Genomic DNA, 115,343 nt, shown 5'->3' on the forward strand with positions numbered 1-115,343 from the left:
ACGACGGCGCTGACGATGGTGTTCCAGCTATGTCGCAGTGCTCAGCGGACGTGGCGGAAGCTCGACGGTCACGAGCTCTTGGGCAAAGTCATCGAGGGCGTGAAGTTCATCGACGGCGTGATGGAGGAGGCCGCTGCGTGAGCGGTCATACACAACACTTGACCATAGCCCTTCGGGCTTGCCGGCGTTCGTGTCTCCGAAATCGATACGGTACTCAGGTCCCGGAGGCGGCCAACCCATCTCCTCAACCACCAAATAGGCGTCCCCATCGAATCTGCCATCGCCCGACCAGGCATAGAACGAGACGCGCAAGACAACAGAATCCGCAGGAGCGCCCAATGCAACTTCAGTGAGCGTCTCGGGCAGAAGCATCTCCGGGACCGAGACTGATGGCAGCGATTCCGCGCGGGCGCTCGACGAGCTCGTCAATGATGCTAGCGCCAGTACCAAGAGCCAACACATCCGAGTTCCCTTTGTTTTGGCCGGCCTAACACCAGCTTCAGCAGCGAAGACGGCTGGCGCAGCACCTGCGCAAGCAGGCGACGTGACGGGCGGCTTCGTCTGCTGCAAGCTTTGGTTGGGTGTAACCAGCCGCAGCAGACACGGGCCGCCAATTAGCGACCACAAAGGTTGGGCAGCTCCACGCTCGATAGATCGTCCTCAGACAATTCCAGCGTGTAGTGCGCCACCTTGACAGCACTTCTAACCTCCGACCATGCATCATCTACCACGGGCGACTGCTGGTACACCAGTTGCCTCGAGGCATTGTCGTATACCGAGATGCACGTAATGGCGTCGGACGGCGCCGGAAATGTCGTGCTGGTGCCGTCCACAATCAGCAAATTAGCTCTTGCACCAGCCTCAACAACGACTGAACTGCCGATAGGGTGTACCACTACCAATAATCTTCTACTGGAAGCGTTCACAAAATCGAACTCACTGAAATTCGCTAACTCGCCCGGCGGGGATGCGTTCTCGCCGCATCCGGCCACGACGAGGCCCAGCATGGCCAACACGGCTAAGATATTCCGCTTCATCATTGCGCCTCTTTGCTTTGCGGCCGCAACGGCCCTGGACCATAGTACGCCCGTCGCCCCCACACCTAACACCAGCTTCAGCAGCGAAGACGGCTGGCGCGGCGCCTGCGCAAGCAGGCGACGTGACAGGCGGCTTCGTCTGCTGCAAGCTCTGGTTAGAATGGTCCCAAGCGCGTCCGCCTATCTGAAGAGGGCCTTCACAGAACCCCACGACGTTGATTCCACGCCGATGGCTTCGCGCGTCCCAAATAGCCGGTAGCCACCTGGGAGCATTACTGCACCGTAACCCCACGCCAAGTAGTAAGTCCCCTCATGATGGGTGTTCTGTAGGTCTGTTTCCACCAGGACCAGAGCATCGAAATTCCCGGCTGGCGTCACAACTGTCTCGGCACGCTCCAAAACACTGATGTTGGGCTCTCTGTTGTGGTACCAACTGCCGTGCCGCTACTAGTCCATGACTTGCCGACGAATAGTGGATCATCGATGAATTTCAATGGAGGTGAATATTCCCAACTATATGCCACGCCCGACCTGTCCTCATACGAAACGCTGGCGAGCGTCACGTCGCCGGACGCATCAATTTGGAACATGTCGTGCTTCGTCCACTCCCACCCCGCATCAGACATGCATATGCTGTCCTGTCTAAACCCGGCTGTTCCCCAAGGATTAGTGACTACTTCGATCGCGCGGCCACTACCATTGATATATATGTACATGTTGGCCCAGTCGAGCGGCCAATAGTCAGGACCTGGTGTGAAGTCCCAGCCAAGTGCCGGCGCCGCTGCCAGACAAACAAGAACAAGTACAATCGCAAGCGAATATTTCATGACGCACCTCGCTGCAAGTCCGCTTCCCATTCTAACACCAGCTTCAGCAGCGAAGACGGCTGGCGCGGGCCGTGCGCAAGCACGGACCGTGACAGGCGGCTTCGTCTGCTGCAAGCTCTGGTTAGACAACAACCCGTCAGGACATTGACGAAAGCAGTTCCGTCAACTTGGCCTTGAGATCTGGCACGTCCCGACTGACTACCGTCCAGACCAAATCTATGTCGATACCCAGATAGTCGTGAACGACGACGTTGCGAAAGGCCGCCAATGCCGCCCACTCGATCTCCGGGTGCGCCGACTTCAAGTCCGCAGACAACCGCTGCGTTGTCTCGGTCAACGTGTGGAGATTGCGAAGTACCGCGTCCTGAAATATGACCGAATCGAAGAACGCAGCCCGCCCTGAGGCTGTGGCAAGTTCGATGCGCCCGATCATGTCGAGCATATGCTGCAAATACGCGCGGTCCTTCGTCACAGCGCAACCGCCTCAGCCAGGACCTGGCTCCGGATATGTGGATTCAGGCCGGCCTCAGTCACGATATCGATATGTCGACCGAGTAGGTCCTCAAGGTCCAAAATCAGGCGTGCAGGGAACCAAGAGCTGACCGATGGTCCGGTAGTTACGAGAAGGTCGATATCACTGGCGTCGGTCTCCTCGCCGCGGGCAACTGAACCAAAGACGCGAATTGACGTAACGCCATGGCGTTGAGCAACTTCGAGTACTTGCTCGCGTCGAGATTTGAGTGTTTCGATGGTCGTCATGCGGCCCTCCGATTTGGTTCAGCGCGATTATATGCGACGAAATGGCGGCACCGCAACTGGCGATCAGCTATCACATTGCGCGATGCGCTGCGCTGCACCCGCAACTCGCAACGCCGGTACCAAGATTGAAAGTAAGGGCGCAGGCCGTCCAGGTTGTCTAACACCAGCTTCAGCAGCGAAGACGTCTGGCGCGGGCCGTGCGCAAGCACGGACCGTGACAGGCGGCTTCGTCTGCTGCAAGCTCTGGTTAGCACGCCCTACTCCCTCGGCGCGGGCGGCCGCGGTTTCCATTCTGGCGGACCCATCAGCGCAACGATTTCGCTCGAGTCGTCCGCTTCGCAGCTATTCGTGCATGCGTTTACGGTCAGTGGGGGATGATCGGGCTTCCCGCCCGCCCATGCGACGCTCTCTCGACTGCGCTGTGACACCGTTCCCCTATAGTAGGTAGCGAACACCAGATAGCTGTGACCTTCCACCATCGGGAATCCGCAAGAACTCGACCCCCGCTCGCTGTACACGATGAGTGTGTCGGCAGCCGCACCATTCCAAAGTGCCAACGTGGCGATCTCGTACCGTACCATGTCGTTCGACCAGATCAACATCGTGGTGTCTTCCGCTGAGATGGCGCGCGGACCAGGGGCGAAAGATTTCACCACGCGCCCAAGAAACGCATAATCAGAGCCGTCGCGCTCGGCCGCCACATCAGAACGTCCGTCGCAAGAGCACGCGTTTGCATGGCCGCCAGGAAGCGTGATGGATAATCCGGCTACGGCAAGTGCGAGCAACAGTTTCGAAGGCGATAGCATTCTGTTGAATCCCCCCCGGCTGTCACCCAACGGTCTGCCTAACACCAGCTTCAGCAGCGAAGACGGCTGGCGCGGCGCCTGCGCAAGCAGGCGACGTGACAGGCGGCTTCGTCTGCTGCAAGCTCTGGTTAGAATGGTCCCAAGCGCGTCCGCCTATCTGAAGAGGGCCTTCACAGAACCCCACGACGTTGATTCCACGCCGATGGCTTCGCGCGTCCCAAATAGCCGGTAGCCACCTGGGAGCATTACTGCACCGTAACCCCACGCCAAGTAGTAAGTCCCCTCATGATGGGTGTTCTGTAGGTCTGTTTCCACCAGGACCAGAGCATCGAAATTCCCGGCTGGCGTCACAACTGTCTCGGCACGCTCCACAACACACTGATGTTGGAAGCTCTCTGTTGTGGTACCAACTGCCGTGCCGCTACTAGTCCATGACTTGCCGACGAATAGTGGATCATCGATGAATTTCAATGGAGGTGAATATTCCCAACTATATGCCACGCCCGACCTGTCCTCATACGAAACGCTGGCGAGCGTCCGTCGCCGGACGCATCAATTTGGAACATGTCGTGCTTCGTCCACTCCCACCCCGCATCAGACATGCATATGCTGTCCTGTCTAACCCGGCTGTTCCCCAAGGATTAGTGACTACTTCGATCGCGCGGCCTACCATTGATATATATGTACATGTTGGCCCAGTCGAGCGGCCAATAGTCAGGACCTGGTGTGAAGTCCCAGCCAAGTGCCGGCGCCGCTGCCAGACAAACAAGAACCAGTACAACCGCAAGCGAATATTTCATGACGCACCTCGCTGCAAGTCCGCTTCCCATTCTAACACCAGCTTCAGCAGCGAAGACGGCTGGCGCGGCGCCTGCGTAAGCAGGCGACGTGACAGGCGGCTTCGTCTGCTGCAAGCTCTGGTTAGAATGCTCAGCACCACTAGCGCTCATGGCGTTCTTCCAAGAACTCGCGCAAACGATGCGCAACGGCCTCAATGCGGCGATGCTCGCTACTCTTCTCGCTATCGTCGGGCGCCGCAGACAATCGCTCTTCTATGAGGACAAGCAAATGGTCCAGTTCTGCGCGATTGTCCAGCGAGAGTACAAACGGTACGCCCGGATACTTGTACCGGCTGTCAATTGCATCACCGTGGTAGTACTCCAGCACCCAAAGTGCCGTTGTGCCCGCATAGTCGCCCGCGCGCGGGAATTCCTCAGTAGCGCCAGCCGAATAATCGGGTGCCGGGTGCCATTCACGAGCGGACCATGGCAATTGCAGCGTGTCGCCCACCGCGATGTCGCCAGCGAACACCTGGTCCACCACCAGCGGGCTCTTTCGCAGGGGCACGCGTTCATCAAACGGGAGCGTTTCCAACAGCCGGCCGACTACAACGACATCGGCCTCGGCGATCGCGCTGGCCTCCTGATCGGGCAGATGTACGACGTAGGCGCGCCCATCCTGTGCCGCCCACATCGCACAGAGCAGCGCCGCGACAGTCAGCCATGCCGATTTGATCGTCAATCCAACCTCGCGTGCATTCTAACACCAGCTTCAGCAGCGAAGACGGCTGGCGCGGGCCGTGCGCAAGCACGGACCGTGACAGGCGGCTTCGTCTGCTGCAAGCTCTGGTTAGCTGCGCGCCGACCCAACATCCCGAAGACCCCGCCTTGAGATCTCCCCAACTGAATGTTTCCGTCGCAACTGGAGATCGCTGACGGTAGAGTTCGGTCTTTGTGTTCGGCCCGACGCTCCCGGACGGCAGCGCTTGATAGTCGCGAAGTGTCATGTACAGCGTACCGTCGTATGAGAAGTCTATGTCCCACCACGTGTCACCTTCTCCGGTCATGGTAAACTGGATGAAGGCAGGTGGCGCATAGACTTCACCTACAGCCCAGTATGTGGACATCTGCGGGACTTCATCGCGATATGTGAGGAACGTGTGATCCTCATTGAACGATATTTGCCGGGTGTAGCTAACAGTGGCCGGAGTGTCTTCTCCACCGGCGGTGTAGCTCGTCGATATCCACTCCCACGTTCCGATCATGAAGGGATCCTGGCCCGCGGCAACAGTTGGCACCAAGATCATCATGGCGACGATTGCCAACACAAATGACGACATATGCCCACCTTTCAGCAGCTAACACCAGCTTCAGCAGTGGGCGCGGTTGGCGCGGGCCGTGCTTTGCACGGACCGTGACAGCCGTGACCATCTGCTGCAAGCTTTGGTTAGATTGCGCCGCACCGGATCACGGTATCGACCACCCAGTCAGAGTGTCGATATAGCGACCAGTGCTCGCATCGATCACCGCCGTCTGTGAAGTGACACGATCCTTTGCGTCGACGATACGCACCTCCACGGCCCACACGATTCCGGTATGCCATCGAACGTGCAAAGCTCGGTCTTACAATCACTACCGCCAAATTCCAGCCCGTGATCACGTGCAGCCTGAATGGCGTCGCCGCGCGAGATTCTTACTTCGCAAAGTTGAGGGCTCTGCCGGCAATTGGGGATGGGTCCGCCGATCGCCCGGCATGGCTCTGAGTCGCTCGCACGAACGGAAAACCTGACCCGCTCTTTTGGCGCAGATGGCGGCGCATATTCGAAATGCACGGCAAAGGCGTGACTATCCGGCGCCGCCACGTTGATACCGGTGTACTTCATTGATTGCAGGTACATCTCCGTGCCGATGCGCTCTACCACGAACGCCGTTGCCGCCTGAACATACGGAGCGATCTCACTGACCACCATAGGCTCATCGGCGCGTGCGTTGTCGCAGCCCACAATCAGGCCGCATACGAGCAATATCGTGGCGCTGCGTCTCAAGTTCGTCCCCAGCAATCTAACACCAGCTTCAGCAGCGAAGACGGCTGGCGTGGCGCCTGCGCAAGCAGGCGACGTGACAGGCGACTTCGTCTGCTGCAAGCTCTGGTTATGCCGCACGCCGCTCTCCATTATCTGTAGCAGGCCTTGACCGTGCCCCATGTCGTCAACTGTGCTGCAAGAGCGGAGTCGTATGCAACATGCACCGTAACCGCCGTGATGTCGGCAAGTCCACCCTCACAGGGCCGAGGTCCGCTGCAGCCGAAGCCCCCAAGCGCGTCAATCTCACGGATGCGCAACGTGGTGTGGCCATCCAAAAACAGGTCTCCCCACTGGGGACGGGGCTCCACTACGCCAAATGCTGGCAGCCAAGACTGAGTGCGCTCCACCCCAGCTAGATGCACTGATTCCGCAAATGGAGCAGCGACTCCGCTTGACATGAAGCTGCCAGCGATGCAGTCCATGATCCCGTCCGGTGACACTACACCATCCGGACAAGTTCCCTGGGATGGCTCGTCAATGAAGGACAAGAACACGAGATCTCGACAACCTATGGTGCCGGTTGTTCCCATGCCGAAACAGACCGTGTTGGTGCCAATTGCACTCGTGCCCGTGATGTCAATCCAGACGCTGTCGATTGTGGAGACACCAAATCCCAAGTCGATCTCGAGGTCCATGAAGTAGCTATTCGGCTCGGTGTTCGTCCACTGCGCATTGTCAAACACCCGTGTAATGACTTCGGCCGATGCGGCACCGAAGAACGCGACACAAATGGAGAGTACGGCGCAAATCGTTTTCACAGCTCGACCCCCTGGACTGTCGGCATAACACCAGCTTCAGCAGCGAAGACGTCTGGCGCGGCGCCTGCGCAAGCAGGCGCCGTGACAGGCGGCTTCGTCTGCTGCAAGCTCTGGTTATGCATCACACTGCGTCAGCGGTACCTGCTCTTGAGCACGCCCCATGTGCACCCCTCATTGCGCACAACACCGGCGCAGTCCCACGCCCCCCCGTGAATCGGGAAACTCCCGTTGATCTGCGCGACCGCATTGCCAGAACCTAGAAAGTCCACCTGTGCCTGTTGGCGTCCGCTGTCATTCAGGAACAGAACTGGAAGCGACCCGGGTATCGAGGGACTGTCTACCGCGAACATTCCGATACATCGCGTTTCTGGCGTCGAAAGGAACATCGGCAAGGTCATGAGGACCGTCGTCGCGCCGCACGGCAATGGTGTCGTATAAGCTACTGAATACTGTGGCGCCGCCAAACTGTTCGAGCCACCATGGGGCAGGACCGCCGGCAGCATGTGGACCGGGTCTGAAAAGTCTATTCCGGCCTCCCACCCTGTAACGGCGCTCATTGTGGGATAGCTCAGAATTACGTACGCGTTGAACAATTCAAATGGCGCCGCAGTACGGCCACTCGAAGCTGCACTCTCGTCAAAGTACACGCCCAAGAGGTTTTCGGGCTGTTCAATCTGCGCCAGAGCGGCGATCGGCAGCGCAAGTGCCGCCAAAGCCCAAATGAAGGTTCTCATGAAATTGCCTCCCAGGTCTGACTACATTTGCGCAGGTTGCGCGCTCCAACCCAGTTGATCACCCGCGATCCGTGGCTCAGCCAATAGTCCCAACATACGCAGCGCTCTATCGGTGCGCCGAGTTGCATAACACCGGCTTCAGCAGCGAAGACGGCTGACGCGGCGCCTGCGCAAGCAGGCGACGTGACAGGCGGCTTCGTCTGCTGCAAGCTCTGGTTAGGCACCAACAGCCGTCGCTTCATGGGCATCTCCAGGCACCGCGCGACAAATGCGCTCGGCCCAACAAGTGTCATGTCCACCATCAACGGGACGGTGACCGTGGCAGTGCCCGATCACTCATTGATTCAGACACGGCTACCGATAGATGGCTTTCAGACCACCCCAGGTCTCTGACTGCGTCGGCATCGCCGCACTATATGCGATGTGGACCGTGACCTGTGCAATATCGGCATACCCGTTGAAGCACTTGCCCCAATCGCAGTCCTTGTCGTTCAAGCTGCGAATCGAAAGCACAGCATGCCCATCGAGAAAAATGTTGCCGAAGTCGGGATCTGAATCAAGCTCCTCATGGGCGTACCGGCAACCCGAGGCGACTAGCTCAAGCCCGGACATCTTCTTCGCGATGGCGAAAGGCTGCAGATCCCCAGTGGGGGCCAACCGCGCTCCGTAGCAGTCGATCACACCATCAGGATGCGGACTACACATACACGTACACTCGGGCTCAGGTTCGCCTCTGAACGACACCAGAAGGTCATCCTGGCATGGGCGGTAGTGTACGGGGTTGTCGCCAGTTACGATGATTATTACTCCTTGATGCGAGACGCCGGAAAGTTCAATCCACACGCTGTCGGGGTGTGCAACTCCAAAGCCAAGGTCCACGTCGATAGCCATGCATTGCGCAGAATTCACATAGCACGAATACCATGGCGGTGCAGAAAACGTCTGCGTGAACACTTCGCCGATGGCCGCGTTGCTCATCCCGGAAAGTGCGATGACCAGTAAGATCGTCCGGCATATCATCGCCATGACATCACCTTCCATAGTTTGCGACTGCCGCCGCCGGCGTTCCGACCGCCTAACACCTAATTGTCACGTTCTCGTTAAGCTGTTATCCCAACACCCCGCCCACGAATCAATACGAATCCGGTCGGATCTGGGCCTGTTGGGCGAGTTCCTGATAACAGTTAAGGACGAGTCTGGGACAGAGCAATAGTCGCGATCATCGGCGGCCGCAAAGCTCTTCCGCCCCAAGCAAGCCGCCATGTCTCCGCGATCTGAAGTATCCTAGCACATCGGACACCACGGGCGCCATCTCCATGCGGCCGTGCGCGCAGGCTGCGCTAAACGATTGGCCGGGTCTCGATAATCGGCAGGCGGGCAACTGTACCGCCACTGGCCGCCGGCACGCGGCCAGCCTGGCACGCCGTCATGGACATAAGCCGGCCCGCTTGAGCTCTTCCCGCAGGATCCGGCGCAGGGTGCGGGCGTCCACGGGCGGGCGCGACTTGCTCAGGTAGTCCCGGAGGGCCTGATTTACCATCGTCTGGTATCCCTGGCCGCTGGCGTCGCCGCGCTCACGAAACTCCTCCAGGACATCATCGTCGATGTAGATGGTGATGCGGGTCTTACCAGTTTGGGTGAGCAACGGACCGCGGCGGCCTTTGCTGAAGTCATAGTCTTTTTTCATGGGGTTTCCTTTCTTGGCCGTTGGCACTGCGGGCAGGCGCTGTCGCGTTGACCGGAGCCCATGGAGTGATCATATCTGTATTATATACATATATCAGACTCTGCTCAACGGCGTCCGGCGACGCCACGTGCGCCAACGGGGGCAGAGTCACCTAACCCGTTCGTCGGCACGCCTTCCTCTGGCAGCGCTTGACCTCGACAACCAGGCGGTCGCCCAGTGCGTCCCTTTCGCTCTCCAGATCGTGGTCCATCTGCAACTGCAGCCAGAATTCGGGCGAAGTGCCGAAGTAGCGCGCCAGGCGCAGCGCCGTGTCGGCGGAGATGCGCCGCTTGCCCAGGACGATCTCGTTCACGCGTCGGGGTGGGACGCCGAGGTCGCGGGCCAGTTGGTTCTGGCTCAGCTCCAGCGGCACAAGGAATTCCTCCTGCAGGATCTCGCCCGGATGGACCGGCTTCGGTTTTCTGGCGGCCATGGGAACTCGCTCCGGGTCAGTGGTAGTCGACAATCTCGACGTCGAGGGCATCGCCTGCCTGCCAGCGGAAGCAGATGCGCCACACCGGCTCGCGAAGAAAGATCCGTTCCGTATCACGTGACGCGAACGAGCGGATCATGGTGTGATTCTATGACGCGTCGCGTCATATGTCAAGCGGCACCCGCAACGGTAGCAGCTTTCCACGCGTATCATCGCATCCGCTCCGCGTCCAGCGGGCTCCGCACCCCCCGCCCTCCCTTGTTCAGCACGTGGGTGTAGATCATCGTCACCGACACGTCGTTGTGCCCGAGCAGCTCCTGGATGGTGCGGATGTCGCTGCCCGCCTCGAGCAGGTGGGTGGCGAACGAGTGGCGCAGCGTGTGGCAGCCGGCGGGCTTGGTCAGGCCGGCGTCTCGGCGGGCGTGGCGCACCGCATGCTGGATGACCGTCTCGTGCAGGTGATGGCGCCGCAGCTCACCCGTTTCCGCGTGCCGATAGATGCGCGTGGCCGGGAACACCCACTGCCAGGCCAGGTCGCGAATAGCGGCGTGGTTCTTCGTCGCCATGGCACCGGGCAGTTCCACGCAGCCGGCACCCGCCGCGAGGTCGGCTTCGTGCTGGCGACGGACGAACGCGATCTGCTCGCGCAACGCGGCCCGGGTGCGCTCCGGCAGCGGCACCCGGCGGTCCTTGTCGCCCTTGCCCTGGCGAACAGTGATCTCGCCCGCACTGAAGTCGATGTCCTTCACGCGCAGCCGCATCGCCTCGAGCAGGCGCATCCCGGTCCCGTAAAGCAGCTGCGCCACCAGCAGCGGCGTGCCGTCCATGGCTGCCAGCAGCGCCCGCACTTCATCCTGCGTCAAGACCAGCGGCACCTTCTGCGACCGCTTCGCGCGCACCACGTCGTGCAGCCACGGCATTTCCACGCGCAGCACGTCGCGGTACAGGAACAGCAGCGCCGCCAGCGCCTGGTTCTGCGTCGACGCGCCGACCTTCCGGTGCGTCGCCAGGTGTGACAGGAAGGCCGTCAACTCCGGTTCACCCATCTCCCGCGGGTGTCGCCGCCCGTGGAAGCGGATGTAGCGAAGGATCCAGCCCGTGTACGCGCGTACCGTGCGCGGGCTGTAGTGCCGGGCGGCAAGCGCCGCACGCACTTGCTCCATCAGGCGGGGCGCCGGGGCGCTCCCTGGGGTGTCCGTTGGTTTCTGGTCCATGGGCTGCGATGGGCAAGGGCGGGGCCGGGTGGGCGGGCGACTTGCGCCGGCGCAAGTGCAACGGGCGCAGCTCGCCGGAAAAGGGCGACAATAGGTGTCAAAAATGAGCTATTATGGTATAGTAAAAGATCTGGACGACCCGGAGCTGCCTGACTTCGAGTTCGACGCGGCCAAGAGCGCCACGAACAAGCTCAAACATGGCATCGACTTCGTCGAGGCGCAGGCGCTCTGGCTGGACGACCGACTGCTGGAGGTTCCGGCCCGCTTGGCCGGCGAGGAGCGGTTCCTGGTCACCGGCTGCATTGGGCGCCGTCACTGGTCGGCCGTCGTGAGTTACCGTGGGGGACGTGTCCGGCTGATCTCGGTTCGACGTGCCCGCTTCGAGGAGGTCCTGGCGTATGACCGCCGATGAATTCGACCAGAAGTTCGACGACGGCGAGGACGTGTCGGAGTACCTCGACTACACGCGTGCGCGCCGCCTCAACCTCGAATCCCGCCGCGTCAACGTCGACTTCCCCGCCTGGATGGTCCACGAGCTGGACCGCGAGGCCTCGCGCATCGGTGTCACACGCCAATCCATCATCAAGATGTGGCTCGCCGAGCGGCTCGCGAAGATCGCACCGTGACCCTCACCCACGACATCTCCCTCCCCGCCCACGCGCTCGCGCTGCTGGGCGGCCTCGTCGCCGGCACCATCGACGCCATCGCCGGCGGCGGCGGGCTCATCACCGTGCCCACGTTGCTGGCCATCGGGTTGCCGCCGCACCTGGCGCTCGGCACGAACAAGGTGCAGAGCACCATCGGCGTTGCCGTGGCGATGCTGCGCTACCGGCAGGGTGGGCTGGTGCGGCTGCGCGACTGGAAGCGCGCCATCGTGTTCACGGCGCTGGGCGCGGCGGCGGGCACGGCGCTCATCCAGCGGTTGTCGCCGGGGCTGCTGGCCTGGCTCATCCCGGTGCTGCTCGTGGCGATCCTGTTCTACACGCTGCTGACGCCCGGGCTTGGCGAGCGCGCGCGGCCCGAGCGCGTGAAGCCCGCCGTGCTGCAACCGGTGGCCGGCACCGTGCTCGGTTTCCACGACGGGTTCTTCGGGCCGGGCACCGGCACCTTCTGGGCGATGACGCTGGTGGGACTGGGCGGGCTCGACCTGCGGAAGGCCACCGGCGCCACCAAGGTGATGAACTTCACCAGCAACCTGGTTGCGGCGGTGCTGTTCCTGGTGGCGGGGCAGATCGTCGTCACCGTCGCGCTGGCAATGACCGTGGGGCAGGTCGCGGGCTCGCTCATCGGCTCGCACCTGGTGCTCAGCCGGCCGCCGCGGTTCATCCGCTGGGTGCTGGTCGTGTCGGTCACGGCCACGGCGGCGCGACTGCTCTGGCGGCAGTTCACCGGGCAATAACCCTAGGCTTCTTCCGGCGCCGCAGGACCCGCGCGCAGCAGCGCCACCCCGCAACCCACCAGCGGCCCGCACAGCATGAGCGCCACGCCCGTGTTCACGATCAGCCCGCCCATGCGTTCGTTGCTGTAGTAGCCGAAGGCCACGTACATCACCGCGGCGACAACGACCATCAGCGCGCCGGCCACGCGCGGCCAGCGCCACGCCAGTCCGGCCAGCACGAAGTACGGCAGCGCCGGCAGGCTCGACATCAGCCAGCCCAGCGGTTCGTCGCCGGCATCGGCCAGCGCGAACGAGAGCCACGCCACGCCGAACCCGAGCAGCAGCCGCGCCGACGCCTTGCGCGCGCCCCAGAACGTCAGCAACGAACTGAGCAGCCAGGTGAACCACAGCATCGCGAGCATGAGCGTTGCCAGTTCGCCCGGGTTCTTCAGTTCGCTCTTCGTGGCGCGCACGAGCGCCACCAGCACGAAGCCGAACAGGCCCGTTGCCAGGAACGCGTGGTAGCCGGCGCGCTGCTCCGCGCGGCGCGCGAACTCGTCCTTGTCCTTCAGCACGCCCAGCTCGCGCAGGATGCCCGGCCCGCACGCGCCCACACCCGCCAGCGCGAAGAACCACCAGCTCACCTGCGCCAGCAGGAAGCCGGCGACCACCACCACCGCGCCCACCATCGTTGCGGTGGCCGGTCGCCCCTGCCACAGCCGTTCAATCACCGGAGCCATCGTGCCCCTCCTGTGCGTCCTCGAGCCGGAACACATCCTCGACGCGCGCGCCGAACGCCCGCGCGATCCGCAGCGCCAGCCCCACCGACGGGTTGTAGCTCCCCTTCTCGATGGCGATGATCGTCTGCCGACTGACCCCCACACGGCGGGCCAGCTGCTCCTGGGTCATCTCGCCGCACTGGAACCGGTGCCGGCGGACCTCGTTGTGGATGCTTTCTTCCATGCCCCTCAGTCTGCGGCCATTATCGGCATATGTCAAGCTGATTTTACATAAAGTAAAGACAGGGCTACATCGCGGCGGCCCGCAGCACGACGAGGGCCCGCCGTCCGCCGGCGGGCCCATCGCCACAACGTATTGTCCCACAGCGCCTTGGCTGGCCTACAGCCAGAATCCCACCCCGAGCATCACCTTCGACGCCCAGCCTTCCTCGTCGATCGGCGCGTCCACCTCGAGGTCGCCGCCCGGCAGGTCCAGCAGCACCCGCGCCTCTTCCCAGTTGATGGCCTCCACGCGCAGCGCCCCGTGCAGCGTGGCGCGCGAACCCAGGCGCAGGTGCATGCCCGCGCCGAAGGCCACGCCCGGCCCGCGGATCTCGTAGACCACGTCATCCTGCTGCGACTGCGCCTGGTAGCCGCCCACGCCCGCGAACAGGTACGGACGGAAGGGCTTGCCTTCGCGGAACAGGAACACCGCGTCGAGCGTGCCGCCGCCGAAACGGATCGTCACGTCCGGGTCGCTCGTCTCGTGGTCGGCGCCCACGGCCGTCAGCCGCAGCATGAACGAAGGCTTCAGCATGTACCCGAACTGCAGGCCCAGGCCGCCGGCCTTCTCGTCGATGATGATGGCGTCCGGCTCCGCATCCTCGTTCTCGCCCACCGTGCCGGCCACCAGGTCCACACCCAGCAACCAGCGATGGTCGGCCATCTGCGCCTGCGCAGGCATCGCGCCCAGCGCCGCCGCCAAGGTGACCGTCAAGGCAAGCGCCGCAACCAGGACGGCGCGGCGCGCGTGATGTGGCGTCAGCATGGCTGTCTCTTTCGGCTGGCTTTCGCGGTTCAGCTGCCGGCGCCGCGGCCCTGCAGCACCTGCCCGGTGTCATCACCGCGGAACAGGGCGTACACCGCCGCCACGAACGGACGGCCCCAGCTGTCGACCGGCAGTTCCTCGACCCACGGCCGCGCATCCGGCTCGATCGGCGATTCCGGCGTGGCCGCCATCGTGCCCAGCGTATGCGCGGGCGGCGGCACGGCCGTCAGCACCGACAGGTCCACCGGCTTGCCGTGGGCCGCCGGCCACTGGCCCATCTCGGTGTGGTAATCGAGGATGGCCTGCGCCACGCGCCCGGCGTGGTCGCGCGAACGCGCGTTCTTGGCCATGTCCAGCTGCTGCCCCAGCCAGGGCAGCCCGGCCGCCACCACGGCCAGCACCCCGAGGCCGAGGATGACATCGAAGCTGGTGAAGGTCTTCTTCAGCGCCGTGCGGTCCTGACGATCCATCGTATTTTCCGCGCTCCTGTGGTCGCCTGACCCGAGGTCCGGGGCGTGTCCCGGCGTGTGTCCCACCCGCCCGGAAGCAACCGGCGTACCCGTTGCAACGTCAATATAACCACTTGCCGGAAAGATCGTTAGCGGAAGGTTGGGAAAAAACACCCAGCCGGGCGGTGGGAAGTTCGGGAGCGGGGGTGGCGCAAGTTGCGGCGCCCGGAGTGTCGCAGCGGCGGCCTCCGCCCTGCCGCCGCTCCTGCCATCGCCGCGGTCCTCGCCAACCCCACCTCCTCCAGATCTCCCTGAGGGTCCACCACGTGTGCGCTCGGCGCTCAGGGCCACCGCCCCACGCACCCGCGCCAGCCCGCCCCGGTCCGCGAGCCCCGACGCCTCTGCGTTCGCAGGGCGGCGCTCCCTGATCTGGACGTTCCACGGGGCGCGGATGCAGGCTCGTCGCGTAACACTTGCGCCGGCGCAAGTGTGAGGGCACACGTGCGCGGCGCGCCTTCAGTCCTTCCTCGGAAACACCCCGGCCAGCGCCTCGCGCAAGATGCCCTTCACCTCTTCGCTGAAGTCCTTGTTCAGCATCCACTCGAGGTAGCCGCGCTTGCGCTGGTCGACGGCCACCAGGTTCAGCACTTCGCCCTGGTGCTTGCCGAAGGTGAAGACGGCCTGGCCTTCCTCGTTCCACACGAACTTGCGGCCGCGATCTACGAAGCGGCCCTCGTCGGGATTGCACAGCGTGTGCAGCGCGTCAACGTCGTCGGGCACGGCGTCGTAGAAGGCGACCTGCGCGTCGAGGATCTCCAGCGTGGCCTCGGTGTCGGCCAGGGCGCTGTGGGCGTTCACCAGGTCCTTGTCGCAGTACTTGCGGTAGGCGGCCGTCAGGTTGCGCGGCTCCATCATCTTGAAGATGACCATGGCGTCGAGGTGTCGCGCCGCGCGCAGGTCCAGTTCGCTGCCGGCGCGATGCAGTTCGGCCTGCAGCAGCGGGGCGTCGAAGCGGATCGAGTTGTAGCCGGCCAGGTCGCTGCCCGCGAGCATGCGCTCCACCTCGACGCGCACCTGCGCGAACGGGGGCTGGTCCTTCACGTCGTCGTCGGTGATGCCGTGCACGGCCGTCGCCTGCGGCGGGATCGGCCGTCCGGGATTGACCAGCGTTTCATACGTCTGCCGCGCACCGCCCGGCTCCACGCGGATCAGCGCCATCTGCACGATGCGGTCGTTGTCCGGGTCCACGCCCGTGGTCTCGAGGTCGAAGAACGTGAGCGGGCGGGTCAGCTTCAGGTGGCGCAACGGTCGGTCCTCCGGTTCGCAGTCAGTCCGCGGCTTTGTCCTGGCTCTCGGGCAGTTCGTCGAAGAACGTCACGACCCCGGTCTCCAGCGAGTACTCGGCGCCCACGACCAGCACCCCATCGTCGCGGATGAGCTGCTCCATCAGCGGCGAATCGTGCCGCAGGTGATCGACGCTGTAGGCGATGTTCGCGCGCATGGCGCGCAGCTCGAGGTCCTCGTCGTCGTCGTGCGCGTCCTCGGCCACCACCATCTCCACGGCGGGGCGGATGCGGTCGACGATGTCGCGCAGGTTGCGCGAGTCGTGCTCGCCCGAACCCTGCAGGTCCTCGATGGTGGCGGCAATGGCGCCGCACCGCGTGTGCCCCAGCACCAGCACCAGCTTGGTCTCGAAGCGCGAGGCGGCGAACTCCACGCTGCCCACCAGCGACGGCGCCACGATGTTCCCCGCCACGCGGATCACGAACAGGTCGCCCAGGCCCTGGTCGAAGATCAGTTCGGCCGGCACGCGCGCGTCCGAACACCCGAGGATGATCGCGAACGGCCGTTGTTCCTCGATGTCGGTGCCGTGCGGCGCGGCCGGCGACGGGCGCGCATGGTCGCCCGCGTCCAGGTTCGCCACGAAACGGCGATTGCCGGCCTTCAGTCTCGCCAGGGCTTCGATTGCTGGGATCACGCGCCTGTCCGTTCGTTGGAATCACCGCGTGACAGTATCAACGCACGGCGGCGCGGCGGCAAGCCGCAGGGCTTGCCCGGTCCGGTACCGGGATCAGTCCAGGACCCAGTACGTGGCACCGCTTCCGTCCAGGAACGCGCGCGCCCCCGCGCCCTGCAGCATCGCCAGCGTGGCCAGCGCGCCGGCTTCAAGACAGGTGTCGGCCAGCACCGTCACCGAACGGGGCGCCCCGGTCACGGGCCAGCCCGTGCGCGCATCCAGGATGTGCGGATAGCGGACGCCGTCCTTCAGCAGGAAGCGCCGGCTGTCGCCGCTGGTGGCCAGCGCGCCCTGGGCCAGCTCCAGGTCCACCGCGCCGCGCTGCGCATCCACCGCACCCGGCGCCTCCACCCCCACGCGCCACGGCCGCCCGTCGCGCCGCGTGCCAAGCGCCCGCAGGTCGCCGCCGAAGTTCACCAGCGCCGCCGTCGACGAGCGCAGCGCCAGCAGCTGCGGGCGTCAGTTCCGGGCGCCGCCAGGTGACCTTGTCCCAGCCCACCAGGGGCAGCAGCGCGCGCACGGCCTCGCGCGCGGGCACGTTGGCCGAGCCGTCGAAGCGCCACAGGCGCCGCAGCACCCCCGCGGTCACGTCGAAGCGGCCGTTGCTCAGGTGGAAGCAGTGGTCGGCAAGATCGAGCAGGCCGGCCGTCTCGTCGTCGACGATCACCGGCCGGCCCGCGGCATGATTGACGGCGTGGATGACGTTGTCGTCGCGGTAGCGGCTCAGCATCCGTTCCAGGCGCATGGCCTCGCCGGCCACCGCCTCGCCCAGCGCGGCGGCCTCGTCGCGCGTGTCGACATCGAGCAGCGCCTCGCACGGGCTCGCCATCGCCGCGAATGCGGCCTGCCAGCCGTCGGGACGCTGCTGCAGCGCAACGGTCACGCCTATTTCCCGAACGTGTAGCCCACGTTCACGATCCAGGCGTCGACGGTCGGGAACAGGTCCAGTTCCGCCAGGTCGCCGAACGCGCCGGCCGGCTGGTTGCCCGACTGCGCGTAGTATTCCACGCGCAGCGACAGCTCCTGGCCGCCCTTGAGCGTGGTGCCGTACTTCAGCCCGTAGGTCATGGCCGTCATGTCGCCCAGGCGGTAGTCGGCCGACACGAAGTCGGGAGTCTCGCCCTCCACCAGCCAGCGGCGGTAGAAGTCGGCCTCCGTCTGGTGGTACCAGCGCACGTTCGGCTGGAAGTAGCGCCCCTTGGCGAAGTTCAGGCGGTAGTGCAGCTCGCCCGTGTGCGAGGTGATGCCCCAGTCGTCGTCGAAGTAGCGATACGACAGCGTCACCACGTCGCGGCCCAGGCTGCGGATCAGCTCGGCGGCGATCGCGTTCTTCACGCGGTTGTCGGGCCGGCTCTCGTACAGGTAGAGGTCACGCGTGGGATCACCCGACACGGGCGCCGGTGCGCCCGTCACGCCGTCCACCACCGAGACGATCTTGTAGGGATCGGTCTGGTAGCCCGCCACGCGGCTGTTCGTGTAGTTCAGGCTCAGCACCGTGCGGCGGCCCAGCACCTGGGTCAGGCCCAGGCCCAGGTCGGTCACGCTCTTCGTCGCGTCGCTGCCTTCATCATCGTCGGCGCGTTTATCGTCACCACCACCGCCCGGCACCGGCGCCGGCATGGCCGCCATCGCCATGGGCACGCCGCCCTCGGGGTTGATGGTGTCCTCGAACCGCGCGGCGCGCAGCGTCACCGTGGTGTTCCTGTGGTTGAACTCGCGGGCCAGCGAAGCGTTGGCGCCCAGCGAGGTGTAGTCGTGCTCGAACGATCCGTACAGGCCCAGCGAGGCCATCGTCAGCCGGCCCCACGGCAGCGAGAAGCCGCCGCTCACGGCCACGCGCGTGTCGTGGAACGTGTTGTCGAGCGGGGTCATCCCCGGCTCGGTGGAGTAGCTGCCGTTGCCCGAGGGGCTGGTGAACGTCTGCGTCTTCTGCAGCGCGGGCACGGCGCCGCTGGCCGACGAACCGGTCAGCGCATCGTACACCAGGCGGATGGTGCCCACCTGGCCGCCGGCGAACTCGTGCTTCACGTCGCTCAGCAGTTCCACGGCCGACACGCGCCCGGGCTCGTGGTAGCCCAGCACGCCAGACTGCACTTCCGTCGCCTGCGCCTTCACGCCGGCCACGCCCAGCAGCCCGCAGGCCGCCGCCAGCGAGGCCCGCAGCTTGTCAGTTGCAGCCACAGCCGCCCCCCCCCGAGCCCAGCCCGCCGGTCGACGCTTCCTTGCTGAAGTAGATATGCTCGTCCAGCGACGTCAGCACCACGTCCTCGCCCGGGGTCATGCCCGGCTGCGACAGCACGTCGCGCTCCCAGGGCTGCACGCCCATCGAGGCGCAGCCGCCCAGCAGCGCCAGTCCCGCCGCCAGCGGCAGCCACCAACCGTCCCGTCTGCGCATCACTTGCCCTCCTTGAGCATGGCCGCGATCTCGGCCTCGCGCTTGCCGGCATCGGCGTCGCGGTAGCCCACATGGCTGGCCACCAGCTTGCCGGCGCGATCGATCAGGTATGTGGTCGGCATGCCCTCGAGCTTGTACTGCGCCGCCAGTTCGCCCTTCGGGTCGAAGACGACGATGATGCCCGGGTCGATGTCGCCGAGCCGCGACCGCATCGACGCCTCGTCGGCATCCACGCTCACGGCCACGATCTGCAGCCCCTGCCCGCCGTACTGCTGCTGCATCCGCGACAGCCACGGCATCGACGCCTTGCACGGCTTGCACCACGACGCCCAGAAATCGAGAGCCACCACCTTGCCGGCATGGTCGGCCAGCGTGAACTCGGCGGCGGCGAGCACCGGGCGCTCGGCCGGCTCGCCGGCCACGGCGCCGGTTGCGATAAGCAGGCACGCCAGCAGCGGCAGGAACGAACGGGATCGAAGCACGTCGGCCTCCTTGGAATGCTTGATGACAACAGAAGATCAGGTTCGGGCCGGGTCGGCAAGCCCATTCCCGGCCGCGCAGGGGGGAAAGGCCTTGAACACGCAAAGTCGGCGGCGGGTTCCCGAACCGGCTGGACGGCTCCCCTGCACCCGAAAACGGGAGGCCCGGCCGCTTCCGGCCGGGCCCATCCCCGAGCTTCCCCGTGCTGCCGCCGGTCAGGCGCCGTCAGCGCTTGTCCGCGAACGACGGCACCCTGTGCAGCCACTCCGGATGCCGCGTGCTGCCCCCGGCGTGGATGCCGGTCAGCGTCTCGCGCAGCTGGCGCGTCAGCTTGCCCTCGCCGCCGTCGCCGATACGGTGGTCGGCGCCCTTGTAGTGGATCGTCCCCACCGGCGTGACCACGGCCGCGGTGCCGCAGGCGAACACTTCCTTCAGCTTGCCGCCGTGCGCGTCCTCGATCACCTGGGCGATGGCCGGCGCCTTCTCCTCCCAGGTGACGCCCATGTCCTTCAGCAGCACGCCCACGCTGTCGCGCGTGACGCCGTGCAGGATCGTGTCGCCCGCCTTCGAGGTGATGACGCGGTCCTCGTAGACGAACATGATGTTCATCGCGCCCATCTCCTCGACGTACTTCATCTCCCTGGCGTCGAGCCAGATGATGTTGTCGTAGCCGGCGTCCTGCGCCTGCTTGATCGGCAGCAGCGCCGCCGAGTAGTTGCCGCCGGTCTTGGCGAACCCGGTGCCGCCGGCCGCCGACCGCACGTACGTCTCCTCGACGCGCAGCTTCAGCGGGTTCACCCCGCCGGTGAAGTAGCTGCCCACCGGCCCCACGATGATGAAGAAGATGTACTCGGTCGAGGCGCGAACGCCCAGGCCGCGCTGCGACGCGAACATCGTCGGGCGCACGTACATGGCGTCCGGGCTCTCGGGCACCCAGTGCCGGTCCATGTCGATCAGCATCTCGGCGCCGCGCATGAACAGTTCCGAATCGATGCGCGGCATGCACATGCGGTCGCAGGAGCGGTGGAAGCGCTCGAGGTTCATCTCGGGGCGGAACATGTGCACCGAGTCGTCGGCCACGTTGTGGTAGGCCTTCATGCCCTCGAAGATCTCCTGCCCGTAGTGCAAAACCTTGCACGCGGGATCGAGCATGAACGGGCCGTATGGAACCACGCGCGGGTCGCGCCAGGTGCCGTCTTTCCAGTCGGCCACGAACATGTGGGGCGTGAAGAACTGGCCGAAGCCGAAGGGGCCGTCGGGGGGCGACTTCGGGTTGGGATTCCTCGTGACGCTGATCTGCATCCCGTACTCCTCCTGCGGTGTCGATCCTGTCGCGCTGAGCGCTGACGGGACGAACAGGTGCCGGTCGCAAGCGTTTCGGCTGTTCCAATTTCGTTTGCGCGGAGGGTGAAATCAAGCGGTGCAGGAAGCGTATCGGCAGCTGCAAACCAAAGTAAACCCGGATGGTTCGTCGCCCGAGGAACCATCCGGGTTTGGGGGTGCGGCGGGAATGGGTTCGCCCTTCCACTCCCGCCGCGGGGTGATCCGGTCCCTCGCTCATTGACCGGATCCTGGAGGTGCGCTGGGCAGGTGGATGCAATCGCGGGGCCCGTTGTTCAACGGCTTGCCAACTGGTTGCACAGGGCCAAGTTGCCAATCAGGAGTTCATGGGGTGTCCCGCTCCTGTTGGTGAAAGGCCCCCAAAAGCGTCCCAAGAAAGTGTCCCATCGCAGGGGCCGATGGGACGGTTTGGGACAGTTGAAAGTGCGGTCGCGAAAGGGCCGCGCGCCTCAGGGGCCGGTCGCCGGCGCACAGACGTCGTTGCCCCGGTCGAACACCACGCGCCAGCGGCCGTCGGGCTCGAGCCGCCAGATGGTGCTGAAGTCGGCGATGTGCCGGCCTTGCGGGTCGAACACCGGGCCGGCGGTCAGGGCCAGCGTGCCGGAGTCGAGCACTTCCACGGTATCGGGCTTCCACGAGAAGGGCGCCGCGGGTCCGGTGAAGAAGCGCTCCCAGGCTTCCATCACCGTGGCGGCGCCGCGCAGCGGGCCGTTGGCGCCGAAGAAGACGGTGTCGTCGGCCAGGAACGAGCCGAAGGCCGCGTGATCGCGCGCGGCCATCGTCGCGGCGAACGCGGTCTCGGCCGCGCGCACCTGCGCGACCAGTTCCTCGCGCGAAGCCATCGGCGCCGCAACGACCGGAGCCGCGCACATCATGATCGCAGCGGCCGCGGCCAGGCCGTTCAGGAACAGCTTTCTGCTCATCGCGATGCTCCCATCTGTTCTGCAAGCGTTGCAGGAATGTTTCAGGCCGCCAACGCGGCCTGCAGTTTCAACAGCGTGTTCCTGTTGCGCGTCGTGATGTCGTCACCCATCAGCTTCGAGACGTCCTCGAACAGCTTGTCGGTCAGCACGCCGCCCGGACACCACAGCCAGGCCGCATGCACGCCCATCGTCAACGAGGCCGGCGACCAGTCGCGCGCCGCCAGCGGCTTCAGCTTCGCCAGGGCGCCGGGCACGCGCGGAAAGGCGGCCAGCAGGCGCGAACCGTCGGCGCCCGCCGGCAGCGAAGGCGCCTCGTCGATGACGGCGTTGAACGCGGCCGCGGCGATCACCGTCACGCGCACCTGCAGCGCCAGCGCCGAGGCCAATTCCTGCTCCAGACGAGCGGCGACGATTGCGGGTTTCAATGGCCGCGGCGTGGTGAACACGACGTTGCCGCTGGCCAGCACGGTGGTCACGTCCGCGAAACCGCACGCCGCCACGGTCGCGCGCAGGTCAGCCATGGCCACGCGATTGCCGCGCCCGACGTTCACCCCGCGCAACAGGGCCACACACCGCTCCGCCACGTCTCACCCCGCAATCCGATGTAAACCTCTCCGCAATTCTATCTCGTTGGCGCGCATCACTATACCAATAGATCGGCGGCGAGTCCAGACCCGGTGACCGAAACAATAAAGTCAACCCGTGTCCAGCCATGCCGATAAACCGCTACCAACTGCCGGTCCGGGCTTCCCGCCGGCGCCACGCCGTACCGTGCGACGAGGAGGCAACTCCATGCGTCCGATCGCGATCCTGCTGCTGCTGGCCAGCGTCTTCGCCCTGAGCGCCGCCGCACAGACCGTGCCTGCGAAGCATGACCTGCCGGAGATCAAGGCGGCCGGGCAGCTGCGCCACCTGGGCATTCCCTACGCGAACTTCATCACCGGCGCCGGCGACGGGCTCGATGTCGACCTGGTGAAGATGTTCTGCCGCGAGATCGGCGTGGAGTACGTCTACGTGGAGACCGACTGGAGCCGCACGTACTCCGATGTCACCGGCCTGGCGTTCACGCGCAAGGGCAACGAGGTGACCATCACCGGGCCGGCCGAGGTGCGCGGCGACATGATCGCCCACGGCATGACCGACCTGGCGTGGCGGCGCGAGCTCGTCAACTTCGCCGAGCCGATGTTCCCCACGCAGATCTGGCTGATCGCGCCGGCCACTGCGAAGATCGCGCCCATCGCGCCGACCGGGACGCTCGACGGCGACATCGCGCTCACCTACCGGCTCATCAACGGCATCAGTGTGCTGGCCAAGCCCAACACCTGCCTGGACCCGAAGCTGTACGACCTGAGCGGCCACGGCGCCATCGTCGTCAACTACGAGGGCAGCCTCAACCACATGGCGCCGAACCTCCTGGGCGGCATGGCCGACCTCACGATCCTCGACGTGCCCGACGCGCTGGTGGCGCTGCGGCGGTGGCAGGGCAAGATCAAGATCCTGGGCCCGCTCTCCGAGCCCCAGTACATGGCCGCGGCTTTCCCGAAGAACTCGCCGCAGCTGGAGGCCGCGTTTGCGGCGTTCCTGAACCGCTGCCAGGCCGACGGCACCTATGACGCGCTGGTGCGCAAGTACTACCCCGGCGTGTGGACGTACTTCCCCGACTTCTTCACCACCGGTGGCAGCGTGCAATGATCGCGTGGACCGGCACTCACGGCGGATCCCGCCGGCGGCCGTGGCTTGCGGCCGCCGGCGTGGGTTTGCCCGCCGTCGCGCTGGTCGTCTATCTCATCTACGGCTTCTACGTCGGCCGGCAGGCGCAGCACCAGGCGCTGGAGCGCGACGAGCTCGCCCACACGCAGGCGCTGGGCGTGTCGCTCGACCACTTCCTGTCGGGACTGCAGGCCGAGGTGGCCGAGCTGGCCGACGGCCGCGAGGTGAGCGCCTGGTTCGAGAACGCGGCGCTGGGCCTGAGCCTCGAATACGGCCTGCGCATCAACCTGCTGGACCTGGAAACCGAGTTCGACAGGCGGCTGGCCCACAGGCTGCCGGGCGGCGAACCGATCTACGCGCGCCTGCTGCTGCTCGACGCCGACGGCCGCAAGGTCTTCGATTCACGCGAGCCGCGCCGCGATCCCGGCGACGCGTTCGCCGAAGGCTGGACGCGACCGGCGCCTGCCGACTCCGGGGGCGCACGCGCGGCCTACCTGCCTGACGCGGACCAGGTCGTGCTGGCCACCGAGTGCCGCGTGCTCGACCGCAACGAAGGCTGGCTCCTGGCCTTCGTGCCGTCGACCACCCTGCATGCGCAGGTCCAGGGTTCGCGGCGTTCGTCCGACGCGCGGCTGTGGCTGGCCTGGGATGACCGCATCCTCGGCGGCGGCGACGCGGCCGGCGAACTCCCTTCCCGCAGCGCACCGCCCCCTGGCTCCGCAACGCTGCTGTCCGACGGCATGGCGGACAACCGCCCGCGCCTGCTGAGCTGCGCGCGCGCCGCGCACTTCCCGCTCACGGTCACGCGCATGAGCAGCGTCGACGGCGCCCTGGCCAGCGACCCGCGCCTGTTCCTGTGGGGGCTGGCCGCGCTGGCGATCGTGCTCATGGGGCTTTCGGGCATGGTCTGGTGGGGCCAGTTGCGCTCGCAGGCGCTGGTGGCCAGGCTCGACACCGAGGCGCTGCACGCCCGCGACCTCGCCGTGCGCCAGAAGGAACTGGAACGCGAGATCGAACTCCGTCGGGCTGCCGAAACCGACCTGGTGAAGGCCCGCGACGCGGCCGAGGCCGCCAGCCGAGCCAAGAGCCAGTTCCTGGCGAACATGTCGCACGAGATCCGCACCCCGCTCAACGGCGTGCTCGGCATGACCGAACTGGTACTCGACACGCGGCTGGACGACGAGCAGCACGAACAGCTGTCGATCGCCCTGGATTCGGGCCGCTCGCTGTTGACGATCATCAACGACATCCTTGACATGTCCTCGATCGAGGCCGGCGAGATGCGCCTGAGTCCCGACGATTTCGACCCGCGTCTCGAACTGGAGAACATCCGGCGTTCGTTCCTGGCCGGCGCCCGCGCGCGCTCCCTCGAGCTGGAATGGGAACTGGACCCGGAACTGGCCCCGCTGCTGCGCGGCGACGCGGCGCGCCTGCGCCAGGTGCTGGTCAACCTGCTGGGCAATGCCCTGAAGTTCACCGAGCAGGGCTCTGTTGGCTTGTCGGTTCGCGTCGAGTACGCCACCGAGCGCCGGCAGCGCCTCGTGTTCCGCGTGCACGACACGGGCATCGGTATCGCCCCCGACAAGCGGGAGATCATCTTCGGGGCGTTCCAGCAGGCCGACGGCTCCCATACGCGCCGTTACGGCGGTACCGGGCTTGGCCTGCATATCAGCCGCCGCCTGGTGGCCATGATGGGCGGGGACCTGCAGCTCGAACAACGGGAAGGCCCGGGCTCGGTCTTCACGTTCACGCTGACGCTGCCGGTGGCGAGCCGCTCCAGCGAGCCCGCGCCGGACGCCGGCACGGCGCCACCCGCGCCGGCCCGCGAGCCGCTGCGCGTGCTCGTGGCCGAGGACAACCCGGTCAACCAGAAGCTGGTGGTGTCCCTGCTGGAGAAGTGGGGCCACAAGGTGACGCTGACCGCCGACGGCGAGGAGGCGCTCGCGGCGCTGCACGCCGGTACCTTCGACGCGGTGCTGCTCGACCTGCAGATGCCGAAACTGGACGGGATCGAAGTGGCCCGCACCTGGCGCGCCCACGAGGCCGCGACCGGCCGGCCGCGCCTGCCGCTCGTGGCGCTGACCGCGCGTGTACTGCCCGAGGACCGGGCCCTCTGCCTGGACGTCGGCATGGACGCCCACCTGCCCAAGCCGCTCAACAGCCGCGCGCTGCGCGATACGCTCGACTGCCTCGTGCCCGCCCACGGCGGCGTCAGCTGTCTAGCCCGGGTTAACGCTTGCGCGAAGACCAGTGGATGGCGCGGATGCGCCAGGCTTCGCCTTCCTTCGCCAGCACCAGCAGCTCGGTCCCCAGGGAATCGACCTCGCGCCCGCGCCACGAGCCGCGCACCGAGCTGACGGCCCACAGCCAGGCCGCATCACCCACCTGCCGCACACCCGTCACCGTGCGCTCGCCGCCAAGCGCTTGGGCGAATTCGATGTCGGCCGCCAGGTGGTGTGCGGCGTACTGCGCCCGCGTCTCCAGTTCGCCGCCCTCCAGCACCACGGCATCGGCGGCCAGCAAGGCCAGGGCGGCGGTCGAGTCGCCGGCGGCCAGGGCCGCGTGGAACGCGGCCGCCGTTGCGGCGATGGCGGTGGAGTCGGGTGCCGATGCCTCCATGGCCTTCGTGACGGCCGGCGCTGCCAGCAATGTGACCAGAATGACAGCTATTGCCACCGCTTTCATGGGGCACTCCCGATGTGCTTGAGGGTGCAACTTGCGCCGGCGCAACTCCAGGTCGGCCGTGGTGGCTGTCTCGATGTTCATCACGCCGCCTTGCGCGCGCCCGACACTTCGCGCCGCGACGCGCCTTCGCCTTTCGCGGGCGCCGCCGTGGTCAGGGCCAGGCCCGCCACGACCAGCGCCAGGCAGAAGCACCAGCCGCCGGGCAGCAGCCGCAGCTGCGGGCCACCGGTGGCGCTGGCGGCCGAGCGCAGGCCGAGCAGGAACACGATGCCCAGGCCGGTCACGATCCAGCCGCGCCACCGCAGCCAGGTCACGGCCTTGCGCACCGGCGTCGCCATGGCGCGCGGCGGCAGCCAGGCCGCCAGCAGGGCGGCCAGCAGCAGCGCCACCGGCAGCACGACGATGACCACCGAGACCAGGATCACGTTGAGCAGGGGCTGCTTGTTTGCCATGTGGTCCAGGAACTGCAGCATGGTCAGCGAGCGCGAGAACGGGATCGCCAGCAGGCGCACGGTGCCGTGGACGAACGGCAGGAAGGTCGTGGCGGCGTAGAGCAGCAGCGCGGCCACGGTCAGCGGCCGGGCCAGGCGGCGGGCGGTGGCGGTATCCATCAATCCGAAGACGCGACGCACGGCGGTTCCCCTTCACATGGAAGCGGGGGCGCCGGCGCGGCGCCCCCGTAACCAATATATACCTCGGGCGCCGCGACTAGTAGAAGGTGAACCCGGCGGTCACCTTGGCGTCCGGCGAATCGGCCGCACCCAGCTTCAGCTCGACGAAGAAGTCGTTCCCCGCCGACAGCTTCCGGCTCATGCCGCCCAGGAAGTTCACGCCCAGCTCGGTTTCCGAGCCGTCGCCGGGACCATCGTTGTCCCAGCTGTAGAAGTTCAGGCCCAGGCCGGCGCCGATGTAGAAGCCCCAGTCGGAGCTGCCGCGCTTGCTGAACTTGTAGACCAGCTCGGGATTCAGCGCGATCAGGGTGATGTCGTCCCCGAAGCCGATCTCGATGTTCGGGATGAACCAGCCGTCGTTGAACAGTTCGCCGCCGTTCATGTGGGCACCGACGTGGACCTGGTCGGGCTCGAACGTGGCGCCGCCGCGCAGCCCCCAGGCGGTCTCGGCCTGGGCGGCGCCGGCACCGGCGACCATCATCGCCAGCAGGCAGAACAGGATCCTCTTCATAGGGCATGACTCCTTGTCGCTGGGGTTGTCTTGGTGTCCGTCCACGATAGCAAAGAAGCCCGGCGGCCACAACGCGGGTCGGCAGCGCACTAGCGGGTGCCGTGGCAGTGCTTCAGCTTGCGTCCGCTGCCGCACGGGCAGGCCTCGTTGCGCCCTGTCCGCGCGATCGCTTCGGTTAGTTCGTGGTCGCGTTGGTCCATCCAGCCCATCACCCCGGCCGGTGGCCGCATCGCCTGCAGTTCGGTGGCCATGAAGTCCAGCGCCGGGCCGATGTGACGGAAGAACGCGCGGTAACCCTCGCACAGGTAGTTCAGCCCCGGCTCGCCGTCGGGAGTCGCCATGAAGCGGTCCTTTGGGCAGCCGCCGTGGCACAGCTCGAGCACGTCGCACTGCCGGCAATAGGCGGGGAGCGTGGACTGCTTCTGCTGACCGAACGCGCGCTGTCGCGGCGAGCCCACCATCTCGGTGAGGGTCGCTTCGGCCAGGTTGCCCAGCAGGTAGCCCGGCTCCACGAAATGGTCGCAGCTGAAGAGGTCGCCGTTGTGCTCGAGCACGAGCGCATCGCCGCAGGTGGGCGCGTGCACGCACAGCGCGTAGCGGCCCACGCGATTGCCCAGCGCCACGTCGAAGGCCTGCACGAAGACGGTGCCCACGTCGCGGCGCACCCATTCGTCGAACACTCCACCGAGGAAGGCGCCGTACTGCCGCGCGCCCACCGAGCGCGGTGCCGCGCGGTCGCCGCTCTGCGTGTACAGCGGGCGTTTCACGGAGCGCCCGGTGCCCCAGCCTTCGGCCGTCGCCGTCTCGGCGCCGGGCTTCGCGCGCTCGACCACGGGGATGAACTGCAGGTGCCGTGCGCCCAACTCGTCGCGGAAGAAGCGGTAGGTGCCGCGCGGATCGTCGGCATTGTCGCTGTGCACGGTACACAGGATGTTGACCGCGACGCCGGCGTCACGCAGGTGGTTGTAGCCGGCCAGCACCTGGTCGAAGGTGCCGCCGCCGCCCTTGGTGACGCGGTGGCGGTCGTGAACTTCCCGCGGCCCGTCAAGACTCACACCGACGAGGAAGTTGTGCTCACGGAAGAAGTTCGCCCACTCGGCATCGAGGCGCGTGGCATTCGTCTGGATGGTATACAGTATTTTTGCGTCGATTGGCAATACCGTTCAGCCAGCACCACCGCGCGGCGGAAGAAATCGAGTCCCATCAGCGTGGGCTCGCCGCCCTGCCACGAGACGGCCACCTCGCCCTCGGGATGCGCGGCGAACAGCTGCTGCAGCCACGCCTCGAGCACCTCGTCGTCCATGCGGAAGGTGCTGCCGGGGTACAGCTGGTCCTTCGACAGGAAGAAGCAGTACGAGCAGTCGAGGTTGCACGCGGCGCCGGTGGGCTTGGCCAGCAGGTGGAAAGGGCGTGGGTCCATCGGCGGAGTGTGGCGGGGGGGGGGCGGCCGGCGGCCTGAGGGCGGCGTCGGGTGCCAGCCCCGCTTGACGTTGCGGGGGCGGCGAGGCCAGGTTAGACACAATAGGCGCCCTTGTCATGACGAACGACGCTATGACCTGCGCCGATTCCCGCCACCACGCCGACCAGCCACGGCAGCGCGCCAGACCGGCATTGCCGGGCGATCACCCGGCCACCGGAAGCCCCAAAAAAAACGAAAACAGCAAAATCAGATGCCGTCGCCATCGCCCCTGTCCATGCGTGCGGGATCGGCAGTGTGGCCACCCAACTGCTCCAGCTCGCGCGCCAGATAGTCCGTCAGGCTGCCGCAGACAACGTCGCAGATCTCGAAGACGCGCGCGTCGGCCACAGAATAGTAGACGAACATGCCCTGCCGCCGCCGCCTCACCAGGCCGCCGCGCAGGAGCAGTTGCAGATGTTTGGAGACGCTGGCCTGGGCGGCGCCACTGCTGGCGACGAGGTCGGCCACCGACCGTTCACCGCCCTCGAGGGACTGCAACAGGCGCAACCGGACAGGATCGCCAAGGAGCCGAAAGCGTTCCGCAATCAGCTCTAAGGTTTTGTCGTTCAACACGTTGCCAGACATCGCGTTTTTCCTCTCCAGTTGCGCTTGACGCCGTCGATGAAGTATAATATATTCGATTATGTGCATATGGTCAATAGGCCATAATACAAGAATGGTCTGGTCGGGTTGGAAGCGCAAGTCAGGACAACAAGTCGGGGTTGGGAAGCGCAAGGGGCGCCCGCCACGCGGGCCACTTCACCGGAAGGTTCGACCATGAAGATGACGGAGATCCTGGTCCTGGGCGCAGCGCTGCTGGCAGCCTTCGGCGCCGGGGCGCCGGCCGCTGCGGCCACGGCAAACGAGACGCTGACGCTGCCGGCGGCCGTGCAGCTGGCCCTGAAGAACAGCCCGCAGGTGCTGCAGGCGCAGGCGCAGCAGGATGTCGCCGCGGCGGGCAAGCGCGAAGCGAATGCGATGCGGCTGCCGCACCTGCAGGTGCGCGAGGTGGGACTGCGCACCGACTCGCCGGCCGATGCGTTCGGGCTGCAGCTCATGCAGGAGCGTTTCGATTTCCCGACGTTCACGACGAGCGACCCGAACAACCCCGAGCCCATCAACAACTACGCGACCGAGTTCGAGGCTGCGTGGCCCATCTTCACCGGTGGCCGCGTGATGGCGGGCATCGGGCAGGCCGACCGCATGGCGAAGGCCGCCGCCGCGGTCAGCGACCACACCGACGAGGCCATCGCCCTGGCCACCGCCTCGGCCTACATGGATGCCGTGCTGGCGCAGCGCGCGGTCGAACTGGCCGAGCGCGCCTTCGAGACCACGAAGAAGCACGTCGACCAGGCGCAGGCCTTCTTCGACACCGGCATGATGGTCGAAAGTGACCTGCTGCAGGCCCAGGTGCAGCTGGCGCGCATGGAAGAGAAGCTCATCAGCGTGCGCAACGGCGCGCAGCTCGCGCGCGCCGGCCTGTTCCGCGTGATGGGCATCGCGCAGGACTCGGGCTACGCGCTGGACCCGGCCGTCGCCGAGGTGGAGCCCAGCAACGTCGACCTGGCCGAAGCCCTCAGCGGCGCCCGCGCCCGTCGCAACGACGTGAAGGCCGTGGCCGCGCAGGTCGACGCCGCCCGTCTGGGCGTGCGCCGCGCGCAGGGCGAGTACCTGCCCGAGGTCGTGGTCATGGGCAAGTACGCGCTCAACGCCGACAACGTGTTCGGCGACGACGGCGACAGCTTCACCGTGATGGCCATGGCCCGCTGGAACCTGTGGAACTGGGGCCAGACGCGCGCGCGCGTGAGCGGCGCCCGCTCCTCGCACGTGGCGGCGCAGCAGGCGCAGCGCGGGCACGACCAGCAGGTCGAGTTCGAGGTGCGCCAGGCCTGGCAGCAGGTCGCCGAGGCGCGCGCCCGCTACGCCGTGGCCACCGGCGCCGTGGCCCAGGCCGAGAAGGCCCTCAACATCCTCGAATCGCGCTTCGAGCAGGGTGTGGCCCGCGTCACCGACCTGCTCGACGCCGAGACGATGCTCGACGACGCGCGCGTGCGCGAACTGAACGCGGGCTTCGACATGCGTCGCGCCGCCCGCACCCTCGATTTCGCTGTTGGTCTTCCCCCTGTTCCGGAGGTTTCGCGATGAAGCGCGCACCACTGACGATCACCGTGGCCCTTGCGGCCATCGCCCTGCTGGCCTTCGCCGGCTGCCAGGGCGGCCAGAAGAAGGATTACGCCGCTGCCGGCGCGCCGATCGCGGTGCGCGTGGTGGCGGCAGCGCCCGCCGCCGTGGCCGAGCAGGTCGAAGTGACCGGTTCGCTGCACGGCGCGCGTGAGGCCGTGCTGTCGGCCAAGGTCATGGGCACCGTCACCGCCATCCGCAAGACTGCCGGTGAGGTTGTGCGTCGCGGCGAGGTCGTGATCGTGCTCGACGACCGCGAGGTGGCCGGCAACATCGGCCAGGCCGAAGGCGCACTGGCGCAGGCCAAGGCCGCCGCGGCGCTGGCCGGCTCGAACCTGCAACGCTTCGAGCAGCTGAAGGAACGCGGCGCCGCCTCGCAGCTGGAGCTGGACCAGGCGCGCTACGCCCACGAGACGGCCCAGGGCGCCGTGCGCCAGGCCGAGGCCGCCGTCTCCACCGCCAGCAGCTACAAGAGCTACGCGCAGGTGCCGGCGCCGTTCGACGGCCAGATCGTCGACCGCATGATCGAGGTGGGTGACCTGGCCGCGCCCGGCCGCCCGCTCATGCGCGTGGAGGACGTCAGCACGCTGCGCCTGCACGTCTCGCTGGCCGAGGACAAGGCCATCGCCGCCCAGACGGGCGTCCAGGTCGAGGTGACCATCCCCTCGCTGCCCGGCCGCACCTTCACCGGCACCGTGGCCGAGGTCGTGCCCGCGGTCGACCCCGCCACCCGCACGCAGCTGGTGAAGATCGACCTGCCGCAGGACGCCACGCTGCGCTCGGGCCTGTTCGCCCGCGCCCGCTTCACCACCGGCTCGCGCCAGACGCTCAGCCTGCCCAAGGATGCGCTGGTGCGCCGCGGCGGCCTGACCGGCGTCTACGTCGACGACGCGGGCCACGCCTCGTTCCGCCTGGTCGAACTGGCCGACAGCCGCATCGGCGACACCATCGAGGTGCTGTCGGGCCTGAAGGCCGGCGACCGCGTCATCATGCTGCCGCCCGCCACGCTGACCGAGGGCGCCGTTCTCGAGGTGCAGCCATGAGTCGCGGTATCGGCTTCTCCGGCAGTGTCGCCAAGGCGTTCATCGACAGCAAGCTGACGCCGCTGCTGGTGCTGGCGGCCCTGGCCATGGGCATCTTCGCGGTGGTGGTCACGCCCCGCGAGGAAGAGCCCCAGATCCAGGTGCCCATGATCGACGTGATGGTGCCGTATCCCGGCGCCACCGCCCGCGAGGTGGAAGAGCGCGTGGCGGCGCCGCTCGAGAAGCTGCTGTGGGAGATCCCCGGCGTGGACTACGTCTACACCACCAGCGGCCCCTCGTACGCGCTGGCCATCGTGCGCTTCAAGGTGGGTCAGGACCCCGAGGAGAGTGCCGTCAAGCTGCACACGAAGCTGATGGCCCATCCCGAGGTGATTCCCACCGGCGCCGGCCCGGCCACCGTCACGCCCAAGGGCATCGACGACGTGCCCATCGTGGCCTTGACCGTCTGGAGCGAGACGCAGGACAGCGGCACGCTGCGCAAGGTGGGCGATGAACTGGCGCTCGAGATCAGGAAGATCCGCGACATCTCCGACGTGAATGTGATCGGCGGCGAGCGCCGCGAGCTGACCGTGCGCCTGGACGCCGGGCGCCTGCAGGCCAGCGGCCTGAGCGCCCTGCAGGTGGCGCAGTCGCTCAAGCAGACGAACTGGAGCCTGCCCGCCGGCTCGCTGACGGCCGGCAACCAGGAAGTGCTGCTGGCGGCCGAGGGCGCCCTGCGCACCGCCGACGACGTGCGCGGCGTGGTGGTCGGCGTCCGCAATGGCCGTCCCGTGCGGCTGGGCGACGTGGCCGACATCAGCGACGGCACCGCCGAGCGCCAGACCTACGTCATGTTCGGCGCCGGCCCGCAGGCCTCGCACAAGGACATCGACGGCATGCCGGTCGATGCGCAGGCCATCACCCTGGCCGTGGCCAAGAAGCCCGGCAGCAACGCCGTAGTGCTGGCCAAGCAGATCGAGCACAAGCTGGTCGAGCTGGAGAAGACCCTGCTGCCGGCCGACGTGCACGTGACCTTCACGCGCAACTACGGCGAAACGGCGCAGGAGAAGTCGAACGAGCTCATCTTCCACGTGCTGGTGGCCACCGGCGCCGTGGTGCTGCTGATGCTGTTCGCGCTCGGCAAGAAGGAAGCGCTGGTCGTCGCGGTGGCCGTGCCGGTCACCCTGGCCCTGACGCTGGCCGCCAGTACTGCCATGGGCTACACGCTCAACCGCGTGACCCTGTTCGCGCTGGTGTTCGCCATCGGCATCCTCGTCGACGACGCCATCGTCGTGGTCGAGAACATCCACCGGCACTTTCAGATGGGCAAGGGCGACCGCAAGCTGGCCGCCGTGTTCGCGACCGACGAGGTGGGCAACCCCACCATCCTGGCCACGTTCACGGTCATCGCCTCGCTGCTGCCGCTCGCGTTCGTCGGCGGCCTCATGGGCCCGTACATGCGGCCCATCCCGGTCAACGCCTCGTGGGCGATGCTGTTCTCGCTGGTCGTGGCCTTCGTGGTCACGCCGTGGGTCACCCTGCGCGTGATGGGCCGCCACGGCGGCCATGGTCCCGACGACGGCGGCCACGGCCCCTCGAAGTCGGACCTGCGCATCACCCGCATGTACACCGCCATCATGAAGCCGCTGATCGGCGACTCGCGCCGGCGCAACCTGGCCCTGTTGGGCGTGGTGCTGCTGCTGGGCGCCTCGGTCAGCCTCATGTTCCTGCGTGCGGTGCGCGTGAAGATGCTGCCGTACGACAACAAGAGCGAGTTCCAGGTCATCGTCGACATGCCCGAGGGCACCACGCTCGAGAGCACGGCCGCCGCCGCCAAGGCGCTGGCCGCCGCGGTGCGCACACTGCCCGAGGTGACCGACACCCAGATCTACGTGGGCACCTCGGGCCCGATCAACTTCAACGGACTGGTCCGGCACTACTTCATGCGCCAGGGCGCCAACGTGGCCGACATCCAGGTCAACCTGGTCGGCAAGCACGACCGCAAGACGCAGAGCCACGACCTGTCCAAGCAGGTGCGCGACCTGCGGGTACCCATCGCCAAATAGCACGACGCGAACATCAAGGTGGCCGAAGTGCCGCCTGGCCCGCCAGTGCTGTCGACGATGGTCGCCGAGATCTACGGCCCCGATCCGCAGCGCCAGCTCGAGGTGGCACAGCAGGTGCGCGCCGTGTTCGAGGCCACGCCCGGCATCGTCGACGTGGACTGGATCGTCGAGGCGCCGCAGCCCAAGGTGATCTTCGCCGTCGACCGCGAGAAGGCCGCCGTCGCGGGCATCAGCCCCGAGATGATCGCCTTCGAACTGCGGATGGCCGGCGCCGGCGCCGAGGCGGGCCTGCTGCACACCGAGCACGGCCGCACCCCGGTGCCCATCATGCTGCGCACCGACCGCGCCGGCCGCGCCGGCCTGGCCCAGCTCGAAGGCGTCTCGCTGCCCTCGCCCGAGGGACGCATGGTGCCGCTGGCCTCGCTGGTCACCATCCAGGAGACCGTCGAGACCGCCAGCATCTACCACAAGAACCTGCGTCGCGTGGTCTACGTGACGGCCGAGGTGGCCGGCGCCACCGAAAGCCCGATCTACGGCATCCTCGACATGAAGCAGAAGATCGCCGCCCTGCCCCTGCCCGAAGGCTACGCCATCGAGCAGCTCTACTCGGCCATGCCCACCTCGGAAGACCGCCTGGTCATGAAGTGGGACGGCGAGTGGCAGATCACGTACGAGGTGTTCCGCGACATGGGCATCGCCTTCGGCGTGGTCATGCTGCTCGTCTACGTGCTGGTGGTGGCCTGGTTCAAGAGCTTCCTGACGCCGCTGGTCATCATGGCGCCGATCCCCTTGACGCTGATCGGCATCCTGCCCGGCCACTGGCTGACCGGCATGTTCTTCACGGCCACCTCGATGATCGGCTTCATCGCCCTGTCGGGCATCATCGTCCGCAACTCGATCCTCCTGGTCGACTTCATCGACCTCGAGCTGCAGGGCGGCGCCTCCCTCGAGGACGCCGTGCTGCGCGCGGGCGCCGTCCGCTTCCGCCCCATCGTCCTGACCGCCGCGGCCCTCGTCGTCGGCGGCCTGGTCATCGTCCTGGACCCGATCTTCCAGGGCCTGGCCGTCTCACTCATCTTCGGTGTCATCGTCGCAACGGCCCTGACGCTCGTCGTCATCCCGCTGCTCTACTACCTGCTGCTGCGGCACCGCGCCGCGCGGCAGCAGCCCCAGGGAGAACAGTCATGACCCTCAACGAAATGCTCCGCGCCATCGCCGGCTTCTTCGTCCTGCTCTCGGTTGCCTTGGGCTGGTTCGTGAGCCCGTACTGGTTCGCCTTCACGGCCTTCGTCGGCGTGAACCTGATCCAGTCGGCCTTCACCCGGTGGTGCCCGATGATCGCGCTGCTCCGCAAGCTCGGCGTGCCCGAGGTGCGCGGGGGCGGGTGCTGCTGAGGCTCGGGTTAGCACGAACAAGGGCGGGGTGATGCCCCGCCCTGGCGCCAGGGGACCGGTTCTGCCGGTCCCTTCGGCTTTCGTGCACGCCTGTTGGCGGCAGGATAGCGCGGAAGTCGCGGCGGCGCCAAGTCCCCATGCGCGGCCGGGGGCGCCGCCAGGCGCGCGGGCCGGGCGCGCCCGCCCTGCGGTCATTCGTGCCGGCACTTCTTCGGGCAGCACTTGTGCCGCCGGCGCCTACACGGCCGCTGCCAGAGCCATCGCCGTTTCCTTCACCGGCACTTGCGCCGCCGGCACTTGCTCCGCCGGCACTTGCTCCACCGCCACTTGCTCCACCGGCACTTGCGCTCTCACTTGCGCCGGCGCAAGTGCCCCCCTCGCATGCGCGAACGCATGACACCGGCTGCACAACGTCACCAGGTTGTCCGCTGTGTTGGCCCCGCCGGCCTGGCGCGGCGTGATGTGGTGCACTTCCAGGAACCGCGTGGCCCCGCAACCCGGCGACGCGCAACGATGCCGATCCCGCACCAGCACGGCCGCCCGCAGCGCGGGCGGAATCGTCGCCCGGTTGGGCCGGCCCCGCTCGCGCACGCGCGCGTCGCAGGTCAGCGCCGCGACTTGCGCTGGCGCAAGTGGCAGTTCGCCCCGCGCGGTCACGGCGGCAGCGGCTTCGCAGGTGGGACACTGGTGTACGACGATCTGCGTGGCCATATGGCGAGTGGCCCTTCTCGCGACGTTGCGACCGGGTGACTCCTTCGCGGGCAATGCGGGCGCAGCTGACGCCGCCTCGGCGTCATCGACGGCCATCATTGCCGGCTCCCCGCCACCAACACCCGCCCCCTCGACCAGCGCCGCCAACCCCGCCAATACCAGCTCGGCGCGATCGGCCGTGGCCGGCGCCACCCGCGCCTTGCGCGCCGCCTCGAGAAGCGCCTCGAAGCGGGCGAGCTGCACAGCATCGAGGCGCAGCGTGACCTGGTATGTGGATGCCTCCGTGGCCTGCAACGGCGCGAACCCGGGGTCCGGCGCGGACACCATCGCCGGCACTTGCGCCGGCGCAAGTGCGGGATCATCCCCGAACGTCATCTGCGCAGAGGCCGCCGCCGAAGCACCCACCCGCGCCCGCTTCCGCGCCGCCTGCACCTCGCGCTCGAGTTCGCGCCGCCCCTGCGTCTTCGCCTGCGCCACCCAGGCGGCCTGCGTTTCGGCGGTGGCCACGCGCGCCACCTGCTGCGCCTTGGTCCAGCCGAGCTCCCCGACGGTGACCGCTTCGCGGAGCAGGGGCAGCCGGTCGAGGTCATCGGCCAGCCGCTTGAACTGCCAGGCGCGGTTGTCGCTGAAACCGAGGGCCTGCGTCGCGTAGAGGTGACGGCTGGCGTAACCCAGCTCGCGAAAGAGCCCGCGCCGCTGCACCTCGGCGAACCAGAGCACGGCGCATTCGTGGGCCCGATCGCCCACAGCAAGGGCCTGGTGCAGCGCTTCATCGACACGCGCGGCCGACTGGCCGGCTTCATAGACGGGCAGGGTGAAGGCGGGCATGGCGCGGCCTTTCGAGGGATTGGGATGGGAGGAGTGATGGATTCAAGATAGCGAACAAAGAACGTAACATCAAGCAATTAAAATAAATATACAGTATACACAACATGGATCCCGGTGAGGGCTGCGCGCCCGGCCAGATGCGGTTGCGCCCGTCGCCCGCTCCACCCCCACCGGCTTGCGCCGGCGCAACAACCCACCTCCCGACAACGCGACATCCAACGGAAGAGCCGGCCGCCAAACCACGCGGGGTTTGGCGGCCGGCTCCAAAAGACCGAAAGGCGACGCGGTCTACTCCACCAGCACCACCGACCGCACCTCGCGCACCAGCTCCCCCCCGACGCGTGCACTCAGCACCACCTGGTACACACCCGAGGCCACCGGCCGGCCGCCGAAATCTCGGCCATCCCAGACAACGGAGTGCACACCCGCATCGTAGCCCGCCGCGGGGAACGCCCGCACCAGGCGACCCTGCACGTCGTACACGTTCAGGGCGGCGTCGCCGGCGGCGTCCAGGGCGAAGCGGAGCTGCGTCGAAGGGTTGAACGGGTTCGGGGCGTTGGGCAGCAGGCGCGCGGCGGCGCCGACAGAAGAGCCCGCACCCGGCACCGATGCCACGTACGTGCCCACCGTGAAGTCGGCCACGCGCGGGGCGTGGTCGCTGGCGGTCGGGATGTCGGACGCCAGCAGGCCGGTGGCCGTCAGCGTGGCCGGCTGCATCGTGCGTGTCTCGAGGATGAAGTGGTTGTGCAGCGTCAGGGCGCTGTCGGTGTAGAAGATCCAGTCCAGCACGCCCGGGTAGAAGGTGCTGGTGTCGCTGCGCCAGGTGTAGCTGGCGCGGCCGTCGGGGTGGCGCGAGGGCGGCACGGCGAAGGCGGTGCCGTCCCAGTCGGGCGGGGAGTCGACGCCGTAGGTGCCGTTGTCGATGATGTCGCCGGTGAGGATGGTGTCGAGCTGCTGCTGCCAGCCCACCAGGTTCATGTCGCCGGCCATGATCACCGGCGTGTTCGCGGGCAGGGTGAGGCGGCCGCCGGCGGTGCGCGCGTCGCGCAGGAACGAGATGATGCCGTCGGCTTCCTCCTGGCGCGTGGCGTCGTCGGTGCAGCAGCGCAGGTGGGCGCCGATGAACAGCAGGTCCGTCGACTGCGAGGGGCCCAGGTCGAGCAGCGCCGCGGTTTCGCGCAGCGAGGTGTTGTTGTTCACCAGCCATGTCTGCAGGATGGGGAAGCGGCTGACGATCACGTTGCCGTCGTCGATCTTCGCGGCGTACCACTGTTCGCCGGGGCCGCTCGGCAGGAAGACTTCCACCTGCGCGGCGGTCTGCGCCGCGGTGTGGTTCCACACCTCGCACAGCACCATGAAGTCGGGGTCGATGGCATCGAAAATGCGGTTCTGCGCCGGCTGCTTGGACGCAGTCCAGAGACCATCCGACAGGATGTTCCACGACATGATGCGGATGTGCGACGGATCGTTACGGCCCAGCGGCAGCGTGGGCGCCACGTCGCTGCCGACGGTGAACGTGTAGCTGATGCTGCCGGTGTTGGGCGCCAGGTCGCCGGAGGTCGCATCGCGCAGGATGAACCGCACGGCCGCGCCGGTCATGAACGAGGTCGATCCCGCCGGCACGCTGCCGCGGCGCAGCGCCACCTCGAACTGGTTGCCGCTCACGGTGGGGCCCATCATCAGGCCCACGTTGTCGTGGTACACCGTGTAGTTCGTCGTGGCCGGCCGGAAGGTGCCGTTGCGCAAGCCGAATCTCCAGACCAGCTCGGCGCCGATGCCGCCGAACGAAGTGCCCGTGGCCGCGTTCAGGTCGGTGTCGAGGTACAGCTCCATCGACTGCTGCTCGTCGGGCTGCACGTCGCCGGTCACCTCGAAGCGGATGTAGAGGAAGTCCTGGTCGTTGGCCACCGCCACGGCGCGGAAGTCGACGGTGCCGCCGTCGCCGGCCGGGTCGGTGTGCAGCGGCGTCACTTCCGCCCAGTCGTCGAAATCGCCATCCAGCTGGATGGGCATGAGGTCGGCACGGGCGGGCAGGGCCGCCAGTGTAAGCAGCGCGCACAACACGACCGGGCCGGGGGTCCGGAACAGGTTTCTGGGCGACACGATGGGCAACTCCCGGAAGAAAAGCGGTCCTTTGGTGTATTTTTGCAATTATATCACCTTTCCCGGCCCGGGGCCACGACAACCGTCCCGGCGGGGTCATTTTCGGTTCCCCCGATTTTGGATATCTGGTATCGTCTTATGCGGAATCTACGCATACCGGAGGGTCGTTCCCGCGATGTCCCATGATATGGATCCACCGACGCCGGCGGATGACGCCAGCTCCAGGTCGCCAACGGCGGAACGCGCCCGCGATGTCCTTCACTCCACGCTCGACCTGCTCCAGCTGGTCGACTGCGCCTCGATCGACGAGATCATCCAGCGGGGGCTCGACGAGTCGGTGCGCCTGACGGACAGCTGCATCGGCTATTTCCATTTCATCAATGCCGACCAGGCCACCATCCGGCTGCACACCTGGTCCACCGGCACGAAGCGGATCTGCACCACGGTCGAGGCCACGCACTATCCCATCGCGCAGGCAGGCATCTGGGTCGACTGCGTGCATCGCCGCGAACCCGTCATCCACAACGACTACGCCGCCGAGCCGCACCGCAAGGGATTGCCGCAGGGCCACGCCGTCCTGATGCGCGACCTGGGTGTGCCGGTGTTCGAGGAAGGGCGCATTGCCGCGACGCTGGGCGTGGGCAACAAGGAGACGGCGTACGACCAGGACGATGTCGAGCTGACGCAGCTGCTGGCCAACACCATCTGGAGCATCGTCCAGCGCAAGCGCGTGCAGGAGCACCTGCGCGAACAGATCGTGGCCCGCACCGAGGAGTTGCGCCAGCGCAACGAGCAGTTGCAGCAGGCGCTGGCCGATGTGCAGACGCTCAGCGGCATCGTGCCCATCTGTTCCTACTGCAAGCAGATCCGCGACGATCGTGGCTTCTGGAACCACCTCGAGTCGTACCTGTCGCGGCATACCGAGGCGCGGTTCAGCCACGGTATCTGCCCGGCGTGCGCGGCCAAGGAATTCCCCGACCTGCCGCTGCACCCGCCCGACAACTGACCGCGAACCTACTCCACCGCGATCGGGAAACCCGCCGCCTCCCACGCCAGCATGCCGCCGCGCAGCGTGTACACTTCGGGGTGCCCCAGGTCCTGCATGATGCCCGCGCCCAGCAGGCTGCGACGGCCGAGGCGGCTGACGAAGACCAGCGCGCGGTCGCGCGGCAGGAAGGCGCCTTCGGTCGCCAGCAGGCGCAGCGGCACGTTGCGGGCCTGGGGGATGTGCCAGTTGCGGAACTCGCCGGGCTCGCCCACGTCGATCACGAGGGCGCCGCCTTCCGGCCTGTCCAGGCGTGCCCGCAGGTCGCTGGGCGACAGTTCGGCCGGCGCTCGCTCCGGCAGGTGCTCGTAGTCGGGCAACCGCGCCCCCTGCGGGTCCTTGGGAATGGCCTGGCACTCGCCGAACACGCGTTCGGGGCACTCGTACACACAGTAGCCCGGGTTCAGCACCTTGTGGAACAGGTGGCTGATGGCGTTCTCCTCGTCCAGCATGTTGCCGGCGCCCAGGACGGCGTTGAAGCCGGACAGCGCGCTCATGCGCCGCACGTCGGGCCGCACGCCCTCCAGGAACATGTCGCCGCCGCGCCGCCGGTACAGGCGCAGGATCGACTCGAGCATGTGGAGGCCGCTCACGTCGCAGTGGTCGACCATGTGCATCCGCAACAGCAGGTACTTCTGCTGTGGATTCGCCTCGAGATTGGCGCGGATGGCGTCTTCGACGTGGTTGACGGCGCCGAAGTAGAGCGGCCCCTCGATCTCGATCACGCCCAGCTGCGGGCACGACGGCTGGCCCTCCACGCGCACGAAATGCCGGAAGTTCTCGTCCGGCACCACCGCGTGCACGCCCGGCGTCGACGTCTTCAGCAGGAAGCGGCCGAAACTGACCAGCACGCCGGCCAGGATCGCGAACTGCAGCGGCATCGTCAGCGCCGAGACGAACGTCGCCACCATGATCGAGGTGTCGCCGCGGCTGGTGCGGATCACGCGCGCCATCTCGCGCCGGTCAATGAGCGAGCCCGCCGTCAGGATGAGGATGCCGGCCAGCGCCGCGCGCGGCAGGTAGGCGGCCAGCGGCGCCCCCGCCAGCACGATCAGCAGCAGCCAGAGGCCGCTGCTGGCCGCGGCGATCGGCGTGCGCCCGCCCGCCTCGCGGTTCGTGGCCGAACGCAGCCAGGAACCGGTGCAGGCAAATCCCGTGAACATGCCGGCGGCCACGCTGGCCAGGCCCTGGCCCACGAACTCCTGGTTCACGTCGAGCCGGTCGCCGTCGCGCGCGGCGATCGCGCGCGCCATCGAGATCGACTCGACCAGGCCGATGGCCGCCACCGCCACCGCGCCCGGGGCCAGCCGCCAGATGAGGGCCATGTCGAGCACCGGCAGGTGCGCCAGCGGCGGCAGCGAGCGCGGGATGGCGCCCAGCACCTGCACGCCGTGGCTGTCGAGGTCGAGCAGCGCCGTCGCCACGCCGGCCGCGGCCATGGCCACGAAGGCGCCCGGCATGCGCGGGCCGCCACGCTTGAACAACAGGGCCACGAGGAAGGCGCCGAGGGCCAGCGCTACGCTCGGCCAGTGCACGAACTCGATGCGCAGCAGGATCATTCTCACGGTCAGGCCCAGCTCCGGCACGCTGGGGATCTCGAGCCGCAGCACGTGGCGCATCTCGTTGATCATGATCAGCACGCCGGCGCCGGCCGTGAACCCGACGATGACGCTGTCGGCCACGAAGTGCACCAGCACGCCCAGGCGCAGCAGGCCCATCGTCAGCCGCAGCAATCCCACCATCACCGCCAGGTAGCCGGCCGCGCGTACGTAGTCCTCGGTGCCGGGCGCCGCGGCGATCAATAGCGTGGCGAAGATGAGCATGCTGCTGGTGTTGGTCGGGCCGGTCTGCAGCAGGCGCGAACTGCCCCACAGCGCACCGACGATGGCCGCCACGACGCCGGTGTACAAGCCCATCTGCGGCGGCAGTTCGGCCAGTGTGGCGAAGGCGATGGCCTGCGGCAGCAGCACCACGGCCACGGCCAGGCCGGCCGCGAGGTCGGGCTTCAGGTTCGCGGCGCGGTCATAGCCGCGCAGCACGGCGGCAGGCCGCGCAAAGAACACCGACTCGCCGGCCAGCCACCGGCGCGCAGGTTCGAGTCGGGCTGCCAGGCGCGCGTTCAACGCAGGCGGTGCTCCGTGGCCATGAAGCGGCGGGTGCCGGTCTCGTAGCGCAGGACGAGTGATTGCGTCTCGGCCGTATCGCCGAACAGGCGCACGCCCGCGAGCATGGCGCTCTCGGTCACGCCCGTGGCCGAGAAGAACACCTCGTCTCCCTTGATCAGGTCATCGGTCGTCAGGACGCGGGCCAGGTCCATCCCGGCGTCGAGGCAGGCCTGCTTCTCGGCCGCGTCATTCGGTTCCACGCGCGCGAGCATGGCCCCGCCCAGCGCCTTCACCGCGCACGCGGCCAGCAGGCCTTCGGCAGCGCCGCCCACGCCCAGCATCAGGTCGATGCCGGCGCGCGCGTCGGCCGCCAGCAGCGAGCCGCCCACGTCGCCGCCGCCGCGCAGCACCACGCGGGCGCCGGCCTTGCGCACATCGGCGATCAACGAGTCGTGCCGCGGCCGGTTCACGATGAACACGGCCAGGTCGCGGATGTCCTTGCCCTTGGCGCGCGCCACGGCCGCCAGCGTCCAGCCGATGGGGGCATCGAGCGCCTCGGGCCCGATCGCGCCGGCCACCGTGCGGTCGACCACCAGCTTGTACATGTAGACGGCCGGACCGGGACGCCACATCGCCCCGCGCGGGGCCAGCGCCGCGGCTGCCAGCGCACCGGGCTTGCCCTTGGCCACCAGCGTGGCGCCGTCGATGGCGTTCACCTCGACGTCCAGCTCCGGCCCTTCGCCCGTGCCCACGTCCATCCCGCTGTCGAGCGGCGAGGTGGCGCGCAGGCGTCCCTCCTCGCCGCTGACGATGCGCCCGCGCATGGGCAGCAGGTTCAGCGAGCGCGCCATGGCGTCCTGCGCGGCCTGGTCGGCGGCATCGCGATCGCCGCGCCCCATCCAGCGCGAGGCGGCCAGCGCCGCCGATTCGGTCACGCGCACCAGCCCCAGGCCGGGGTGATGCGGCGGTTCGCGGTCGCCCCACTGGGGCTCGTGGTTGTAAAGGCTCATCGCGGCACGCTCCGGGGCTGGGGGACCTGTCGCCATGATATCGCCCGCGCGCGGCGAACGTGAGGGGAAATCGGCCCTGCCTGCAAGTCCGAAAACGGCGAGCCGCCCTGCCGCCGACCTGATATCGTGGGGCCCATGGAACTGGACGACGACATCTGCTACCGCGCCGTGCTCGCCCGCGACCCCCGTTTCGACGGCCGCTTCTTCACCGCCGTGCGCACCACGGGCATCTACTGCCGCCCGGTCTGCCCCGCGGTGACGCCGCGCCGCCGCAACGTCACGTTCTACGCCTGCGCCGCCGCGGCCGAGCAGGCCGGCTTCCGCCCCTGCAAGCGCTGCCGCCCCGAGGCGTCGCCGGGCACGCCCGCCTGGCTGGGCACCTCGGCCACCATCTCGCGCATGCTGCGCTGCATCGCCGAGGGCGCGCTCGACGACGGCTCGGTCGCCGACCTGGCCGCCCGCCTCGGCCTCGGTCCCCGCCAGTTGACAAGGCTCTGCGAACGTCACCTGGGCACGACACCCGTACGCCTGGCGCAGACCCGCCGCGTGCACTTCGCGCGCGCCCTGATCGAACAGTCGGCCCTGCCCCTGTCGCAGGTGGCGCTGGCCGCGGGCTTCGGCTCGCTGCGCCGTTTCAACGCGCTGATGAAGGCGACCTACGGCTGCGCGCCGGGCGACTTGCGCCGGCGCAGTTCAGCGAACCCTGACGCGCACTTCGCAGCCGCCCCGACCACCCCGCTGGCCACGCTGACCTGCCGCCTGGCCTATCGCCCGCCCTACGACTGGCCGCAGCTGGCGCGCTTCCTGCGGGGTCGCGCCATCCCGGGCGTCGAGCACGCCACGGATGACTCATACACGCGCACGCTGGCGCTGCCCGAAGGCGGCGCAGGTTTCCTGACCGTCACGCCCGGCAGCGGCCACTGGCTGGACCTGCGCCTGGAGCTGCCCGAGCTGGGCGGGGCCATTGCGCTGGTGGCGCGGGCGCGGCGCATGTTCGACTGCGGCGCCGACCCGGCGGCCATCAACGCGCACCTGGCGCGCGATGCGGCACTGAAGCCGCTCGTGCGCAAGCGGCCGGGCCTGCGGCTGCCGTCGGCGTTCGATCCGTTCGAGCTGGCGGTCCGGGCCATCGTCGGGCAGCAGGTGTCGGTGGCCGCGGCGACAACGGTGACCGGGCGCGTGGCCGCGCGCTGCGGCACGCCGCTCGCGGAGCCGCGCGCCGGGCTCACGCACCTGTTCCCGGCGCCGGCCGCGCTGGCGTGCGCGAATCTTGACGGCCTCGGCCTGACGACGCGGCGCGCCGACACGCTGCGCGGCTTCGCGCAGGCGGTGACGGCCGGCGACCTGCTGCTCGACACCCCGCGCGGGCCCGACGCATTCGCCGCGCGCATGATGGCGCTGCCGGGCATCGGGCCCTGGACGGCACAGTACGTGGCGCTGCGCGCGTTCGGCGAGCCCGACGCGTTCCCGGTCGGCGACCTCGGCCTGGAGCGCGCACTGCCCGGCGTGGACCTGGCGCAGCGCAGCCTCGACTGGAGCCCGTGGCGCGGCTACGCGGCGCTGCACCTGTGGGCCGGGCCGGGCGACTGAATGACGGCACGCCCCCGCAAAGGAGTGACGACAATGGCCATCATCTACACGACCACATACAAGTCACCGCTCGGCAAGCTCGAGCTCGAGAGTGACGGCAGGTCCCTGACGCGGGTGCGCCTCCCGGGCGAGCCGAAGCTGCCACCGCACGGCGCCGGCGCCGGCGCCGACATCCAGTTCGTGCGCGACCCGAAGCCGTTCGCCGCCATCATCGCGCAGCTCGACGAGTACTTCGCGGGCACGCGGCGCAGGTTCGACCTGCCGCTGGCCCCGCGCGGCACGCCGTTCCAGCTGAAGGTGTGGCGCGAGCTGCGGAAGATTCCCTACGGGAAGACGATCACCTACGCCGTGCTGGCCCATCGCGCCGGCAACGATGCGGCCTGCCGCGCCGTGGGCGCCGCGAACGGGCGCAATCCGCTGCCCATCGTGGTGCCCTGCCATCGCGTGATCGGCAGCGATGGCTCGCTGACCGGGTTCGGGGGCGGCATCGCCGCCAAGCGCAGGCTGCTGGAGCTGGAGGGCGCGGACCTCGGCTGAGGCGGCGGCCCCTCAGCGGCATGAGCCTCATCCCCCCGCCGGCGGCTCCTCGCCCTCGGCGTGCTCGGTCTTCGCCGTGGTCACGCCGTACTGCGCCGCCCAGTCGGCGGTGTGCACGCGGTACCAGGTGCCGCCCGGCACGCGCAGCACCTGGCCCGGGATCATGGTGGCCACCTGCGGGGCGCCGTTCACGAGCAGCGTGATCTCGGCGCGCCCCGACAGCTGGTGCATGAGGGCGTCGCCGCCCGTGTGCCGCGTCCAGGGGCCGGTGCCCTTGAAGTGGCCTATCCACAGCTGGCCCTCGTTGAACGGCGACGGGATCCAGAATTGCGACTTGCCGTCGTCGCTGGTCCAGTCGGGCGGGCTCTTGAGGGTCTCGACCAGGTCAAGCGCGCGCACAGTCGCTCCTTCGGCCGGTTCAGTCGTTCACGGGCTGCCGGCCCAGTGTGGCCCGCAGCACGAAGTAGCCCAGCACGCCCGAGATCAGCGTGCCGAGCAGGATGCCGATCCGCTCGAGGCCGAGATATGCCGCATCGCCGCCCTGCTCAAAGGCCAGCGAGGCGATGAACAGGCTCATCGTGAAGCCGATGCCGCACAGCAGCGCCACGCCGTAGAGCTGGCGCCAGTTCACGCCGTCGGGCAGCGTGGCCAGGCGTAACCGCGTCGCCAGCCAGCACAGCGCCATGATCCCGGCCTGCTTGCCCAGGAACAGGCCGCTCACGATGCCCAGCGGCACCGGGTGCAGCGCATCGGCCGGCGAAAGCCCGGCCAGCGAGACGCCCGCGTTGGCGAACGCGAAGATCGGCAGCACGCCGAAGGCCACCCACGGATGCAGCGAGTGCTCGAGGTCGCGCAGCAGCGATGCGTGCGGCTTCGGCCGCAGCGGGATGAACATGGCCACCACGACACCCGTCAGGGTCGCATGCACGCCCGACTTCAGCACCGCCACCCACAGGGGGATGCCGACCAGGATGTAGGCGGCAGGGCGCATCACGCCGCGGCGATGGAGCACGAACAGGACGACGATGAGCGCCGCCGCAATCAGCAGCGATGTCATCGAGAGTTTCGCGGTGTAGAACAGCGCGATCACGATGATGGCGCCCAGGTCGTCGAAGATGGCGACGCTCAGCAGGAAGGCCTTCAGCGCCGTCGGCACGCGCGGGCCCAGGAGCGACAGCACGCCGAGGGCGAACGCGATGTCCGTCGCCGTCGGGATGGCCCAGCCCCTCAGGGCGCCGGGGTCGCCGCGGTTGAAGGCGACGTAGATGAGCGCAGGCGCCGCCATGCCGCCGATGGCGGCGAAGGCGGGCAGGCTCGCCCGCCGCAGGCTCGACAGGTGGCCCTCGACGATCTCGCGCTTCAGCTCCATGCCGACCAGGAAGAAGAACACGGCCATCAGGCCGTCGTTGATCCACAGCAGCAGGGGCTTGCCGACGCCGAAGTCGCCGAGCTTCACGACGAATGGCAGCTCGAGCAGGCGATTGTACCAGGGCGCGAGCGGGGAATTGGCGATGATCATGGCCAGGACGGCGGCGGCCATGAGCACCATGCCGCCGGCCGCTTCCAGGCGCAGGAAGTCGCGGAGCGGCTTCAGCAGCCCGCCGTCGGCGGATGCGTCTTGTTTCGGCACGGACATGTGTCGATCTCCAGGGAAGCGGCGTGAAGGAGCGGCCGGGCCCGCTCAGGCGACGAGCTTCGGGAACCGCTCCGGGTGATTCGTGATCACGGCGTCGACGCCCAGACCGGCGAAGTGTCGCATCGCGGCCGGCTCGTCCACCGTCCACACGTGCACCATCTTGTCGGCCGCCGCCGCGAACTCGCAGAAGGCCGCATCGACCAGCGACTGCTCGACGCTGAGCACGTCGACCTTCGCGCTGAACGACCAGCCCGGCAGTTCACCACTCCCGAAAATATAGCCGGCCACCTGGGCAGGCGCCCGCTGCTTCAGTTCGTCGATCAGGTCGGCGTCGAAGCTGGTCACGACGCAGTGCGCCGCGAAGTCGTGGAGGGCCACCTGGCGCAGCAGTTCGTCGAGCATGGCCTCGGAGCGGGCGTCGGGCTTCAGTTCCAGGTTCAGCATCAGCCTGCCGCGCGCCAGGTCCAGCACCTGCCCCAGCTCGGGCACGTGCTGGTCGCCCCACTCGGGGCCGAACCACGAGCCGGCGTCGAGGCTCGCCAGCTCGTGCATCGTCAGCGCGGCGACCGGGCCGCTGCCGTTGGTGGTGCGCTCACACGTGGCATCGTGGATCACGGCCAGGCGGCCGTCAGCCGTCAGGCGCAGGTCGATCTCGGCCATGTCGGCGCCCAGCTCGATCGCGCGCTCGAGTGCCCCCAGGGTGTTTTCCGGCGCCTGTCCCGACGCGCCCCTGTGGGCGCAGTTGTTGGTTCGCCCGCCCGGCAGTATCATGGGCCCCGCTTCCGCACGTTCACGGTTGAAACAACGGCCGCAGCGCCTCGGGCGAAGGCGGCCACGGATATCATGGGCGACACGACGCCGGCAAGATACACCTCACGCCCGCTGCCGGACTACCGCCATGTTCCCGGGCGCACCCCGCATCCGACCCGCGATCCGGCAGGCCATTCGTACGGCCGTCCGCCGGCGCCCGTGCCCGACCTCAACCAGGCCGATTGGCGCACCTGCGACGAGTACCTCTACGGCCTGGACCTGTTCAACGCGGGCTACTGGTGGGAGTGCCACGAGGTGCTGGAAAACCTCTGGCATGCCGCCGGGCTGGGGACCATGGCCGGGCACGCGTTGCAGGCCGTCATCCAGTGCGCCGCATCTCATTTGAAGGTCGAATGCGGGCAACCTGTTGGTGCTAAAAGACTTGTGGAGCATGCGGCGGCCCATGCGGAATGGGGCGGTGTCCTCGGTCTGGGGCTCGACCTGCGGGCCCTGGTGGCCGCCACGCGCGGGCACATCGGCACAGACGCACCGCCGGCCCTGCTGATTTTGTCTCCGGATGCGCGCGAATAGGGCGACAATCGCGAAGTTTTGTAGTATTGTCTGGAAAATCCCGTTGGTGCGATAGGTGGTCCCGCCGTTTCCCGCGGCGGACACCGGACCCGGAGCGGCGACCATGCGCGTGAATCGACCCGTGAATTGCCAACTGAAGCGCCTGCGAAGCGCCGCGCTGTGCCTGGCCGTGGGGCTGGCCGCGGCACTCGCCGTGACGCCGGCCGGCGCCAGCAACTATGTGGGCGATGTCATGGACGATTTCACGCTGCTCGACGTCAACGGTGTGCCCGTCTCGCTGTACGACTTCGCCGGCGACATCATCGTGATCAACTTCTTCGCGACCTGGTGCCCGGGCTGCAATGAAGAGGCGCAGAGCCTTGAGCACGACATCTGGCAGGCCTACCGTGAGGACGGCGTGACGGTGCTGTCGATCGACCTGCAGGAACAGCTGGCCGTGGTGCTGCCCTGGATCGCCAGCCAGGGCGTGACCTACCGCGTGCTGATGGCGCCCAACTGGAACGTGTTCTCGCGCTTCCCCTACGCCGGCGGCCTGCCCTACAACGCCATCATCGACCGCGACATGGTGTTGCGCTACGGCCACGTGTTCTACGAGCGCGACATCATCATCGGCATGCTCGACGAGCTGCTCGGGCGCGCGCCCGTGGCCACCGAGACCACTTCCTGGGGCTCGGTGCAGGCACTCTTCCGGTAGCGCATCCGGCCTCCGCTCCCGCCAGCCTGCGCGTGACTATCGGCACCGTTGTGCTACATTTGCGGCGTTCGCGTTCACCTCACCGATCCCCGCGGGAGCCCCATGACCAGCTTCAGCCTGCGTCGCGCCGTGTTCGGCGCCGTCATGCTCACCGGTGTCCTGCTGCTGGGTTGCGGTTGCAGTCGCGACGGCGCCAAGCCGGCCGGCAAGCCGCTGGCCTGGCTCGACGGTCGCGTGGTGCTGCCGGCCGACACGTTTGCCGGCGAAGGCCCGGTGGGTGCCGCGCTCGACACGACCGTCAACGGGCGCCGGCTGCCGCTGGCGCAGGTGCCGGTGCAGGGATTCAGTTCGCTGCTGCGCGACGGCGAGGAACTCATCGCCCTGCAGGACAACGGCCTCGGCACGCTGGCGAACAGCGCCGACAGCCCGCTGCGCTGGTACCGGCTGCGGCCCGATTGGGTCACGGGCGCGGTCACCGTCACCGGGACCGTCGAATTGAGCGACCCCGACCGGCTGCTGCCCTTCCCCCTGGCCGGCGACAAGCGGCTGCACGAGGGCCGCCGCCTGTCCGGCGCCGACCTGGACCCCGAGGCCATGGTGGCGATGGACGACGGCACCTTCTGGATCGCCGACGAGTTCGGACCTTCGCTGGTGCCGGTCGACGCGCGCGGCGTGGTGCTCGACAAGCCGGCGCTGGTGCCCATGCCGGTGGCAATGCGCGCGTTCGCGCGCGGCTCGCCGTACCTGCGCACGCCCGACCATCCCGACTTCCGCGCGCTGCGCAACGACGCCTCGCGGCGCGACCTGGCGAACCTGCCGCGCAGCGGCGGCATCGAGGGGCTGGCGCGCTCGGCCGCCGGCGACAGGCTTTACGCCGTCATCGAGAAGGGCCTGCTCGACGATCCGGACGGCACGCGGCGCCTGCTGCTGGAGTTCGACCCGGCGCGGCGCAACTTCACGGACCAGTGCTGGTTCTACCGCGCCTCGGCGGCGAACGTCTCGCTTTCATCGCTGGACAGCGACGGCACCGGCGGCCTGCTGGTGCTCGAGCGCGACCCGGGCGAAGGGCGCCAGGCGCTCATCAAGCGCGTGTATCGCGTGGTGCCGGGCCAACTGGACGAGACGGGCTACCTGGTCAAGACGCTGGTCTGCGACCTGCTCTCGATCGACGACGAACGCGGCGTTACCGATCACGAGCGCGGCGCGATCGGCCTGGGCCGCAACTTCACGCTGCCCTTCGTCACGCCCGAGTGCGTGCTGCTGCTGGACTCGTCCACCCTGCTCGTCGCCAACGACAACAACTACCCGTTCAGCGCCGGCCGCCGCGCCGGCAAGCCCGACGATAACGAGATCGTGCGACTGCACCTGCTGACACCCCTGCAGACAGCGGGAGCGGCCGCTGTCGCGACCGCTCCCGCAGGTTCCCCTGAGGCCGCGCCTCAATAGGGCTTCGAGATCACTTCGCCGACCGAGGGATCCGAGTCGCTGGGCTTGATCTTCACCTCGGGGTTCGGCACGGCCGCGTCGAAGACCGGCTGTACCGCGACGCCGTAGGCCACCAGAACGCCGTCCTTCCAGGCGCCCGTGACGACCGCAGTCCGCCCTTCCTCGAGCACGCTCAGCGGCACGCCCTGCTCCGTCATCACGCAGTCTTCGCGCAGGGACAGCTCGGCGCCGTCAAGCTTCCAACCGGAGAACGCACCCCGGCGGAGGACACCCTGGGCGAAGGTCATCTCCGGATAGCGGTCGAACCGCCGCGAATCACGTGATCCTTCGGGCATCTCGATGCGTGTGATGGGCGCCTTGCCGGCGCTCCGGTCCTTCTTCCTGAACACGCCGCCCTGGGCCTCGTGTCCCGGCGCGGTCGCCAGGATCAATGCGAGGAGGACGACCGGTGCGATGGTGCGTTTCATGACTCCGCCTTTCGCCTGGCGCGACCAGCGGCCGCGCCCGCCGTCGAATTACTGGACCTGGGCCGGTTCCGGCGCCGTGACGTGATCGTAGTTCTCCTGCCACGAGCGCACGTTCATCCGCTCGATGGGCGCCGCGATGGGCGCGATCGTGATGCTGGCGTCGCTGGACTGCACCACGACGGTGCCCGAAGCCAGGTCCACCACCGGGTGCGATGCCACGCCGCCGCCCAGCTCGGTCTCGCGGTCCGACGGCGATTCCTGGTCCTCGGTCTGGCCGCCGTCGTCGTACTTCATCTGGTACAGGTAGGACGTGCCGCCGGCCACGCAGGTCTCCTCGGCCGGCGCGAACGCGGTGAAGATCACGGTCTTGGCGACGACGACCGCCTGTTCCACCACGCGCAGGCCGTCGGCCGAGCGCAGCGAGTAGTACCACCCGTCGGCGCCGCCCATGTCGTGGACCGTCGAGGTCTGGTTCACCAGGTCGCTCTTGTTCACCGTGGAGCGGTCGTGGCGATCGATCACGCACAGGAAATCGTTCAGGTTCGTCGTGCGCAGGTCATCCGGCGTCAGGTAGGCGCCGGTGCCGACGTAGACATAGACCGTGCCATTGAGACCGTACGCCGTCGTCACGTCAGCCGTGATCTCCTGCGTGCCGTTGTAGAGCTCCGTGTGCGACCAGGAGTCGGGGTCGGCCGAACCATTCGTTTCGAAGCGATGGATCTCGCCCAGCATGTCGGCCACATAGACCAGGTCCGTGCTGTCATCCAGGTCCAGGTCGATCGCCGCGGGGCGGCTGGCCTTGTTCCGTGGCGCCGCGGGGTTCGAGCTCAAGAGGACCGAACCCAGGAGTTCGCCGTCCTCCACCGCGTACCCGTACATCGACGCCGCGCACGTAGTGCTGTCCAGGCCGCTGCTGACCAGGGCCACGGCTTCGCCGCCGATCGAGGTGATCTCGACATCCGAATTGAAGCGCATGCCGTCCGGCAGGCGCGTCTGCCACAGGAACTCGGGGCTCAGCGGACGCGTCACGTCCAGCGCGAAGATGCTGTCGCCGCCCTCGCGCCCGCCCGACAGAAGCACCGTCCTCCAGGTGCCGTTCAGCATCACGTCGCCGACGCTGACGGTCTGGTCCAGCGAATACTTGTGGCAGTAGTTGCTGTCAGCCATGATCTCGAAGGCCGGCAGGGCGAACTCCGGCACGAAGGCCCACTCCTCGCGCCCGCTGGCCGCGTCGAACGCATGCAGCATACCGTCGTTGGCGCCCACATAGACCATGCGCTGACGGGCCTCGTAGGTTTCGTAGAACTCGAGATAGCTCTCCGACATCACGAAGTCCGCCGGCGGTCCCACCACCACGGGCGTGGAGTGGACGATGGGGCCCAGGATCCAGCCGTCGCGGCTGCGGAGCCCGGTTACGACCTCACCGCGGCCCCAGTTGATCAGGTCGGCCGCGACCACGTCATCGGCGGCGCCGAGCGCCGACGCCAGGTTCGAGGCGTTGCCGGCCGTGAAATCGAACTCGTGATCGCTGACCACGGTGAAGATCGACCGGTCGCCCGGCGACCTCGCCGCAAGCAACTGACCAGCCTCCCACAGCGGAGCGTCGCCGTCCGCGTAGGGCAGTTCGTAGCATTCCAGGTAGCCGGTCCAGTCCACGGGCATGAACTTGCCGCGGTACAGCTTGTCGTCGGTGCCGCGCTCGGTCGAAACGACGGCCACGGCCGAACCCGAGGAGATGCGCCGCATGATGTCCTGGAGCGCGAACTCGATGCTCAGGAACAGGTCCACCGCGTTCGTCGCCGAGAAGTACAGGCCATGGCCGTCCGTCGCGGTCTCCGACAGCAGCGCGCCGTCGACGTTGAACCCGATCGTGTAGGTGTTGACCGTCTGCACGCCTTCCATGTCGGTGCGCAGGTCGGTGTTGGCCATGTAGTAGGCGATGTCGTCGATGTAGTCCGTGCAGTCGTACGAGTCCGGGTACGGAGCGCCCAGGGTCGTACAGGTGGTCGGATCATCCGTATCGCCGTCGGCGTTGCGCAGGTAGTTGCTCACGTCGAGGTCCATGGTCGGCAGACCGTCGGTGACCACCAGCACGAAGTTCGTCTGGCACGGACTGGTGATGGGCGCACGGTCATCGGTCCGCTTGAAGTAGTCGAGGATGTCCTCCATGGTCTCACCCAGCGGCGTCCAGGCGTCGGCCCGGATACCCGCGATGCGCGAGGTCAGCGTCGCCGCATCAGCGCCGCAATCGGCCACGATGGTGCCGCCGCTGCCGCCGTTGAAGACGGTCAGTCCGAAATCAAGGCCTGAGGACCGATTGACGATCTGCGTCAGCACGTTCTGCAGGGCCATGATGCGCGTGACGAGCGGAATCGTCGTCCTCTGCGCCACGGTCGCGTGGAAGAACAGCCAGTTCAGGTAGTTGCCGCTATAGTCGGCCGACTCGCCGTTGGCGGAGGTGACCAGGTACACGCTGGGCGTGCTGGGCCAGTACTTGTTGAAGCTTCGCGGCGTCTTGTTGCCCGAGGTACTCACCGAATAGGTCGAGGTGCGGGTGAAGTTGCCGCTCCAGGCCGTACTCGCGTTGTACGCCGTGCTGTAGACGATCTCGTTCATCGATCCCGAGTTGTCCGCCAGGATCATCACCGAGGCGCCGGCCGATCCCTGTTGCACGAACAGCGGAACCTCGCAGGTCTGCGCCGGGGCGAGCGCCGGCAGCAGCATCATGAACGAAGCCAGCAGGAGTACCGCCGGTGCGTTCGGGTGACTGTCGTTCGCCTTCATGATCGCTTCCTTTGCCGGCGCACCGGACTTGTTCATTTCCCCCGGACGATTTCCCTCACTCCGAAACACTCTTCCCTGCGCAGGGACACCGGCCATCGACTACCGGTAGCCCTTCTTGTACAGTCGCGCGACAACGACGGCGACGCCGCTCTGGCCGGAACGACCGGCCTCTCCCAGCGCGGCGATGCGGTAGTCGTAGTCGAAATAGTCATCGCCCCATCCGGGTCGGATCTCCCGACCGTCGAACGCGGCGTCGAAACTGTAGGTCTGGGTTCCTTCGATCGCGGTTTCATCCACGCTGTGGGTTCGCATGGGCGGCGACTCCGAGTTGCGGATGAAGTTGATGCCCGCCTCGCTGCCGGCGTCGGCCGCGAACACCGAGCGCACGTGCAGCGCCTCGGCAACGGTCGTCTTCTTCTCTGACGAGGCCAGCCACGTTGCGCCGACAGCCAGAACGCTCAGCACCAGCACCACCAGCAGGGCGGTGACCATGGCAAAGCCCTCGCGGTCGACGCGCACGGTTCCGGCGCTCCGGCTCTGGGTATCGGTGGTCATCTGGTTCTTCATCACATGCTCCCGGACAGGGCGTGTCAATTGTTGCGCACCACGATGCGCGTGCTGTAGTCCACCGGCTCGTGCTTGTCCGTCTCTCCCGACATCGTCAAGGTGACCGCGCGGATGGCCGAGCGGTCGGTCGCGTTCAGCGGGAACGCTGTCAGCAGGTTGCCGTCTTCGTCGAAGTAGTCGAACGTCACGTTGGCCAGGTCCCGCAGGATCACGACGGGGCCACCGCCGATGTCGCGCGAAAGCGTGCCGGCGCCTGCGTCGAACGCGTAGGTGACGTCCTCGTCCGGAGCGTTGTCGGTCACGTCGGCGTCGCCGTTCAGGTCCATCCGGAAACGAACCTGCGTCGCCGAAGCGGTCGAGAAGCGCTCGAAGCCCGCGTCCTCCGGGTCGCAGCCGGCCGAGCGCACCTCGCGCGTGACCAGCGACATCACCGCGCGCAGACCCTGCTGGTACTGGGCCTTCTGCCGCGTGGCCGTATAGCTGCGCCTGGATTCCGTCAGGAAGCCGAAGACCACAGCGATGACCACGCCGAAGATGACCAGCGAGATCATCAGCTCGACCAGCGTCATGCCGGAGCGTCCACGCACGTGGTGTTCCTTTTCGATGTTCATGCCTTCTCCCTCGTCCGCGCGGCTAGCGCATCGAGACCAGGCCCGAGATTGTCATCGTTTCGATGTCGGCCTTGTTCCGCCACGTCGTCGTCACCGTCACGCGGTCGAGTCCGAAGCCGACGTTGTTGACCTGCGCCACCCAGGTCACCGGTCCTACCTGGCCGTTCTCGCCGACGATGTTCCCGAAGCCGAGCGCCTTGATGCGCTCGAGCTGCGATTGCGCCACCGCGATCGCCTGGGTGTGGTGGTCGGCCTCGGTGACTTCCTGTCGCGCGCGATGCTGGATCAGGGCGATGGGCAGCACGCCCACCGTCAGGATCATCAGGACCATCAGGATCTCGACCAGCGAGAAGCCGTCGCGGGCGACCTTCGCCGCCGGCATCCGGCTCAACTGCCAAAGCTTGCGCAACATGGTTCAGTTCACCTCCACCAGGCCGGTGGGCAGTACCGAGATCTGCCTGGTGCCGGCGTGGTTGGTCAGCGTGAAGACGACAGGATCGGCCATCCCCCAGGGGAAGAAGTCCGCCGTCTGCGCCGTGGCGAGGCCCAGTCCCGCGCCGAAGTTGCTGTCGCGGATCACGACGCCCGACACCGGGTTGGTCAGCGTGTAGCCCGTCTCGGTGGTCGAGAAGCGCAGGATCTGGGAGTTCGAGACCGACAGCGACCGTGCGTATTGCAGGTCGGCGACCATGCGATCCGCCTGCGTGGCCAGCTTGTTCGAAGCCAGGTAGCGGAAGAACGGCGGAGCCGACATGGCCGCCAGCACGCCCACGAGCGAAATGACGAGCATCATCTCGACGAGCGTAAATCCTTGTCGCTGTTCGCGTTTCATATATACGCCCTTCCCTCGCGGGATTCCCGCCGATACCGGAACAACCCACCGTGTGCCCACGGCAGAGGCTTCCCCCGAACCTCTATCGGCCGGATCTTGCGAATCCTCAGCAATTTTCTGCAAGGGGTGTGCCCCGATCCGGGGCCACTGGCGGGCAGGCGGATATCTTTAGTCTTCGATCAGGACGGCGCCCTCACGCGAAACCAGGCGATTCAGTTCGATGGTCGACAGGCGCAGGGTGGCCAGGCACGAATCGCCCTCGAATACCTGCTCCAGGAGCGACTGCGTGCGGTGGAACGAACTGAGGGCCGCCAGTTGCGTGAGCGGCAGGCGCACGGTGCGAATCATCTCGCCGCCCAGGCGCCGCTCGAGGATGGCGTCGCGCACGGCGGCGCCCCCGGCCGGGTCGGTGCCCGAGACGAACAGCGCCTCGGGGTACTGCCGGCGGTAGCGGTTGGCGAACAGCTCGGCGTCGACCAGGTCGATCTTGTTGAAGACCATCAGCGTGGGCTTGTCGAGGGTGTCGGCGGGCTTGCCCTTCGCGTCGCGCGGGGCCAGCTCCTTCAGCACCTTCTCCACCGAGGCGATCTGGTGGTCGGGATCCTCCGCGCCGGCGTCGACCACGTGCACGAGCAGGTCGGCCTCGCGCACCTCCTGCAGCGTGGCCTTGAAGCTCTCGACCAGGTTGTGCGGCAGCTTGCGGATGAAGCCCACCGTGTCGGTCAACAGGAACCGCCGCCGCTCGTCCACGTCGACGCGGCGCGTGGTCGCGTCGAGCGTGGCGAACAGCTGGTTCTTCACGTACACGTCGGCCTGCGTGATGGCGTTCATCAGCGTCGACTTGCCGGCGTTGGTGTAGCCGACCAGCGCCGCCTTGAACACGTCCTCGCGCGAGGCGGTCTGGGTGCGCCGCGTCGACTCGATTTCCTTCAGCTCGGTGCGCAGCTGCGCGATGCGCCGCCCCAGCAGCCGGCGGTCCGTCTCCAGCTGCGTCTCGCCCGGGCCGCGCGTGCCGATGCCGCCGGCCTGCCGCTCCAGGTGCGACCACAGCCGGGTCAGGCGCGGCAGCAGGTATTGCAGCTGCGCCAGCTCGACCTGCAGGCGCGACTGCCGCGTGCTGGCGTGCTTGGCGAAGATGTCGAGGATGAGCTCGGTGCGGTCGAGGATGTTGACCTCGAGGTGCTTCTCGAGGTTGCGCCCCTGCGCCGGCGAAAGGTCGTTGTCGAAGATGACCAGCGTGGCCTCGCGCTCGACCACCATCTCCTTCAGCTCGGCCAGCTTGCCCGAGCCCACGAACGTGGCCGACTCCGGCTTGGGCCGCGTCTGCTCGATGCGCCCCACCACATCGGCGCCGGCCGTGTCGGCCAGCTGCGCCAGCTCGGGCAGGTCGGCCTGGCCGCCCTTGCCGCCCAGCCAGGCGTCCGGCAGGTTGACCCCGACGATGACCGCCCGCTCGCGCGGCCGTTCGGTGCTGAATCCGGCCTGTTCGTCTTGACGTGTTCCCATAGCTGTCCGCGATCCTTCTCAGCCCTCGATCTCGAGGTGCCATTGTTCCCAGTCGGCCAGGTGCTTCTGCAGCGCGGCCTCCACTTCGATGATGCGCCGCCCCGCCTGCGCGCGCTGCTCGCTGCCGGTGTCGGGCGCGGCCATCAGCGCGAAACAGGTCTCTTTTTCCGCCTCGAGCGCCAGGATGGCCTCCTCCGCCTGGGCGATCCACTGCCGGCGGCGTTTCTGCTCATTCTTGCTCAGGCCGCCCTTGCCGGTGTCCGCGTCGGCCATCGGCGCCGCGGCCGCAGTCGCCTTCGCGGTCGCCGTGGCGCCCGCACCCGCGCCCGCCGGCGCCAGCGAAGCGGTCTGCGTGCGCCCCGCGCGGTCCTTCACCCATTCGGCCCAGCCGCCGTCGAACAGCGTCACCACGCCGGTGGGCAGCCCGTCCGCATCGAGCGGCGGGAACACGAGCAGCTTGTGCACCACCTTGTCGAGGAAGCGCCGGTCGTGCGAGACCACGATCAGCGTGCCGTCGTAGTCCCGCAGGGCGGCTTCCAGCGATTCGCGGCTGCGCACATCCAGATGGTTCGTGGGCTCGTCGAGCAGCAGCGTGTTGTGCCCTTCCTTGATCAGGCGCAGCAGGGCCAGCCGCCCGCGCTCACCGCCCGAAAGCTGCCCCACCGGCCGGTCGTACAGGTCCTCGCCGTAGCCGAATGCGGCCAGGAAACTGCGCAGCTCGCCCAGCGTCGCGGCGGGATCCACCGAACCGATCTCGGCGATCACCGTGTTGTGGTCCGAGACGCCCGACAGCTCCTGGTCATAATAGCCAAGGTCGACGTTGTGCCCCACCACCACGCGGCCCTCGTCCGGCACCTGCTTGCCCGACAGCAGCTTGAGCAGCGTCGACTTGCCGCACCCGTTGGGCCCGATGATGCCCAGCCGCTCGCCCTTCGACACGTGCAGGTCGAGCCCCCGCACCAGCATGCGCCCGCCGAAGCCCTTGCCCAGCCCGCGCATCTCGAGCACCGTGCCGCCGCTCTGGCGTTGCGACTTCAGCGCGAAGCGGAACAGCCCCGGCTCGGTCGAGGGTCGCTCGAGCCTCTCTTCGCGGTCCAGCAGCTTGCGCCTGCCCTGGGCCTGCTTCGTGTTCTGGCCTTCCAGGTTGCGCCGGATGTAGTCCTCGGTCTGGCGGATCTTCGCCTGCTGCCGCTGCCAGGCCGCTTCGTCCTGCTGCCAGCGCAGCAGGCTCTGCTCGTCGAAGAACGAGTAGTTGCCGCTGTAGCTGTCGATGCGGCCGCGGTTCAGGTGCAGCGTGCGCGTGGTGGCGCGATCCAGGAACCAGCGATCGTGCGAGACGATGATCGCGGCCCCGCGGCACTGCGCCAGGAAGTTCTCGAGCCACTCGCAGGACTCGAGGTCGAGATGGTTGGTGGGCTCGTCCAGCAGCAGCAGGTCGGCGCCGCTCAGCAGCACGGACGCCAGTGCAGCGCGTCGCCGCTCACCGCCGCTGAGCCGCTCGGGCGACAACTGCCAGGTCGAGCGCGGCAGGCCCACGCCGCTGAGCGCCGCCTCGAGCCGCGCCTGCATGGTGTAGCCGCCCCGCCGATCGAACTCCTCCTGCAGCCGGCCCTGCTCGCGGATGTACTGGTGCTGCGCCGCCTCGTCGTGCGGCGCCGCCAGGCGCGCCGAGACATCGGCCAGCTCGCGCTCGAGCTGCCGCTCGCGGGCGAACGCCGCATCGGCCACCGCATCGACCACGCGCCCGGGCCCGCCGTGCGCGCCCACCTCCAGCGTGGTCTCCTGCCTGAGGTACTTCAGCTGCGTGCCGCCGATCAGCGACCGCGAGCCGCCCTGCAGCGCGATCTCGCCGGCCAGGATGTTCAGCAGGGTGGTCTTGCCGGCGCCGTTGGGGCCCACCAGGGCGCATTTCTGGCCGGAGTAGACGGCGAAGGAAGCGCCCCTGAGGATGCGCTCTCTTCCGAAGTCGAAATGGGCGTCTGAGATCGTCAGCATGGGCCGGCCTAAGGTCGTCGGGGTGGTGGTGGTCCAGTTCCGGTGGGGGGCTGGACAGTCCTCGTCGCTTCGCTCCTGCGGATTAGTCCAGTCCCCCACCGGAACTGGACCACCACCTCACGGCCTTGGGTCGGCTACGTGACGACATCGCTGGTAATTTAGGCTTGGGGGTGGGGTTGTCCACCCGGCGCTTCTTTTGGTCAACGTCTGGGGGTGGCGCATCCTTGTTGGATGAAACGGGCGATGTCCTCGATGACCATGGGGGCCACGGGTTTGGGGGTCGTGTAGTCGGCGGGCTTTGATTTGCCTTCGCCCTGGCGCATCAGGTGGTCGAGGTCGCCGTACACCTTATAACAGGTGCGCGGGCCGGGGGCAGGGCGGCCTGCCAGCGCCGGAGGTCTTCCATGGTGACCTGGTAGTCGCGGGCTCCCTGGAGCACGAGCACGGGGATGTCGAGGGCGGCCGCCTCGGCCGGGGCGTCGTGCGCCTCGAGGTCGGCCAGGTAGCCGGCGGGCAGGCCCATGAAGGTGCCCGTACCGGCCGGCGCCTCACGGTAACGCTTCACGGACTCCGCCATGCGCTCGTTTTCGATCACCTCGTCCATCGTCAGGACGTCGTCGACGGCGGCAATGTACCGCACCTGCTCGAGCACCACCTCGGGCAGCGGCCGCGTGGCCCCGGCCAGGATGATCATGCCGTCGGCCTTGGCCTGCCCGGCAATGCGCGGCGCCACCATGCCGCCCAGCGAATGCCCCAGCACGTAGACGCGCGCGGGGTCGATCTCCGGCCGCGTGCGCAGCAGCGCCACCGCGGCCACGGCGTCGTCGATGGACTCGTGCTGCACCGTCATCGCCGCGCCGTGGGCCATCAGCGAGCCCGGGTTCGCGAAGCTGCGCTTGTCGTAACGCAGCGTGGCGACGCCTTTCGTCGCCAAGCCGTGCGCAATGTCGCGGTAGGGGCGATTGCCTGAGACGTTGCCGTCGCGATCACTGGGTCCGCTGCCGTGCACAAGGACCACGACGGGGAACGGGCCGTCACCGTCGGGGAGGGTCAGCGTGCCGGGCAGCGCGCTGTCGGCGGGGCCGACGCTCACTTCAACCTGGCGCGGCTGGGGGCCTTCGTCCTTGGCCGGCGCTTCCACCTTGCCCGGCGCCGCCTGGTGCGGCTTCAGCCACAACCCGGCCACGTGCCCACTGCCGTCGACAACGACCTGGAAGTCGAGGATGCCCTTCTCGCCGCGCAGCGCGACGCGATGGTGGGTGAAACCGCTCTCGGCGGTCTCCAGCCAGGCAGCGTCGGTGCCGGTGACGGCGCCGACCTGCGCGGTCACCGCAGCCATGATCTGGCTGATGGTCGCGTCGGTCATGGCGGCGGCGAGCTTGGCGTCGCCGAGGGCGCGCGCCGCGGCGCCATCGCGGGCGACGACGGCGTTGGCGAAGGATTGGGCGGTGGTGGCGGCGGCAGTTTGCGTGGCGGCGGCGGGTGCCGAGTTCACTTGCGCCGGCGCAAGTCCGGCGAACCCCATCACGGCTAGCCACGCCCCTGCGCACAACAATGCCCGGGCGCCATTGCAACGGGGCTGAATCAACGGTCTGGCCATGTTCCCGCCTCCTTCGTCTCCAATATCCGCGCAACAGCAGCTAGCACTTCATGAAGCGCAGCCCTGCTCTCAGCTCTTCAATATACTCCGCCCCCACCCGCCCGGTAAGCCAAACCTCGTTCGCCGCAACGAAGAACGCGACACCCGCGCGGCACATCGCCCCTGACGGCACGCGCAGGACGACCGGAGTCCCGCACCGGACACCCACGCGCCGGGCGGTGACGCAGGACGTAGCTGAGGAAGCGGCTGATGTGGACTTGGCGCCTATCCATGAACTCCCTGCGCCCCCACCCTACCGCGTATAACCCGCCAGCAACTCCTGCAACCCGGCCCGCAACCTCTCGTTCGTCTCGATCGCCACAGCCTCGGTCAGCACCGCCACGGCGCGTTCGCGTTCGCCGGATTGCCACAGGCTGCGGGCCTGCACTTCCATGATGATGGTGCGATACATCTGCAGGTCGGGCTCGAGGATGGCCAGCGCGCGCTCCGCGCAGCGCAACGCGCGCCGCGGGTCAGCGCCCGCCACCGGCGCATCGGGGTTGATCATGATCCACGCGATCTCGTTCAGCTCCAGGCCCGAAGCCATCGCATCGGCAGCCAGCAGATGGTCGACGTAGGCGTCGGCCACGGCCACCTCGCCGGCGGCATACAGCGTCCGGCAAGCGGCCACCTTGGCCTGGTCGCGCGCCGTCGGGCCCAGCGCGTCGAACACGCCGTCGAGGGTGTCGAGCACGGCCGCACCATCGGCGTTCCGGCCGGCCCTGATGTGCGGCAGTGCGTTCGCCACCTCGGCGTCGAGCCGCAGCGAGGCCGCCTTGCGGGCGCTGGCCCGGGCCTTGGCCTGCTCACGTTCCGCCTCGTACGCCACGCGCGCCGCGGCCAGGTCGTGGCTCCCGTCGAGCACCGCCTGCACCGCCTGCTCGAACGCGGCTTGCGCCGGGTTGCCGATGTGCGCGATGCGCCCCTCGCCATCGACAAGGACCGCCGACGGAATCGTGTTCAGGCCCGCCGCCCGCAGCCAGCTGGCGGCAGCCTTCTGCGACTCGCCGTCGAAGGCGATGCGATAGCCGATCACCGAGTCCCGCGCGGCGACGAACGCCGCGACCCGTTCCCGTGTCGTGACGCTGTCCGCTGCGTCGGCATTGCCATCGAACACGTCGACCCCGATCACCGTGACGCGATCCGCCCATCGCGACTGCATCTCGGTCAGGTGCGGCATGCCGTAGACGCACGGCATGCACCAGGTGGCCCAGAACTCGACGATGTAGGCACGCCCGCGCAGGAACTGCGGAACCGGTTCGCCCTTGAGCCAGGCCTCGACTTCGAGGGCCGGGGCGTTGTCGCCGATGCCGAGCGTGGCGGACGCCGCCTCGGCCGCGTGCGCCGACGGCACCAGCACGGCGATCAGGATCGCCAGCAATGCAGTCGCAATGGGTGTAGTCGGGAAGTTGCGTAAAGACATGGATCACCTCGGGATCGCTGCTCGTTATCGCCAGGGCCTCCTGTACCGGGGCCCAGGCTATAAGCACCTCACCCATCGGCACGGCAGGCAACGATCCCGTGGCCTCGTCACGTCGTCAAGCAGGAATGGACGTCCGCAGGAGCAACCCAACCCGGCAATGCCTCGCTGGCCCGGCCCGGGGTCCGGAGACACCTCGTACGGCCGGCGGCCTGTCAACACCCCAGACTGAACATGCAACTGTCACACCTGCGGGCGTGCTCCGACAGAGAACACCAAGAGCCCGGGCGTCGTCACACCCCGGACATGGCCGCCCGCGCCAGGCCTGCTTCAGGAAAGTCGTCAAGGACAACCTGGAATCGCCTTGTCCGCGGCTAACTCGTTTCGCAAATGGGAGCCCAACCATGGCAAACAGTTCAAGATCTCTGATGATCGCCCTGCTCATCGTAGGCGCCGGCCTTAGTAGTGGGTGCAGCAAGCATGACGAACAGGCGAAGTCCGCTGATCCCGTCGACAGCGGCCACTGGTCTGTTTCCTCAAAGGAGTATGATTGCACAACTGACGAACTTACGTCCGAGGACACCTTTACTGATCTCGTCTGTCCGTCGGATTGGATCCCTGCCGTGGGCGAGGAGTGCGCCCTCGTAAGGTCCGGAAATTCCTATGTCATCGATTGCGAGTTTCAATTGGGGGATGAAACCTGCCACATGAACTTTGCCGTCGCGGGCACCCTGGTCGTCGTCAACCGCAAACAGTATGTCGTCGACGGTGAGATGACCATCACCACGAGCGGAGCGGCCTGTGCGGACTCGGGGCTTGAGGAAAGCGTTGAATGCACACGGATCCACGAAGTCGGGAACTGGGTAGACGGCAATACCGACCAGTGCGGCGATTCGGGCATGCAGATGAAGTCGGCAGCGAATGCCGATGATTCCCTGCGGAACGAGGCGTGCCGTCAGATCCACACCCGCATCATGAAAAGCCTGGCCGCGCACGTGGACTGGGAGTAGCCGATCCCTCTGGACTAACGGGCCGGCCGCGCCAACCCTGGGCGCGGCCGGCTTTTTGCATATAGACTCTCCCCTTTCACCTGCCGCAAAGCCTCGACGGACGCCCGCTATTCAGTGATTACGAGAGGCCGCGCGGAAATTGCCGATTCCGGCGGAAACTTTCGCTTATACGCTCAGGGTTGCGGAATCCGACGCAAGCAACCGGCACTCGCCGCGGGCACATGCCGCAAAGGAGTACGTGTCATGAAAGCGTTTCTCGTCGTCGTCTCCACCGTTGCGTTGACAACCATCGGAGCCGGAAGCGTGACAACGGCGACGGCACAATGCGAGGGGCTTTCGCCCGTCCAGTTCCAGCACACGGTCAAGTACGGGATCGGTTACGACAACCTGGGCGTGATTTCCGGCCCGATCAACGCCGCCCTGTGGGCACTGGATCGTTGCGAGGATGCCGGCGTTGAGGTGGGCTTCCTTGGTGTGTCGATACCCATCGGCGTCAACAGTAGCAATTACACGTTCGACTTCGGCGCAACCATCGTGGGCGCCGTCGGTCAAGTCCAGGAAGTGCTTGAGAACGGCCTTTGCGGGTGCACTACCACTCCCCGAAATCTCGGTGAACTGCGATTACTTCCCGGTGATCGTGCACGGTCGTGGCGGTCCGTCCGCGTACGCGTTCCAGATGGGCGATCCCGGCGGTCCAGTCGTCTGGCAGGCAAAGGGCACTCTGGAATACTGCGATGTGGTCACGTTCTTATCGAACGAGATCACGACAGTTGAACTGCCTTACAGCCTGGGCGTGAGTCTGGTGGCTGCAGAGTCCTTCGGCAACCCGGAGGTTACACGGGGCTTCGCCAAAGCCACGATCACGGGCTCCGTGGACGGCCATCTGGTTCTGGCCGGCGCCGACTCCGTCGAGTCGGAAAGCGTGACGCCCACCGAGACCTACCTCAGCTCCTCCGGGACGGTACCCGTTGCCGTTGGCATCGGCCAGACCCAGGTCACGATCCGCATGTCCGCCGACGTCTACATCGAAGCCGCTGCCCGCTCGGCCGGACTCTGGGGACTCCTCTCCGGGTCGGCGACGGCTGCCGCGCTGTGGCCCGATTCGTTCATCCTGGGGAACTTTCAGGGTCCCGGCGGCACGCCGCTGCAGGAATCGCTGCGGATCGAAAGCGCCGTGTCCGGGATGGTCTACAAGGATGGCGGTGTCGCCGCCCACGTCGAAGGAGACGCCGCGAGCCCCGCGTTTCGGGTGCAGGCCTTCCCCAACCCCGGCGGCGGCGCCTTTTCCCTGCACGTTGATGTCCCCGGCTCCGACCCGGCCCATGTGAAGATCTACGACCTGCGTGGCCATCTGGTGCGGGAGATCGCGCGAGGGCTGCTGGGCAACGATGCCGTGCTGACCTGGGACGGCAAGGACGATGCCGGGGTGCCCGTGGCCAGCGGCGTCTACCATGCGATCGTGTCCACGGCGGCGGCGCAGCGGGCGGCAAAGATCGTGGTTCAGAGGTAGCTGCTTTCGTCAGGCCGGCGTCCGGACAAGCGGGCTTCCCGCCGGCGCCGGAATCGAGGCCTTCCACAAAGACGCTGCCCGCCCGGATCCTGCGATCGGGGCGGGCAGCTTGCTATCACTCGCGGCACGGTCCGTAGAGACCGCGCCATTCGATTGCCTACAGGATCGCGGTCGTAATCGTGATCTTGAACGCATTCACCCGCGCCCGCGACGTTCCGGCGAAATCGTTGTTGGGGAACCGGCGTGCGCCGAGTTCGATCATCCACACGTCGTTGATCGTCCAGGTCGGCCGCAGGCTGGTGATGTTCCAGCCGTACGCGCCACCCATCCGCCAGCGAAACAGGTCATCCGAGGTCGTCTGGGTCCACGTCGCGTCCCGCGCCACGCGGTGGTAGAGGCCGTCGGTCCCGATGTAGTCCGCGGACAGCCTCATCGCATTGGCCGAGGTGCCGGCGTCGTAGCGAGCATTGACATCCACATAGACCCCGGTGATGACTTCACGCGGCAAGAGGGCCGGCACATTGAACCACTCGGCGCGCAGAAGGTACGTCGAACCCATTACATCGTTGTAGGCGAACAGGTTGGCATTCTGGTTGTCGTTGGCCACCGGAGCGCCCAGAGCGCCATTCGCATTGGCCCAGTGACCATCGGGGCGATACATCTGCGTAGCGTACATCGTCAACACGCGCCCGGCCTTGTCCGCTGCCACGGGTTCATCCATCGGGCCGGTTGCCATCTCCGGCTCCACGCTGTCATCGAGTCGGGTCGGCTTGACAATAGTCTGTGACTCGGGCACCGATTCGTTGCCCCCCGCCTGCGGGGCAAGCGGTGAGATCTCGGAGCATCCGGCCAGGATCCCGAAGGTCAGCATAGCCGCCAGGGAAATGACCAGGTGCGCCCGGTGCTCGTTGACCCAACGCGATACGTTCCAATTGCTGAACATGATCGTCTCCTCGTTCGGTATGGACACCAGTTATTGCGGCGTCCTCTTGTTCTAATAGGCCGCATGCACCAATAGCAAACCGGCCAACCCATGACTGCGGGCAGATTGAGACCCATCTCTCGGGCGGTGACCGCGCGGTAGCCTCAACTTGCCTGCGTGATGGGTGTCGTGCGCCGTTCCATGGTGTGACGAAAATCTACGCAGGAATGCATGTGGGTTCGAACCGGACTGGATTGGACGGTGCGTCACATGCGTGACCACCCGCCGACAGTACCCAGGCTAGTCATCGGAGTGAGGGCAGGGCGTGTCATCCGCGGCGACGAAAATGCCTGCCGCTGATACCCAACATCAAAAGGGGCGGGGACATTGAAAAGAACCAGAATCTACGGCCTGGCTGCGATGATCGCGTGTGCCGTGCTCGGTGTAGGACCAGCAGATGCACAGACAACCGATGTCCCCGATTCGCCAACGCAATTTCAACGCGACGTTCCGGGCGACTATGCAGTCGGCACCGGGCTTAGGCTCGTCTCTGCGGACGGATGCCCGGTACTGCGTCTTGCCGACCCACCAGCCGACCTGAGCCGTATTGCTGCGGACAACGCTTCTCAGCGCGTCGTCGGACATGACATCGTGGTTCACGATCTCGACGGTGACGGCATCGCCGAAATCATTGTCTCCGCCCCCGGATTCCGACGCCGGCGGCCTTTCCGAAGCCGGTACGGTGACGATCTGGAAGGGCCCTCTGGAGGAGGGCCGCACCGCGGGATTCTCCACCGCGGGTGTCGTTCTGTCCGGCCCCGCTGCGCGCGCACACTTGGGGACGGCCATCGTTGCGGACTGGAACGGAGACGGCAAATCCGATCTCGTTCTCGGCGCCTATGGGGTCAGCAAATGCTATGTTCTTCTCGGCCCCATACAGCTCAACGGGTCACACCGCATCAATGACGTCGACGACGTCACGCTCCTGGCCGCATCCGGCAGCCGTGCGGGTGCATCTTTGGCATCCGGGGATGTCGACGCCGACGGGATCGACGATCTCCTGATCGTGGCGCCGTCGCTCGACATCACGGGCGGAGCAACGTCAACGCCTGCTACATCGCCCTGGGGCGTCGCACGCCGAACGCGGAGATCCTTCTCGACCAGGGCATTCGTATCGTCGGGATAGACTCCGGCGACGGCTACGCGTCGGGACTGAACGGTCGCTGCGCGGCATCCGGCGACCTCAATGGCGACAGCATTGCCGATGTGGTGATCAGCGCACCGTTCGCAGACGGTCCAGGGAACAGCAGATCCGGCGCCGGCGAGGTGGCCGTTGTTTGGGGCCGGGCTCTTTGGCCGGCCCAGGTTGATCTGCGAACCGACGCTGCCGTGATCATCTACGGCGACCACGCGGGTGACCGCCTGATGGCGCGCTGTACCGTTCGCGCGCGCGGTGCCGACTATGACGACCTGTTGCTGTTCGCTCCGTTGGCGGACGCCCCGGGTGGCGACCGGAACGGATCCGGCCTCGGTTACGTGGTTCGCGGCTCGTCGAACTGGATGCCCGTGCACGATGTCGGCCAGATCGCACGACAGACGATCGTCGGAGCTTCGCCGAACGGTGCTCTGAGCCATGGCGCGTTCCTTGATCTCAATGAAGATGGTGATTTTGAGATTCTTTGCGGTTCGTACCTGGACCCCGGTGTGGACAACCAACGTCCTGACGGCGGAGTGCTGCATATCGTGCCCACGGCACGTGTTGGGACCATGGTCGACCTGGCCACGGACCCGTGTTGGCAGGTTTTGAGCGCAGGCGCACAGGACTGGCTCACGGGTTACGGAGCGATGCAACTGGGCGATGTCGATGATGACGGTCGCGCAGAGTTGCTGATTGCCGCGTCCAGGGCCGAGGGAATCACCGGGGTCGGCGCCGTATACGCCTTCGAGCCCGCGGCGTTGCTCGCGACCGATCCATCCACGATCGACCTTGCGCCCGTCGATTTGGATCTCGCCGGCGAATTCACAACCGAGTCGCGTCTCACGGTTTCATATGCAGTGCGCCAGACCGGCATTGGGACTGCAACCGGCACGGTGTGGCACGATCGCGTCGTCTTCTCGCGCAACAGCCGGCTCGGCGACGCCGACGATCTGATCCTCGAAGATGTCGAGGTCGCGCAGCCACTGCAACCCGGCATGGAGTATCGCAGCGTCGTGGACGTTCCACTCTCGGCGCTCATGGCCGGCAATGGCCACATCGGCCTCCTGATCAATGCCGATGCGTCTGTGCCGGAATGTCTTGGGCGCGACAACAACTCCATCCTGCAATCCGTTGTCATCACTGCGCCCACACGGGAACCCGACCCCGACCGCAGTACGGTACCAGCAGAGTGCCTGATCGGACCGGACGAATCCGCGACACTCTTCGTGATCTTGAGGGATGAGAACGGTGAGCCGATTCCGCATCTCGCCGGCACTTTCCTGGACTTCGAGGGAGTCGAAGGTCTGCGCTTTTGCGTACCGCCGGCATCCTGGCCGATCCTGAAGGGCAGCAAGAGCGACAGCCAGGGCCGCGTTCGATTTCTACCCGGGGCGGCGGCTGCGTCAGCGGGGCCGCGGCGGTGCGCTGGGGACGTCTTGAACTAGGCACGGTGCAGCTGAGATCCATGGATCAGGACGGGGATCTCCGCCTCGGTTTCGAGGATCTCATCACGGAGCGTTGTCCGAGCACCTGGAGCCCCGGCGGCCCGACTGCTGAGGAATGGGATCTCGTCGTGCCCCGAGTCGGTCAGGGCTGTGGACTTCGTCCGTCCAGGCTTGTGGATCTCAAGCTCCGCATCTCGAAGCCCCACATCAGGATCATTCAGGGCGACACGATCACCGTCGTCGCCAAACTGGTGAATCGCGACATCGCACCCGTTGCGGTCGACAGCGTCGTCTTCGAGGGCAAGCTCTTCGGTCTGGGTGGCGGCTGGAACACCCTGCATACCACGAGCTCGCTCGTCTTGCCGGCACGTCAAGCCTCGGAGGTTGGCATGCCTTTCACTTATCCGCTCGGAGATAGGCACTGGTGCTTCCGCGTGCATGTCTACTTCGATGATGCCGCGGCACAAGCCGCTTCGGGAGCAAGTCCAGCAGCAGACGATACTGCTCCATTGGGGACTGTTCTGGCCACGAACAAGACGGGAATCGCGGTTTCGTACGCTGTTGAAAGCGACGTCGTTGGACGTCACGCAGTGCTGCGAGGAACCGGCGGTGAAGAGTTGTATAGTCTTCCGTTTGACGGTCTGGGCGGCGGGGACTTCGAGCATGTGCGCATACTCGGCTATGAAGCCGATGAACTCGTCGAAATGAGTGCTTTTGATCGCGCACAGTTCATGGAACGACTTCGAGAGCCTGACGCACAGGAGGCCGCGTATTTGTGGCAGAACGGCCCGCTCACCGCAGGCAGCTCAGCCGTCGAAGACACGCTTCTGAACCAGGCGGCAATCACGTACGCGCAGACGCTGTATCTGCTTGCACCCGTGACGGGTGAATCGACGAAAGAGAGCATTCCATGCCGGCGCAATGGTTGTGGTCCGGACCCATTGCGTGGAACTATTGAAGGTTGGATCAACGCTGGCGGGCGTTGGTTCGGCGGACAGTTGAACTTCTGCTGCAATGACCATGATTGCTGCTATCACGGTACATCGGATGTAGGCGGTACAGCTACAGGATGTGGGGAGCTGGATCGCGCCATTTGCGATGTACTGTTCCTGGACTGCATGGCGCTTGTTTGTGACGTTAGCGAGTACGGCACCGAGAATATCGCGCGCTGCAAAGAGCGAGCCATGGCAATGTTCGTAATAGTTCGTGAGTTCATGGGTCGATCCTCTGGTAACTATTTCAACTGGGAGGGCTGTGACAGACCGCCGGCCCACATGCGAAAGAGCCGCCAGATCAACACACAGTCCGTGGCCCGCGGGTCGAAGAGCCAGAGTTGGTGGATTCCCTACGAAGCGGCGCCGGCAGAGACCTTGCGCGTCCACTCCAAAGCCATCTTGCCTGCAGGGTGGACCTATTCGTTGGCCGGTGGCGAAGGTCAGGAAGTCACGGGCTCCGGCTCGCTACGTGTGGATGTGCAGGCAGCTGATGGCGACACCACGGGCACCGGTCGCGTCATTCTGGTCGCGCTTTCGACAACCGGCGAGTACGTCGCCGAGGCCGAGATCGCCATCGTGGACCCGGACGCTCCGGCGGTTCCCCCATCCGAGTGTTCGGGCGTACGCATCGAATCGATATTTCCCCAACCTTGTCTTCGTTCAGCCGAGATCAAGCTCTCTGTCGGGCAGGCCGGCAACGTGGAGACGAAGATCGTCGACTTGCGGGGTCGGGTAGTCAGGGTTCTGCTGCAGGGCTGGCGCGCGGCCGGTACCGAGTCCCTGGTGTGGGATGGGGCTGATGATGCCGGGCGGCGCGTTGCCAGCGGGCTGTATTTTGCGGTCGCGGCTGGCTCCTGTGGGACACGCGACGTGCAGAGAATCACCATGTTGAGGTGAGCCGCGCGGATTCGGCCATTCTCGCGCCGGCACGTGCGTTCACGGAGTGCCCGCGGGAGCGCGAATGCGGTGGCGCTGATACACCCGCACGTGGTACTTGTAGCGGCTTCTCGATCCCGCGCCGGCTGGCGCGGGAGGCCTTCACGGATCGCGCTCGTCTGCCAAGGACAGAACACGTCACTGGACGGAATACGCATGGACATGTGCCCCACAACTGTATTGTCCGAGACCGTTTACGGCAGTGTTGCCTTCAACCTTGCCCGCCCCGGGTCCGACCTCGACATCCGGGGAGTCGTGGTCGGGCCCCGGAGTTGGTACTACGGCTACGCAGCGGCTCCCGAGCAGATCGAACGGACTGCGGACGATGTCCAGTTCGAGGTGCGTAAGTTCTTTCGCCTGGCCGTGGCAGCGAATCCCACGATGCTCGAGATCCTGTGGACGGATGCGCGGCACCATCGGCAGGTTTCGAGCGCTGGACGGCGACTGCTGGAGGCTCGCGCCCTGTTTCTCTCGCGGCGTGTCGGCGACACGTTTGCCGGGTATGCCCGGTCCCAGTTGTCGAGGATCCGAACCCATCGGCAATGGCTGCTTGATCCTCCCTCGGCCGCGCCGACACGGCGGGAGTTCGGCCTGCCTGACCAGCCGGCGTTGACAAGTGAACAGCGTGGGGCCGCCGAGGCGCTCTTCGAGAGCGGCGAAGTCGGATTGACGTTCTCCACCAATTTTCTCGCGGTGCTGGACCAGGAACGTCGCTACAGGGCCGCCAAGCAGCATTTCGAACAGTACCAGCATTGGCTGCGCAACCGCAACGCGGCGCGCGCGGAGCTCGAGCAACGCTTCGGCTACGACACCAAGCACGCGATGCATCTGATTCGGCTGCAACGGATGGCTCGCGAAGCGTTGGAGCATGGCGAGTTGCGTGTCCATCGCGAAGATCGCGACGAGCTCCTGGCTATCCGCGATGGTGCCTGGTCCTTCGATGAACTGATGCGTCGGTGCGACGATCTCGCGTCGGCCATCCATCGTGCGATGTCGGACTCGGTCTTGAGGGAATCGCCTGACGAAACGCTCCTCGGCGAACTGTGCGCCGACCTGATCCAGGAGGTCCTCGATGCACGATCCTGATCTGCATCTCGGCCGAAGGTTCGTCGAGACCCGACAACCTGAAGGACGAGTACTTCTATGCGCCGTCACCGGCTCACACCACTACGGGTTCGCCTCGGCCGACAGCGACCTGGACTTGAAGGGTATTCACCTGGTGCCGACGAAGAGCTGGCTGGGGCTCGAGACGCCGGCGGAGACCCACGATCGGATGGAATGGTACGATGACGTCGAATGCGACCTGACGCTCCACGAGGCCAGAAAGGCATTGGGGCTGCTGGTCAACGGCAACGGCAACATGCTGGAGAGAATACTCTCCCCGTATCAATTGTTTCCAACACCGGAACTGAATGACCTGAAGCGCCTGGCCAAGCAAGCGCTGTCGCGGCGCTTTGCACGGCACTATCTGGGCTACTTCAGCGGACAGATTGCCGAGCACCAGAAGTTGCCGGAACCGCGACTCAAGACCATGCTCTACACGTTCCGGGTGGCTCTGACGGGGGCCCACCTGCTGCGTACCGCTCATCTGCTCGTGGACCTGAACATGTCGGCGCGGGAGTACGGCCAAACCGTGATTCTAGAAGCGATTGCACTCAAGCAGGAACACGGGGAAAAGGCCACGCTGCCTCCGACGCTGGACCAGGAACTGCGGCGGCGCTGGCCCGACCTGGAGGCACTCATCCAGGAGTCGCTGGCGAGCAGTCCGCTGCCGGAGGAAGCGCCCAACCGGGAGGACCTTTCCGAGTGGCTCCGGCAGGCACGAATCAAGGACCTTCAGGACCCGGCGCGCAATTGAGGTGGTCTCCGACATGAAGATGTACATCCTGATCCGCGACGATGTCCCGACGGGTTTCGCATTGTTGGCGGCCGCACACGCCTCACTCGCCGCCTACCTGAAGTTCGCCGATTCTCCCGAGATCGCCGCCTGGTTGGCGGGGCCGTTCTACAAGGCGATATGCTGTGTGAATGGGGCCGAGTTCGAGCAGGCAAAGACCTGTGCGGATCACGTCATCCTGACGGAATCGGCACTCGACGGCCGCGAGGTGGCCATTGCCTTCAAGCCAAGGAATGAATGGCCCAAGTCGTTCAAGTTCTATCGTCTGTACCGCTGATTGTCCAAGGGGAGAGGGCATGATCCTATGGCGACCTGTCGGTCTGGTGGAGATGCAGTTGATCTTCGAGGCCGACATGTGGGCCTACCCTCCCCGCCTGCCTGCACAACCGATCTTCCCCCCTGGACCCGTCGTCGATCGGCACCACGACGAATTCCGACGAGGTCGGATCTTCGGGACCTCAAAGTTAGCGCTCCGCGATTCGCTGGCTCGCCGGATCTCGAGACGGGCGAAGTGGTTGCTGCGCCGCTGGCGACCGACAAGGCGTCCCGCGTACGCACGATGTACGCGACGAACGTCCCGGTCTTCGGCGCCCATTGGGCCAATCCGAATGGCACAAAGGGGGCTCCCGTCGCCGGTGACAACCAGAACCCCGCCCTCTTCACCTACAACGACCTAATGGCCTCCACGGAGCATCTGGATGCCTATTGGTTCAACTACCCCACGCTGCAGGCGGGCGAGACCATCGTCGGCGTGTACGTTGATGTCAATGCCCGCTATGACGCGGGTACGTCGTCGGACGTCATGCGGATGAAGGTTGACTGCGTCGGCAACGATGGCGTGTACCGCAGCGTGGCACGCGATGCCTCCCTGGTCGCAGACTCCTTCCGATGACCTGTTCCGGTGGCACATGGGTGGCACCGATGGCTGGGGACATCACCAGCAAGCGCTTGAGCTGAACGATGGAAGATGTCAGTGCCCTGTTCGTCGACGTCCGTCGGTTCCCGAACTACGACCCGGTGGGCCCCTCGCGCGCGCGCGTCAACGCGCTTCGCATCACGGTCGTCACGTCCTACTAGCCAGCCCAGCCGTTGCTTCCTCCTCCTCCGGCCTCGTGCCGGAGGGAGGCCCTGTTCCGGCGAATTTCGCGCATGCCGGCGCTGTTCGCACTTCCTCGTGTCTGCCCCATCCCCGCTGGTGGGATCGTAAGCTATGCCGGCGAAACTCCCGTTCCAATGCCGTGTGGCGCAATTGCCAGGCGACGAGATCGTGACGTTTGCGCATACCAAAACCAGTCGGCCACCGACGCGTGTCACACCTCGCGAACCAGACCGACTTCATTGAGTGACGTGGCATTGTGCCCGCTACCGTGATGCCGCAGCGCGCTTCAACTCACATGAACATACTGGAGGACGATATGGCAACGCTCGACAACCGGGCTCACAGGGGATCCCGGCGGCCAGTGAGAGCACTGGACTCAAGGGGCATGACGAGATTCTGCACATGTGCCGCCACGATCCTGCTTGGAATCATCGCGTGTGTCAGCGCTTCTCATGCGTCCGACGTCCTGGTCGTCAGGTCGTCTGTGTCATCGTTGGGTCCCACACAGGGCCCCATAACCTGCGTGCGGCCGACGACATCGCAGCCTGGACCGGACGACTTCGCGGCCGCGCGTGCCGGCGTCGCAGCCCGGGAAGTCACAGGAAGCGTTCCTAGTGCCTGGATAGACTCGCTTTCGTATGATCCCCAGGCAAGGTGGATCAATGAGACCGGTCGCGCCGGATCGACCGGAGCCCGTCTCTATTCGGTGCCGTTTGAGGTGCCCTTCGAGTTCGAACACGCCTCGCTGGCGCTCAACTTCGCGGTTGACAACTTCCTCGGGCGCCCAGGGGCCGGGGTTCCCGGCGTGTACTTGAATGGAACCGCGATTCTCGGCAGCATGGGAGGCGACCACAACATCGAGTCCTTCCTTACCTGGCCCGAAGTGGGCGGCCTCCTGCATTCTGGACAGAACCACCTGTATCTTCTTGCGGTTGATACCGGATACGCTTCAGGCCTCCCTCTTCAGCGCGAACTTCGAGTTTGAGAACGAAACCACAATGCCCGTGGTCGCAAGCCTGACAGGTTCGACCGTGACCCGATTCGGGCAGGACGCCGAATTCGAGTTGCAGATAATCAACCGCAGTCAGGAAGTTGTTCCCCTGTCGTTCGTTACAGTCGAGATTCCTGATCTGCACGCGACCGTCACGCATGACCTCGTCGAGTCCGAAGTCTCGTGGCCCGTCCAAGCGGTGCCGGGCGATCCGTTCGTTGGCCGCGACGGTCGCGCACAATATCTCATGGCGTTCGTCACTGGCGTGACCCCAGGTGCGCATACGGTCGCGCGGTTCGTGCTGCACCGCGACCTTGCCGCCGGCGAGTCCGGATCCACTCTACCACTGCGGGCCGCGGCACTTCCTCTTGAAACGTCGCCGGCGAACCCGCCCACCGGCTTCCACAAGAGGCTTCCCCCGACGGGGTCCAGGTGTTTTGACAACTTCATGTCGCGGCAGTTCCAGATCACCCTGTCAGACCTCGCGCCGCTGCCGTGCCTGACAAGCCTGGGTTTCAATTTGGCCGTCGGAGTGGGCGCCGAACTGGCCCAGCGCGGCTTCGCGCAATTTTCGCCGCGCCAGCTCATCATCGAGTCGAATATCCTCGCCGATGCCGCGCTATGCGCCGCGATCACGAGAGCCGAGATCGTGGCTGCCACGAATCCGGTCACGATCACCGCTTTTGCTGCCGCAAACATCGTCGGGATGTTCTGCGTCGCTCGCGATATTGACAACATGTGCGAGTTCCATCTCTATGATGGTACCCCACTGGAAATATGCGACTTCGACTTCCTGGAGTGGGTGACAAGCATGGACCCCAACGACAAGGCCGGCTTCGGCAGCTCGCTCGGTGCCGGCTATGTCCGCGATATCCAGGAGCGCGTTGCGTTTCGCGTACGCTTCGAGAACGATGCTGGCGCGTCTGCCCCGGCACAGGTGGTTCGCATCGTTGACGCCATCGATGCCTCGTCCTTCGACATTGACTCGATTCAACTGATTTCAGCCCAGTTCGGGAGGCATGAGCTGGATCTGCGCGGAACGCCTGTCAACACAGCGCACTATGTCGACCTTCGCCCCGAGCAGCAGATCATCGTTGAAGTGCGGGTTGAGCTGTCTGAAGACGGCGCCATTTCCTGGCGCTTCACCAGCCTCGACCCGGTGAGCATGTCGATAGTGTCGGATCCTCTCCTGGGATTCCTTCCGCCGAACGCCGTGGCGCCCAATGGCGAAGGTGCGGTGCACTTCTCGATCGCACCCCATCCGTTCCTGGCTAACGGTCAGTTGATTACCAACCGGGCAGTGATCTATTTCGACGAGCACTTCGGCCAGAACCAGCCGATCGAAACCAATTTGTGGTCCGCCACTGTCGATGGCGATCTGCCAATTGCCCAGATCGATGTCGCATCTGTGGGCCTTGATAAGGTCCGCATTCTCGCCAGCGCCAGTGACCCGACTTCTGGGATCAGACGCATCGGTGTCGACATCGACGATGGATCGCCAGGAGATCCGGTGCGATTCTGGGCAGACAATGGAGATACTCTGGTGTTCAGCACTCTCGACGTCGACCGCCTTTCGTTCAGTGCCTTTGCAGAAGACGGAGCTGGAAACATCGGTGATCACTCGTCGGAGTTGCTTGTGGATGGCGCTCGACCAAGGGGACACCTGGATCTCCGGTGGTACCCGGCGGGAGCCCGTGCCGGGATCGTGATCGAAGCTGCCGGCTCGCTCGATGGCTTCGCGTCAGTGTACATCCATGATGTTCGCGGACGACATGTGGCAACGCTGTCGGGCCCAGAGGTGTTGGCGAACGGGATTTCCTGGCACTGGAGCGGCCGCGACGACGCGGGTCGTTTGGCCGCATCGGGCGTGTACCTGGCGAGGGTCGAAACCGCGGATTATGGAAAGGCCCTGACGAAACTGGTGCTGCTGCGGTGATCTCGGCAGCCGTGCTTTCAACACGGAGTTGCTGCTTGCTGACCGCAAACGCGATCGGATAGTAGGATTCCCGAGACGAGGTCTGGGTGATTCTGTCAGGTCACCCATGACCTCGTGTCGGGGGTCTGGCTTGCGATCATCCATGGGCCGCGGGCGTTCAATGTCTTGAATCCGAGGACGCATCCCGTCTTGCGACGCCCCGAGCCACCATATCAACCATCGGTTTACCAGGTTCAGGTGCGGCGCATCCCGCGCGAGTACCCGCGGTGAAGTAGTCCGGCGCATTCGGGGCGATCGACGAGCATGTCTGGACGCGGCAAGACACTCGGCGCAAGCAACGGGCGAGCATGGCCGAGACCTCGGTCAACGAAACTTGAGTGCGTGTGGCTGTGGTGTGTATCAACATGGTTGGTGCGTCCTGCCGCAGCACGAGCGCTAGAATCAACGCTGCGGGTGAAGCTCGAATCTTCCGCCGGAGTCCGCTTTCATCGCCCTCGACCCATGCTTTTCAGTCCGACACCGCCACCGCGCAACATGATGCAGATTCTGACGCAGTGGGAGTGCATCATCTTCGCTGCCTCCCTCGCACCCAGAAGTCGGTTGGGCTCAAGGACCGGCATCAAGCGGCAGTGGGGTCCCGATCAATCAGACGTTTCTGACGGGTCCCGCGATGGCGTGTGACATGGGTTCCTGATCCCAATCTGCCTTGGATGGCGAGGCCGTTACAGGCTCCGCGGCCGGTTGCATGATGGTCACGACCATACGTGGACCTGTGTGGGGAACGGACTGTTCGTGTGACGGCGATTCGTCGGAAATGATCGCACTGCACCGACGGCAACGACGGGGCCATCACGTCCGAATCTGGTCCCGGTCCGCGCCGCCAAAGATCGCCCTGTCGATTTCAGCGATCGCTGCTCGGGTCCGTTCATCACCTTGGCCGCGCACTACCGCATAGCGGATATTCCTGGCAATGAGCTCATTCTCGCACATCTCATAGAAGTGCCGGCGCTTGTCCGCACTCCTGAAATACCGTGTGCCGTCATCTATCCAGGGCAGATCAACATCCGACAGCAAATACAGATCGGCGTAGTCCCGGAACACGCCGAACCAGTCATGCCTGCCGCCGACCAGCAGATCGCTCCAAACGCCCGTCATGACAGGATCGGTATCTTCGATCAGAATCCTGTTCGCTTGGTGCTTAGCTGCTGCGACCGCCGCAACATGGCCCTGAACGATCCTGCGCAGATCTTCCGCGTTCACATCCGTTCCAAACATTTCGGTGTAGGTCCGGCCGTACTCCGGGGCGACGATGGTGCGGTAGTGCTCCGCCAGCGCCCGGCAGAGCGTCGACTTGCCGGTGGATTCGGGCCCGAACACCGTCACCCGCTTCACGTAATATGGGCGCACTACAGGGGGCAGAAATTCCCAGTTCTCGAACGGCCGCTCACGCACCATCGCGCCGGATATGGGCACCGCCAGCCGCCCCATGTCGACCGGGACGAACTCCGCGCCGACCTCCGCCGCCAGCCAGCGTCCGTACTCCTCCGACGCGAACACCACATCGAAGGGGGCCGGACCGGAGGCCGTTGCCCCACCGCACTGGAGAACGACATCCCGCCAAAGGCGGCGGAATGCGAAATCGTCGGGCACCTGAGGCTCCTGCGGAAGCACTTCGTTGATCCACTGCACATCGCAGCCGGGGAACATCTCCTTCATCCACGCAAACCGAAGCGCGCCGGGGATCGGCTCACTTGGAAGCGAACAGACCAGAATGGTCAGGCGGTCCACATAATGGCGCGCGAAATCGCACATGAAGACATGACCATTATGCGGGGGCATGAACTTGCCCAGCACGAAGCCACGACGAGGTTTTCTCAGGAAGGCCATCCTAGATCGTCACTTTCGATTGCGCCGCCATCACCTTGCGCCAATGGAAGTAGCCCGCGAACGCATTGACAAAGAGTCCGGCATAGAGGAATCCCGAGACCAGAAGATGCTGTTGAAATCCGTAGACGAGCACGGCAAGCACGTTGACCAGGCCCCAGAAGATCCACGACTTGAGCTGCTTGCGGTCAAGAAGAAATTGAGCCAGCACGCTGAGTGCGAGGATCGCGGCATCCATGAACGCGGAGCTTCCGTTCAGGTACTTGGCGACGGCGTAGCCCACCAGGACGCTGGTGGCCGCTGCCATGGCTCCCCAAAATGCCACGATGCGCCACGGCCAGTCACCGATGGGCGGCTCCCTGAGCTTCAGCCGGCCGACATCGGTTGTCCCCACCTTGCCGCCGAACATCCAGAAATACAGCCCATAGAGCTGGATGACGGTGAAATAGACGTTCAGCGCAAGGCTCGAGTAGAGTTTGGCATCGACAAACACGAAGCTGTAGAGGATCGTCGCGAGAATGCCGACCGGGTACTGGGCGATCTTGAGGCGCGTAGCGCCAACGACACTTGCCGCCGTGAAGATGACAGCCAGGATCTCCATGGCCGAAGTCGGGGCGTAGCCGCCGAGTGGGATGGGCGCCAGTAGGCCATGGTAGATGTCCGCCACAAGTAGCTGTCCGTGCGTTTCAAGGCTCAACAAACACCACCTCATGCCCCTCCGTCAGGTCCGGCGCCTCCCACCGTTCCAACATCCTCTCCAATGCCGCAGCAGGCACCGGCCTGTCCCGTTCATCATTGCGCCGGCGCAAGTCCACTGCGTCCGCCTCCGCACAAACGATCCGGATCCTGTAGCCGTAATCCGCACCCAGGTCGATCACCCGCCCCCGCTGGTCATTGCTGATGTTCGTTGCGTTCCACACGAAGCTGACGCCGCGTCGCAGGAGCACTCGTGCCCGTTCGCGAGCCTCTGCAGCAAGCGGACCCTGGGGATCCGTCGGCCGCACCTTGAGCTCCCGTCGCATGTCATCGAGCGAGATCACCGCAGATCCTGGTTCCTGCTGCCGAATCCACGTGTCCTTTCCCGCCGCCGGCAGGCCGCACATGACGGTCAGAAGTCCCTTGGTATCATCATGCGCGCAGTACGCGGGCGATCGATCCTGGCGGCGAAAGTACAGGAAGCGGCTGTGGTCCGATGCAAAGCGATAGGACTGATCAAGACAGTCGAGCTCACGCGCGTACTCAACAAACAACTCGATGTTCTCCAGCAGGCGCCCCGAGTCACGGCATTGCCGCCCGCGCGCATCGGCCTCGGCGAGCAGCGCCAGATGGCGGCAATCCAGACGCCAGCTCATGGTGATCGCCCGCCGTTCAGCGTCGTCTCTCGCCATGATGAAGAAAGGTTCCTGATGATGGCGAATCAGGCCACAGATGCGCTCACGGCGCGCGCGAGGCCAGCCCAGTTCCCAGAGGATGCGCCGCGCAGCCACCGCTCCCCGCCGCGAATGCCCAGGCGACGTGATGCGCCCGTCGCTGTCGCACCGCGTCGTACCTGGCTTGGCCACATCGTGCAGCAGCGCCGCCGCGAACAGGTCCTCGCGCTCGGACCTAGGCAACGCCTGCCAGGCGGGACTTGCCGCCAGGGCGGCCGCGACCAGCTCGGTGTGCGCGGCGACATCACCCTCGGCATGGTGCGCTGCGTCCTGTGGGCATCCCGCCATGGCCTGCAGCCATGGGGCGGCTGCGAACAAGCCGGGCCAGTCGAGCCGCCAGTCCGGGGAGGACGGGCACGCGGCCAAGAGCCAACTCACGCGCCGCCTCCCGGGAAAAGGCCCGCCCCGGGGGCGAGCGCATTGGGGATGATCGGCCGGTCGAGCCAGTGACTGTCCGACTGCGCGACCGCCTGCAGAAAGCCGACCCGCACCCACTTGTAGCGCTCCATCACGCGGCCTTCCCGCTCAACCTTGATGTACAGCCCCTCCATCAGGTCGGTGGGATCAGTCTCCGCGGAGGCACGGTCCTGATCCAGGCCAAGGCCCGCCGCCTCATCGCGGAGGCGCGTCCGCCAGTTCGGCGACTTGAAGCGCGACACCCCCACCATGGCCGTGAGTTCTTCAATCCGTGCAAGGCCGCCCGCGTGCAGGACCGGCACAGACTTGACACCGGTCTCACGGAGAATCGTTGCCCGCGCGGGCGTCGCCAGGAAGCTATCGCTCTGGCGATCCAGAATGTCGAATTCGAGGAAGTAGTGGGGCAACTGGTCGTAGTAGACGGTGTGCTTGGCATAGCACCACTCGCCGTACATCACATAGCGGTCACGCAATGCGACCCAGAGCTCCTCGCGCACGGTCGACGCCCAGGCCTTCAGCGGGGCGAAATGGCGTTCGCGGTAGCCACCGGTCAGGAAATGCCCGCGGCTTTGCAGGTGCATGGCGCCATCGGCGCTGAAACTGACTGCCGAGTTCGCACCATCCACCTTCTCCTCAACCACAAGGTGCTGGCCCGCGATGGCAACAAACGGCACCGCAGCCAGGTCCTCGTCGCCGGGTTGCAGGCGCGACCCTTCCAAGTGAGGCGTTCGGGGGTACTTCCGTAACTCCATGATGCTCATTCACTTCCGGATCACTGCGATCCGGTGATTCAGAACGTGCTCGACCGTTACGCGCGACGCCCCGGCGTCCATGAAGATGCGCTCGATCTGCTCGGCCGTGAACAGGTGCAAGTGCTCGGGATTGTCATCCGGGTGCGATGGCACCGAGACGACGACCGAGCGGCGCGCAACCCGCACGGCTTCGCGGGCCGCCAGCAACGGCTGCTCCAGATGCTCCAGGACCTCGAGCATGGTCACGATGTCAAAAGACCCTTCGGTAAGCGCCAGGCCCTGCACGTCCATACATGCAGCTGTCAGTCGGCGCACCCCGCCCCGTGTGACGGCCTGCAGGTCGGCGGCCCTGTCCCGTCGCCTGTCGATGGCCGTGACCGGCAATCCAGGCAACGCTTCGAGCAGGGGCCACAGGAAAGCCCCGCGCCCTGTCCCGACGTCCAACAGGTCCACCGGCTGCAGAGCGTGAAGGGCACCGATGACGCGGCGCACGCGTGGCAAAACTTCGGACCGCTTGAACTTCGTCAGCTGCAATCCCGCTTTGCGGGCGGCTGGAAGTGCATCAACGGCATCGAGGTCTGGGGCATGCAGCCGGCCCCGGACAAACGCCAGAGTCGCTTCGGCGTAGAAGCGGGTGTTCAGTTCCGCTAAAGCATCCATCGTCTGTCACCGTGGCTAGAGCAGGCTAAATTCCCGGATATTATCCTACACTATGAGGCTCATATAGGCGACAGGCGGATTGGCCGCAGAATCCGGATAAGGCCTTATCGGGGCCGTCCACAGCTTTGGCCGTGCCGGCGTGAGCAGTCGAACGGACATGAACTGCCTGGAGCGTGAGGTCGCCGGACCTGGCAGCTCTCGAGAGACGAGGTCGCCTCTTCCGCGATCACGGAGGATGCGCCCTCCAGGCCGGTGCTGGGTAGATGTCGCTTGGCATCCGCGGACATTCTGGTCACAATGCCGATTGGATCCCGACATCGTGTGCGTGCCGCGTCGACCCATCGGTTGCGGCATCGCGCAGTATCGCAGGCCAAGCCGCCGGTAGATTGCGTTAGGGGACAGTCAGGCGGGACACATAGGGCTTGGTGAGTTCACGTGGACATCATTCAGCAGAATGGCGGGATCAACGCATGGGAAATTCGGCTACTCATGTCGCCGGCACTTGTTGCAAACGAACGCTGAGAAAACAGAACGGCCCCCGATTGGCGCAAACCATCGCGGCGCTTGCCGGGGAGCTGTGCGCGGATGACAGCCCCGACGGCATCCAGACCCGGGAGCGTCTATCGCAATCCGCCGGCAAGCCCAGCCCCCATGCCGGACGCGTCTGCAAGGCGGCGCAGCGAGTTGTGGACACCTTCCTCGCCGCCGCGCCGGCAGCGACCGGGCTCCGGCATTTCATTGTAGCCTCAGTACGTCCTGTCCGGGGCGCGGCCGTTCTCCGTGTCACCATTGAGCCCCAAGCTGAATTGCCGGCGGGGCTGGCCACGGATCGCGTCCTGGCGGCTCTCCGTGGCCAGCGAGCGCATCTGCGGGGCATGCTGGCCGCCACGATCGACGGCAAGAAGACGCCGGAGTTGCAATTCGTCCTGAAACTCGCGGTGTGCGCAGGAATGGACGTGGATCTCGATGACTGACAACACCGCGCGCCCCGACGTTCTCTTCCCCGCCCCCGGCTGCACCATGGGAGACCAGAGGGATCATGTCGCGTAGTATTCACGCCACTCGCCGCGCCTATCTTGATGAACGCAAGCTCAACTATAGTGACAAGGTCTTGCACCGCCGACGATTGGTCGAGATGCGCGAAGCTACCTGGACCAAGAGACGCATCAAGAGCTGCGTGGCCGCAGAACGGCGTTCTGCGGAAAGTACCGATTCCCACCCCGCCCATTCGGGTGCGCCCCGGGTGCGGGTCATTGACGAGAGCGCGTGTCTCTTCTATCCGGCGACGCCGGTGGATATCCGCAACGTGTTGCAATTGCTGCCACCGGGTGTGCTGGATGGAATTGCAGAGGTCCGACTCCTGTCCGGGCGACAGCGGTTCGACGAACAGACTGACGAACTGGATGAACGGAACCTCCAGCGTGACCCCTGGCTGGGGCGCCTCGGTCATGAGATCATCCCAGGCGTATTTGAGGGAGCCTATCTTGGAGTGTATCTTAACGCGACGTCGGCAATCGAGATCTACGCATACGTCAGTGATCCATCCGTCAGTCGATGGCCAGCCGCTGCCTTCTTCCTGAAACTGGTGATGCTCGAGATTCTAGTGCACGAGATTGTTCACCACGACGACAGGATGCGGCGCGTCGCGGCAGGTCGCTGGCGCTTCGATGACATGGAAAAGAACGAACACTACGCCGAGACCGCCTCAGCTTACTGGCTCGCGCAGTACGTGATCCCTTATCTTGAGCAAACCTATGCCTCGGATGCCGCTGCCTGGCACGCGTGGGTGCGTGAACACACCGGGACGTCATTCCGCTTGCGGGAATTTGCCACGGATTGGCGTTGGGTCTCCGGAGACGTCCCCATTCCCAGGCAGGATAGCAGTGTCTACACTGCCGTCACTGATCTGGCACACGACCTTCACGGCGGCGTGCCACCGCTCGAGGCCCGTGTCAATTTCGCCCGCGAGCTTCATTTCGGCGAGATTTATGACAAGGCCATGGAGATCCTTGGCACGGTACTAAGCGAAGAACCGGCGCACTTGTCGGCCAGGACTCTGGTCGCCGACATCCTCGAGCATCAGATGCACTATGACGAAGCCGAAGCCCTGGCCCGCGAGCTCGTCGCCATCGACCCAGAGAGCTTCGGAATCTGGTATGTTCTCTGTCAGATCCACGAGTCGCACCAGGATTGGCGCCAGCTGGTCGAGACCACGACGGCCTGTCTTGCCATCGAGAACAGCTACGCCGTTCTCGACTCCCAGACACGTGCCTATTTGGAGCTAGGTGAGGACGCGGCGTTCGAAGCGAATCTCGAGGCGCTGATCGGCATGAATGAACCTATCGCGGCGCTTCGCTTTCGCGCGCTGAGAGACCTTAGCGCGGGACGCCTGCGCGAGGCCTTCCGCTGTTCTGACCGATGCCTGCGCCGCTGGCCGGGCCCTTGCGAACGCGCGGTTCTTGCCGCCATTCGCTTCGAGGCGGCATGCCGGCTCGGATTGCGGGTTGAGAACCGGGACCTGGACGCCGCATCAATCGCCCTGCTTCGGCGCACAAAATACGGCCCGTGGGCAGAGAGGCTCGCTAGCGAGTTCGGACTGCGGGTTGGGAGCACCGCGGACTGAGCCCGGACGTAGCCTCAAAGGGTTTGATGCAGCAGCCTTCTACTGCCGGGGATCTACTCCCGTCGGATACTCGCGATTGCGCGTCGCTGTTGCGGACGGCATCGGGATTTCATGTCCGCGACTGGCAAGGGCGACCTTCAGGCGGACGAACGAATCCGGAGAGGTCCCGCCTGCAACGATCGCCAGCAGTTCTTCGCGAAAGCAATCCGGATAGAGAGCGGCCGCTTCGTTCAGCCAGTCGACCTCGGGGTCGGGTACGAAATTGGTAAGCGAGCGCAGGAAGGCCATGTTGGCTTCTTCGAAATCCCGGCTCCCGGTTCCTCCCTGAATCATGTCGCCGATGAGATTCCCCATCATCATCGCAGTGACCGGTTTCCCGCGCTCTATGGATCTCGCGAGCAAATCCCGGAAACGCGGCACCCAGGTGCTGGCACGCTCGTTATCGCAGCGGAGCGCTGTCCAGCCGATATTCAACATGGTCATGTCCCCGCCCAGATAGATGCGATAATCGCCCGCGCGGGCATCATACAGGACCCGGCTGGCACCTACGCAACCGCGGTCTTCGGAGAACGCCCGCGACGTCGCCAGAGCCAGAGCGCCCATGATCTCGTCGCACAGGAATGGCTTGATGCCAGGTTCCAGCCCGGCACTGACTTCGACAGCTTCAGCTGCCAGGCCGAGCGCCCAATAGCGGTCGTCCGGCGCCATTGGTGACAATATGAACCCCGGATGTGCGGGGTCGCTCGACTCAACAAGGTATCGTGCATACATCGCGTAGACACCGGCATCTGGCGTTTCAGCCTGCAACAGTCCATCAAGGCATCGCTCGGCGGCCGCGTAGGATCTGGCCTCCAGGAGGTCTCGGACCTCTTTGGCTGCTGGCGATAACACGAATGCCACTTGCGGGGCGGATGCGTTGCGGCGAGGATGCTCTGTATTGGCCGGCTTAGAGGCCGCCGCAGAATCTTCGCCGAGTTCCTGTGCCGGCTTGCACGCGGCGGCGAGCGCGATGATCGCGAGCGCGCCTCCCAGGACAATCGTACGCCACGCCTTGCCGTGAAGCACACCCGCGGGGCGTGCTGTCAGGTTGTCGCGAGAATGACCAGGAACTGCCACGTCCGCCCTCCTCGTGGTCACGCGCGCCGAGCACGCGTAGGTTGTTTTGCCACACTCCTTGAATGTCGTATTCCCGCTGAAGATGTGACAGTACGGACTACAACCCTGCTTCCGGTTGTACCCCGGGGCCTCGTGGCCCCGGGGTTCAAGTCTACCCGATAGGTCGCCGAATTGGCGCGGTTCACCATCCACCCGTGGCGGGATGGCAGTGGGTTGTTATCGCCGACCCCGTCCCTTGGCCGGCGCGCCAGCCGGATCCAGGATCTCACCGCTGTCGAGATCGAGAGTGAACGTATACTGGCCATCAACAATCACGGGCACATACCTCGTACCATTGTAGGTGATTCGGAGCGTACCCGAGAAGGTCTCACTTTCGTTGCCACGACCCTCGGAATCGTGCCAGCTACTGGTCCACTGGTCGTACATCGCAAAGCTGGATTCACCCGAAAGCGGGTACAGGCCCGTACCTGCCTCATAGTCGTAGTCCTTGCTCCATCGCACATCAGTGTTGGTTTCATGCCAGTTCGCAACGCCCTCGTCGTGCCACCCGTATGCGCCGCTGGGCTCCTCATAGCTGAAGCGATAGGACGAGCTGTCGTCTGCGCTGCCATTGAGAACGTAGCGCGTCGCGGTCGCGCCAATCCCGCTCAGGTCGTAGATGCCACGGCAGTGTCCGTGCGAATAGTAGTCATCGCCGAAGTCGAGGTCCCACGACCAGCGGAACTCCCAACTCGTACGCATGCGTTCAACGGCACTCCAACTGTCGGCGCTGAGATCCACGGGAGTCCCGTCGGCAGCGAAAAAGGTCGATTCATAGTTCCAGAGCCAATCGTCGTCCTTGAGCGTGCCACCGAGTTGCGGGTCCGTGCCCGATCCCGCATGCATCGACTTGCCAGTGTAGATCAGTTGCGTCAATAACAGGTCGGCGGGATTCTGCTGTACAAAGTACTCGCCCAAATGCGTCGCGACCATAACCGCAGTCTCGCGGCTCAAAGTGGGCTGCTCGGGGTCGTGGAACCGCCACCACATCCGGCAACGGCCATCCCCATCCAAGCCACGAGCACGACACTGTAGCGCCTGATTTGTTTGTAATTCTGCATGTGAGAACCCCTTGGTCAATGTCCGGCGGAACCCGAAGACGATCCGCGTGTCTTCAGGATTGTCGAGCGTCCGGTGATTGTGTGACGCGGGCGGGCCGACACCGTCGTCCTCATTGCCCCTGGACAGCCCAGAACTCGCACTCCACCTTCTTGTCCGCGTCCGTGGTGAATGAATTGTCGAGCACGAAATAGTAGACACCGGCATTGCTGATCGGAACCTCGATGGATATCGTGCGCCCGCGCCCACTGTCGTGGAGCGCAGTCGCTTTGTCTCCATTCTGCCACTTCGCGTAGTTTTCGTCGTCGAGGACAAGAACACGGATGTCGTTGGCAGCTGCTCCGGACACGACAAGCTTGGCGCACAACGCATAATCCAATCCTTGGCGCGGCGATACGGTGACGTTGTATGTAGTCACTTCTCCGGCGGGCACGACGGCCGACCTGACACCGAAATCGATCCGCTGCCCACGCGGAGAAAGTGACGACAACCGGGCGCGCATCTGTCCGAACTCTGCGCTGGTGCGCCGAAGTCCTTTCAGATTCAGGCGTTCGATCTCGGCAGTCGTGTTCTCGATCCGCTCTTCGGAGGTCGGGTGCTCGGAGAAGAACGCGTCAAACTCCGACGGATCACCACCGGCGACAGCTCGCAGCGTATCAAACACGCTATTCAGGGCCGATGGATCGTAGCCAAGGCGAAATATGTTGTACACTGCCAGGTAGTCGGCATCACGCTCTTCATCGCGTGAATACTTCGCCTCCCGAAGCAGCGCTCTGTAGTTCCCGGCCGCAGTGAAGATGCGCTGCCTCATCGCGTCAGTCATTCTCCGGACCGTGTGACGGCCCACGACATGGCCCACCTCATGGGCAATGACGCCGGCGAGTTCGGCCTCATTGCCCATCGCTTCAATCAGGCCGCGATAGAGAAAGACCTTGCCGCCGCCGACTGTGAATGCATTTACGGTCGGGGAATCGATCACATAGAATCGGTATTCAAGATCCGGACGCTTGGAGGCGGCGGCAATCTTTTGACCGAGTCTGTTGACATACTCGTTGACTGCAGGATCGTCCAACATGGGATTGGTTTCCAGGATCTGGGCTTCGTAGTGATTCGCCATGGCGAACTCCACGTCAGCCCCGAGGAGATCGAGCGTCAAACTGAAATCGCGCCGTTCATCCCCGAGGACATCCCTGCCGAAGACGACTGCGGATATCTGCGCCCTGGGGATCTCGTAGGTGCCGGCATTTTCGCCAACGATGAGAAATGTCACGGAGAGCAGGCCGATGTCGCGGAACAGGCCGCGAAATGTGCTCCCGTCGTTCAAGATAAGCACATCAGCAGACGGAAGGGTTTCACCAAACATCGCTTCGGTGGAATCAAGGCTCAGTCGCGCCAAATCGCTTACATCCAGTTCTACGACTTGCCAACCGTCGCGAAAATGAAATGTTTGGTGCTTGGCGTCAAACTCATCCAGCGACAGGGCGGCCTGCTGGCCGTTGCGCAGCTCGATGAGAACCGATCCGGATCCGAATGCGGCCGCGGCAGGATCCTGCAGGCCGACGAGCACAAGCGCTGCTGCGATTATCGTTGCGATAGATTTGGACATGCGCGACATCCTCCGGTTTGGCTTCCCATACTGCCTGGCGTCTGCGTTGAGCCCGATATTCCATGTCTGCGAAGTCGGGCGCAAGATCGAAACGACCGATACGGCCATTGCACAGGGCGATGTGTCGGGTGGCTTGACGACGGGTTGCCGCCCGTCAAGAACCTGTCCGTTTGCGTCGGAACGATAACGATGTCGGGGACCAGGCGGGAATGTGACGAGTCGCGACTTGGAGCATGACTCGCCGTCAGCCGCCGATCGCCTTCGGCTGCCTGGCCAGCCCGAAGCGATATAAAACCACCCATGTCCTGTTTATTCTCGGCAGCTCGGACTGAAGCGACGAGGCCTGTCACAGTTCGAGAGGCGGATCGACAGTGGGTTGGTCACGGCGCCCGATCTTCGGGAAACCGCCACAGCCGGCTCGGGAGTGCATGATGAGGAAGGCGCGAAGTGCATAATATGATGTGCCATAACAGATTACATGTTGCGGCTGTTGATGTGACAGGATGCGCCCGGTGGCCGGCGGCAGCCTCGCGAACTCCGCGGGGCGCTGCCGGCACTCCGGGCGGCACCTTTCGGCGAACGGCAGTAGCGGCCACGATCGATTCCACTGGAGGGCACTTTCCCCCATGCACCATGGATGCAGGGGTGGCATCCCTCCCGAAGCGCGGAATCTCCGCTCGGATCTTGCTGTCGACGGTAGGGGCCGGTATGCTAGTTTCTCGCGACGACACCTCGGAATTCCCCTGTCGCCCACGCCGTGAATTGGCCGATTCCGGCCGCCGGCGCGGCAGGTCGCGATCAATGTCCTGTCCTGAATCGGGAAACGAAATTGTGAACAAGGAATACGACTGGGAACATGCAAGCCAGTTCATCCGGACCTGGCTACGTCGCAAGCTTTACGGCAGTCGCCGACACGCCCTTGAGGACCTGGCTCAGACGGCGCTGGTTCGACTCATCTTTGCGACGCAGCGAGGCAACGTGGAGAACTTCGAAGGCTTGATGGTCACGATCGCACACAGGACGTTGATAGACTCCCTGCGCGCCACCTCCGATTTACCCATCGAGATCGATATTGACGCAGTTCCGAATGATCACCGGATCAGCCCGGTGATTATAGATCCGCTCGAACCGACGGCGGAGCGCCTTGAGTTGATATTGCTCGAACTCTTCGACCCGGAATGCCGGGAACTGGCGATCTACAAACTTGATGGCGTCAGCTGGAAGGAACTTGCGAATATTCGCGGATGCTCACACGCCAAGATCCGCCAAGACTGGTCGCGTTGCAGCCGGTTCCTGCGTAAGCGGCTGCGCGAGGATGCCTCACAGGACTGGGGGTGGGCATGAACCGGCACTCGCAATCCTCGTCGACTCAGGATCCGCATCGTTGGGCGCACCAACGGTTTCTGCCCCTGAAGTACGACTTGCTGGATCCTCGCGAAGCGGCCGAAGTCCAGAATCACCTTGACTCCTGCCCGCCGTGCGCGCGCGACTATGCCGTAGAGAGTGCAGCGAGAACGCCGCCTGAAGAGCGAGGACACATCCCCGCGAGAATCCTGGCGAACTGGCGCGCCGCTGGGGACCATCTTCGCGGGGTAGAGCGGCAAATGGTGGCACAGCACCTTGATCATTGTGCCGACTGTCGCAACGTGCTGGCCATACTGGGACAGGACCCTGTTCTGGCTCCTTTGGCGCAAAGATCACCGGAGTCTCCAGCGGCGCACGTCTCCGCACGGCGCGCCTTGACGGGACCGCGGCGCGGTTTGCGGTTCAACTGGCTGCTGGCGGGAACCACGGTTTGGGCCGTGGCGGCAACGCTGGCCGCGGTTCTGCTCAACGTTGCCCGAAATCCCACCGCGCCCCTGATGGTTGCTGACCATGGAACCCCCGGAAAGTCGAGCGAGGCACAGTCGTCGGTAGCCGGTACCGTGAATCCGGAAGCTCAGGGCGAGCCTCAAGTCTCAATGACTCCCGTGGGGCGCGAACTTCGTGGGCAGCCGAGCCTGGAGTTGGCGACCCTGGTGCCCGCAGGTGTCCCCGGGGATAGGGAGTCGCGCAGGTATTGCTTATCGATCGGATCGGCCGCACCATCGACCTCGTCACCGCCCCACTTAGCGAAGTGCGAGCAGGGCGCGGTGTGATACTGGTGTCCAACAGCAGCAGCCTCACGCCCGGCAACTACGAGCTTCGCGTGCGGTGGCAATCCACGGAGCTGGCCCCGGCAGACAGCGTTTCCGAGTATTTCCGGTTCGACTAGGAACAACACTCGCGATGCGCGCACGACAGGAAAACATGCGACGTCTGCAGCCCTCGCACTTCACTTCCGCTCTGCCCCTGACTATAGGACGGAGCGAAGCCAACGATATCGTCATCGCTGATGATTCGATCAGCCGGGTCCATCTTATCGTATCCCGGCTCCGTAGCGGCCGAGTTCTGATCACCGATTGCCAGACGACCAATGGAACGCGCGTGATGGAAGCCGGAAGCGAACGGTCGGTCCACCAGGCGGTGGTTGAAACCGCCACGCTGTTGCAGTGCGGACAGATCCGCTTCCGACTGACAGAGATTCTCTCCCGCTCCCAATCGAAGACAGCCGGGGAGGCCTGATCGCTTGTCTGTCCTGGCGAAAGGCAGTGGCGGAGAAGCCATGGCCCTGCTGGTCGGCTGTCTGCTGGCCCTTGCTGTGATGTTCGCCTGGGCCACTTGTCGACTTACGCGCACGCAGCCAAGAGTGCGGTTCATTGATTGCTGCCTTCCGGTCTACGGCAGCATCCTGCTTTGTCGCACTGCTGGGATGGCATCCTGGTGGGGCTGGTTTGCTGTCTTGCCACCGTTGGCGTTCGTCTACGGGTACCGTGTCTGTGGGCGACTGGCCCGCGCCCGCGGCTACAACTACCACTTTTTCGGTTGTCTTGGCGTACTGGGCATCGGGCTCATTGTCCTCGCGATACTCGAGCCCGGTGGAATCGGACATTTGCGCCCGGCCCCCGCCGCCGCCACGGTGCGGTTCGCGGGAAGCCGCCAGGAGCTCGTGGACGCGCCAGGTCTGATCTGCCTTGGTGGGGAATACGAAGGAGGGATCGTCCCCCTCGACTCACCCGTGGTCGTCGGTAGAGATCCCCGCGCCTGCAATCTCGTGCTACGCTCGGACGCGCTGTCCAGAACCCACCTTCGAGTGGAGGTTGATGCGCACGGGCAGGTCTTGGTGACGGATCTCGGCTCGCTTTGCGGAAGCCGCCTGCGGCGATCCCGATCCGAAAGTGACATCAGGCTGGAGGCCTTTCAGAGTCATGTCCTACAGGTGGGAGACTTCGTTTCGTTGGCTGACGGGGCCCAGGTCTTTCGGCTGGTGAACTGTAGTGAGTGATCATACGGATTCTGGCGACCGACCGATGGGCGATAGGAGTGTCTGCACATGATGACCAAATGTCCCAACGGGCATTTCTACGATCCAGCCCGGGAACGCGCGTGCCCCGGCTGTGCCGCCGTCACTCGCGGCGAGGTCGACACACGCCCCCCTCAATCGCCAGGTGCCGCAGACGCGCGCTTTGCGCGACCCGCAGTCCGGCCTCGTCCCCGATTCGGTACCTGAAGCGCGCCACACCGACGCCCAGCACACACCTGCCGGCGCCACCGATCATGCGCGCGAGACCATCGCCTGGTCCCCTGATCGTACGGCACACGGGACTGATCCTGTTGTCGGCTGGCTTGTGTGCGTTGACGGTCCTGAACGCGGACGCGACTTTCGCCTTCACGCGGAGCGCAACTTCAGTGGTCGCGCAGCGAAAATGGACGTGTGCCTGGCCGCCGATGAGGCGATCTCGCGCAATGCACACCTCATCGTCACTTTTGACCCGCGAACCGCCGCCTTCGCGGTAGTTCCTGGCGAAGTGCGGGGTATGGTCTACATCAATGGTTCGCCGCTGGCGACCGTTGTCGCCCTTGCAGACCGTGACATCATCGAGTTGGGCAATACGAAGTTGCTCTTCGTGGCCTTATGCACGGGCGGCTTCACATGGGCGTGAAAGTCGCGATCTATCGTTCATTTCCTGTATGGCAGGCCGCCCGGATGGCCGCACTCCGGACCAGTCGTCTACGGAGGTCTTTCCTCACATGAACCGATTTGATCATCTCGATGAGCTGTGTTCCTGGTGCATGCGCCCGCGCACGGGACCCAGCGGCATGTGCGCATTCTGTCCGCCAACGCCGCCAACCCAAGACCAGCACCACATGAAAATGCCGACCGGTGTACTCATCGCCGACCAGTATGTAGTCGGCCGTGTTCTTGGCAAAGGCGGCTTCGGCATTACCTATCTTGGCGCCGACATCAACCTCGGCAACCGCGTCGCCATCAAGGAGTACTTCCCCACGGACCTTGCCGTCCGGGCCGAAGACCGATTGACGGTGCAGGTGATGTCGCCGACGTGTCGGGATACATACGACTATGGCTTGGAGCAGTTTGCCAGCGAGGCCCGGCGCTTGGCGAAGTACCAGCGTGTACGCGAGATCGTCACGGTGATCAACTATGTTCGAGAAAACAACACCGGCTATCTGGTAATGGAGTACCTCGACGGACGCACTCTTGGCGAGTACCTGGCCACTACGGGAGGTGCATTGACCCCGCCTGTGGCCCTGCGGCTGCTCGCGGGAGTTCTCAACGGATTGGAGGCCATGCACGCGGAGCAGATGCTCCATCGCGACATAAGCCCGGACAACATCTTCATGACCGACGCTGGGGATGTCAAACTCATCGACCTCGGCGCGGCGCGACTTGCTGTGGGGGGACGGACCCAGAATCTGTCGGTCATCCTCAAGCACGGCTATGCACCGCCTGAGCAATACCACCAGAACGGCCATCAGGGACCATGGACGGACATCTATGCGTTCGGCATCACGCTGTATCGGTGCATCACCGGCCAGAACGCACCAGATGCCCTTGATCGGCGTGAATCGGACCGCCTCGACTGGTCGCTCCTGAGTCGTAGCGGCACCGACCGCGGATTGGTGCGGGCGCTGCAGAAAGCCACCTCGATCGACCCGAAGCAGCGGTACCAGTCGATACGCGAACTCCGGTCCGCACTCTATCGCAACCCGACGCCAACCGAAGAGCCTGTGCCGGGCCCCACGGTCCTTGCGGAACCGGCTCGAAGGACCACGAAGTTCCCGTGGATCGCAGTAGCGGCCTGCTGTGTCTTGGCCATTGCCTTGGCTGTGGTTTCGGTAACCGCATATTCTGCGCGTCGGGACCAGCAAACGAAGGAGAAGGAGAGCGCAGACAGGATCGCGGCCTTGACCGCGGCCAACGCGGATCTGCGTTGGGTCGCCGAATGCGGAGTCAAGGACACTCACTACTACCGGGAGAACCTCCTGGGCAAGACCTGGTGGGACTTGGGTGCCCCGCTCCAGTTAGCCAAGTTCCTGGTTAGTCCCACCGCCCCCGTGGAAGACACCCACACCGGCACAAGCCTCAGTGACTCGCTCCGTGTTCGCGTCGGTGGTCGCAGATCTCCGGGCTTTGGGCATTTGTCCGGCGCCTGGGATCTGCTGTTTCTCCGGCTCGCCCAGCACTCGAACGACCGCGGCGCGGCCCTGGACAGCTTCGTAGTACCGGTCGAGTTCGGGAACGTGACGAACGAGTTCGACCGGACCTTCGGGCCATACCCTGCCAAGCCCGGACGCTGGAGTGTGACTCTGCGCTTCACGCCCGCGCACGGCGGTCCCTTGATGTATGTCGACCAGGCGGCCGCAGCAGTGGAGCGGCGTTGACGTGACCCCCCGCTCGAAGCGCCAGGTGGAACAACCGCCTCCACTGCGCCAATGGGACCTCGTCCCCGGCAGCACAGAGCGAATTGGTCCCTTGCGCATCTGTTCTTCGCAGCACATCGGAGGCCGCGAAAGCCAGCAGGATCGGCTCGCCGCGACGGCGCGGATCGGCGATTCTGATGAGCTGGTCACCGTTGTCGCCGGCGTTGCCGACGGAATGGGTGGCACGCCTGGTGGCGATCGCGCTGCAGAACAGGCCCTCGCCGCGGCGATGTCCGATGCCATGGAGCTCCCGGAGGAGGCAGCTCCCCCTGCGACGCTTCTCAACGCGATCGCTTCGGCACAGCATGCAGTCAAAGCTCTTGGAGAGAGTGAATCCAGTCTTTCCGGAGCCGGGACCACGCTGGCACTGGTCATGGTTACTGACGGTGACCTGTACTGGGCATCTGTGGGTGACACCTCTGTCTATGTTCTGCGCAATGGCGAACTACTGCGCGCGACGGAGCCGCACCGGGCCGCGTGGCTGGCGTCGCTCAGTCCGACTGTCGTTGGCCGGGAAAGTCTGCCCGGAAATATCCTCCACAGCTATCTGGGGTCCGACGAGCCTCTTGTTATTGACCGCAACCTGTGGCCGTTTCGACTCGCCCATGGAGATCGAGTCCTGTTGGCTACAGACGGTGTCAGCGACACCCTTGCGCGCGCTGACATCGCCAGGTTGCTGGGCGACTCCGGAGGCGACCCGGCCGACCGGATCGTAGCGGCGGCAGCGGCTCGTGGCGGCGACAGTCAGGACAACGCGACCGCGCTGTGTCTCGATAATATGCCACTTACGCGCGGTATATCCCCCCGCAGGCGCATTTTCTGGAGCATTGTCGCCGGGACGGCCGTATTGCTGCTATTCGCACTTGCCATGGCGCTCTTCCTGCGGTTGACCCACCGCCCGTCTCTCGACCTCGGATCCGCGGTGCCGCGGAATCCAAATGTCGTTTGGGCCTCGGTTTGCCTACTGCGGCGCAACTTACCGACTCGCCACCACCGTCGCTTCCTTGCCGCCATTCTGGCACTCGTCTTCTGTTTCGGCCTGCCGGCATCGGCTACCGCGAACGCCGTTGACGAGCGGACCTTCGCCTCTACCTATCGCATCGTCACCCGCGTTCGGAACGGCAAGGATATCAGGACAGTGACCGGATCCGGATTTGCCATCAACAGCGATGGTTATATCGTCACCAACTGGCACGTTGTACCAGGCCAGGATGTTCTGGACATACGAGTGTACTCTCGCGGGGACGAAGCACGTATGCGGGCTGCGCTCGCCGAATACCGCCGTACCTCCGACTTCGATGGCGAGTTTGCAAGGACGAAGGACGTCACGAAGCTGCGAGACGACGTAATCGGACCGGCCCTGCTGGCCATTACGGAAGAGGCTGCAGACGCCAGATTGGTCTGGTTCGATCGAAGTCTGGATCTGGCCCTGTTGCAGTGCTCTGGTGCGAACGATCACGCATACCTCAAACTGGCGTCACTGAAGGACGTCCGGCCCAATGACGACGTGGTTGTTGTCGGCTATCCGTCCGGCGCCGAACTGGGCAGTCCGGAGGCCATGATCACGGCCAAGGCAGATGGCGGACATGCACGCGCCACTGAAGACAGCTTGGTGCGTGACGGCTACGCGTACCAAGCCCTGCATTTCGATGCACAGCTCAGCGACGGCAGCAGCGGCAGCCCCATTCTCAATGGTTGCGGAGCAGTGGTCGCAGTCGCCTCCTATATCATCATCGCCGCACCCGGCGCCGCGTCCAGTTACGGAGTTTCGGCGGATCACGTCATCGAAGCTTGCCGAAAGGCCGGCGTACCCTGCGAAGTTGCCGGGCCATGTGACGATCGTGCTGCGCGGTCAAGGGCAACGTGGCTGATAGTGGCCGGAGTTGTGGCTTCTCTCGCCTTGTCATTAGCCACTCTGCGCCGTCAGCGGCGCGATGGTCGCACGAACGCCGTGGCGGTTCGCGACAGCTACACGAGCCTCACGAAACGGATTGTGAAACCACATTCCGGCCTAGCGCTGGTCGGCTGCGATCAAGACGGCACCCGCTTGTTTGCGGCCGCGCTTGAGCACCCCCGAATCGACATCGGGAGCGATACCATCGTCGCCAATCTCGTGGTACAAAGTCACGCGCGCGACATCGATGGTTTGCATTGCGTGATCCACTGGGCGGAGGGCGACACGACCATTGAGGTCGAGGATTGGTGGAGCCGTACCGGGACCTTCGACCCCAAGGGTAATCGGCTCGAACCGGGTGCACGATGCCGCGTCGGCCGCGGCGAGTCGTTCAGGATCGCGCGCGTCAGCATTGCATTGGTGTCGGCAGCCGAGGGTGCGGCGGATCGGAACTGAGCCCTTCCCCCAATGCAGCGGCTCGCGCGGCGAAACGGAGACGACTCTCTTGGAGCTCACCTGTCACTTTGCCAGCGGCCAAACCGCGGGTGACCGCCCGACGATGGAGGATCGCTGCGCTTCAGCGGGCGACGAATACGGTCAGATCTGGGTGGTTGCCGACGGCCTGGGCGGCCATTCCGGAGGCGCCAGGGCTGCGGAGTTCGTGTGCGGTCGGATCATCAGTCTCTGGCGAGCGGCAGACGCCGGCGGGCGTGGCGATCTGCCGACACTCGTATCTGCAACCGCGTCGGAGCTGGCGGGCGCAAACGCTTCGCTTCACCGAACCGAACGCGGATACAGCACCTGCGTGGTGGCGACATGGGAGGCCGCCAGCGGCCTGATCAGAGTATGCGGAGTCGGCGATACGCGCTGTTACCACGTCACAGACGGCGCGATTGAGCTCTGCACGCGCGACGATACAGTCGCTTTCCGCTTTGCCCACGAGATCGGCACGGAACCGGGCGTGCGCGCGCACCCGGACAGGAACTCGCTGCTGCGCGCGATGGGCTCAGAGATGACCGGAGAGCCGCCGAAGATGCAGATTCTGCAACTTGATGATCGCCGCCAGGGTCTCTTGATCTGCACTGATGGCATCTGGGAACATGTGCTGGACGGTGAGATCGCGCTGGATCTTCTCAAGTCGCCCGAAGCTTCCGATTGGGTCGCTTTTCTCCTGCGTCGGGCCGCAAATGCGGGCGCCAACGACCGTGACAACGCCACGGCCGTTGGCATCATTTGGGCTCCGTTGACCTAGAGGGTCTTCGCTGGCGTAGCCCTGATCCGGGCTCGCCACGAGCTGTCCGCACTAACTGCCCTGTTTGCCGTCACCCTCGAACTCCAGGGTGAAATCGGCGGCACCCGTGGCGATCGTGATCCCCTCCAGCAGCACGATTTCGCCACCTCGCGCCTCAACGGTTTGCCATTGGGAGTCCTCAGCACCGACAGGCTTGCGAGCCTGGTCGAGCCAGTTGAACCGGTACCGAAGCGTCAGCAACTGGGACGACGCATTCCTCACCCGCACCGATGCTCGCATGCGGCCCGCCTCGCGACTCCAGTCGCTCTTGACCACCACGATATCCTGGGTTGCGAGCGTGGCATCAGCAGTCAACTTGTAGGATTCATAGCGGAACTGCTGTCGAGGGGCGCTCGCACAAGCTGTGAGAACGCTCAGCGCGAGCCCTGTCACGACCATGATCGCCGAACGGTAAAACCGGTTCGCTGTTTCAGAATTTCGCATGTCCTCTTCCTATCTGTAGTCAGACACTAGCTTGTCAACCAGGCTCTTCGTCAGATCAGCATAGCGGCCAGGCCGCGCATCCATGCCGGCGCCCAAACTCAGTTTCATCGGATCGCGGGATCGCTGAATCGCTTTCGAGACAGGCTCGACGTCGGTATAAAGGACCGCCCCATTCGCATCGACCACCTCAAAACTGCCCTGAACGCTCAGGATGAGTTCGCCTTTGGGGCCTTCCCGCTCCGGAAGCATCACCAACCGCAGGTTCACCAGCGCATCGGCAACAACATCAGCGCTTTGATCAGCCCAGCCGTCGATCGCAAAATTGCCTCGCTCCAGCGTCGCCCGGTGTTCCTGGTGCCTGCGGAGGCCGCTCTCGGCCGGCAGCACGGCCCACGACCTGCGTGAAACCAGCGCCCGCTCGAGGACCTGCCCGGCAGTTTCCACGGGCAGATTCGCCATTCCTTGATTAGTTCGGTCCTCGACCGTCACCTCACCGATCTGGAGCACGCGTCCCGACAGGAGCGGATCGCGCGCTGAGCTGGCCACGAAAAGGACATCGCCGACCTTCACCGGCTGGTTTGCCGAAGTCACCTTCACGAAATTGCCTTCGGCACCGACCGAGATCACCCGCGCACCCCCGATCCGCTCCTGGAAGCGGCCGAGTGTACGGCCGTCCAATCCACGGACTTCGTCGCCGGCGCGCCTGATCTCGAACACCACGCCCGGTCCAACGGCGCCATGATCGAGTGCAAACTCGGCAGTGGTTCCGTCCAGGGCGCGGATCGAGCCGCTTGCCTGAGCGGGCTCGAATGCAGTCGCAAGGCTGCACGCGGCAGCATGGAGCGCGTCGCGGGTGGTGCTGGCGAAACGTCCCGCACGCCCGGCGGTCCAGTACCGCGGGTTGGGAACATCGCTGAACGTGTAGTCCTTTCTATACGGATAGGACCTGCAGAACTGCACCAATCCCGTCCGACAATCGACGATCTCCAACTCGGGCTCCAAGGTGAAGAAGCAGTGGGACTCGCCCTCCGGACCCTTCACCTCTTCGAGCGTGGCCCGCGCGATACGTACGTTCACAAACAGGTCGGGACGTTCCCGGTTTCCCAGCATCACGTCCGTTGCAACATCGCTGGTGGAGGCTGTCTCAGCTTGCTGGCGAACCAGGTTGCCGGCCGGAGGCAAGACAGCCAGGTCGGTGTTGCGCAGTAGATAGCTATGAATCCACTCCTGGACGTGTTCGGCGGTGACCGTGAACTTGGGATTGCCCAGGAGCGCTTTGGGCAGTTCCGGTCGCGTGACCATCAACGTTGCGCTTCCGGCGCGGACGGTGCGCTTTCTCAAGCTGAACCGCGACACCTGTGTACCCCTGGAGGGAGGGATCGCCGCGCGTCGTTCTCGCCAAGCAGAAGCCACTCTGTGCCGAACTGACACACAGCACGCAGTCCTCATTGCGGAACATCTGACCCGCGGCGACACCATCGCGAGTGCCGCGGTCAAGAACCACTGAGTCACCGTGCCGCCCCAGGACATTGGCCTGCACACAACCGGGTGCGTAGTTCGCGGCGATGGTGGCCAACGGACCACCCAGAGTCGTGTCCACTTGCGCTGCGATAGCCGCATCGATGAGCCCGGAAACATCGAAGTCGGTGCTTTTCGCCTGCACCGGTAGCGTTGTCTCCGCGGTTAGCGACTCGGCGAAACAGACTTCTCCGGTAACGAGATCAAGGAACTCCACCGCACTGCTGGTCGTCAGAACGTAAGACTTGTTGAGCCGTCCGAGCGTCCACAGGTCGCAGCTCATCCGGGAGAGGTTGCCTCTGATCCAGATCCTGTCGAACGGCGCATCCATGCGCACGTTGGTCGGAGATACGCCGGTCGGGACCACCACCGCACTGCCGAGATTCGCCTGCGCGCGTGACGCCATGCGGTCGAAGCAGAACCGCTCCAGATTACCGCTGTGGCCCACTGCCGACGGGTCGAATGCGTACATGCTGTCGGGACACACCAACTGGAACGGTACGACGACGTCGTACTGGAACGAGTCGCGACAGCTCTCGTCCTGAGCCGCAGCATTGGACGCCGCTAGAAGCCACGGCATCAGCACCACAATGGCGAACACACGCAACGCGGCAATATCCATGATGGGCATGACGCCTCTCCTGTTGCGCGACATCCGCGCTCTCGACAAAGATACAGATTTTCGCATGTTACGCTCCGAACACCGGCTCAGAGGCATCTTCGACGATCTTGGGCACCGGCGCTTCCTGGGAGCGCAGGAACTTCCTGGCCTGGTCGAGGAAGCCATACATCTCCTTCGCTTGCCCAGGTATCTGACGAACCATGTCGGGTACGTCATGCGCGAGGAGGTTGGCAAACGGCCCTATGTACTTGGCTTCCAATACCGCCTGCACGGGGTTGCTCTTGACGCGCTCCAAAGCGACGGGTCCCGTGCTGGCGACCTTCTGAACCGTCTTTACGGCGGCCACATCAGCAACGACGGCCTGGACCAGTGACTCAAGTGAAGCACCCAAGGACTTCAGTGATTCGGCGCTGGCCTTTTCCTTCATGTTCTGGGCCTCGACGATTGCTTCGTCGCCATTGATCTTGATTCTCTCTTCGACCTTGCGGACCTGGACGTCCTTCTCCTTCGTGTCGGGTATCGCCACCGCGGCATCCAGTTCGGCCTGAAGGTCGGCGGCATCCTTCTTTCGTCCGACTGCGGCCACGAGCGAGATCCGGGATTGCGACAGGGCGACGGAACCGGCTGTCAGCACGGCGTGGGAGGCGGTGACGTCGTCGATGAGGGGCTTGAGTTCGGACGACCTTCCGCTGTTGGGAAGCACTTTGTTTGGGTCGATTTTCGTTATCTTTTCCATGGTGGCGCACCCGCCAATCGCGCCCAGTACCGAAATCACTACGCCGAACATGACCATCCTGTTCACGATCTTCATTTCATACCTTCCTGACGGCTTGCGAACACATATTTGATGTTGTTGAATAGGCTGGAGTCTTCTTCGAGAGGCGGAAGACCGGGCTCGTCGCCCAAGGTTTCTTGGAACTTCCGCTTGAACATCGTGATGCGCCCCTTGTAGGTCAGGTAGACCGTCAAGTGTGCGCTGGCGCGATCCCACTTGCGCTCATCAACGTCCGATACTGCCGGGGTCTGGTCCAATTGAGCGACCAGAGCGTTCTTGGCCGTCGGACTGGGAACGTCCTCAATCTCCAGAACCAGATGCACGCCATTTTCGTCGCGTTCGCGAAAATACGTGTGCAGCTGTTCAGCAAGGCGCAACCCGGCCACGGCCCCCAGGCGGGTGGCAGCCCGAAAAGCCGAGCCCTGTGCGGTACGATCCGTGCCCGACTCCTGCACGGCGGTCGAGGACAGAATCTCGCCGGAGAAGCAATCGACGATCTTGATCGCCAGCTGGGCTGTCGACCAGTGCATGCCGTCGTCGGTGACCCCTTCGTAGAGAATGGATGTCGAGCCGACCATTACGGCATCGGCGCCGTACCGCTCACCGGCTACGAGAGCGAACGCGCGCGCATTCAGATCATTGTCGACCTGGCCAGCCAGGTTCCCTTCGCCGCCGATAAGATACTCGCGGACGGCAATCGTCTCTTCGCTCGAAAGCAGTCGGATGTCGCGTTCGAGCAGCTTCTCCGAGATTGCGGCGGCACTAGCCGGATCCTGGTTGCGGAACTTCACCGATTCCGGAGGAAAGTATTCGACGCACTTCATGGAGAACGCTGCCGCATTCATGGAATGTTCGAAATGACTTTCCGTCTGCGCCTCTGCGCTGGCGCCCGGCTTCGACGCCGGCTTGAATTTCCGCAAGCGCTCCATCTCCGGAATCTCTTTGAGGGCCGGCGCCTGGCGCGGGAACGTTACCTGCGTCCAGCCGGCCGGCAAGGTCCGTGGCGCCTGCGAACCGGCTTGGCCGTCGCGACCATTCCGACTGGGCGTCGCGGAACCACCTTCGGCCGGCGTGTTTTTCACATTCAGGTTACCTTTGGAGCTTCCCTCGGTGTGTTCGCTCTGAATCTCTCCATTCACGACAACGATGCGCTTGACGGGCGGTGTCGCGTCAGGAGCTATATCCGCCTGGAAGTACTCATCGACCAGGACCATGATCGATCGCCGCGATACGCGGCCATCCTCGAGACCAGTGCCCTTAATTACTTCTCGGATCTTGTCCATGTTCACTTCACAGGTGATTGTGATGCGGTAGATCTTGTTCTGGTCGTTCTGGTCGCCCACGATGCGCACATCTTCGACATATCCGGCGGCGGCGCGCAGAATCCTCGTCTCGATGACGTCACGCTGGGACTCAAAGGTCGTCTCACTGACATAGCTGCGAACTGCCAGCTCAAGGGCATCGCGGACGGCCGCCGTGCGTGCCGCCTCGAAGGCGCTGTCAATGCTTTCGCGCTTCTTGTTCTGGATCGGGGCCTCCCCGTACCCCGTGCAGGGCTTGAACTCCGCCCATGCAGCGGCCGGCAAGCCCAGCAGCAGAGCGACCAGCGCGATGCGGACGGTCCAGGTTTGACGGTACTTCGGAATGCTCATAGCGAATCACCTTCCCGCGGCAGCGCGGCATGGGTTCGTGGACTGCAGCTCCTCGATCGGGCTGCGGCTTTCAACTGGTACAGATGTCGCGCGCAGGCCTGACGTGTGACGGGATACCGGGCGCGAATCATGAGGGGATCAGGTTATCAGATCGAGCCTGCTCGGGGAATCCCTACGGATGCGTTCGTGCGCATTGGTGATCGCGTGAGCCCACTTCGTTGACCTGTTATACATCTGCGTGTTTATGTTGTCTTTTGGTGCGCCTTACTCCGGCGTCCGTCCACGCCAACTACCGCGCGAAGCCTGGCATAGGCCAGGATGAGGAAGGTCAACGTGAAAGCAATGAGGACCAGTTCATTCCGCATTAGCGACTCCCCGGCCAGCGCAAAATCGGGCGGCGACAGAGAGGGCGGGATGGGGCTGCCGTCTACTGGCGCAGGCGTTGCGGGTGCTCGGGAAAGGGCGAAACCGTTGGCGATGTCCAATCGCTTCAGCAGCGCAAGCATTGACCACTTGAGGGGCGTCAAGAGCGCCAAGACATGTTCCAGCGGCTGTGACCTGACTTCACCGTAGGGCTTGAGATACCCGGACAACATGAGCTGCGGCACGACGAGCAGAGGAACGAACGAAATGGCGGCAACCTCTGTGGCTACTGCTGCCGAGACGAGCAAGCCCAGTGCCGCGCCGCACACGGACGTTGTGAACAGCAGACACAGGCCAGCGGGAAGAGTCTCCAAACCAAGCCCGATCCACGGCCAGGTAATGACCACCAGTACCGCTGTTTGCAACGTCACCAACAGGAGTTGCGGCAGCAACGAAGAGATGAGGTATGCGAGCGTCGAAAGACCCGTCATTCGTTCGCGCATGAAGACAGCGCGCTCGGCGACGAGTTCGCGGGCGGCATTGCTGCAGCCGAGCCACATGGACACGGCAGACAGCAGGAACATCGCCGGCACCTTGTCTTTCACCAGATCAGACGCGTCGCCTGGACCGAGACCTGCAAAGATGATCCCGATCAGGAGCGCAATAAACGGCGCCTGTCCCAACTGGAGCCATAGCGCAGCGCGATCTCGACGTCGCCTGATCAGGCTACGTGCCACCAGACCTGGGATCTGGATCCAGCCGGGTGCGCGCGGCGCCCGACGCGGCTGCGGACAGCTCTGCCGGTAGTGATCAAGATCACTCTGCCTTTGTTTGACGAAGGTCTGGAACGTGTCACTCTGGAGATAGGCTTGTCGCCATTCCTCCGGGTCCTGACGCAGTTCTTCTTTTCCGGGCTCAAGACAGTCCAGCAGGTAGTCGGCCGGATTGACGCCCGGGCGCAGAGGCAGGTGTCCATGCGAGGAGAGATGCTCGACCGCCGCCGTTCCGGAATTCCCGAAATAGGCCAGCTTCCCGTTCTTGGCGAGCAGAATCAACTTGTCCATCAGTTCGAACACTTCACGGCGGGGCTGGTGAATCGTCACGACGATCGTCTTCCCCGAGTCGGCGAGGTCCCGTAGGATCTGCATCACCTCAAGCGCTGCCGTGGCGTCAAGACCGGAGGTGGGCTCGTCGAGGAATATCAGGGGCGGCTCGGTGACGAGTTCGAGTGCGATATTGACGCGCTTGCGTTGACCACCGGAGATTCCTCGTATCCGCTCGCCACCGATCAACGAGTCGCGCACGTGCGCCAATCCCATGCGCGTGAGGAGGCGGTCCACGTGGGCGCGCATCTCACCGTCGGGAAGTTGAAGTCTCTGTCGCGCGGTAAAGTAGATCGTCTCGAATACCGTCAAATCGCGGTGCATGATGTCTTCCTGGGGAACGTAGCCCATGCGGTCACGAACCGCATCCAGGTTCTCCTCAAGATCGTATCCATTGATCAGAACCTGTCCGCTCGACGGCGATCGCTGTCCGGTGAGCAGTTCCAACAGCGTGGTCTTTCCGGACCCCGAAGGTCCCATGAGTGCGACCAGCTCACCGGGATAGATACTCAATGAAACGGCGTCGAGAATACGTTTGCGCTCGCGGCCGGTATCGATTTCGCGACATACATTGATGGCATCCAGGCGTACGGCGCTGTGATGGGGACGGATCGCGTCACCGGCCCGACCAGAGAGCCGTATCCGCACAGGACCGAGCGCCAATTCGTCAGCGGCCCCGATGACGGCCTGGCGGATCGGGTCCCCATTGACAAAGGTCCCGTTGCTGCTGCCTAGATCGTGAACCTCCCAGGCGCCACCCCGAGCGACGATGCGCGCGTGGTGCCAGGACACCAGGGGATCGTCAACGACGACATCGCATTCCGGGGCCCGACCAAGGAGCACTTCGCCGTCGGTGGGTACGGTGGCAGTGAACGCGGTCGAATCCACCCCGGCCTTGGGCATTGCCAATTGCTGGGTCCAGGCGGCAATCGTCGCCGGTGGAATTCGATACGACCCCAGCGTCAGGTTGCTGCCGGTCGGAATCTCCAGCGGGGATGTCGCCGGCACCCCATTGACCTGGGTTCCGTTCTTGCTGCCGAGGTCAAGGACCAGCAACCGGCCGTCCTCGGTCCAGATCTCGGCATGTCGCGCGCTGACATCCGGATAGGGAACAATCAGGTCCGCCGGGGGTTCGCGGCCGATCGTTAGCCGTGCACCCGAAGGTGCGGTGAGTAGCTTCGCGACGATATTTCGAATCTCGAACGGCCGGATGCCGATCTGGATGACTTCGTTGAGTCCGACGGTAGTCTCGGTAATGCGCCGGCCGGCCACGAAGGTCCCATTCGTGCTGTCCAGATCCTTGACGATATAGCGGCCGGGCGCCCTATCGCGCCGGATTTCGAGATGCTGCCTTGAGATATGGCGGTCTTCGAGAACAACATCGCAACCTTCACCACTACCGACCAGGAGCGCGGCCACGGGCGCCTCGATTTGGCCTGCGCCGGAAACGTCGCTGCCGCACCGTGCGCAGCGACCGGCATTGGCTGGAACGCGCGCATTGCAAGTGGGGCAATGCATGGGCTCACCCTTTCTCGTCTCGGTTCAGGTGCCGCTACCGGGCAAGAGCGGCGCGGATCGTAGTGTCCGTAATACGGGCTATAGCCGTTTGCTTGGCGAGTAGGATTCCATATTGACCGTGTCCCGTCAACGCGAATGGGCGCCGCGAACGGCCAGCACTGTCTGGGGCTCTGCCGGGGCACACATTCATTGATACTGTCGTGATCGTCATCCCCTGCAGGATCGCGACAGTTGGTGCGATCATGCGCTCGGGGAAACGATTCCAGGAACAACAACGCCGGACTGAGATTCCTGATACGGGAAGGGCTGGTCTCCCCGGACCTGCGCCACGCCGGCATAGTCGGCCCGATTCCGCTTCCCCGCCCGGATCGGCAGCAGCATAAGGCCGATGGTTCCGGCTATCGCGCCATACCGGAAGTACCGCCAGAACCGGGCACGGGAGAAAGTAGCGCTGCGTTCCAGCGCGCCACGAAGCTCCAGCGCGACGGGATCGTCCGCATCGCGAAGGCTCAGAACACCGGGCTCCATGGCGATGAGAATGTGCAGGTCCCTTGTATGCGCCCGCGACGCCGCCGACGCGCTGCAGAGACAGAACATGCTCGTGGCGATGAAGAGAAGGGATATCATCCGTACCATAGTGGCGTCCTCGTCATGGTTCTTGCCGCCAGGGACCTGGTGGCCCCGCAAGGGCCGTCGAGAGGCCCCTGCGGAGCGGGTTGAGGCAATGACATTTGCTAGCTGCCGAGCGCGAACTTCACACCGGCGCGCACGCAGGTCTGCGTCCAGTCCCAGACGGTGCGGTAACGCAGTTCGGCGAAGTACGAGGTGCGGGCCTCGCTGTTGATATTGACGCCGCCGAGCAGATCGATACCGATGCGGGAATCGGACACGGAATCGCTTTCGCCACCACCCGAGATCTCGGAACTGAGGAAGTGCATGCCCAGTCCGGCGCCAACGTACCAACGGGCCGGCGCGCCAACCTCACCGAGTTCGTACTTCGCCGTGCCGCCGATGGCCACATCGCTGAGCGACCACTTCAAGCTCTCTTCGTAGTAGTAGTCGTATCCCGCGTCCCAACTCTTGGACCACAGATCGATATTGGCCTCGAGGCGGATGTTCTCGCTGATGTAGCCGAGGTCCACCATGCCTCCGAAGCCGATCGTGCTGCCGGCCTGGATATCGACCAGCGCGACATTGGCGCCCAATCCGCGGAAGCCAATGTTCGTTTCCGCCTGGGCTTCCCCGGACAGGATCGCCAACGAGATCGCGACCGCACCGGCAATAATGTACCGCTTCATGACATTCCTCCGTCTTGAATCGTGGTTTAGGAATCTCGCAGAACCCGCGGCTGGCCGCTTTCTGTGCCCTGCACGTATGTGGAGTCGGGCGGCTGCCAATCGTGTGACATGGAACTTGCGGCAGTACTGCGCGCCATCTGGCAGTGTCAACTGGCGGTATGAGCTGGTGGTGCGATCTGGCCGCGCTGGCTCGCGCCGTCCGCGATTCACTGCACCGAAAGGGAACATGGGACCACGCGCTGTGCGGGCAGCGATGAAGATCCATGAATGTGACCCGACGCGCACCGGGTTCATTGCTTGTTGAAACTTCAGATCATTGTCGCCAAGGTCAGCGCAATTTGGCCGAATAGAAGTGCCTGAGGGCCCACGGCGACTACGTCACCGGACCATTCAGTACTGCCGGAGATCGGCGTCGACTTCGCACAAGATCGGGCAGAGCGGCTCCGGATAGGCGCGGGCGGCCGGTCGCGGACGAACCGGATTATGTTGTGAGATCGAGTTGTACCTCTTGATGGCGAGTGGCTTGATCTTACGTGCGCTTATTTGTGCTATTAGGCACCGCCCTTCCAACTGCAATCCCAATGAAATCGAAGGCGACCCGGCGATCGGGGCGTAAGCTCCCCCGTCAAGTGGACAGTTCGAAGTTAGAGTTTTCGGCTTCCCATCTCTCCCTGAAGACCGACGGCGGTACCTTGCCAAGGCTGTCGTGCGGTCGCTCCTCGTTGTAGTCGAGCATCCAGTTCCAAGCCAGCTCCCGCACCTGGTCAAGGTCGTCGAACAGGTATGCGCTGAGCAGTTCGTCACGGAACGTCTTGTTGAACCTTTCGATGTATGCGTTCTGGTTCGGCTTTCCGGGCTGGATGTACAGGATCTCAACGCCGTTCTGCTCGCACCAGTTCACAAACGGCTGACTCAGCAGCTCTGGCCCGTTGTCGCACCGGATGGCATCCGGCACGCCGCGCCAGCTCTTGATTACGTCCAGGGTCCGCACGACTCTTTCGCCGGGCAGCGACGTGTCGATCTCGATCCCCAAGCACTCGCGCACGCCTTCGTCCAGCACATTCATCGTTCGGAAGCAGCGCCCGCAGTACAACGTGTCGTGCATGAAGTCGAGTGCCCAGATTCGGTTCGGTTCTGCTGGAACAACTAAGGGCTGACGCGGCCGGTCGCCCAGCCGCTTCTTCGTCCGCCGTCGGTGATTCATGCCCAGCTCGCAGTACACGCGGTAGATCCGCTTGTGATTCCAGGGCCGACCATCCAGCCGCAGGCGGTCTCGGTACTTCCAGAAGCCGCGACGCGGGTGCCTCTCTGCCAGGTCCTGCAACGCATCAATGACCTCGGCGTCGCGCACCAATCGATCCTGCGGCGCCTTGTACCAGGCCGAACGCGACAGCCCGATCGCGGCGCAGGCACGGCTCACGGAAAATTTCTGCTCGGCCACCGGATACCTCACGGCTTCTCTCTGCTCTGGTGGCCTCAGAGTTTTTTTGAGATCAAGTTTTTCAGGCCATCGTTCTCCAGGCTCAAATCGGCGTACATCCGCTTGAGCTTGGCGTTCTCGGCCTCGAGCTCCTTGACTCGCCTCAGCTCAGAAGCATCCATGCCCCCGTACTTGGATTTCCAGCGATGGAAGGTCGCGGGGCTAATCCCTGCTTCCGGCAGATGTCCTGGACCTTTAGCCCAGCATCGGCCTCACCCAAAATCCCGATGATCTGGGTCTCCGTGAAATCGGACTTCTTCATCAGAACCTCCTGGTCGATTATGCCAGAAAGCTCTACTTCTCAACTGTCTGAATTTTGGGGGAGCTTACGGGGGCTCTTGCCATGTCTGCAACGATGGTGCTCGGCTCATTTCGGGCGGTTCGTCCACTGCGTATGGTGGTATTGGCCACGAGGTGCGCTGATGCCAGCTTGCAGAATATCACCTGCAGGTGTGCATATGCGAGACGGCGGTACCCCAGCGCGCGATTGTCGTCATGCACATTTCACCCGGACGCGCACCGGGCGTTCGCTGTCTCGCGTGCATCCCGCTGACCGATGTGTATAATCCCGAGCGCTCTGCCGCTGCCCTTTGTGTACCGTAATTGGTGACTTCGTTCCGGGCATGGGGATTGGCGACAGTGACGAGATCGCCTGCGCGGAGCCAACCTGACGCACGCGCCGCAAACGGGAATCGAGCTGAACGACGTGAACTCCGAAGACCAGCATTCAAGTGATGATATTCGTGCGGAGTCGACTGCTACCCCGGCCCGTTCCACCAACTATTTTGCGCAGGCCACGCGAGATCTTGGCGTCTCGCGCAAGGCAACGTTCGATCACGAGCTTCCGGCATCACTATTGTCTGTTCTACATGACTTCACGATCGAGGAGTCCCTTGGGCGGGGCGGTGTCGGCACGGTATATGCCGCCTTTCAGGTATCGATGCAACGGCGCGTGGCGATCAAAGTTTTGCATCACAACAGCTTGTCCCACCACTCCCTGCCCGCGCGATTCACACGCGAGGCCTGGATCGGAGGTCGGCTACATCACCCTTCCATAGTGAAAGTGTTTTCACAGGAAGACTGCGGCGAGTTCCAATGCATCGTCATGGAGATGATCGATGGGGGCAACCTTGCCCAATGCGTGGCGACAGCGCGAAACCGCTTTGCGCCTGATGATTTGCCGCCCGCGACGGAGTATCGCGACTACCTGCAGGAGATCTTGGTCTACTTCATACAGATCGCCGACGCACTCGACCATATCCACCGACGGGGGATCGTGCACCGGGATATCAAGCCCCACAACATTCTGGTGGATCGTGCGGCTAGACAGGCGTATCTGACTGACTTTGGAATCGCAATCGAATACGGATCCGATCAACTGACGCGCACCGGCGACTTCCTGGGAACCGTGCAATACATGTCGCCAGAGCATCTTGATTCTGGCGGGCGCGCGCTGGATCATCGGGCAGACATCTGGTCGTTCGGCGTGACCCTATATGAGGCCGCCACCTTCACGACGCCGTTCGCGGGCGGTGCAACATCGACCATGCGCAGCATCCTGGCCGATAGAAGCCTACCGTCCGCGCGGGCACGCCAGCGACACGTGCCGAGGGACCTCGAGACAATCCTTACTCGTTGTTTGCAGCCGGAACCTGGCCGACGATATGCGACTGCTGCCGACGTGCGCGACGATCTCCAGCGACTTGTCGATGGCCAACCGATCTGTGCGCGGCGACCGAGTCGTTTGGAGCGCGTTGGCCGATATCTAGCTCGCAACCGCAGGCGTTTCATGATGGGCGGAGCCGCGTTCTTGATCGCAACCGCGGTCGTTGTCAGCGCAATTGATGCTGTTGGCGTTCGGATTCGTGATCATAAGACGAATAGGATCCTGCAACAGGTCATCACGCGGAACTTGCCAGCCCGCGCCCTCAGCACCAATTGGGACCACCTGGAGGAGCACCTGATGGAGCGCGTGCGCGCGCGCCCACGTGATCCGCTTTCGATACTGGCAAGGCGTGCTGCAAATGGCGTTGCAGTGCGCGTTGCCGAGTTCGGGCCAGTCCACCACGCGAACGCTGTAATCAGCGGACAGGCCCGCCTTAACCCAGGTATTCAATTCGACAACATCATTGACCTAGAGGCCTCGTGGGACCGTGGTCCATGGGACCCCGTGGCCGTACTCTATACAAACATGTGGGAATCGACGCGGCTCAACTTGCCCCTGGCCTCATGGGTGGATCCCAGCCGGATCAAGGAAGGGCCTCACATAATGCGGTTTCGCGCGCACGTACGCTATCTAGACGTGGCCGGGATCGCTACCGCTGCGAGAGAGCGCCGGGACTATCGATCATTCGACCCCGAGCATCCGGCTACCGCCTGGCCCGTCGGCGACAGTTTTGATGAGTGGTTAGCCGCCGCGCGCGAAACGCCGTGTCTATTTGAGGAAGACACCGACCTGGGCGAATTTCCGATAGTGCTCTTAGGTTCGATTCCCGATTCCATACCATCGCCTCTTGAGATTACGGAAACTGATGAAGCTCGGGCAACGTGGTTCGCGATCGATGAGCTTGTTGTTACCGGAGTTGCCGTGCCGGCCGGGCCGCCCGCGATGTCGATCGACTACGTGTCGGGAAACGGTATCCCTCGGACCGCGGCCTGCCCTCCCGATATCGATGCCGAACCTGGGGGCGAATCGCAGGTGCTGATATGCACAATCGAGCTGAATGGGCGATTCGAGATCCGGTCCGATCGGGCGCTGGCGTTCGAGGACATCTTGCTGCGTTCGCGTGACGGGGACCTACGTGTGGGCGTTGGATCCGAACGCTTTGCGGTTGGCTGTGTAGTGGAAGGAGAACTGGCCGGCGCCCAGCATGAAAACGCAGGAGGCTTTCGTTATCTTGATTCGATTGGCGACGGGATTCAGAGTGGTTTGCCCGACCAGTCGACACGTGAAGCAACCTTGGGTGACGTCTATACGCGACTGGTGCTGAGGGGACGAACAGCGGTTTCTGCGGCCGCCTGGGATCGCGCCCGAAACGGCGCCAAGCCAACCTTCGCTGTTCTTCCGAGTCGAGCAGTCGCATCACACCATGTGGATGGGGTATATGGTCCGGCTGGGGCTATGATGAGCTATGTGGCTGACCAGATCGAATGTGTACCGCGAAAACAGCGGTTCGAGCTTCTTCGTGGCAAGTGGAACGACGATATCGTGGCGTTGACGGGTGAGGCCAAATGGTCGCCAGCGGCGTCTTCCGCCGCAGAGTCGTTAACCGTTAGGTACCGAATACTCGACGCCGACTGGGATCGCGCGGACGAGAGACTGGAGCTCCACTGGGCTGTCGACAATTGGCGTCGGCCCCAGATCGAACTCGGCCACGGTTGGCGGTGGTCTCCACCCGATTCTGTTGCCGTGATCAGCCCCATGACCAAGGCGGAGCGCGGTTGGTGGCAAGTCACTGTTCCTCGGCCTCTAGACGCAACCGAACTGGACTTCGTCGTGCGTCTGTTTGATCGTCGCCGGAACCGAGTTGTACAATGGGACAACAACAACGGCAAGGACTGGCGGGTCGACCTCGACTAGGCGGAGTTTTCTATATGGGGCGCTCCGGGTTGGCCATCCAATGTTCAACGGTTGCAGCACTCTGCTGAACATCGCGGCTCTCAAGACTATCGGACCAGCAAATGGTCCAGGTACTCCCACATGAGTGTCGCGACATCCGACGGTGCCTGACGAGTCAACCCGGCCTTGAACTCTTCGTGTTCTTTCCGGTACATGCGCAGGTGCGATTGGTTTTCGGCGGTGGCAGCCTCTACGTTCGCAATCCGGTCGGCCAGCTTGAGGATCACGGCCAATTCGTCTTCCCTTGCGTATTCCAGTGATTTCGGCCACCCGTTCGATCGATTCCGGCCGCGCAGTCCAGTCCATTCCGGCCACCTGTTCCGACGTATTCGGCCACCGCCGGGCGTAGCGACGGGGATCTCATTCGCCCGCCTCCGCAGTCGCGGTCAACGTTTCTCCTTTCTTTTGCGGGGACTCGCCCGTCAACTCGATCTTGTGCGCGTTGTGGATCCCGGTCCAGGATCGCGTCAGCCAGCGTTGGGTCATCCAGGTACTGGTGCGGTGCTGACCGGCAGTTGGCTCGTGATCAGGGTCGACCGCGTCTGGTAACGGTCATCGGGCTCGAGCAGGTCCCGCCGGTTCTCTGGCGTCAGTGGCGCCAGTCCCCAGTCATCGAGCACCAGCAGGTCGGCGCGTGCGAGCTTGGCCAACCGCTTCCGGTAGCTGCCGTCGGCCTTGGCGATCTCCAGATCGTGGCACAGCCGCGGCAGGCGCTGGTACGTGACCCGCTGCCCGTGACGGCATGCCTGCTGCGCCAGCGCGCAGCCGAGGTACGTCTTGCCGACGCCGGTCGGTCCGGTGATCACCACGTTCAGATTCTCCCTGATCCATTGGCACGACGCCAGGGCTCAACACCAGCGTCTTGCTCAGCCCGCGACGACTGCGGTAGTCGATGTCCTCCGTGCACGCCGGCAGGCGGCGCGCCTGCGTCAGGCGGGTCTTCAGTCGGCGGTTCTCGCGGGCGGCCTCTTCCCGATCGACCAGCAGCCCCAGCCGATCCTCCGAAGCTCAGGCTGGATGCGTCCGGGGTCTGCAGCTGGTCGACCAAGGCGTCGGCCATCCCGCCCAGTGCAGGTCGCGCAGCTTCTCCACCGTCGGATGGATCAACATGGGCGACCTCCGCGGCGGGAACGGCAGCACGGGCGCGAGTAGTCGGCGCCCGGATGTTCTCGTGCTCGATCGACGGTGTCGGCGGCACTGGCGACGGCAGCGGCTGCTGGTCCAGGCCGCTCTTGAGGATCGACCCCGCTCTTGCAGCTGCACGCGCCGGTCGCCAGTGCGCGCTCGCAGGCCGCTTCCAGACGAGCATTTCCGTACTGCTCGCGTCGTATCACGCCCAGGCACGAACGGTAGCCTTGCTGGGGATGGGGCCGGCTCGCGATGATCCGCGTCGCCACCGCCGCCACCGCGCCACCAGCCTCGCCAGCCCAGCGCACCACTCGCTCCGGCGTCCACTCGGCGTGCTGCCGATGGTGCTCTGGCTGTTCGGGCAGCGTAGCGGCCCTGCAAGTGGCTGCGCGTGGCTCGCCACCGACGGCCGCGATGCAGCACCTCTACCGTCGACGCCGTCACCCGCGCCTCGCAGCGAAGGCCCACCAGTTGATGCGGCACCGAGTAGTAGTGCTTGTCCACCGCACGTGGTAGTCGATGCACCTTCACGCGCGGCCATTCGGCGTACTCGTACGGCGAACACGGCAATGGCCTGAGCGCCGGCCGATCCAGTTCTTCCCACAGACTGCGCCGACTCGGCCGGTTTCTGGAACCGCTTGTTGTCCAGCGCTTCCAGCAGTTCCGTGATCGCACGGTTCAGCTCGGCCAACGAGAAGAACGTCCGGTGCCTCAGCTGGCAGGATCCAGCGCTGGCCACTGACCCCGGCCTCGACCTTCGCCTTGTCCTTCGGGCGGCATACCCGCGCCGGCAGCCGCCACCTCGTAGTGACTGGCCATCTCGGTACGTCGGGTTCAGGTCGGCTCGTGAGGGTGCGGGCTCGTCACCCGGCTTGAGATTGTCCGGCACCAGCACCTGCGGCACGCCGCCCAGGTAATGCAACGCCCGCACATGGGACGCAATCCAGTCCGGCAGCTTCTGCGTCCACGTCGCTTCCGCAGTACGTGTAGTTGCTCGCACCAAGCACGGCGACGAACAGGGCCTGCCGGATCTCGCCGGTCAACCGGTCCACCACCGGCACCTGGGCCCGCGTAGTCGACGAACAGTTTCTCGCCCGCGCGGTGCGTCTGCCGCATACCAGGGTCCTGACGACGGCCACTGGCCGTACAACTCGCAGAACCGGCTGTACTGGTGACCTTCCGGATGCGCCTCCTTGTGTTTCCTGCCGGCAGGGAACAGCGTCACGCCCTTGTGCCGCTTCAGCTCCAGATGCAACTGTGCCCGTTCGGCTGCGGCCGCTGATCGGCCGGCAGCGACGACGGCGGCGGGAACAGCAGCGACTCCAGCGCCGCGTCATCCAGATCCTCGGCCAACGGCCATGTCAGACCCGCCGCCTCCGCCAGCCGCAGATATTCCGCCACCGTGCTACGCGCGATGCCGCAGCTGTGGGCGATGGCCCGGCTGCTCAGGCCGCAGCCTCTTTTCAAACGCAGGACTTCTTTGATCTTTCGCTGGACAACCGCTCTCTGGGCACCTCGGCTCCCTCTACTCGGCGTGTCGCGGTTAGAAGCGCGGTACCCGCTGGGGTGTCCTGCGTCGCGGTCGGCGTCTACCCTGCCAGGGGGGCCGAATTGCGTCGGAATCGGTGGCCGGTTTCGGTCGGAATGGGTGGCCGAATTGAATCGGAATGGGTGGCCGATTTGCGTCGGAATCAGTGGCCGATTTCAGTTGGAATACGCATCCCTCGTCTTGGCATAGGTGGCCCGCTTCCTCGCCGCCCGGTTCGCTCCCGGTTCATCCGTGACGCGCCACACCAGATCTGCGACAGCTTCGCCGAACCGGGAGGCCAGTTCGCTGCGCGTGATCACAGTGTCTTCGAGGCTGTCATGAAGCCAGGCGGCCACGACAACGGGCGCCGACCATGGTTGCCCAGGAATCACGCCGAACCGCTCCAGGGTATCAACCACGGCCTGCAGATGATCCGTATATGGACGCTCACCGTATTGTTGCCCGCTGTGCAGTTCGAAAGCCAACAGTTTGGCTGCGACGAGTCCCTGATCTCCGACCATGTGACGCCGTTCCCTATCGCCGAGGCCCCGGCCTCGCGGGCTGTCTAGGAAGCCCCCAGGCTGATCGTCGTCCTGGCGGACCGATCATCCGTTTCGGTGCCATCCCAGATGTGGTGGCCCTCCCATTCCGCTCCCGCACGCTTGCGGCTCTGGATGGTAACCTGGTTCCGCGGCACATCGATAGTCAGAAGCTGATACGATTGAGGGATGCCTGGCGGCAGAGCCCGGCTGCGGGCACTGAAACTGCCCGTCGCCAGGAAGTAGACCCGCTGCCGGGTCAACAGATCCATGGCCCCGGCACGATCGCGGTGGATGTGGCCGTGCAGCCCAAGGCGTGTCCCCAGGGCGCGCAGGTGCCCAGCGAACTGCTCCTCGTCGCGAAAGTCCGCGAGGGGATGATGCCAGACTCCGATTGTCAGCAGGTCGCCGCTGGAATCGTCCAGCAGCCGCCCCTTCGATCCCACCAATACGTCATCGTGCACCCTTACGTCGTCGGCATGGCAGCGGTCAATGTGCCATGAGGAATTGTATGCGATGAAGCGCAGACCGATCTGGGGATAGGCGTGCAGGCGAACCTGATCTTTATAGGCCAGCGGATAGGGCTCGCCGTAGACCAGCCGATGCAATCGGTGCGAGTACGGCCGAAAGCGATTCGGATAGAAGCCCGCGTCTTTCTTGGTCGGTTCGCAGCCGACCTGCTGCGGGCAATGCCCCAGGTCTGCCAGGGCCTTGAGGTCGTCCGGCGTGACGTGGCAACAGGTAGCCGCCTCCCAGTCGACGTCGTGGTTC

Annotated in this window: 101 protein-coding genes and 5 pseudogenes (2 of these 106 cut by a window edge); 38 read left to right on the top strand and 68 right to left on the bottom strand. The window is 65.2% G+C overall.

Features of this window, described 5'->3' with window-relative positions; translation table 11 throughout:
* Window positions 1-141 carry the end of a transposase gene (locus IPG61_07780; GenBank protein ID MBK6733980.1) on the top strand. 414 nt of this gene lie to the left of the window's left edge, so the window shows 141 of its 555 coding nt (coding positions 415-555); the start codon falls outside the window, past its left edge; it ends in the stop codon at window positions 139-141.
* Window positions 142-614: 473 nt separating this feature from the next.
* Here IPG61_07780 and IPG61_07785 read toward each other — a convergent pair whose 3' ends face one another.
* From IPG61_07785 to IPG61_07835, 11 genes are all read right to left on the bottom strand, one after another.
* Window positions 615-1,037, bottom strand: a complete 423-nt coding sequence (locus IPG61_07785; GenBank protein ID MBK6733981.1) for a hypothetical protein — start codon at window positions 1,035-1,037, stop codon at window positions 615-617.
* Window positions 1,038-1,411: 374 nt separating this feature from the next.
* Window positions 1,412-1,864 (bottom strand): hypothetical protein, encoded by a 453-nt coding sequence (locus tag IPG61_07790; GenBank protein ID MBK6733982.1) that lies wholly within the window; start codon window positions 1,862-1,864, stop codon window positions 1,412-1,414.
* A 136-nt stretch (window positions 1,865-2,000) separates the two neighbouring features.
* Window positions 2,001-2,306 carry a DUF86 domain-containing protein gene (locus tag IPG61_07795; protein ID MBK6733983.1) on the bottom strand — a complete coding sequence of 102 codons (306 nt, stop codon included), beginning with the start codon at window positions 2,304-2,306 and terminating at the stop codon, window positions 2,001-2,003.
* 26 nt (window positions 2,307-2,332) lie between these two features.
* Entirely contained in the window at window positions 2,333-2,623 is a 291-nt protein-coding gene (locus IPG61_07800) for a nucleotidyltransferase family protein (GenBank protein ID MBK6733984.1), read from the bottom strand.
* A gap of 1,745 nt (window positions 2,624-4,368) precedes the next feature.
* Window positions 4,369-4,950: a hypothetical protein gene (locus IPG61_07805; GenBank protein ID MBK6733985.1), complete on the bottom strand. Its 582-nt coding sequence runs from the start codon at window positions 4,948-4,950 to the stop codon at window positions 4,369-4,371.
* A gap of 1,431 nt (window positions 4,951-6,381) precedes the next feature.
* On the bottom strand, window positions 6,382-7,050 hold the full coding sequence (locus IPG61_07810; protein MBK6733986.1) for a hypothetical protein: 669 nt from the start codon (window positions 7,048-7,050) through the stop codon (window positions 6,382-6,384).
* Between the two features lie 131 nt (window positions 7,051-7,181).
* Window positions 7,182-7,784, bottom strand: coding sequence for a hypothetical protein (locus tag IPG61_07815; protein MBK6733987.1), 603 nt, complete (start codon window positions 7,782-7,784; stop codon window positions 7,182-7,184).
* A gap of 354 nt (window positions 7,785-8,138) precedes the next feature.
* Window positions 8,139-8,810, bottom strand: a complete 672-nt coding sequence (locus IPG61_07820; GenBank protein MBK6733988.1) for a hypothetical protein — start codon at window positions 8,808-8,810, stop codon at window positions 8,139-8,141.
* Between the two features lie 400 nt (window positions 8,811-9,210).
* Window positions 9,211-9,471, bottom strand: a complete 261-nt coding sequence (locus IPG61_07825; protein ID MBK6733989.1) for a BrnA antitoxin family protein — start codon at window positions 9,469-9,471, stop codon at window positions 9,211-9,213.
* 151 nt (window positions 9,472-9,622) lie between these two features.
* Entirely contained in the window at window positions 9,623-9,943 is a 321-nt protein-coding gene (locus IPG61_07830) for a HigA family addiction module antidote protein (protein MBK6733990.1), read from the bottom strand.
* Between the two features lie 209 nt (window positions 9,944-10,152).
* On the bottom strand, window positions 10,153-11,106 hold the full coding sequence (locus tag IPG61_07835) for an integron integrase (protein MBK6733991.1): 954 nt from the start codon (window positions 11,104-11,106) through the stop codon (window positions 10,153-10,155).
* A 154-nt stretch (window positions 11,107-11,260) separates the two neighbouring features.
* On the opposite strand from IPG61_07835, the gene IPG61_07840 reads away from it, so the two are divergent.
* The 3 genes from IPG61_07840 to IPG61_07850 are packed head-to-tail and all read left to right on the top strand — an operon-like array spanning window position 11,261 to window position 12,556.
* Window positions 11,261-11,569, top strand: coding sequence for a BrnT family toxin (locus tag IPG61_07840; protein MBK6733992.1), 309 nt, complete (start codon window positions 11,261-11,263; stop codon window positions 11,567-11,569).
* On the top strand, window positions 11,556-11,783 hold the full coding sequence (locus IPG61_07845; protein ID MBK6733993.1) for a CopG family transcriptional regulator: 228 nt from the start codon (window positions 11,556-11,558) through the stop codon (window positions 11,781-11,783). Before IPG61_07840 ends, IPG61_07845 begins: the two co-directional genes overlap by 14 nt.
* Window positions 11,780-12,556, top strand: coding sequence for a TSUP family transporter (locus IPG61_07850; GenBank protein MBK6733994.1), 777 nt, complete (start codon window positions 11,780-11,782; stop codon window positions 12,554-12,556). The genes IPG61_07845 and IPG61_07850 overlap by 4 nt, the downstream gene beginning before the upstream one ends.
* Window positions 12,557-12,558: 2 nt before the next feature.
* Here the strand turns inward: IPG61_07850 and IPG61_07855 are convergent, their stop codons facing one another.
* The 13 genes and pseudogenes from IPG61_07855 to IPG61_07915 form a co-directional block, all read right to left on the bottom strand.
* On the bottom strand, window positions 12,559-13,275 hold the full coding sequence (locus IPG61_07855; protein ID MBK6733995.1) for a hypothetical protein: 717 nt from the start codon (window positions 13,273-13,275) through the stop codon (window positions 12,559-12,561).
* Entirely contained in the window at window positions 13,259-13,498 is a 240-nt protein-coding gene (locus tag IPG61_07860) for a helix-turn-helix transcriptional regulator (GenBank protein ID MBK6733996.1), read from the bottom strand. The genes IPG61_07855 and IPG61_07860 overlap by 17 nt, the downstream gene beginning before the upstream one ends.
* 156 nt (window positions 13,499-13,654) lie before the next feature.
* Window positions 13,655-14,302, bottom strand: a complete 648-nt coding sequence (locus tag IPG61_07865; protein ID MBK6733997.1) for an outer membrane beta-barrel protein — start codon at window positions 14,300-14,302, stop codon at window positions 13,655-13,657.
* 29 nt (window positions 14,303-14,331) lie between these two features.
* Window positions 14,332-14,772 carry a hypothetical protein gene (locus tag IPG61_07870; protein MBK6733998.1) on the bottom strand — a complete coding sequence of 147 codons (441 nt, stop codon included), beginning with the start codon at window positions 14,770-14,772 and terminating at the stop codon, window positions 14,332-14,334.
* Between the two features lie 495 nt (window positions 14,773-15,267).
* Complete coding sequence (locus IPG61_07875; protein ID MBK6733999.1) at window positions 15,268-16,056, bottom strand: 3'-5' exonuclease; 789 nt, start codon at window positions 16,054-16,056, stop codon at window positions 15,268-15,270.
* 22 nt (window positions 16,057-16,078) lie between these two features.
* Window positions 16,079-16,729: a carbonic anhydrase gene (locus tag IPG61_07880; protein MBK6734000.1), complete on the bottom strand. Its 651-nt coding sequence runs from the start codon at window positions 16,727-16,729 to the stop codon at window positions 16,079-16,081.
* Window positions 16,730-16,822: 93 nt separating this feature from the next.
* A pseudogene (locus IPG61_07885) lies at window positions 16,823-17,597 on the bottom strand (FAD:protein FMN transferase).
* 56 nt (window positions 17,598-17,653) lie between these two features.
* Window positions 17,654-18,949, bottom strand: coding sequence for a DUF3570 domain-containing protein (locus tag IPG61_07890; protein MBK6734001.1), 1,296 nt, complete (start codon window positions 18,947-18,949; stop codon window positions 17,654-17,656).
* Window positions 18,936-19,163, bottom strand: coding sequence for a DUF4266 domain-containing protein (locus IPG61_07895; protein ID MBK6734002.1), 228 nt, complete (start codon window positions 19,161-19,163; stop codon window positions 18,936-18,938). Before IPG61_07895 ends, IPG61_07890 begins: the two co-directional genes overlap by 14 nt.
* Window positions 19,163-19,645: a TlpA family protein disulfide reductase gene (locus IPG61_07900; protein ID MBK6734003.1), complete on the bottom strand. Its 483-nt coding sequence runs from the start codon at window positions 19,643-19,645 to the stop codon at window positions 19,163-19,165. Before IPG61_07900 ends, IPG61_07895 begins: the two co-directional genes overlap by 1 nt.
* Window positions 19,646-19,868: 223 nt before the next feature.
* On the bottom strand, window positions 19,869-20,945 hold the full coding sequence (locus tag IPG61_07905) for a branched-chain amino acid aminotransferase (GenBank protein MBK6734004.1): 1,077 nt from the start codon (window positions 20,943-20,945) through the stop codon (window positions 19,869-19,871).
* Between the two features lie 488 nt (window positions 20,946-21,433).
* On the bottom strand, window positions 21,434-21,856 hold the full coding sequence (locus IPG61_07910) for a nuclear transport factor 2 family protein (protein MBK6734005.1): 423 nt from the start codon (window positions 21,854-21,856) through the stop codon (window positions 21,434-21,436).
* A gap of 92 nt (window positions 21,857-21,948) precedes the next feature.
* The gene (locus tag IPG61_07915) at window positions 21,949-22,476 is read right to left on the bottom strand and encodes a DUF1697 domain-containing protein (protein MBK6734006.1); all 528 of its coding nucleotides are present in this window, start codon (window positions 22,474-22,476) and stop codon (window positions 21,949-21,951) included.
* A 223-nt stretch (window positions 22,477-22,699) separates the two neighbouring features.
* On the opposite strand from IPG61_07915, the gene IPG61_07920 reads away from it, so the two are divergent.
* A complete protein-coding gene (locus IPG61_07920; GenBank protein ID MBK6734007.1) occupies window positions 22,700-23,599 on the top strand; it encodes a transporter substrate-binding domain-containing protein in 900 nt (299 codons plus the stop codon).
* Window positions 23,596-25,974 (top strand): response regulator, encoded by a 2,379-nt coding sequence (locus IPG61_07925; GenBank protein MBK6734008.1) that lies wholly within the window; start codon window positions 23,596-23,598, stop codon window positions 25,972-25,974. The genes IPG61_07920 and IPG61_07925 overlap by 4 nt, the downstream gene beginning before the upstream one ends.
* 408 nt (window positions 25,975-26,382) lie before the next feature.
* On the opposite strand, the gene IPG61_07930 is transcribed toward IPG61_07925, so the two are convergent.
* The 4 genes and pseudogenes from IPG61_07930 to IPG61_07945 form a co-directional block, all read right to left on the bottom strand.
* Window positions 26,383-26,934 carry a hypothetical protein gene (locus IPG61_07930; protein ID MBK6734009.1) on the bottom strand — a complete coding sequence of 184 codons (552 nt, stop codon included), beginning with the start codon at window positions 26,932-26,934 and terminating at the stop codon, window positions 26,383-26,385.
* A gap of 76 nt (window positions 26,935-27,010) precedes the next feature.
* Window positions 27,011-27,484 (bottom strand): hypothetical protein, encoded by a 474-nt coding sequence (locus IPG61_07935; protein ID MBK6734010.1) that lies wholly within the window; start codon window positions 27,482-27,484, stop codon window positions 27,011-27,013.
* Window positions 27,485-27,573: 89 nt separating this feature from the next.
* Window positions 27,574-28,904 (bottom strand): annotated as a pseudogene (locus tag IPG61_07940) (anaerobic sulfatase maturase).
* 246 nt (window positions 28,905-29,150) lie between these two features.
* Window positions 29,151-29,528, bottom strand: a complete 378-nt coding sequence (locus IPG61_07945) for a helix-turn-helix transcriptional regulator (protein ID MBK6734011.1) — start codon at window positions 29,526-29,528, stop codon at window positions 29,151-29,153.
* A gap of 192 nt (window positions 29,529-29,720) precedes the next feature.
* Between IPG61_07945 and IPG61_07950 the strand changes: the two genes are divergently transcribed.
* From IPG61_07950 to IPG61_07965, 4 genes and pseudogenes are all read left to right on the top strand, one after another.
* Entirely contained in the window at window positions 29,721-31,088 is a 1,368-nt protein-coding gene (locus IPG61_07950; GenBank protein ID MBK6734012.1) for a TolC family protein, read from the top strand.
* The gene (locus tag IPG61_07955; GenBank protein ID MBK6734013.1) at window positions 31,085-32,167 is read left to right on the top strand and encodes an efflux RND transporter periplasmic adaptor subunit; all 1,083 of its coding nucleotides are present in this window, start codon (window positions 31,085-31,087) and stop codon (window positions 32,165-32,167) included. The genes IPG61_07950 and IPG61_07955 overlap by 4 nt, the downstream gene beginning before the upstream one ends.
* Window positions 32,164-35,400, top strand: a pseudogene (locus IPG61_07960) (efflux RND transporter permease subunit). Before IPG61_07955 ends, IPG61_07960 begins: the two are co-directional and overlap by 4 nt.
* Window positions 35,397-35,606 carry a DUF2892 domain-containing protein gene (locus tag IPG61_07965; GenBank protein ID MBK6734014.1) on the top strand — a complete coding sequence of 70 codons (210 nt, stop codon included), beginning with the start codon at window positions 35,397-35,399 and terminating at the stop codon, window positions 35,604-35,606. Before IPG61_07960 ends, IPG61_07965 begins: the two are co-directional and overlap by 4 nt.
* 237 nt (window positions 35,607-35,843) lie before the next feature.
* On the opposite strand, the gene IPG61_07970 is transcribed toward IPG61_07965, so the two are convergent.
* Together IPG61_07970 and IPG61_07975 are read right to left on the bottom strand one after the other, a co-directional pair.
* Window positions 35,844-37,145 (bottom strand): HNH endonuclease, encoded by a 1,302-nt coding sequence (locus tag IPG61_07970; GenBank protein ID MBK6734015.1) that lies wholly within the window; start codon window positions 37,143-37,145, stop codon window positions 35,844-35,846.
* A gap of 288 nt (window positions 37,146-37,433) precedes the next feature.
* Window positions 37,434-39,248 (bottom strand): endonuclease/exonuclease/phosphatase family protein, encoded by a 1,815-nt coding sequence (locus IPG61_07975; GenBank protein ID MBK6734016.1) that lies wholly within the window; start codon window positions 39,246-39,248, stop codon window positions 37,434-37,436.
* Between the two features lie 175 nt (window positions 39,249-39,423).
* On the opposite strand from IPG61_07975, the gene IPG61_07980 reads away from it, so the two are divergent.
* Window positions 39,424-40,254, top strand: coding sequence for a GAF domain-containing protein (locus IPG61_07980; protein MBK6734017.1), 831 nt, complete (start codon window positions 39,424-39,426; stop codon window positions 40,252-40,254).
* Window positions 40,255-40,262: 8 nt separating this feature from the next.
* Here the strand turns inward: IPG61_07980 and IPG61_07985 are convergent, their stop codons facing one another.
* Together IPG61_07985 and glpX are read right to left on the bottom strand one after the other, a co-directional pair.
* Window positions 40,263-42,371 (bottom strand): STAS domain-containing protein, encoded by a 2,109-nt coding sequence (locus tag IPG61_07985; GenBank protein MBK6734018.1) that lies wholly within the window; start codon window positions 42,369-42,371, stop codon window positions 40,263-40,265.
* A gap of 41 nt (window positions 42,372-42,412) precedes the next feature.
* Window positions 42,413-43,408, bottom strand: a complete 996-nt coding sequence (glpX, locus tag IPG61_07990) for a class II fructose-bisphosphatase (GenBank protein ID MBK6734019.1) — start codon at window positions 43,406-43,408, stop codon at window positions 42,413-42,415.
* 135 nt (window positions 43,409-43,543) lie between these two features.
* Between glpX and IPG61_07995 the strand changes: the two genes are divergently transcribed.
* Together IPG61_07995 and IPG61_08000 are read left to right on the top strand one after the other, a co-directional pair.
* Window positions 43,544-44,998 (top strand): DNA-3-methyladenine glycosylase 2 family protein, encoded by a 1,455-nt coding sequence (locus IPG61_07995; protein MBK6734020.1) that lies wholly within the window; start codon window positions 43,544-43,546, stop codon window positions 44,996-44,998.
* A gap of 33 nt (window positions 44,999-45,031) precedes the next feature.
* Window positions 45,032-45,535 (top strand): methylated-DNA--[protein]-cysteine S-methyltransferase, encoded by a 504-nt coding sequence (locus tag IPG61_08000; GenBank protein ID MBK6734021.1) that lies wholly within the window; start codon window positions 45,032-45,034, stop codon window positions 45,533-45,535.
* 27 nt (window positions 45,536-45,562) lie between these two features.
* Here the strand turns inward: IPG61_08000 and IPG61_08005 are convergent, their stop codons facing one another.
* Genes IPG61_08005 through IPG61_08015 form a run of 3 tightly spaced genes read right to left on the bottom strand, consistent with a single transcriptional unit; the run spans window position 45,563 to window position 47,942 of the window.
* On the bottom strand, window positions 45,563-45,934 hold the full coding sequence (locus IPG61_08005; protein MBK6734022.1) for a hypothetical protein: 372 nt from the start codon (window positions 45,932-45,934) through the stop codon (window positions 45,563-45,565).
* A gap of 19 nt (window positions 45,935-45,953) precedes the next feature.
* Window positions 45,954-47,171, bottom strand: coding sequence for a Na+/H+ antiporter NhaA (gene nhaA, locus IPG61_08010; GenBank protein MBK6734023.1), 1,218 nt, complete (start codon window positions 47,169-47,171; stop codon window positions 45,954-45,956).
* A 45-nt stretch (window positions 47,172-47,216) separates the two neighbouring features.
* Window positions 47,217-47,942, bottom strand: coding sequence for a hypothetical protein (locus IPG61_08015; protein ID MBK6734024.1), 726 nt, complete (start codon window positions 47,940-47,942; stop codon window positions 47,217-47,219).
* Window positions 47,943-48,014: 72 nt separating this feature from the next.
* Between IPG61_08015 and IPG61_08020 the strand changes: the two genes are divergently transcribed.
* From IPG61_08020 to IPG61_08030, 3 genes are all read left to right on the top strand, one after another.
* On the top strand, window positions 48,015-48,512 hold the full coding sequence (locus tag IPG61_08020; protein MBK6734025.1) for a DUF309 domain-containing protein: 498 nt from the start codon (window positions 48,015-48,017) through the stop codon (window positions 48,510-48,512).
* A gap of 121 nt (window positions 48,513-48,633) precedes the next feature.
* A complete protein-coding gene (locus IPG61_08025) occupies window positions 48,634-49,206 on the top strand; it encodes a TlpA family protein disulfide reductase (GenBank protein MBK6734026.1) in 573 nt (190 codons plus the stop codon).
* Window positions 49,207-49,308: 102 nt separating this feature from the next.
* Entirely contained in the window at window positions 49,309-50,652 is a 1,344-nt protein-coding gene (locus tag IPG61_08030) for an esterase-like activity of phytase family protein (GenBank protein ID MBK6734027.1), read from the top strand.
* Here the strand turns inward: IPG61_08030 and IPG61_08035 are convergent.
* The 10 genes from IPG61_08035 to IPG61_08080 form a co-directional block, all read right to left on the bottom strand.
* Window positions 50,646-51,119, bottom strand: coding sequence for a hypothetical protein (locus tag IPG61_08035; protein MBK6734028.1), 474 nt, complete (start codon window positions 51,117-51,119; stop codon window positions 50,646-50,648). The two genes, IPG61_08030 and IPG61_08035, sit on opposite strands and share 7 nt — an antisense overlap.
* A gap of 48 nt (window positions 51,120-51,167) precedes the next feature.
* Entirely contained in the window at window positions 51,168-53,903 is a 2,736-nt protein-coding gene (locus tag IPG61_08040) for a hypothetical protein (GenBank protein MBK6734029.1), read from the bottom strand.
* 99 nt (window positions 53,904-54,002) lie between these two features.
* Window positions 54,003-54,470: a hypothetical protein gene (locus tag IPG61_08045; protein ID MBK6734030.1), complete on the bottom strand. Its 468-nt coding sequence runs from the start codon at window positions 54,468-54,470 to the stop codon at window positions 54,003-54,005.
* A gap of 23 nt (window positions 54,471-54,493) precedes the next feature.
* On the bottom strand, window positions 54,494-55,081 hold the full coding sequence (locus IPG61_08050; protein MBK6734031.1) for a prepilin-type N-terminal cleavage/methylation domain-containing protein: 588 nt from the start codon (window positions 55,079-55,081) through the stop codon (window positions 54,494-54,496).
* Window positions 55,082-55,103: 22 nt separating this feature from the next.
* Window positions 55,104-55,493, bottom strand: a complete 390-nt coding sequence (locus IPG61_08055) for a prepilin-type N-terminal cleavage/methylation domain-containing protein (GenBank protein MBK6734032.1) — start codon at window positions 55,491-55,493, stop codon at window positions 55,104-55,106.
* A gap of 3 nt (window positions 55,494-55,496) precedes the next feature.
* Window positions 55,497-55,913: a GspH/FimT family pseudopilin gene (locus IPG61_08060; protein ID MBK6734033.1), complete on the bottom strand. Its 417-nt coding sequence runs from the start codon at window positions 55,911-55,913 to the stop codon at window positions 55,497-55,499.
* Window positions 55,914-56,081: 168 nt separating this feature from the next.
* Complete coding sequence (gene hflX, locus IPG61_08065) at window positions 56,082-57,419, bottom strand: GTPase HflX (protein ID MBK6734034.1); 1,338 nt, start codon at window positions 57,417-57,419, stop codon at window positions 56,082-56,084.
* Between the two features lie 18 nt (window positions 57,420-57,437).
* On the bottom strand, window positions 57,438-59,414 hold the full coding sequence (locus IPG61_08070) for an ABC-F family ATP-binding cassette domain-containing protein (protein ID MBK6734035.1): 1,977 nt from the start codon (window positions 59,412-59,414) through the stop codon (window positions 57,438-57,440).
* A gap of 322 nt (window positions 59,415-59,736) precedes the next feature.
* The gene (locus IPG61_08075) at window positions 59,737-60,942 is read right to left on the bottom strand and encodes an alpha/beta fold hydrolase (protein MBK6734036.1); all 1,206 of its coding nucleotides are present in this window, start codon (window positions 60,940-60,942) and stop codon (window positions 59,737-59,739) included.
* A 364-nt stretch (window positions 60,943-61,306) separates the two neighbouring features.
* Entirely contained in the window at window positions 61,307-62,476 is a 1,170-nt protein-coding gene (locus IPG61_08080) for a TlpA family protein disulfide reductase (protein ID MBK6734037.1), read from the bottom strand.
* Between the two features lie 425 nt (window positions 62,477-62,901).
* On the opposite strand from IPG61_08080, the gene IPG61_08085 reads away from it, so the two are divergent.
* The gene (locus IPG61_08085; GenBank protein MBK6734038.1) at window positions 62,902-63,483 is read left to right on the top strand and encodes a hypothetical protein; all 582 of its coding nucleotides are present in this window, start codon (window positions 62,902-62,904) and stop codon (window positions 63,481-63,483) included.
* Window positions 63,484-64,048: 565 nt separating this feature from the next.
* Window positions 64,049-64,993, top strand: a complete 945-nt coding sequence (locus IPG61_08090; protein ID MBK6734039.1) for a T9SS type A sorting domain-containing protein — start codon at window positions 64,049-64,051, stop codon at window positions 64,991-64,993.
* Window positions 64,994-65,150: 157 nt separating this feature from the next.
* Here the strand turns inward: IPG61_08090 and IPG61_08095 are convergent, their stop codons facing one another.
* Window positions 65,151-65,936 (bottom strand): hypothetical protein, encoded by a 786-nt coding sequence (locus IPG61_08095; protein MBK6734040.1) that lies wholly within the window; start codon window positions 65,934-65,936, stop codon window positions 65,151-65,153.
* Between the two features lie 622 nt (window positions 65,937-66,558).
* Between IPG61_08095 and IPG61_08100 the strand changes: the two genes are divergently transcribed.
* The 9 genes from IPG61_08100 to IPG61_08140 all read left to right on the top strand — a co-directional run bounded on the left by IPG61_08100 (window position 66,559) and on the right by IPG61_08140 (window position 76,412).
* Window positions 66,559-67,101 carry a VCBS repeat-containing protein gene (locus IPG61_08100; protein ID MBK6734041.1) on the top strand — a complete coding sequence of 181 codons (543 nt, stop codon included), beginning with the start codon at window positions 66,559-66,561 and terminating at the stop codon, window positions 67,099-67,101.
* Window positions 67,102-67,181: 80 nt separating this feature from the next.
* A complete protein-coding gene (locus IPG61_08105; protein ID MBK6734042.1) occupies window positions 67,182-68,558 on the top strand; it encodes a hypothetical protein in 1,377 nt (458 codons plus the stop codon).
* A gap of 20 nt (window positions 68,559-68,578) precedes the next feature.
* Window positions 68,579-70,450: a hypothetical protein gene (locus IPG61_08110; protein ID MBK6734043.1), complete on the top strand. Its 1,872-nt coding sequence runs from the start codon at window positions 68,579-68,581 to the stop codon at window positions 70,448-70,450.
* Window positions 70,451-70,645: 195 nt separating this feature from the next.
* A complete protein-coding gene (locus IPG61_08115) occupies window positions 70,646-71,575 on the top strand; it encodes a nucleotidyltransferase domain-containing protein (GenBank protein MBK6734044.1) in 930 nt (309 codons plus the stop codon).
* Window positions 71,562-72,347 (top strand): nucleotidyltransferase domain-containing protein, encoded by a 786-nt coding sequence (locus IPG61_08120; GenBank protein MBK6734045.1) that lies wholly within the window; start codon window positions 71,562-71,564, stop codon window positions 72,345-72,347. The genes IPG61_08115 and IPG61_08120 overlap by 14 nt, the downstream gene beginning before the upstream one ends.
* A 13-nt stretch (window positions 72,348-72,360) precedes the next feature.
* The gene (locus IPG61_08125) at window positions 72,361-72,663 is read left to right on the top strand and encodes a hypothetical protein (protein ID MBK6734046.1); all 303 of its coding nucleotides are present in this window, start codon (window positions 72,361-72,363) and stop codon (window positions 72,661-72,663) included.
* Window positions 72,664-72,897: 234 nt separating this feature from the next.
* The gene (locus IPG61_08130) at window positions 72,898-73,278 is read left to right on the top strand and encodes a hypothetical protein (protein MBK6734047.1); all 381 of its coding nucleotides are present in this window, start codon (window positions 72,898-72,900) and stop codon (window positions 73,276-73,278) included.
* Window positions 73,279-74,203: 925 nt separating this feature from the next.
* Window positions 74,204-74,470, top strand: coding sequence for a hypothetical protein (locus IPG61_08135; GenBank protein ID MBK6734048.1), 267 nt, complete (start codon window positions 74,204-74,206; stop codon window positions 74,468-74,470).
* A gap of 13 nt (window positions 74,471-74,483) precedes the next feature.
* Window positions 74,484-76,412, top strand: a complete 1,929-nt coding sequence (locus IPG61_08140) for a hypothetical protein (GenBank protein MBK6734049.1) — start codon at window positions 74,484-74,486, stop codon at window positions 76,410-76,412.
* Between the two features lie 849 nt (window positions 76,413-77,261).
* Here IPG61_08140 and IPG61_08145 read toward each other — a convergent pair.
* The 5 genes from IPG61_08145 to IPG61_08165 all read right to left on the bottom strand — a co-directional run bounded on the left by IPG61_08145 (window position 77,262) and on the right by IPG61_08165 (window position 81,555).
* Window positions 77,262-78,299: an AAA family ATPase gene (locus IPG61_08145; GenBank protein ID MBK6734050.1), complete on the bottom strand. Its 1,038-nt coding sequence runs from the start codon at window positions 78,297-78,299 to the stop codon at window positions 77,262-77,264.
* A 1-nt stretch (window position 78,300) separates the two neighbouring features.
* Window positions 78,301-78,993, bottom strand: a complete 693-nt coding sequence (locus IPG61_08150) for a nicotinamide mononucleotide transporter (protein MBK6734051.1) — start codon at window positions 78,991-78,993, stop codon at window positions 78,301-78,303.
* Window positions 78,983-80,014: an AAA family ATPase gene (locus IPG61_08155; GenBank protein ID MBK6734052.1), complete on the bottom strand. Its 1,032-nt coding sequence runs from the start codon at window positions 80,012-80,014 to the stop codon at window positions 78,983-78,985. The genes IPG61_08150 and IPG61_08155 overlap by 11 nt, the downstream gene beginning before the upstream one ends.
* Window positions 80,015-80,100: 86 nt before the next feature.
* The gene (locus IPG61_08160) at window positions 80,101-80,895 is read right to left on the bottom strand and encodes an RNA ligase family protein (GenBank protein ID MBK6734053.1); all 795 of its coding nucleotides are present in this window, start codon (window positions 80,893-80,895) and stop codon (window positions 80,101-80,103) included.
* 9 nt (window positions 80,896-80,904) lie between these two features.
* Window positions 80,905-81,555 carry a methyltransferase domain-containing protein gene (locus IPG61_08165; GenBank protein ID MBK6734054.1) on the bottom strand — a complete coding sequence of 217 codons (651 nt, stop codon included), beginning with the start codon at window positions 81,553-81,555 and terminating at the stop codon, window positions 80,905-80,907.
* 542 nt (window positions 81,556-82,097) lie between these two features.
* On the opposite strand from IPG61_08165, the gene IPG61_08170 reads away from it, so the two are divergent.
* Both IPG61_08170 and IPG61_08175 read left to right on the top strand, forming a co-directional pair.
* The gene (locus tag IPG61_08170) at window positions 82,098-82,529 is read left to right on the top strand and encodes a hypothetical protein (protein ID MBK6734055.1); all 432 of its coding nucleotides are present in this window, start codon (window positions 82,098-82,100) and stop codon (window positions 82,527-82,529) included.
* Window positions 82,530-82,594: 65 nt separating this feature from the next.
* On the top strand, window positions 82,595-84,178 hold the full coding sequence (locus tag IPG61_08175; protein ID MBK6734056.1) for a hypothetical protein: 1,584 nt from the start codon (window positions 82,595-82,597) through the stop codon (window positions 84,176-84,178).
* A gap of 39 nt (window positions 84,179-84,217) precedes the next feature.
* On the opposite strand, the gene IPG61_08180 is transcribed toward IPG61_08175, so the two are convergent.
* From IPG61_08180 to IPG61_08190, 3 genes are all read right to left on the bottom strand, one after another.
* Window positions 84,218-85,294: a hypothetical protein gene (locus tag IPG61_08180; protein MBK6734057.1), complete on the bottom strand. Its 1,077-nt coding sequence runs from the start codon at window positions 85,292-85,294 to the stop codon at window positions 84,218-84,220.
* Between the two features lie 216 nt (window positions 85,295-85,510).
* Window positions 85,511-86,323, bottom strand: coding sequence for a hypothetical protein (locus tag IPG61_08185; GenBank protein MBK6734058.1), 813 nt, complete (start codon window positions 86,321-86,323; stop codon window positions 85,511-85,513).
* A 181-nt stretch (window positions 86,324-86,504) separates the two neighbouring features.
* Window positions 86,505-87,998 (bottom strand): M48 family metalloprotease, encoded by a 1,494-nt coding sequence (locus tag IPG61_08190; protein ID MBK6734059.1) that lies wholly within the window; start codon window positions 87,996-87,998, stop codon window positions 86,505-86,507.
* 831 nt (window positions 87,999-88,829) lie between these two features.
* Here IPG61_08190 and IPG61_08195 point away from each other — a divergent pair.
* From IPG61_08195 to IPG61_08230, 8 genes are all read left to right on the top strand, one after another.
* A complete protein-coding gene (locus tag IPG61_08195) occupies window positions 88,830-89,342 on the top strand; it encodes a sigma-70 family RNA polymerase sigma factor (protein MBK6734060.1) in 513 nt (170 codons plus the stop codon).
* On the top strand, window positions 89,339-90,136 hold the full coding sequence (locus IPG61_08200) for a zf-HC2 domain-containing protein (GenBank protein ID MBK6734061.1): 798 nt from the start codon (window positions 89,339-89,341) through the stop codon (window positions 90,134-90,136). The genes IPG61_08195 and IPG61_08200 overlap by 4 nt, the downstream gene beginning before the upstream one ends.
* 151 nt (window positions 90,137-90,287) lie before the next feature.
* A complete protein-coding gene (locus tag IPG61_08205; protein MBK6734062.1) occupies window positions 90,288-90,602 on the top strand; it encodes an FHA domain-containing protein in 315 nt (104 codons plus the stop codon).
* A 40-nt stretch (window positions 90,603-90,642) separates the two neighbouring features.
* Window positions 90,643-91,362, top strand: a complete 720-nt coding sequence (locus IPG61_08210; protein MBK6734063.1) for an FHA domain-containing protein — start codon at window positions 90,643-90,645, stop codon at window positions 91,360-91,362.
* A 163-nt stretch (window positions 91,363-91,525) separates the two neighbouring features.
* The gene (locus tag IPG61_08215) at window positions 91,526-92,020 is read left to right on the top strand and encodes an FHA domain-containing protein (protein ID MBK6734064.1); all 495 of its coding nucleotides are present in this window, start codon (window positions 91,526-91,528) and stop codon (window positions 92,018-92,020) included.
* Between the two features lie 88 nt (window positions 92,021-92,108).
* Window positions 92,109-93,761, top strand: a complete 1,653-nt coding sequence (locus IPG61_08220) for a serine/threonine protein kinase (protein ID MBK6734065.1) — start codon at window positions 92,109-92,111, stop codon at window positions 93,759-93,761.
* Window positions 93,762-93,852: 91 nt separating this feature from the next.
* Window positions 93,853-96,150 (top strand): trypsin-like peptidase domain-containing protein, encoded by a 2,298-nt coding sequence (locus IPG61_08225; protein MBK6734066.1) that lies wholly within the window; start codon window positions 93,853-93,855, stop codon window positions 96,148-96,150.
* A 49-nt stretch (window positions 96,151-96,199) separates the two neighbouring features.
* Window positions 96,200-96,946, top strand: a complete 747-nt coding sequence (locus IPG61_08230; protein ID MBK6734067.1) for a serine/threonine-protein phosphatase — start codon at window positions 96,200-96,202, stop codon at window positions 96,944-96,946.
* A 51-nt stretch (window positions 96,947-96,997) separates the two neighbouring features.
* Here the strand turns inward: IPG61_08230 and IPG61_08235 are convergent, their stop codons facing one another.
* The 9 genes and pseudogenes from IPG61_08235 to IPG61_08275 form a co-directional block, all read right to left on the bottom strand.
* The gene (locus tag IPG61_08235) at window positions 96,998-97,429 is read right to left on the bottom strand and encodes a YcfL family protein (protein MBK6734068.1); all 432 of its coding nucleotides are present in this window, start codon (window positions 97,427-97,429) and stop codon (window positions 96,998-97,000) included.
* 9 nt (window positions 97,430-97,438) lie between these two features.
* Window positions 97,439-98,734 carry a hypothetical protein gene (locus tag IPG61_08240; GenBank protein ID MBK6734069.1) on the bottom strand — a complete coding sequence of 432 codons (1,296 nt, stop codon included), beginning with the start codon at window positions 98,732-98,734 and terminating at the stop codon, window positions 97,439-97,441.
* The gene (locus IPG61_08245) at window positions 98,643-99,578 is read right to left on the bottom strand and encodes a hypothetical protein (protein MBK6734070.1); all 936 of its coding nucleotides are present in this window, start codon (window positions 99,576-99,578) and stop codon (window positions 98,643-98,645) included. Before IPG61_08245 ends, IPG61_08240 begins: the two co-directional genes overlap by 92 nt.
* Before the next feature lie 58 nt (window positions 99,579-99,636).
* Window positions 99,637-100,380 carry a hypothetical protein gene (locus IPG61_08250; GenBank protein MBK6734071.1) on the bottom strand — a complete coding sequence of 248 codons (744 nt, stop codon included), beginning with the start codon at window positions 100,378-100,380 and terminating at the stop codon, window positions 99,637-99,639.
* Window positions 100,377-101,996 (bottom strand): hypothetical protein, encoded by a 1,620-nt coding sequence (locus IPG61_08255; protein MBK6734072.1) that lies wholly within the window; start codon window positions 101,994-101,996, stop codon window positions 100,377-100,379. Before IPG61_08255 ends, IPG61_08250 begins: the two co-directional genes overlap by 4 nt.
* A 242-nt stretch (window positions 101,997-102,238) precedes the next feature.
* Entirely contained in the window at window positions 102,239-104,881 is a 2,643-nt protein-coding gene (locus IPG61_08260; GenBank protein ID MBK6734073.1) for an FHA domain-containing protein, read from the bottom strand.
* 339 nt (window positions 104,882-105,220) lie between these two features.
* The gene (locus tag IPG61_08265) at window positions 105,221-105,616 is read right to left on the bottom strand and encodes a hypothetical protein (protein ID MBK6734074.1); all 396 of its coding nucleotides are present in this window, start codon (window positions 105,614-105,616) and stop codon (window positions 105,221-105,223) included.
* 98 nt (window positions 105,617-105,714) lie between these two features.
* Window positions 105,715-106,278 carry an outer membrane beta-barrel protein gene (locus tag IPG61_08270; protein ID MBK6734075.1) on the bottom strand — a complete coding sequence of 188 codons (564 nt, stop codon included), beginning with the start codon at window positions 106,276-106,278 and terminating at the stop codon, window positions 105,715-105,717.
* A gap of 625 nt (window positions 106,279-106,903) precedes the next feature.
* Window positions 106,904-108,020: pseudogene (locus tag IPG61_08275) on the bottom strand (IS3 family transposase).
* 444 nt (window positions 108,021-108,464) lie between these two features.
* Between IPG61_08275 and IPG61_08280 the strand changes: the two are divergent.
* A complete protein-coding gene (locus IPG61_08280; GenBank protein ID MBK6734076.1) occupies window positions 108,465-111,338 on the top strand; it encodes a protein kinase in 2,874 nt (957 codons plus the stop codon).
* 86 nt (window positions 111,339-111,424) lie between these two features.
* Here IPG61_08280 and IPG61_08285 read toward each other — a convergent pair whose 3' ends face one another.
* The 5 genes and pseudogenes from IPG61_08285 to IPG61_08305 all read right to left on the bottom strand — a co-directional run.
* On the bottom strand, window positions 111,425-111,604 hold the full coding sequence (locus IPG61_08285; protein ID MBK6734077.1) for a hypothetical protein: 180 nt from the start codon (window positions 111,602-111,604) through the stop codon (window positions 111,425-111,427).
* A 133-nt stretch (window positions 111,605-111,737) separates the two neighbouring features.
* Window positions 111,738-112,487 (bottom strand): annotated as a pseudogene (locus tag IPG61_08290) (ATP-binding protein).
* Window positions 112,488-113,744: 1,257 nt separating this feature from the next.
* A complete protein-coding gene (locus IPG61_08295; GenBank protein MBK6734078.1) occupies window positions 113,745-113,906 on the bottom strand; it encodes a hypothetical protein in 162 nt (53 codons plus the stop codon).
* A 303-nt stretch (window positions 113,907-114,209) separates the two neighbouring features.
* A complete protein-coding gene (locus IPG61_08300; protein ID MBK6734079.1) occupies window positions 114,210-114,554 on the bottom strand; it encodes an HD domain-containing protein in 345 nt (114 codons plus the stop codon).
* 44 nt (window positions 114,555-114,598) lie between these two features.
* Window positions 114,599-115,343, bottom strand: the 3' end of a protein-coding gene (locus IPG61_08305; GenBank protein ID MBK6734080.1) for an HDOD domain-containing protein. It continues 2,426 nt past the right edge of the window; only the last 745 of its 3,171 coding nucleotides appear in the window; the start codon falls outside the window, past its right edge; its stop codon occupies window positions 114,599-114,601.

Source organism: bacterium, from assembly GCA_016703265.1.
In the GTDB taxonomy this organism is placed as follows: Bacteria; Krumholzibacteriota; Krumholzibacteriia; order LZORAL124-64-63; family LZORAL124-64-63; genus CAINDZ01.

Coding starts and splice junctions, on each gene's coding strand:
- IPG61_07785 (MBK6733981.1), bottom strand. CDS start 1,037: ATGAAGCGGAATATCTTAGCCGTGTTGGCCATGCTGGGCCTCGTCGTG.
- IPG61_07790 (MBK6733982.1), bottom strand. CDS start 1,864: ATGAAATATTCGCTTGCGATTGTACTTGTTCTTGTTTGTCTGGCAGCG.
- IPG61_07795 (MBK6733983.1), bottom strand. CDS start 2,306: ATGCTCGACATGATCGGGCGCATCGAACTTGCCACAGCCTCAGGGCGG.
- IPG61_07800 (MBK6733984.1), bottom strand. CDS start 2,623: ATGACGACCATCGAAACACTCAAATCTCGACGCGAGCAAGTACTCGAA.
- IPG61_07815 (MBK6733987.1), bottom strand. CDS start 7,784: ATGAGAACCTTCATTTGGGCTTTGGCGGCACTTGCGCTGCCGATCGCC.
- IPG61_07820 (MBK6733988.1), bottom strand. CDS start 8,810: ATGGCGATGATATGCCGGACGATCTTACTGGTCATCGCACTTTCCGGG.
- IPG61_07825 (MBK6733989.1), bottom strand. CDS start 9,471: ATGAAAAAAGACTATGACTTCAGCAAAGGCCGCCGCGGTCCGTTGCTC.
- IPG61_07830 (MBK6733990.1), bottom strand. CDS start 9,943: ATGGCCGCCAGAAAACCGAAGCCGGTCCATCCGGGCGAGATCCTGCAG.
- IPG61_07835 (MBK6733991.1), bottom strand. CDS start 11,106: ATGGAGCAAGTGCGTGCGGCGCTTGCCGCCCGGCACTACAGCCCGCGC.
- IPG61_07840 (MBK6733992.1), top strand. CDS start 11,261: ATGAGCTATTATGGTATAGTAAAAGATCTGGACGACCCGGAGCTGCCT.
- IPG61_07845 (MBK6733993.1), top strand. CDS start 11,556: ATGACCGCCGATGAATTCGACCAGAAGTTCGACGACGGCGAGGACGTG.
- IPG61_07855 (MBK6733995.1), bottom strand. CDS start 13,275: ATGGCTCCGGTGATTGAACGGCTGTGGCAGGGGCGACCGGCCACCGCA.
- IPG61_07860 (MBK6733996.1), bottom strand. CDS start 13,498: ATGGAAGAAAGCATCCACAACGAGGTCCGCCGGCACCGGTTCCAGTGC.
- IPG61_07865 (MBK6733997.1), bottom strand. CDS start 14,302: ATGCTGACGCCACATCACGCGCGCCGCGCCGTCCTGGTTGCGGCGCTT.
- IPG61_07870 (MBK6733998.1), bottom strand. CDS start 14,772: ATGGATCGTCAGGACCGCACGGCGCTGAAGAAGACCTTCACCAGCTTC.
- IPG61_07895 (MBK6734002.1), bottom strand. CDS start 19,163: ATGCGCAGACGGGACGGTTGGTGGCTGCCGCTGGCGGCGGGACTGGCG.
- IPG61_07905 (MBK6734004.1), bottom strand. CDS start 20,945: ATGCAGATCAGCGTCACGAGGAATCCCAACCCGAAGTCGCCCCCCGAC.
- IPG61_07910 (MBK6734005.1), bottom strand. CDS start 21,856: ATGTGCGCGGCTCCGGTCGTTGCGGCGCCGATGGCTTCGCGCGAGGAA.
- IPG61_07920 (MBK6734007.1), top strand. CDS start 22,700: ATGCGTCCGATCGCGATCCTGCTGCTGCTGGCCAGCGTCTTCGCCCTG.
- IPG61_07925 (MBK6734008.1), top strand. CDS start 23,596: ATGATCGCGTGGACCGGCACTCACGGCGGATCCCGCCGGCGGCCGTGG.
- IPG61_07935 (MBK6734010.1), bottom strand. CDS start 27,484: ATGAAGAGGATCCTGTTCTGCCTGCTGGCGATGATGGTCGCCGGTGCC.
- IPG61_07945 (MBK6734011.1), bottom strand. CDS start 29,528: ATGTCTGGCAACGTGTTGAACGACAAAACCTTAGAGCTGATTGCGGAA.
- IPG61_07950 (MBK6734012.1), top strand. CDS start 29,721: ATGAAGATGACGGAGATCCTGGTCCTGGGCGCAGCGCTGCTGGCAGCC.
- IPG61_07955 (MBK6734013.1), top strand. CDS start 31,085: ATGAAGCGCGCACCACTGACGATCACCGTGGCCCTTGCGGCCATCGCC.
- IPG61_07965 (MBK6734014.1), top strand. CDS start 35,397: ATGACCCTCAACGAAATGCTCCGCGCCATCGCCGGCTTCTTCGTCCTG.
- IPG61_07970 (MBK6734015.1), bottom strand. CDS start 37,145: ATGCCCGCCTTCACCCTGCCCGTCTATGAAGCCGGCCAGTCGGCCGCG.
- IPG61_07980 (MBK6734017.1), top strand. CDS start 39,424: ATGTCCCATGATATGGATCCACCGACGCCGGCGGATGACGCCAGCTCC.
- glpX (MBK6734019.1), bottom strand. CDS start 43,408: ATGAGCCTTTACAACCACGAGCCCCAGTGGGGCGACCGCGAACCGCCG.
- IPG61_07995 (MBK6734020.1), top strand. CDS start 43,544: ATGGAACTGGACGACGACATCTGCTACCGCGCCGTGCTCGCCCGCGAC.
- IPG61_08000 (MBK6734021.1), top strand. CDS start 45,032: ATGGCCATCATCTACACGACCACATACAAGTCACCGCTCGGCAAGCTC.
- nhaA (MBK6734023.1), bottom strand. CDS start 47,171: ATGTCCGTGCCGAAACAAGACGCATCCGCCGACGGCGGGCTGCTGAAG.
- IPG61_08015 (MBK6734024.1), bottom strand. CDS start 47,942: ATGATACTGCCGGGCGGGCGAACCAACAACTGCGCCCACAGGGGCGCG.
- IPG61_08020 (MBK6734025.1), top strand. CDS start 48,015: ATGGGCGACACGACGCCGGCAAGATACACCTCACGCCCGCTGCCGGAC.
- IPG61_08030 (MBK6734027.1), top strand. CDS start 49,309: ATGACCAGCTTCAGCCTGCGTCGCGCCGTGTTCGGCGCCGTCATGCTC.
- IPG61_08035 (MBK6734028.1), bottom strand. CDS start 51,119: ATGAAACGCACCATCGCACCGGTCGTCCTCCTCGCATTGATCCTGGCG.
- IPG61_08040 (MBK6734029.1), bottom strand. CDS start 53,903: ATGAAGGCGAACGACAGTCACCCGAACGCACCGGCGGTACTCCTGCTG.
- IPG61_08045 (MBK6734030.1), bottom strand. CDS start 54,470: ATGAAGAACCAGATGACCACCGATACCCAGAGCCGGAGCGCCGGAACC.
- IPG61_08050 (MBK6734031.1), bottom strand. CDS start 55,081: ATGAACATCGAAAAGGAACACCACGTGCGTGGACGCTCCGGCATGACG.
- IPG61_08055 (MBK6734032.1), bottom strand. CDS start 55,493: ATGTTGCGCAAGCTTTGGCAGTTGAGCCGGATGCCGGCGGCGAAGGTC.
- IPG61_08060 (MBK6734033.1), bottom strand. CDS start 55,913: ATGAAACGCGAACAGCGACAAGGATTTACGCTCGTCGAGATGATGCTC.
- hflX (MBK6734034.1), bottom strand. CDS start 57,419: ATGGGAACACGTCAAGACGAACAGGCCGGATTCAGCACCGAACGGCCG.
- IPG61_08070 (MBK6734035.1), bottom strand. CDS start 59,414: ATGCTGACGATCTCAGACGCCCATTTCGACTTCGGAAGAGAGCGCATC.
- IPG61_08080 (MBK6734037.1), bottom strand. CDS start 62,476: ATGTCTTTACGCAACTTCCCGACTACACCCATTGCGACTGCATTGCTG.
- IPG61_08085 (MBK6734038.1), top strand. CDS start 62,902: ATGATCGCCCTGCTCATCGTAGGCGCCGGCCTTAGTAGTGGGTGCAGC.
- IPG61_08095 (MBK6734040.1), bottom strand. CDS start 65,936: ATGTTCAGCAATTGGAACGTATCGCGTTGGGTCAACGAGCACCGGGCG.
- IPG61_08100 (MBK6734041.1), top strand. CDS start 66,559: ATGACATCGTGGTTCACGATCTCGACGGTGACGGCATCGCCGAAATCA.
- IPG61_08110 (MBK6734043.1), top strand. CDS start 68,579: ATGGATCAGGACGGGGATCTCCGCCTCGGTTTCGAGGATCTCATCACG.
- IPG61_08115 (MBK6734044.1), top strand. CDS start 70,646: ATGGACATGTGCCCCACAACTGTATTGTCCGAGACCGTTTACGGCAGT.
- IPG61_08120 (MBK6734045.1), top strand. CDS start 71,562: ATGCACGATCCTGATCTGCATCTCGGCCGAAGGTTCGTCGAGACCCGA.
- IPG61_08125 (MBK6734046.1), top strand. CDS start 72,361: ATGAAGATGTACATCCTGATCCGCGACGATGTCCCGACGGGTTTCGCA.
- IPG61_08140 (MBK6734049.1), top strand. CDS start 74,484: ATGCCCGTGGTCGCAAGCCTGACAGGTTCGACCGTGACCCGATTCGGG.
- IPG61_08145 (MBK6734050.1), bottom strand. CDS start 78,299: ATGGCCTTCCTGAGAAAACCTCGTCGTGGCTTCGTGCTGGGCAAGTTC.
- IPG61_08155 (MBK6734052.1), bottom strand. CDS start 80,014: ATGGCGGGATGCCCACAGGACGCAGCGCACCATGCCGAGGGTGATGTC.
- IPG61_08160 (MBK6734053.1), bottom strand. CDS start 80,895: ATGGAGTTACGGAAGTACCCCCGAACGCCTCACTTGGAAGGGTCGCGC.
- IPG61_08165 (MBK6734054.1), bottom strand. CDS start 81,555: ATGGATGCTTTAGCGGAACTGAACACCCGCTTCTACGCCGAAGCGACT.
- IPG61_08175 (MBK6734056.1), top strand. CDS start 82,595: ATGTCGCGTAGTATTCACGCCACTCGCCGCGCCTATCTTGATGAACGC.
- IPG61_08185 (MBK6734058.1), bottom strand. CDS start 86,323: ATGTGGTGGCGGTTCCACGACCCCGAGCAGCCCACTTTGAGCCGCGAG.
- IPG61_08190 (MBK6734059.1), bottom strand. CDS start 87,998: ATGTCCAAATCTATCGCAACGATAATCGCAGCAGCGCTTGTGCTCGTC.
- IPG61_08200 (MBK6734061.1), top strand. CDS start 89,339: ATGAACCGGCACTCGCAATCCTCGTCGACTCAGGATCCGCATCGTTGG.
- IPG61_08205 (MBK6734062.1), top strand. CDS start 90,288: ATGCGACGTCTGCAGCCCTCGCACTTCACTTCCGCTCTGCCCCTGACT.
- IPG61_08210 (MBK6734063.1), top strand. CDS start 90,643: ATGGCCCTGCTGGTCGGCTGTCTGCTGGCCCTTGCTGTGATGTTCGCC.
- IPG61_08220 (MBK6734065.1), top strand. CDS start 92,109: ATGAACCGATTTGATCATCTCGATGAGCTGTGTTCCTGGTGCATGCGC.
- IPG61_08235 (MBK6734068.1), bottom strand. CDS start 97,429: ATGCGAAATTCTGAAACAGCGAACCGGTTTTACCGTTCGGCGATCATG.
- IPG61_08245 (MBK6734070.1), bottom strand. CDS start 99,578: ATGCCCATCATGGATATTGCCGCGTTGCGTGTGTTCGCCATTGTGGTG.
- IPG61_08250 (MBK6734071.1), bottom strand. CDS start 100,380: ATGAAGATCGTGAACAGGATGGTCATGTTCGGCGTAGTGATTTCGGTA.
- IPG61_08255 (MBK6734072.1), bottom strand. CDS start 101,996: ATGAGCATTCCGAAGTACCGTCAAACCTGGACCGTCCGCATCGCGCTG.
- IPG61_08265 (MBK6734074.1), bottom strand. CDS start 105,616: ATGGTACGGATGATATCCCTTCTCTTCATCGCCACGAGCATGTTCTGT.
- IPG61_08270 (MBK6734075.1), bottom strand. CDS start 106,278: ATGAAGCGGTACATTATTGCCGGTGCGGTCGCGATCTCGTTGGCGATC.
- IPG61_08300 (MBK6734079.1), bottom strand. CDS start 114,554: ATGGTCGGAGATCAGGGACTCGTCGCAGCCAAACTGTTGGCTTTCGAA.